This window comes from Salinibacter sp. 10B, from assembly GCF_002954405.1.
Classification (GTDB): Bacteria; Bacteroidota; Rhodothermia; order Rhodothermales; family Salinibacteraceae; genus Salinibacter.
Window position 1 is genome coordinate 3,373,143 of the sequence record NZ_MQWC01000004.1, and the last position, 115,343, is coordinate 3,488,485.

The following is a 115,343-nucleotide window of genomic DNA, read 5'->3' on the forward strand; positions in this document are numbered from 1 at the left end:
AGAACCTGGTGCTTGGACTTCTGCTGGGCCTCGGACTGGGCATGGGCCTCGGGTTTCTCCGGCAGTCGATGAGCTGGCAAATTTACGAGCCCGACGACATTCAGGCGAAGGGATATAGCCTCGTCGGAGTGATTCCGAGGATGGATCGGGAAATCAAGAAGACATTCAACGGCTCCGACGTTGTGGAGGTAGAGGGACGAAAACTCAGTACGTGCCTCTTCCCGCTTCTGAACCCGTGGTCGCCAATTACGGAAAACTACCGGCTCGTACGGGCGAATCTCCAGTTTGCGGCGGCAAAGAACCACCGCGACCATGGACAGTCGTCTCAAATTATGATGGTCACGAGCCCGGAGCCGGGAGACGGAAAGACGACGACCGCAACAAACCTAGCTACCACAATTGCGCTCAGTGGTCGCGAGGTGTTGCTCATTGACGCCGATATGCGGCGATCCAACGCACATAAGATGATTGGAGTGGAACGGAGTCCGGGACTGGCTCAGATCCTGGAAGGAGAGACGGGACTCGATACGATTATCGACGATACGATCATCGAGGGGCTCCACGTGCTTCCGGCAGGGGAGCCGAGCGTTCCTCCCACCGAACTGCTCGATTCTGAGCGAATGCGGGGACTGCTCGCATCGGTGGCCACGCTGTATGACATTGTGATTATCGACACGCCGCCGGTGCTTGCCGCTACGGACCCTGTCGTGTTAGCGCCCAACTGCGACGTCGTTCTCGTTGTGGCCTCGGCCGATAAGACGGACTTCCGGGCCCTCTCGCAGGTAGAGAGCACCCTTGAGGCCGTTGGGGCGTCTATCGGGGGAATCATCTTCAACCGCTACGATGCCACACGAGCAGGCGGGGCCAACAAATATGGATACGGGTACAGCTACAAATACGACTATGCCCCGGTCGAATAAAAACGGGGCACGCACTGCGATTCTTGATGCGGATCTACGCGGCCGCTTCCTGGAGTCCAGTGGACACTTCCCCCTTCTCCTGATTTCTCTCTTCTTACAATGAATATCTTCTCTTCCCCAATCCGTCCCCTCGTGCTTCTGGGGATGTTCGGTCTGGCCCTTCTCCTGTGTCCGTCGGGCGTTTGGGCTCAGCAGCTTCCCCAAAGCTCTCTTACGTCGTCAAGCGTTAAGGAATACGGGCGCCCCGGGTATCCGCAGATCACGGTCTACGTATGGGGAAGTGCCGACACGGGTGTATGGAGCGTAGAGAAAGGCACTGATCTTCTCGAGTTCACGAGTGTCGTCTCTCAGGTTCAACTTGAAACCAGGACGCCCGATCAAAGGGCAATCACTCTCCTTCAAATCTATCGAGACGGACAGGCCCGCGGAGAGCCGTTCTTCGAGTCCAAAATCGCGGATTTGTTTACGCAGCGTGGGCGCTATCCCGAAATGCAAGAGGGAGACATTCTCGTTCTGCAGAGAGAGACGAAGGGGCGGTTTACGTGGAAGGACGCGGCTCAGATCATCGGGACGGTGGGGACATTTCTGAACACCTTCCTCATTCTCGACCGGCTGCGCAACTAATACCGCTTGCCGAAGATCATTGTGCATCTACCACGCGTGTCTGCGCGACGATGCCGTCTCCTTTTGCGCCTGGTTCCTCTTGTTCCCCCTGATGTGGGGAGGACCCGATAGAAGGGGGAGCTCAGTCAGGTCCGGAGCAACTCGTAAAGGGCATAGTCCTCCGTGACGACTGGTCTTTGTACAGCTCAGAATCTCTCAAATTCCTACCTCCGGCCCACGCTGCTAGAGGGCCACCTGGAGGCGGGCTGTGAAGAAGCCATCCCCTACGTCGTCGGTGGCCGCCTGGTAGTTGACGAGGAAGCGCAGCAGGGAGGAGTAGTCGTAGTTGTAGCCCAGCGTAAGTTGGTCCTCGGGCGTTGCCTGGATCGGCGTGTCGGGATCGTACTGATCGAAGCGAATCAGCACCTGCTGGTTCTCGCTCACGTCCGCCCCGGCGGCGACGTAAAAGCCAAAGGGGTTGGCCGTGTCCGCTCCTCCGTTCGGGTCAAGCCAGGCCGTATCGAGTTCTCCGGCGAGCAGCCAGCGGTCAATGTCCAGACGAGCATCGGCGCCGAAGAGCACGCGCGTGCCGGAAAAAGCGGGACGACCGAGGCCGGAGAGGGGGGTGTCGTCGTCGATGCTGTAGGCCGCATTGGTGCCAAGCTCCAGTTCACCAGTACTCACAGGCAGGCGCCCGCTCAGACGTCCCACGTACAAGAGCGGATCGCTGGACGGAGGTTGGAGGCCGCTTGTGCCGTTGAAGGCACCCACCGTTGCGGTCAGGCGATCCGGGACCAGCGTTCGTGCAAGAGACACTCCCGCCTGCCGATTCGGGGCCACGTTGTTCACGACGCGAGCCCGTTCTGCGAAGAGGAGATTGGGACGTGGCGTGAGGATTTCGGCACTGAACGGCGTTTTGAAGATGCCGGCCGTCATCCGAAGTTGGTCCGTCAACGGAAGACGAGCAAAGGCATCGAGCAGAATAGAAGAGGAGGCAAAGTCCGTCTGCACGGCGTACTGAAGAGACTCAGCGTTTCCGCCGAAGCGGAGACGTGTAGAGCGAACGCGAAAGCCATCATTGTCGGCCCGGCCCAGATAGGCATCCGTTTGCAGAAGGCCGCCGATCGTTAGGGCATCGCCGCCCCCCACCGACACCGTTCCGGCCTCGTTGGGCGACTGAGCGGAGGCAAGTTGCACCCCCCCCACTGCCACGAAAAGCGCGATGAGGAGGAAAGGGCGGCTGATGCCGGAGAAGGAAGCTCGCATTGAGACTGCGCGTGGAAATGAACAAGACAAACGCGAGGCGAGGATATTCTTCAGTCCAGAAGTATGATAGGAGCGTGCAATTGGAGAGTTTAGAGAGGCACGTTACGGGATGGTAATTGGGCATTTTCTTTTCGGGAAGAGACGGGACCGGGGGCGAACCCGTAGAAGGGCGTTCCGTAGTGAGGTTGGGATCTATATTTCCGGCGTCACTCACACAGGCATATGTTCATCAATTTTCTTCAGATTACCGGTGGATTCATTGTGCTGACGGCCGCCGCGGAGGCCCTCGTGTTCGGGGCATCATCGCTTGCGCGCCGCGTGGGGTTGTCTCCACTGGTCATTGGGTTGACAGTCGTGTCGATTGGCACGAGCCTGCCGGAACTGGTGGTGGGCGTCGAGGCAGCCCTTCGCGGCAGTGGCGACATTGCTCTTGGCAACGTAGTGGGATCGAATATCGGGAATATTGCTCTTATTCTAGGGGTGGCGGCCCTCGCGAAACCGCTCGTCGTGCAGGCCCAGGTGGTGCGAATTGACAGCCCCATCCTGGTCGTCGTGTCCCTTATGTTCGTTGGCCTTATGCTGGATGGACAGCTCGGTCGTCTCGACGGGGGACTGCTCGTAGGGGGGATCGTGGCCTACGTGGCTTACAACCTGTGGGTGGCCCAGAAGGCATCGAGTACGGTCCGGGAAGAGTTTGACCAAGGCATTCCGGATCGGCACTCCGCGATCATGGATGCCGGGTTGCTCGCCCTCGGGATTGGGGGACTTGTCGTGGGGGCGCGCGTCATGGTTGCGGGCGCCGTTTCGATCGCTCAGACGCTGGGCGTGGGGCCCATTGTGGTGGGGCTCACCATCGTTGCCGTTGGCACGAGTCTGCCGGAGCTTGCCACCTCGGTGGTGGCGGCGCGACGGGGAGCAGGAGACATTGCGGTTGGCAACGCGGTGGGATCCAGTATCTTCAACATTCTCGGGATTCTCGGGATCACCATCCTTGTGCAGCCGCTCTCTACCGACACCCTTGGGTGGATCGATGCGGGGGTGATGGTGGGAGTGGCCGTTGTTGTTTTGCCGCTCTTTCGCTCCAACTGGACTCTCAGCCGGGCCGAGGGGGCCTTTTTATTGATCTGTTATTTGGGCTACATTGGGTCCCTTGTGATGGGGTAGGTTTGGGGACGAGACGGAAGGGGATCCCAGCACTTGGTGTTCAAGTACATCTCTCGTGAACTCCGTTCCGGTTCGCCGGTTCGTGCTCTGGCTTCGAACGGGACGCGTCGGGACGTTCCGACGATCGTGCCGAGTCGATCAGCATACAATTCTACTCTGCGCAATCGCACGGGACTATGCTTGAAGGGACAGGTCTCCGACCCGCTGTTGAGGATGAGCGTGCCGTGCGGTTGTCTTCTGTCATTGCGTCTCCGTTGCTTTCGTCTCGTCGCTCCACGCACACATGAGTCCCTTCGTGCAGGTTTCGGCCTACTTCGGCCTCGCCCTTATCTCGACGGCTGTCGTGTGGAAAGGGAGCGAATGGCTTGAATCGTCCAGCGAGCGGTTGTCCGTGTACTATGAGCTTCCTCCCCTCGTGCAGGGAGCTGTCGTGCTGGCGATAGGGTCTAGCTTTCCGGAGCTGTCTACGGCCGTGCTGGCAACGCTTCTTCATGGCGAGTTTGAGCTCGGGGTGGCCGCAATTGTGGGGTCAGCGCTCTTCAACGTTCTGATGATTCCGGCGCTTGCGGGCATCTGGTCCGACGAGGATCTCGTCTCGACGCGCGATCTGGTTTACAAGGAGGTACAGTTTTACCTGATCTCGATTGCGGCTCTCCTCCTGATGTTCTCGTTTGCGGTGATCTACAATCCAGTGGAGAACGCCAGTGGGGCAATCGCAGGAGAGGTGACACGAGGGCTCGTGCTGTTTCCCCTCGTGCTCTATTTGTTTTACGTATACCTGCAGTATCAGGATACGATGGATCACACGGCCGAGGGGGATCCCGCGTCGGTCGCACCAGGGAGACAGTGGGGCGTTCTGCTTGCTGCGCTGCTCGTCATTCTCGTGGGCGTAGAGGGGCTTGTCCGGGCGGCGATCGGACTTGGAGAAGTCTTTGGCACCCCGAGCTTTCTCTGGGGCATCACGGTCGTTGCGGCTGGCACCTCTGTGCCGGACGCCTTCGTGAGTGTCCGGGCGGCCCGGGCTGGAAACGCGGTGACGAGTGTGGCCAATGTGCTGGGGAGCAACGTCTTTGATCTATTAGTGTGCATTCCGGCCGGTGTACTGGTAGCCGGCACGGCCGTCGTCAACTACTCCGTGAGTGCCCCCATGATGGGGGTCCTTACCCTCGCTACCCTGATCGTCTTTTTGTTGATGCGAACCCACATGGTGCTGACGACAGCCGAAGCCTGGGGGCTCATTGCCATCTATCTGCTCTTTGTCGTCTGGATGAGCGTGGAAACCTTTGGAGCTGTCAACTTGCTGCCCAATTTGCCACCGGCGACATCCATGCCCAGCCCCTAATACATCCAGCCGGCGAGGGCATGGCGATCCCTGATGGACGGGGGACATCTGCCGTCGTTTGGGGGCATGCGCTTGTGACTGTCCGACGCGGACGTTAGTCTTTAAACGGAGATGAAATTAAAAATTCACTGAGGCCCTTCTATGGATCCCCCGTTTCAAACCAAGCTCAGCCGACGCGAGCGTCAGATTATGGAGGCCGTCTACCGGCTTGGGGAGGCGAGCGTTGCGGCCGTTCAGGACGAGCTCCCGGACGATCCCGACTATCACGCCGTCCGGGTGGCGATGGCGAAGCTAGAAGACAAAGGGCACCTCTGTCATCGCCGGGAGGGGCGTCGATACATCTACAAACCTGAAATTCCCCGCGAAGAGGCCAAACGGTCGGCACTGGGTCATCTGGTACGCACCTACTTTTCCGGGGCCCCCTCCGAGGTGCTCCTGACGCTTCTGAACATGTCGGCTGAGGATTTAAGCACCGACGACATTGCTGAATTGGAGGCCTGGATCGAGCAGGCAAAAGACGAAGGAACGGCGCATGACTGACATTGCTCTCCGGGTTGGGGCATACATTCTACTTCACGGGACGGTGGTGCTTGTCTGTGCGTGGGGCCTCGTGTGGATGAACCGCGATGGACCTGCGGCCCTCACCCATGCAGTGTGGACGGCGGCCTTTACGGTGTTGCTGCTGCTGCCGGTGGGAGGATACGTGGTGCCGGGGTGGACCGTTGATCTGACGATGGAGTCGTCGCCTGGACACATGGGGACGTTCACTGACGGTCCCCCGTGGCGGGAGGGGAGGAGCCGCTTCCAGGCGGCACGGCCCGGTCAACGACGGTCGACCAGAGTCGCTGGCAGGGGCTGCTTCAGTGGGGCGCGCGCTGGGGGGCACCGGCGTTTTTGATGATGTGGGCCGGCGGGGTGCTGCTGTTTCTGGGGCGGCTTGGGGTGGGAATGGTAACCCTCTGGCGTTGGCGGCGCTCGACGACCAAGCTGGCATACGACGACCTTGTGGGCACGCTCGTCGAGCAGCTCTCGCTTTCCCGCTCGGTATCGGTCCGGTGCAGTGCTCAGGCTCAGGTGCCGACGGTCTGGGGGATTTGGGCCCCTACGGTGCTACTGCCCGCGGAGGCGTCGGAGTGGTCTCGGGCGCGGCTGCGTTCCGTGTTATTGCACGAGCTTGCTCACGTAAAGCGATGGGATGCCCTGACGCACATTGTGAGCCGGATCGCTCGGGCCTTCTTTTGGCCCAACCCGATGGTCTGGCGGGCCGCTGCGCAGGCGACGGCCGCTCAGGAGCGGGCCTGTGATGATACGGTGCTTCTTCGGGGTGGGGTGGCATCGTGGGAGTATGCGGAGCAACTGTTGGCTGTAACGAAGACGCTGCGACGAGGACCCGTTCCCGTGGACGCGGTAGCCCTCGATGCAGGACGCCAGTTTAAGTCCCGCATGCGGGCACTTCTGAAATCCTCCGCCCCGCGCCGGAGATTGACCCGCCGAGAGATCGGCGGGGTGTGCAGCGTCGGGGGACTGTTCCTTGTGGCGGTCTCGCTCGTGCAGGTGGGCCCTGAGCAGCAGGAGCCCAATCGTGGGCAGCAGTACTGGCTGGAGGCGGAGCGCGGCGCGTTGCCGGCGGCCTTTGCAACCGAATCCGACGAGGGGGCGTCGGAACGGGCGTACGTGACGGTGCGGGAGGGGGGCGCGCTTGATCGGCCGCCCCAAGAGGAGCGCGGGGCGTACGTGTTCGACGTGGAGGAGGCGGGGCGGCACCTCATATGGGCGCGCGTACGGGTACCCTCCGATGCACATAACTCCCTCTGGGTTCGCATGGACAGCACCCGATGGATCCGGTGGAACGGAATTGAACAGGGAGAACAGTGGCATTGGGTCCAGGTGCGTGATGCCGACCAGGAGGGACAGCCCGTGGCCTTCGAGTTGTCGGAAGGGCAGCACCGGCTCCAGCTCGGGCCGCGGGAAGATCAGATTGACATTGACCAGCTCGTCGTGACGAACGATTGGCAGTATCGCCCGCCGACAACGGATTCGGACGTCTCGTCCGACCGTGCGCCAACGCAGGTGTGGTTGGAAGCCGAAGAGGGGCAGCTCGAATTGCCCCTTCGCGTCGGGCATAGTCCACAGGCGTCCGGGTGGCAGCACATTGTGGCACAACCCGAAGAGCAGCGTCTCGATGCTCCCCCCGCGAACGGGCGAGTGTCGTACTCCTTCACCGTTCCCCGCTCGGGCACCTATCGCATATGGGGGCGCATCGTCGCCGCCTCAACGGGCAGCGACTCCTTCTGGATTCGCATGGATGAGGGGCGCTGGATTCGATGGAATGAGATTCGGCCGGGGGAGCGGTGGCACTGGGACCAGGTGCACGATGCTGATGCAGAAAACGCTCCGGTCCAGTTTGATTTGGCAGCGGGGACACATCAGCTGACGGTGGCCTATCGGGAGCAGCACGCGAAGCTGGACCGATTGCTTATTACCTCCAGCCCCACGTACCGCCCGCGCGGGACCGGGCGTCGTCCCGAAGGGTCGACTCCGTTCTCCCAGATGCTCCCCCTTTCGAAGGCCACCCTCACGTCTCCAATGGTGCGTGCCGACTCCGCTGCACCCGTTTCTGGGATTGGCGTACCAGATGGCCCTGGGAATGATGCCTACAACAGCGGCCCCGGAGCGGCCACCTGGACGTTCACAGTACCGCGGGAGGGCGAGTACGTGTTTTGGGGAGAGGTGCGCGCGCCTGCGCCCAACGACAATTCATTCTATGTCTCTGTGGACGGGGGCAAAGACATTGCCTGGCACATCCCCGCACCGAATGCAACGACTGAGGGATGGACCTGGGACCCCGTCAGTCGTCTCAAAGAGGGGGAGCACACCGATCCCGTGATCTTTTCGCTAGAAGCCGGTACTCACCAACTTCGCCTCCGAAACCGTGAGGACGGCACCCGGCTCCGTCGGCTGCGTGTAACCAACCGCTCGGCGACCGGTCTCCGGGTCGTTCGTCCGTAACCGGGGGCTCCGAGCCGAGATTGTGCTTGGAGCAAGCAAAGGAACCGACGTAGGAGGTACGGGGGGGCGAGCACAGGCGGTCGCAAGACGTTCCTTGACGATGTGCCTTTTTCGATTACACGATGGCCCTGTCGGCCAATACTCAGAAGCTTCTCACATTCAATGGGTACGTCTCCGACATTCTCGAAATCGCCGGTTGGAGTGGACGTGGGCGGTACATTCACCGACTTCGTCAGGGTAACGGATGAGGGCCTTCGGGTACACAAGGAGCCGACCTCGGATCCACAACACGAGGCCGTGGTGGGGGGGATGGAAGCAGTAGAGGGGGACACGGAAGCGCCCGTCGTTCACGGCACCACGGCCGCGACGAACGCACTGCTGGAACGGCAAGGAGCCCGCACGGCGCTCGTGACGACTGAGGGCTTTTCGGACGTGCTCGCCATCGGTCGCCAGAACCGACCCGACCTTTACGATCTTCACCCGTCTCGTCCTGCGCCTCTCGTTCCAGAAGAGCGGCGGCACGAAGTGCTGGAGCGATTGAGTGCTGCGGGAGAGACTCTTACACCGCTGGACGAGGCCGCCGTTCGGCGTCTGGGGGACACCCTGGCCGAACAGAATGTGGAGAGCATCGCACTCGTCTTTCTGTTTTCCTATCTAAACTCCACCCACGAGGAGCGGGTCGCACAACTTCTGCGGGAGGCGCTGCCCGATGTCCCGATCACGCGCAGCAGCGCTCTTTTGCCCGAGTATCGAGAGTATGAGCGCACGGCGACGACGGTCGTCAATGCCTACGTGCGCCCGCAGGTGGCCCGCTATCTGAGACGGCTCGACGACGAGCTCGGGAGCCGGTCCGTTCGGGTCATGCAGTCGAATGGAGGCACGATTGGCCTCGATACGGCCGCGGACGAGCCCGCCCGGCTTGCCCTCAGCGGGCCGGCGGGGGGGGTTGTGGGGGCGCTCGGCGTCGCCCGGCGGGCCTTTGAGACGGACACGCCGCGCATCATGACCCTCGACATGGGAGGAACGAGTGCGGATGTGGCGCTCTGTGACGGCGCGGTGCCTCGCACCACCGAGCACACAATTGCCGACCTGCCGCTGCGCTTGCCCTCGACCGACATCCACACCGTGGGGGCGGGCGGTGGAAGCATTGCACACGTCGATGCGGGCGGCAGCCTGCGGGTGGGCCCCGAGAGTGCCGGGGCCGAGCCGGGACCGGTTTGTTATGGGCGGGGCGGCACCGAACCGACGGTGACCGACGCACATCTCGTGCTCGGCCGTCTCCACCCGGACCACGTGTTGGGCGGGGCCGACACGCTCGACATGGCGCCCGAGGCGGCCCGCACGGCTGTTACCGAGCTGGGCACAAGGATTGACCGTTTCCCAGAAGAGGCGGCCCTTGGTATTCTGCGAGTGGCGAATGCGACGATGGAGCGGGCGCTACGCCGCGTGTCGATCGAGCGGGGACACGATCCGCGCGACTACACGCTCGTGCCGTTCGGAGGAGCCGGCCCCCTCCACGCCGTCGCGTTGGCAGAGGCCTTGGGCATGGAACGTGTCCTTATTCCTCCCACCCCTGGTGTTCTCAGTGCCCTGGGCCTCCTCATGGCCGATGTGGTGTACGACACCGCCCGGGCCGTTCTGGCGCGTGCCGAAGCGTTGATGGACGATCCGTCGCCGCTGATGGAGGCTCGTGAGGCGGCAGCCCATGGGGTTCGCTCCGTGCTCGACGATTACGGAGACCCCATGCTCGACCTTGAGCTCGACCTGCGCTATGCCGGGCAGAGCTACGAACTCAGCGTGCCGTTGGAGACGCCGGTTACGAGCGATCACGTGGCGGATGCGGTCGCCGATTTTCATGAGCGGCATCGTGAGCGCTATGGGCACGCCGATCCGGATGAGTCCGTCGAGATTGTTGCTCTCCGGGTGCGGGGCCGAGTCGCTGTGCCCCCGCCGGAGCTCCCCCAGGAGCCGAAGACCGATCAGCCCTTGGACGCGGCCCGGCTCGGCACGCGTCCCGTCTGGTTCGAGCCGGAGGGACCCACAGAGACACCCGCCTACGCCCGGACCAATCTCCAGCATGGCCACATGATCGATGGGCCCGCCATTCTGCACCAGTACGACACCACGATTGTCGTACCCCCTGGATGGCATGCCCACATCGACGCCCGTCAGAACGTGCGAATCGAGCGGTGATCCCGGTCGAATGACTATGCAGTTCACCCGTCCGCAGGGCGACGACGAGGATTACCCTCAAACGAGCTTTCGTCGTGAGGTATCGTGAGTAAAAACGTGCCGCTCACATCTTACTTGTTCGAGGGGATTCCCTGCGGTCGACACCAACTTCTAGCCCGAAAATGCCCCAAATGGATCGGCTGTTGGCAAGTTATGGAAAGAAGGCAGGCCAGACGAGCGGGGACATTACTCCTGATCAAAAATCTCGACGTCAGCTTCGAGGCTCTTTTCCACCTTCTGACCACCGATGGTCCAATCGACCGTTGTCTGGAGGGTGTACGTGCCCGGTTCAGCGTGTTCTGTTGTTTGGAAACTGCCACGTGAGGTGTTCATCGAGGCCTTCAGGTCGAAGGTTCGTTCACGCGTCTCCTGACCCGGAAGCGTCCAACTCAGAAGCTGCATTGTGCAGATTTGATACGAGCCGATGAGAGGAATCTGCTCCCCGTCGAATATAGCGATGGGCTGCCCCCAGCAGGCGCCTGTTTTCATCTGAATCGAGCCCTCTGTGGTGTTTTTCGCGATGAACCGAACATGGAAGGAATCTCCGGCCGCGACTCGGTCCGGAGCGTAGAGCTTCGCGATGAGACCCGGCTCGATTTCTATCTGGTCCCGGGCCTCGAAGCTGGGTACGTCGTCCCCGTCGTCGGATCCAGCGCCGAATGGCATCTGGCATCCGAGGAAGAGCGTAGCCGAGAGCATGAGAAGTGCAAGCAGGTGGGCTTCCGTTCGTTGGCTGTGGAACGTGGACATAGGAGCGTTTGGTCGGCGTTTATGTCGTACGATAAGTGAATGGCGGCCACATCGTGATGACGTTTCGTTGCGGCCGGAGCCGTCCTTCAAACACCTGAGTCCTCTCCAGTGACCACCCTCCGGTCATCCGACGCCGACCGTTATGCGCACTTCGAGAAGGGCAATCTCAGCGATGCCATTTCCGCGTCGCCACTCCTTTGACTTCTCTTCCGAGGCTCGGTTGGACTGTCTACCGCACAGCCGACGCGGAAGGCAATATGGTGTCACGGCAGGCCGATATTAGGAAGACCGGGGGCGTTCCAACTGGGCAATGACCTCCTGGCTGCGCTCCGGATAGGCCTCTTCCACGTGGTAGCGGAGAAAGTCACGGATGAGGGCCTCCACCTCGCGGCGAACGCCGGCCGTCAATTCCATACGCATCACAGTGTCCAGATCTGCGCGGGCGAAGATGGCGTAGGCGCGGAGGGCAGCGCGAGACGCGCGGAGGGGGGCTTCGGGAACGGCGTCGGCAGGATACACGCCCCCATTGGCTCGTGAGAGAAGCCCTTCGTCCTCCACCGCCTCCACGTTTGCACGTTCAATCGACGGTGCAATACCCAGGCACTCGGCCAGTCGAAGTTGGACATACGGCCATAGATTGGCGGCGCGCTGCTCGGTCCGATTGAGTCGTCGCAAGGCTCGGATGGTGATTGCGAAGATCTCCGGTTGGGGATCTTCTTCCTCTAGCAGCGCATCCACGAGCTCCACAATGCGGAGTCCAATCGTAATTGTCTCTAGGTTGCGCCGTAGTCGGTGGAACGATTCGACGTGGCTGCTTTCGCTGAGAATCTGCAGGTCGCGGGTGGGCTTATAGTAGAAGACGACCTGCGTGTACGCCATTGGCTGCAGAGTGGCCCCAAACTGGCTCTTCGTACGGCGAGCGCCCTTGGCCATCACACCGATCTTGCCGTTCTCCTGGGTCAGGAGCGTTACGATTTGACTCGTTTCGCCGTAGTCGAGGCTTCGCAGCACCACGGCCTCCGTTCGAATGATGTCACGCTCGGCCATTTGTTCGCTCTACAGAAAGAAGCCAGAAACAGAGACCTCGTCTTTTCTTGAAGACCGGGCCGCTTGGGAGAAGGTGTTCACGTGAGGGGCGTTTCCCAATTTCGGTTCGGGCACGTTAGATCTCAGAGGCCGCACGTGTCTGTCGAGTCCAGTCGTACGCCCCAAAAGCTTAATTTTAGCCCAATGGTTTGGCTCTATCGTCTCCAGCAGCGGCTCTCGATTACGCGGAACGAAGGGATCGCCGTTCTTACGTTGACCCTCCTCTTCGTCACCGGCCTCACGATCCGACAGGTACAGGAGCAACAGGTGCCTCCGCTCGCCGTGGATACCTTAACGGCCCGGTCGGCCGCCGTGACGGCTGGGGCCGGGTCGGCTGAAGGGGGACGAGGGACGCCAAAGGGGCCCACGGAGGACGATCCGCTTCATCTGAATGAGGCCTCCGTCACGGCCCTGCAGGCCCTGGATGGCATTGGTCCCGCACTGTCCGAGCGCATCGTCGAGTACCGATCCACGCAGCGTCCCTTTCAGCGCGTTCAAGAGCTTCGGCGGGTGAGCGGGATCGGGCCAAAGACTCTCGCCGATCTGCGCCCAGTCGTCACCGTGACTCCGGCTGAGGCCGAGTAGGTTGCATCACGACGGCGTCTCGGCATCATCAGGCGTCGTTTTTGCATCGGCCTCGTCCGACGTCCCGTTCGTCGCGGTACGTTGCCGTTCCTGCATGCGTTCGGCGAGCGCCTCGGGAGTCCACTTCTTCGCGACCTTGCGCTCCCGCTCCAGGAACCGGTACACCGGCACGAGAAGCAGAGCGGCCAGCAGCCCAAAGCCGACGAGCGTCGCGACGATAATGGGCAGGTATTCCGGGTCAAAGAGGAGCGAGAAGTCCATAACCAGCGTCTACGTCGCTCGGGAAAGACAAACATCGTAGAATGGAGACAGCAGGCCCTCCATTCCGGGGGGACAAGAGTAAACTGCTTTCAGGCGGATCCGTTCGGGCGCGGATCGATCAGTTGGGCAGGTCGAGCCGGTCGCGGAGGATCGAGTCGAGAAGGGTGTGTGTGCTCTTGTCGCGAATGTTGAAGGCGGGGCGATCGGTGAGTTGGTTGAGCAGGGAAATGCCCGCCGCTGTGTTGGTCGCGAGTCCTGTAATGAGGTCGGGGGACAGCATGGCGAAGGCTTCCTCTACGCCCAACACGGCGTAGGGGTCGGATGCGCAGAGCACCGTCATGGCCAAGGCATCTTGCAGCTCCTCGACCGCGATTGTGCCGTTGTAGGGTTCGAGCGGGGAGGCCCCAATCTCCACCACTGCCACGTCGGCAGGGGGCTGGGCCATCTGGGAGAGGAGCTGGCGGACCGCAGTGCGGTACTCTGCTTCCGGTACGACCGTGGACGGAAGGCCCACGTCCACGAAGTCGAATCCCCAGTCCGCCCCAGCATCCTGAATCGAAAGCATGTCACGGTATCGTCCTGCTCCGCTCACCTTGGCCCCGAGAACATCCAGACCCATTCGTTTCAGGCGGCGCGTCACGATGCGGGCCGCGGTCGTCTTGCCCGCCGACATAGAGGTTCCCACGAACAGGATGGTTGGCGTCGTGAACGGCTGCTCCGAGACGGACGGGGCCGCATCCGCCATCGTCATCTTCGTATCATTCCGCACGACGTGGCCGTGATAGCGGAGCTCAAGTGGGGGTTGGATAAGGGTCGACCGGGACTCTTCGGCCCCAAAGAGGCCGGCACGGGTGAGGGCGTGCATGGTGTGGTCATCTCCAATGGCACGCCACGACCCCGTCATTTCCAAGGTTGCCTGTCGGATGCCGAAGGCTCCGACGACCGCATCGCCTTCGGCTACCTCCATGTCGCGTCCGTTGGGCAACTCAATCGTGCGGTATCCCGACGTATCGGTCACGATGCCGACGACGTAGTCCCCCGTGCCCCACTGGTCACGAGGACGGGTCTCCACCTCGAACGGAGTCGTGTCGAGGTCGGTAATGCGCGTGAGGGAGCTGAACGTGCAGCGATCGAAGATGGGAGAGGAGGTCATGGCAAACGGGAGAGTGTGGAGAAGAGAAGAGCAGCCGGACGACTGCAGTGCTCTTTTCTATTTAGAGGGGGAACGGAGAGACAGGTCGGGAAGGGGGGGCGTGAGGGTTCGTGTGGCTCATTCGGTTCGGAGCGGCTCACGATGAGAATCGTCGGTTTGATTCTGTTTGGCGAGGCTAGACTCCGAGAGGGGCGGCTGGGCAAGAAGAAGGGCCAACAGGGCACTCCGTTCGATCATCCGATCCCGATAGCAAAATTCGTGGCGGGCGTGGGCTCCATCGCCGACCGCCCCAAGGCCGTCGAGTGTGGGGGTGTACTGGCTGATGGTGTTGGCGTCGGAAACGCCGCCGGAGCGCCCTTCATCGAGGTCAATGCCGAGCACGTCCGCCGCGTCACAGGCCCATGCCCACAGCTGTCGCGATGCGGGGGTCGGCTCCATGGGAAGGCGTCCAAACCCGCCCTCAATGCAGAGCGACGTGCCGGTCGTGGTGGCTTCGAGACTGCGGATGGCCGACTCGATCGTGTCCACCTGATCACGGGTGGTAACGCGTACATCGACTTCGGCCCGACCTGCGTCGGCGACCACGTTGGGCTGAGTGCCGCCGTCAATGGTACCCACGTTGACCGAAATGCCCGCGTCCGGGTCGTTGAGGGTGTGAAGATGCTGCACCACGTGTGAGAGCTCCAAGATGGCACTGGAGCCGCTTTCGGGGTCGAGGCCGGCGTGGGCACTTTCTCCTTGAATATGGATCACAAAGCGGCCGCCTCCTTTGCGGGACGTTTTGAGCTTGCCATCGAGTCCCAATGCCGGCTCCAGCACAAAGGCGCGGTCGGCACAGCGGGCCAGCCGTTGGAGGGGGCGGCGAGAGGTCGGACTTCCCTTTTCCTCGTCGGAGTTGATGAAGATGATCGGTGTGACGGCGAGGTTGGGGCCCCGTTCATTCCACGCCCCACAACTGCGTAGGGCCGCGAGGGCAAAGAGCATCTGGACGAGGCCGGCCTTCATGTCGAAGACGCCGGGTCCGCGTACTTGGTTGCCGTCTACCTCAAACGGCATGTCGTCCAGGGTGCCTAGGGGCCAGACGGTGTCGCAGTGTCCGACGAGGAGCTGAACGGGACGATTGCGGGAGCGCGTCTGCGGACGAGCGTAGAGGTGGCCCCCACTTTCGGGCCTGCCCGGCACATGCTCGACCGTGTAGTCCAGGGTGTTCAGGAACCGAACCAATGCGTCTTGAACGTCGGCCTGGGCTTCGGGCACGTCGGTGGGGGATTCTGCTCGCACCAGTGCTTCCAGCACGGCCAGCATCTGATCCTGATGGGTCTTAAGGTACGTGCGAAGTGCGTCCGCTTGGGGGGGCGTGAAGAAATCCTCCATGGCGCGTGGGGTCGTTCCGGGAAGGTGGACAGTCCGCCGGGCGCAGCGTCATTTCTCGAAGCCAGCCGGGAAGGGGAAGATATTGCTGTCCTTGATCGTGGCGTAGCGATCCGGAGGCAGGTACGCGAGAAGCGGATTATCGCGCAGAACAGCGTCCTCCTCTTTCTCCGATACCCGGAGTGCCGTCTTGTCTACGTGGACGGCCTTTACCTTTCCAATGAGCAGGCTGTTCTCCCCAAGATCGTCGACGCGCCGATCGAGTTCACATTCCAGAAAAAGGTATCCATCATTCAGAAATACCCCGTCGACCTCCGTCGCCGGAAATGTCGGCAGTTGGTCGAGGCTCGGCTTGCGCCGAGGGCCGTCCGGCGGCCCAACGCGGGGCGCTGCTGCGAGGCTTGCCAGCACCACCTGGGACGGCTTGGGGTAACTTACCGTATAGGTGCCATGGCGGACGGCATTTCGGTAGGTTTTGTGCTTCGGGGTGCAGACGAAGCCAAAGTAGTTGTCCCATCCCATGGGGGCCGCCATGTGCTTCGGGGCAAGGTTGTAGGTGTCCTCGTCGTCGTTCCGGGTTCCGATGATGACCAGCGGCGCCACCATGTAAAAACGCTCCCAGAACGGCTGCTCGGGGTCAAGCTGGACAATGTCGGTTTCTGAGGGCGGGGCCATTGTGCTGAGGGCTTGAGGACGGAAAGGGGAAGGGAGACAGGATTGTAATCTTAAAAGGCCCGGCAGCGGTTCCCAGTGATTCTTTCCCTTCCTCGTCGTGGGGGAGAGCGAACTCTCTTTTGTCAGGCGTCTCCTTACGACTCTCAGGCACATCCGTGTAGGGGACGGCCCGACGCATCGTTGCGGCATCGGCGCACGAACCGGGGCGCTTTCGGCTGAGAGAGAGGGAAGAAGGGAGGAAGTACTTTTTGACGTAAAGAGGGCGAGCGCCTTTGACAGTTGCAGGAGATCCCGGATCTCACTGTGCCCTTCCGGTCGCTGAAACAGTGTCGTGTGGAGGCGTATCGCCCCCCTCTTGTCTGCAGGGTACTACGTCCACGGACGGACATCGTCGCTCGAACAATATAAAATGGTTGATCCGCCTCCCGTTACATGTGGAAAATCATCTTGCTGGTCGGCTTTTTCTCCGCCATTGCAATCATAGCAGGAATCCTCGTCGTGAAGCGGGGACAATTCAGCCGTTGGGCCGACCAGACGGTCGCCAATTTGAGAGCGGCTGCCACGTCGCTTCCCGACCGCAGCGTACGGGCAACAGACTGGGCCAATCTTCCCGCACCGGTGCAGCAATACTTCGAACACGTGCTCCGGGAAGACCAGCCCTACATCGAGACCGCGGTCTTTGAGCAGGAGGGCACCTTTCGCGATGGGGAGGCCTCCTCTGCCCCATGGTATCCCTTTACCGCCACCGAGCACGTCACGGTCCGACCGCCAGGATTCGTGTGGGATGCTCGTATCCGAATGACGATGGGAATACCAGTGCGAGTTCTCGATGCGTACCATGACGGACAGGGATGTTTGCGGGCAGCCCTGGGAGGAGCGATCTCGGTCATGGACGCAGCCCCGACCCCGGCGTTGGATGAGGGCGAGTTGCTCCGCTACCTTGCCGAAGCGCCGCTCTATCCCACCGCACTTTTGCCGGGCATGGGGGTGGCGTGGACGCCGATCGACGAGCAGACGGCGCAGGCGAGGCTCGAGGATGAGGGCACGACGGCCTCACTTTTGTTCCACTTCAACGAACAGGGAGAGGTAGAGCGGGTCAGTGGCAAGCGTGGATTTACAAAGGCGGATGGAACGTCCGAGTATCGAGCGTGGAAGGGATACTGGCACCATTACGAAGAGCAGAACGGAATGCAGGTGCCGACGGAAGGAGAAGTGGCCTGGATCCATCCGGAGGGAGAAGTGAGCTACTGGCAGGGACACATACGGAGCATCGAATACACAGGGACTAGGGGAATGGGAAAAACAACAGGGGAACTGAGCGAGGAGATGTGATCCCGGTACGGGACAAACAGGACTTGACTCCCCCCCTTTTGCTTCTTCCACAATAAAGTGAATAAAGTCGTCTTTTAGCTTACGGTGTCTTTCCGGTGGACTTTGAAATTCAGCATCACCCATCGTATTCCCTTCTGCGGGCCCGGCTTGAGCGAAGAGAGGAATTTGTTGCCGAGTCCGACGCCATGGTGAGCATGGATCCGACTCTCGACACAGAGACCACGATGGCAGGAGGAGTTCTATCAGCGTGTCTTCGTCGGCTTGGGGGGGAGAGCATGTTCGTCAACCAATTTTCAGGGCTGGGCATCGTGTCGGTGGCGCCGACGTCGCCGGGACAGATTCGACATCGAACGCTGCACAACGACTCCTTTATGTTGCAGGCAGGGGCCTATTTGGCCTCGTCTCCGTCCGTGTCCGTGCAAGCCCAGTGGGGAGGATTGAAGGGGATATTCGGTGGGGAAGGCGCTGTTCTTCTTGAGGTCAGCGGGACCGGCGATTCGTTTTACAACGCATTTGGGAAGATTTACGAAGTGCAGGTACGAGGGGAATACACCTGTGATACCAGTCACATGGTGGCCTTCGATCCCAAATTGGAGTATACGTTGGCGTCGTCTGGTGGGCTCTTCTCAACCCTCTTCTCCGGCGAAGGGTTCATTTTTACGTTTCGAGGGAGGGGATCGCTTTTCATGCAAACCCGCTCCTTGTCCGGTCTTCTCGATCACGTCACGCCGTTTTTGCCGGACCACTAGGCCACGTGTTTTCGGGCCGGGCTGGAAGCGGCATGGGGGCACCGCGTTCGTCTTGCATTTATGCTTGTATTCGCCGCACTGTCATGGACATCTCACTTGAGCAGAGGCCATCGTTCGCCGTGGCCGTGGTTGATCTGGATGCGGACGAAACCCTTCTGGCAGAAGGAGATGCGATGACGAGCATATCGGGCAACGTCGGGATTGAGACGAAGCGAATGACGGTGGGAGGGGAGAGTGAGGGCGCACTGGGGGCGATTGCCGGGGCGGTTGGCCAAATGCTGGCGGGAGAATCGTTCCTGGTAAACCATTTGACCGCTCAGGGGACACAGCCGAGGTCGTTCTGTCCCCAACATTGCCGGGAGACATCCAGTCCTACACGCTTGAGCGAGACACGACGCTCGTGATTCAATCTGCCTCGTATCTGGGGTCGGAGACCGACATTGCGCTGGACGGGGAATGGGGCGGAGAAGAAGAGAGGGGCAGTCAAACACGAACGCCCCTGCAAGGCAGGGGCGGAGTGGGCCCTCCTGGATTTGAACCAGGGACCTCTCGCGTGTGAGGCGAGCGCTCTAAACCGCTGAGCTAAGAGCCCATCAGACTATAAGTGCAGAGTTCTCAACGAGGAAGACGCAACGAATGTGCCGGGATGCGCGTCAAGACCGCACGAACACCGATGCTTCTCCTCAAGGAAACCCGATGGTCGTAAGGGAAGAGGAAGGCCGGGTTGAATCTGGTGTCGAAAATGGGGACGACGAGCGGCGCAAGAGAAGGGGCGGCACCTCGGGGGAGACGGTTGTCGTCTGAATGGGGCGGGGAGAGGTCGTGCGCGTTCCGGATACCCCTCGGTCGACGGTCGACGTGGAATTGGAGAGCCGAGACGGAGATGGCTCTACTAGCATTGCGCCCACGAGAAAGCCGATCACCAGCGCCGCTACGACGGACGACGCTAGGCCGAACGCGGCAAGCGGACGATTGGAAATCACCTCCGAGACAGAGGCGTCCGATTGTAGCATGTCGCACTCCACCTCCGTGCAAATCTTTGTCTCCAGGTCGGGGGGCGGTGCTTTTGACGGCCCACACTCGCAGAGTAAGTTTCGGGTCTCCTGAAGCCGCTCCACGTGCGCCTTGAGCTCAGGATTCGCTTCTACGTACTGCTCGAAGACGGCCTCAAGAGCCGGTTCCATGGTGCCGTCGACATACTCGCAGAGCCACTCGTCAATCCACTCGTAGGGGAGGTCTTCGTCGTCTCCCGGTGGATCGCCCTCAAAAGGAGGTGGACTGTTCATGGCACAGAAGTCAAGCAGATGTCCGGCGGATCGACGCGGCTTGGGTCCAGCCGAAAGGCATTTCGTACTCCAGAATGGGCGTGGGAGAAGGTATGACCCGGGGGGGCGTTTGTTTCCCTTCGGGGACCCGCAATCCGCAAAAATCCGCGGCTTGATGCTCCGAGTCTGGGGCGTCAGTCGGGCCTCCCGGTGACGACTGGGCGCGATTGCGGTGGAAGCAGGCGGCGCAGCAGGAGCGTCAAAATGAGGGTGGCGTCTCGGGAGGAGCCCCCTTTCAATTCATAGTCGGCAGCCAGCAGGGCCGAGTAGGCATCGGCAATGGACGCCTGGGTGTACTGCTGGGCAGCTTGCTTGTACTCCTCCACGAAGAAGGGCGGAACGCCAATGAGGCTCGCGAGATCGTATTTATTTTTCCGCTGGGCCCCTGGAGTTTGAAGCTTCCAGAGCTTGTCGAAGTACCGCCCCAGCATGATGACGATCATGATGGCCTCTCCCTGCGGATTGGAGGCCTGTTGGAGGATGCGACCGGCGATGCGCTCGGCGTCGGCATGTCGACCTTCTCCAATCGCGCTCTGCAACTCAAAGACGTTAAACTCCCGTGTCTGCCCACTGGCGTCGAGCACATCGTTGGCGGTAAGACGAGTGCGGTCGCCGGCAAACGTGATTAGCTTTTCGATTTCGCTGGCGGCCCGCTGCAGGTCGGTGCCCACGTAATCGGCAAGCATCTGGAGACCTTTGGGCTCAATCTCGTATCCCTGTCCGTTCACGTACTCCTGAATCCAGCCCGGCATCTCGTTGTCGTAGGGCGATTCGAACTCAGACCACGTGGCGTGCTCCTTCAGCGCGCGGTAAGGGTGGGCGCTGAGGTTGGGCTTTTCGGTACACGCTAAGAGGACGATGGCCTGAGGGTTCGGCTGCTGAGCGTAGGCCTTGAACTGGCGATTGTTTTCGAGCTTCTCAAACTCGCGCACAATCACGACGCGCCGCTCGGCGCCTGCCGGGAAGCCCTGGCATAGACCAATCACCTCTGATGCTTCGGCTTCCGATCCATATATCACGTCGAGGTTGAAATCGTGCTGGTGGGGGGACAGGGCCTCCTCGACCAGTAGTTCCTGCAACTCGTCGATGAGAAATGTCTCTTCCCCAAAGAAGAAATAGAGGGGATCGAAGTTGTGGTGCCGAAAGGCCGTAGCTAGGTCGTCGTACGAAGGCCCGGTATCGCTAGCCATTTTTTAATTCGGATTGGGGAATGTGGAGTGCGGACTGAGCAATCCAGCGGGGCATTCCGCATTCCGAACTCCACACTCTGCATTCGTCAAGTGGGCAGGGGTTCGTCGCCGTCGGAGAGGTGAGCGCCGTGGAGGCGGTAGCCAAGGTCGCGGAGCCGCTCGGCGTCGGTCTGTGTGATGCGGTGCACGAGATCGAAGAGCGTGACCTCGTCTCCATCCAGCGTGGCTGAGCGGTGCCAGGCATCGGAGGGGAGAGCGTCCAGGTGGTCGACGAGCTCTTTTCGGGCTGCCGTAACCCGGTCGAGGATGTCATCCATGCTATGCTCGTTCCATTCGGCCTCGCGCACCTTTTCCGAAGGGTCGACAGACTCGAATGCCGGGGTGTCGTTCTCCGCGATTATCGTGACCCGGGGCCGTCGCACCTCGGAATCGAGGATAGCGATCGATCCATAGAGCTCCTTCATCGAGAGGGCGTCGGGCGTGGGACGGCCATTTTTGATTTGGTCGGGGAGACCGTCCACGACCGTCCGAAGTGCCTCAATTTCCTCCACGAGGTAACGGAGTTGGTCCAGCAGTGCCTTGCGTAGCGACTCTGGTTCCTCAATCTGCGCCGCGTCGATGTCCGTTGTATCCTCCTCCATCTGCGTGGTGTGCGTCTGTGCGTCGAGGTCGTCGAGTCACGGGGACGCGCGTGCCTGTGGGGCACACACGCTCATTCGGCAGCGTGTGGCTTCGGGGCCGGTTCGTGTCGTTCGGCCCCCCAATCCTGATCCCCCTCGGTCGCCATACGGTCCTCCCGAAGGTGTGTGGTGTCCAACTGGTCCATGCCCTCATCCGCCAGCCAGTCCAGGAAGTGCTGGTCCTTCACGCTGTGGAGGTTGTTTTCCTTCCGGAACTCCCACTGCTGCCCAAACTGCTTGTTCTTATACTGGTCGAGGTATTCAAGCCGGTCCTGCAACTGCTCCGTGGGTTTCAGCAGATCCTTGAGGTCGAACACAGCCTCGTCCCGGCTTTGGAACGTGAGGTCATATTCTTTCGACATCACGATGGCCTCCTCGGGACACACCTCCTCGCAGAATCCACAGTAGATACACCGGAGCATATTGATCTCAAACATCTCCGGCTCCCGCTCCTTGACGTTGTTGACCTCTTTGGACTGCATGTTGATGGCGAGCGGGGGGCAGGCCCGGGCGCACAGGTTGCACGAGACACACCGGGGGCGGCCGTCTTCTTCGACCAGCACCGGGCGACCCCGGTAGCTGTCGGGGGGATACCACTGTTCCTCCGGGTACTGGAACGTATAGGTCGGCTCGTCGACGATCTTGCTGTACGAGAAGCCGAGCCCCTTGAAGAGCTCCGGAAAGTACAGGCTCTCCCAGAAGTTTAGCTCTCGCTCGTTCTCCTTTTTCGTATTTTCAGGCGTACCAGGCATAAGCGCGTACGGGTCTGAGTCTAGGTCAGTGTAACCGGCATTGGGGACACGCGAGGCGCCCGCAGGACCGCCGCCACAATGTCAGTCACGGATGTGGGAGCGGCCGCTCCCACAGATCGGGACTGAACATGCACAATCTCTATACACGTAGATTGGACGAAAGGATTCCAGCATTGCTAGGGCCCGTCGTCAAGAGCCGATCCATTTCCATTCGCTACTGGCGATCTGCGAGCAGTTCAGTTCATGCGCGGATCGTCGGGGAAATTGGCGAGCACGGCGTATTGCCCTCCCATGCGGCGCAGAATGGTGCGCCAGAGCTGATCGGGCTCAGTGTTGAAGATGAGGTCGGTCGCACTTGGGGATGGGATCCACGCTTCTTCGTCCAACTCCGCTTCAAGTTGGCCGGGTCCCCAGCCGGCGTATCCGAGGAAGAATCGGAGGTCATTGGCAGTGGCATCGCCCGTCTTGGCGAGTTGCTGCACAACCTCAAAATTGCCTCCCCACGTAACCGCGCCCGGCAGCGAGACGCCTCCTGGAATGTCGTCGGGGCGGGTGTGGAGGTAGTGGAGAGTTTCACGTTGCACGGGGCCGCCGAGATAGAGGGGCGGATCGTAGGCGATGAAATCCTCCAGGACATCGCTCAGCTGCACATCCAACTCCCGGTTCAGAATGAGGCCGAACGTTCCCTCGTTCGGCTGGTGCTCGCAGAGCAGAACCACCGTGCGTCGAAAATTGGGATCCTGCATCATAGGTGCAGAGATGAGCAGGGTGCCGGGGGCAAGGTCGACCTCCGAGTCGGGCATGGCAATCGAGCAATTGGGGCGGGAGGGAAGCACACCGGAGTAGTGCGACGGCAGGGGCTCAGGCAGCCGAACGTCGGGCATAGCGTCGTCTCCGTCCCAGTAGGGAGGGGCGAGCGCGGTTCGACGTTCGGTTCCGTCAGCAGAAGCACCAGAGCCGACGGAACGTGCTACTGACACGCCCTGGGCCGTGGTTCACTCCGGAACGGCATTACCGACGTTCGTTCGGGCCATCGCGGTCCAGAGCGCCGTCCCGCACGTAGCCGAGCCAATCAATGATTTTTCCGACTCCTGCAATCAACGCGGCGGCCAGGAGGAGAGCAGTGCCCAGGGACGGGTAGAGGCTCGTTCCGGGCTCGGAGAGCATCAGCAGCACGAGGCCGGCGGCGGCAGACACGACGGCGAGACTATAGGCTCCGTTCTGCATGGAAGTGCGAAGAGGCTGGGGAAAAGTTGGGAGCGCCGTTATTTCGTGTTTGAGGAATCCGGAAGGGTCCAGAGAAACAAGGTCTTTGTCTCCGTTGCGAGAGAGGAGCTTCCCATCGAGACCGTACTGTCGGAGGGCCATTCATCGATGTCGAAGCTGTGGGACACGATGCGGTCGCCGGGGTCAAGCTCGCGCTGCAGTTTGGGGCGCAGGCGGTTGTTCATGTTGGGCCAAAGGTAGAGGGTGACGACGGTTGCGTCGCTGAGGTCGACGTCGAAGAGATTGCCCTGATGGAATTCGACCCGGTCGGCCACGCCGGCCTGCCGTGCGTTTCGGCGGGCGCGCTGCACGAGCTGAGAGTCGATTTCCACCCCTACGCCACGGGCCCCAAATTCCTTGGCGGCCATGATGACGATTCGCCCGTCGCCACTGCCGAGGTCATAAACGACGTCGTTCGAGGACACGTTGCCCAGATGAAGCATTTTACGAGCGACGTGCTGAGGGGTCGGCACGTACGGAGCGCCCTTTTTCGTTGAATCGCTGGCGGGGTACTCCTGCGCCATGGCGGTGGGCAGGCCCAGCAAAAGCGGAAGCAGGAGCAGGGCGCAGAGGCTCGAAAGGAGGCGCGTACACGATCGGTTCATGCCGAAATGGGACGAATCCACAATTCAAGATTGCATCGCTGATGGAGAACAAGTATGATAACAGCCCCATACCGTGACCGGTCCTGGGTCGCGGTCCGAAACAGGCGATTCCGATTGATTTTTCTTTGTTCCTCCGATTGCCCCATGGTGCTTCGGCGTCCAGCGTTTGGCATACTTGCTCTTCTGACCCTTCTGGTGGGGGCCTGCAGTAGCCCAGCGACCATTCCAACGGGACAGATGACGGACTCTCCGACCATCGACGGCTCGCTCGACGACTGGGGAGGACGGCTCACCTATGTCGGCGACCGTCCGGTGTCGATGAGTGTTCTCCCTACCGATAGTTTGCTATACGTCGCCTTGTCGATACAAGACCCCGAGTTGGTCCGCGCCGTGGCGGCAAATGGGCTGACGGTGTGGGTTGACCCGACGGGCAAGCAGAAACGGAACTATGGGATCCGATATCCTCTCGGGCTCCGGTATCAGCGCTCCGGAGAGAGCGCATCCGGAGACGCGTCGTCGGTTCAGACTCGGGAGGCTGTGTTCGAACGGGTGTCTCTATCCGAGCTTGAAGTCGTACGCGGGGATTCGGCACGGCGTCGCATCCCTGCCCGCTTTTCGTCGGGGCTCCGCAGTCAAGCCACACTCGGCCCGGGATCGTTGATTTATGAGCTTGCCGTTCCGGTGGGAAATACGGCGGTTGGTTCCGGTGAGCGGCGGTACGGCCTTCAGGCCACCCTTGGCAAGAAGGTCGGCATTGGGCTCGAAACCCCCGAGCCGGACGAGGACCGCCAGCGAGTGGTGCCCCAGCAGGGCGTACCCTCTGTCACGGGTCAGCCCGGGCGGCGAGGCCGTCGGGGGCGAACGGGGCGGCGTCGACAGCAACGGCGCCCGTCGCCACAGCGTCCGGATCGTCCGAATCTCGACCTTTGGGTTCAGGTGGCGTCGGACGGGGCGCGGTAGCGTGCGGAAGCGTCGCTTTTTCGGGTTGATGCACCCGGCGTACAGCACGGCAATAAAAAACGCCGGATGCCGTTACAGGCATCCGGCGCGGATCAGGGGGAATATGGAGGGGCCTCGGAAAGAGCACCGCTGGGAGCTTGCCCAGATTACTCGTCCTGGAAGGGATACACGTCTTCGAGGAGCGCCTGGAGCTTGGTTCGGCCACGGTTGATACGGCTCTTGACCGTGCCCATCGGCAGTCCGGTAATCTCCGCAATCTCGTCGTAGGCAAGCTGCTGAATGTCACGCAGCACCACGACCTCACGGAAGGCCGGCGGGATCTCGTTCATAGCATCCTGGATGTACTTGTCCTGGATCGTACTCTCCGCGTGTTTATCCGGCGAGAACGATTCATCCGGGATTTCCATCTCGTACTCCTCATTGTCCCGGTTGACGGACTGGATCGATTGCATCCGGCGCCGCTTCCGTTTTCGGTATTCCGACCGGGCGAGGTTTCCGGCAATGGTGTAGAGCCACGTCGAAAACTTCGCAATGCGCCGGTAGGAGTGCCGGTTTCTGTGCACGCGGAGGAAGGTTTCCTGCAGTAGGTCCTCACACCGTTTCATGTCGCCCAAGAATCGGTAGAGGTACTGCATGAGCCGGTCCGAGTACCGCTCCACGAGAATGTTGAAGGCTTCCACAGTTCCGGCCTGGAACTGGGACATGAGGTCTTCGTCGCTCATCTCCTGGAGCGCTTCGTGCTGACTATTGTGCGCAGTCCGCTCCTTCGAGGCCGTCTTCTGGGTAACGACTTCTGCTTTGTCTTTCGCCATATATGTCGCTGCTCTAATCCCGAAAGGTGTCGAAAAGGGTGATCGTCAGGGACCCGTGGCCTCCTGAGTAACCACTATGGTCGCGATTATACTGCTGAATCGCAAATGGAAAGTGTTACGAATCAGGCACTCCGCCACGTGTTCCCAAACGGCCAAGCATGGGTCATTATTGTGCTGCAAAATGCAGTCCAGAAGGGGGGAATGCGAAAAGGGATGCCTAAGAATCTGTAAAGAGATTGCACAATCCGCCAAATCGGCAGGGAGCGTCGGGGGCGACGGACAATTTACCACCGACGTGTCGTCAGGAAGGCCCCCGTTCTAGGTCCGCAACGTCTTCAAAGCACGACTTGTCCGTCTACGATTCCAGACACCGGTGGTGATTTTCCTCCTGGCTTTCCTATGTTATCCTCTGCACCCATCCCCGTATGCCCTGCTCGAATGGGCAAGAGGTCATCGGGGCCCTTCCAGTGTCCGATTTCTTTTCCAGAAATTTGTTCATGTGCGTCATGTCCACAACCGCTTTTCGCACGTTTGCGCGATCGTTCCTGATAGGTCTTCTCCTTCTCGGATGGGGTTTGGCGTTTCCTGTTACGGGACAGGCGCAGTCCGGTGACGCGTCGGGGCCGGCAATGATCATCCACGGTGGGGCTGGGGGCATGACCCAAGCCGCCATGAGTGACGAGCAGCAAGAACAGTACCGTTCGGCCCTCCGCACTGCGCTCGAAGACGGGTATTCGGTGCTTCAGGACGGGGGAAGTGCCCTTGATGCCGTGGAGGCGGCCATCACGACCATGGAGAGCGACACGCTCTTTAACTCGGCTCGTGGGGCCGTACTCACGAGTGAAAACACGGTTGAGCTTGATGCTGCGATTATGGACGGCAAGACCCGTAACGCCGGGGCTCTCACAGGAGTGAAGACCGTGAAGCACCCGATTCGACTGGCCCGTACGATCATGACGGAGTCGAAGCACGTGATGATGGCGCAGGAAGGGGCCGAGACGTTTGCTGAAGAAAACGGGTTGGAAATGGTCGAGAACGATTACTTCATCGTTGAAAATCGGCGGTCCGGTTCCGGAGAGGGGGCGTCGGGGGTTGACGCGTCGGAGACGGAGAAATTTGGCACAGTGGGCGCTGTGGCGCTCGATCAGGACGGAAATCTCGCCGCGGGGACGTCCACGGGAGGCATTTCAAACAAACGGTTTGGCCGTGTTGGCGACTCGCCCATCATCGGAGCGGGGACGTATGCGAGCAATGAGTCGGTTGCTGTGTCGGCCACGGGACAGGGAGAGTACTACATTCGAAGCGTGGCAGCACACAATGTAGCCGCCCGCGTGCGGTTCGGCGATGCATCGCTCCAGTCGGCGGCTCGGGCTGCTGTCGAAGAGGCGGAGCAGCTTGGAGGGGTGGGGGGCGTGATTGTACTGGACCCGAACGGCAACATGGCGATGCCCTTCACGACGTCCGGAATGTTTCGGGCCTACGCCACGCCCGACGGCACGATGAAGGTCCGCATTTTCGAGGCTGAATAGAGGGGGCGAACGGGCGCACCGATATTCAGCGTGACGATCCGCCGCCCGGGTTGTCGGGAGGCCCCTGGCCTGGATTGTCGGGAGGACCGGCTCCCGGGGGGCGTCCGTTCTGGCCGGGCGGTTTTCCCTGCCCCGGAGGACCCGTAGACTCGTTTCCAATGCCGGAGGGGGGACCGCCTCCTGGGATAGAGCCCTGAAACAGGCGACGAAGGACGTTGGGGGCAGGGGTGCCCTGGGAGATGGCTCGGGCCACGCCCTGGGCAATTGCGCCGGCCGGACGCTGGCTGGTTTGCTGGGCCCGTTCAAGGGCCGAAGGGAGCTGGTGGAGCGGCTCGGCGTCGTATCCGGCATTAAGAGCTGCGGTGAGCAGTTGCCGGGAGACGGCCGCGTTCCCCTGAGCGCCCGGAAGATCTGGCATCACACTTACAGCTACGGAGATTTTCCGGAGCGAGACGGGGCGACGTTCCAGGGCGGTGGGAAGCTCGTCCAGAAACGTTTCGACGGTCGAGAGCGGAACGTCCTGCTGGCGGGCATTTGCTACGTCTGCAATGAGCTGATTGCGGTCGGAAGGAGACGGAGAAGAGCCTACCATGGATTTCACCTCCTCCCGAGTGAGCCACGTCGACACAAGAGCCCCGCTCTGCTCCAAAGAGGTCTGCAGGTTCTGGAGAACCGGCGTCATCCGGCTGGGAGGAACCTGCTTGGCCAGTCCCTCCAGGGTTTTGTTGAGAAGAGGGGCAGTTGGGAGGTCGCGCTCGGCAAGAGTGACGGCGGGACGCAGTAAGGGGGGGATGGCCTCGGCAGAGAGTCCGGCTTGCTCCGCGCGGGAGACGACCGTCTGCATCAGCTCTGTGTCCGCCCCGGCCGCTTTGCCTCGTGTGAGCAGAGACTGTACGGGCGACGTGTCCTGGCCGGTCGCCGGGCGACTCAGCAGGAGAAGGCTGAGGAGCATCACCGCGAGCGGCCAAGGACGCCCGGATACGGAAATGAAGGAAGGGAGAGTGATCATGGGGTCACTGCACTGTACAAATCCCGTTCGTGCCGCCGAAGGAATCCGTGGTTGTGTGGGCGTAGGAGGGGAGGTCGAGCCAGCGTGACTCTGGGCCATTTTTGACCCGAAGTCGGTACGCGTACCGTCCCGAGGGGAGGGCAAGGGTGGTCTGCCAGGTGTTTGTATCCGTTCGACGTAGGGGGATGCCGGGGCGAGCCCATTGGTTAAAATCGCCGGTGATGTAGACGGTCCCCGTTCCATCGTACGGCACGCGAATCCGCACGCCCTCGTCGGTCGTGGCGCAGACGCGTCGCTGCTGGGGCAGGGTGGGGGATCCTCCCAATACCCCCTCCACTTGAAGACGAAGGCCAGCAGCCAAGCGGACGTCCGTTTCCGAGGCATTCTCCTCAAGGGTTGCCCGTAGAGCACGGGCTCGTCCAAAGAGCGTAAGGGAGGACCGAGGCGTCCATTCAGCTTCGATCCCCGTTTGGAGGATCCGGTCCCGGGCTGTGCCCGGCGGCTGAAGCGTTTCGTACTGTAGTTGCTCCACCGATACGTTGCCCCGGACGGATACGCTGTTCGTGGGCCAGTACGTGGCACTGATGTGGCTTCCCGTACCGCCGAAGGTGGTTTCTGCCGTAGAGGTGCGGCCCGTGCTATGGTAGAGACGGACCGCGCCCTGTATCCGTTCGGTAAGCCAGTAGGTGGCGCGCAGAGAGACGAGCCCGCTGGTTTGCCGATCAGTGACCGTAGGCAGCTGCTCAAAACGCTGGCTAGGGCCGGCCTGGAGCGTGAGCATGGTGTTAGAGGTTGGGGTCCATTGGAGAGTGGGAAGGGCCCACCAACTGTCGCGAGCCGTCCTAACTGTTTCGTGTACGGCAGGGTAGCGATAGCGGGTGCCTCCCCCAAGAAGGCCGATGTTCCAGTTTGGGTGTAGCTGGTAGTGAAATCGAAGAAGGCTCTGGGTAAACTGCGGAATCTCCGTACGATTCGGGTGCAGCTGGGCACGCACCATAAGGTCCGTCTGGGTCCGGCTCGTGTTGCGGCTGAGGCCCACCTGGGACGTTACCGCCAGAAAGGGAGAGGAGACATCCGGATTCCAGGTGCCAAGTACCGGGTCTAAGTATAGATTCGTTTGGTGTCCTCCGGAGAGCCCAAGGGTGGCGTGTCCGCTCCACTGTTGGGCGGAGGCGGGGCACGCGAGCACACCGGAAACGATCACAAGTGAAACAAAAAGAAGGCGCCTCATGAAGCAGGCCCGAACATCCCAGGGGAGGCCGCGGCAGGGCCGACCATGCGACCTCAGGACACGCGACCACTAGAGTTTAAGCACGGCATTTCGATCCCCGAATCCGTCGCTCCGTTGGATGGGAGCAAGCGGATCGGTGATCCACCGTTCTCCATTAATCACGAACTGGTACTCGTGTTCACCCCGAGATACGGGAACGAGTCCGGTCCACACGGTTTGACCGTCCACGCTATGAGGAGAGAGCGGGATTGGATTCCACTGACTGAAGTCCCCGGCCACAGCCACTGAGTCGGCTGTATTGTCCGTATACCGGAAACGAATCCAGACCGTCTCGTCCTGGGTCGATGCACTGGACGCCTGGTGAACGCGGGAGGAGGATTGAGCAGTCGACGCTGTTTGGGACGGGGGGGCTTCCGAGAGGGGGGCCTCAGGCCCTTTACTGAGGACGAAGATCCCAAGCAGTGCAAGGCCCATAGCGACGACCGCAGACATCGGGCGGACCGTTAAGGATACTGGGGTGGTGGCCGTCGTCCACCACGCTCGCATTCGGTCGGCGATGGACGGAGCCTCGGATTCGGCGTCAGCCACGGCCTCCATGGTCCGATCCGCAAAGTCACGAGGGGGCGTGCTGGCCGGACGAGTGGCGAGGTCCTGGGTCATACGAACCTCAAACCGAAGGAGCGATCGCGCGTCCGGATCGTCTGCAATGCGGTGCAGAGCCTCCTTTAGGTCTGCTTCGCCCAGTTCTCCGTCTACGAACCGGCGGACCAAAATGTCAGGATCCTCACTCGGCATGGCGGTTTTCGAGTAGGGTGCGGAGTTTTTTACGAGCGCGATGTACGCGAACCTTCAGAGCACTCACCGACACGTCCAGGCGCTTCGACATGGCTTTATACGTCATTCCGTCTCGGTATTTGAGAAGGAACGGCGTAGCGTACGTGGACGAGAGCTCTTCAAGCGCCGTCCATAACTGTTCGTGTCGCTCTTCGGCCATCAAGGTCTCATCCTGTGCTGGTTGATCCCCGGGAAGTGCATCGGCGTCTTCCTGCTCTTCCGTGCGGCTAAATGCATACGTTTCGCGCCGGACGTTCTTGGCGTAGTCCCGACAGCAGTTGAGTGTGATGCCGTAGAGCCAGGAGGCGAACTGCTCCTGCTTCCGAAGGTCATCGAGACGGCGATAGGCACGCACGAAGGCATCCTGGGCCAAGTCCTCGGCATCTTCAGGGCTGTCGGCGTACTGGTTTGTAAGGTCGAACACCATGCCCTCGTACCGATCGACAAGGACGCGGAATGCATCCTCGTCGCCGTTCCGCACGCGGCGGACGTATGCACCATCGCTCTCCTCGGAAGGCATGAAGCAGGTACGACCGATGAAACAAGAGCCCCCGACGGGCCGGAAGAAAGTCTATGGCACAGAATACGTGCCAGGCGGCCGGGTTGATGGCTTCTCATCCAGAAGCGAACGTGAGGTTTTGGCAACGAGCCCCCCATCTGAAAAATAGACTCGGGAGGACCTTCCCCGCCGAAGGGGCGGGAGTCAACGGGCGCAACATGGTGCGCACGGACTCCCGAACGACCCGTCAGCGAGCAAAGAGGGCTCTGGAGTTAGTTCCCAATGCTGGTCGTATCCACAGTGGCCTGGATGGCGGGAGTGATGACATATTTCCCATTGGGGTTCCCCTTGAGGGCTTCCTCTACGTCCCAGTTGATTGTGACCTCAACTCGGTCGTCTGCAGACTCAATTGTGAAGGGGTCAAAGGTCGCCTTGAGACCCGTCTGCTGGCCGCTCGCAATCTTGACACCGGTCGGGTTGGAGTCGCCCTTGAAGGTGACCTGTACCTTCTCGGTCGTGATGAAGCGGACCTGACTGTACGTGCCCGTTGGAATCTCGACTTCGGCCAGAGCGGTATCGACTCCTGCCTGCAGGTTCTTCAGGTCAACCTCAAATTCGGTGTCGCTTAGAACCTTCACTCCCGTATCGGTCGAGTCGCCCTGATCGGCCTTCTCGGCGGGAACGATGGACACCTCACCAATCGTGACAAGGGCCTTTTCAATACTGTCGGCCGTAGGCGGTCCCGAGTGGGTTGTGACGGATTTCGTTAAGGCCTTGCTCGTCGACCCGTTCATGCGAAGCTCAAGAGTGCCAGATTCTCCATCGGCTCCGGTCGAGTCGCAGCCAGCGGCAAACAAAAGTCCTCCTGCAACAACCAACGAGAGGAGAAAGGAAGAAAACGATCTCATAAGAGTATAGTCCCTGTTGAAAAGTAATCATGGATTTTCCCCCTTATCCCTAATCGGAAATCCGATATCGACTTCCGGAGGGGGATAAGGCAGACAAGGGACGACTTGAGAGGCAATCCGTTACAAGAGAGGGGTTGTGAATAAAAGGTGAAGGAGATATTAGGGCGTCATATTCCCGTATCCGGCGGATGGTCTCTTTGCTTCGGATGGGTATTCCTCCGCACTCGCGTGTAAGGGAAAGGAGACGGAAGCCCTCGCACTTTTTTGATTTTGAAATTCAAATGCTCATGGTATCCGTTCGTCCGTTTGCCGTCAGTCTCTTGGCAGGAATCGTCGCCCTCGTCGTGGGAGGGGCTTCCTGTTCGATGTTGTCGAATTCAGAGCCGAAGGCGTCTCCGTCTTTGGAATTCCATATTGCCCAGGTTGACAGTCTCCAGTTCCCGGAGGTCATTGCGCCGTCGGACACTCTGAACGTGGAGTTTTACGGAACGGTAGGCCCGGACGGCTGCCACTCATTTGCCCGCTTCGATGTCGAGGCATCGCAACGCCAATTGACGATCACGCCCGTTGTACGGCACGTAACCTCCGAAAACGCGATGTGCACCATGGCAATCGTTCCTCTCAATCACACCTTTACTGCTGATCCCCCCTTCTCGGAAGGGGCCTTGACTCTCGCGGTCCCGCAACCGAATGGAGAAGAGATCCAGGCCGTTGTGAATGTGGCGAAGGGGGCAAGTTGAGACGTCCTTCAGAAGGGAGACGTGATTTCCGCGTAGGGAAGTCGATATTTCCGGCTGCGACGCCTACTTTCCCGGCGTCGGTTGTTTTTGTTCATTCGTCTGAACTGAGACATGGATCGTGATGCAGCAAAGAAGGCCGCCGGGGAAGCGGCTGCAACCCTCGTCCAAGACGGAATGGATCTCGGGCTTGGGACAGGCTCGACGGCCGCCTGCGCACTCGATGCTATCGGGCGACGCGTGCGGGAGGAGGACCTTGATGTGCGGGGGGTTCCAACCTCGTTTGGAGCCGAACGCCGCGCTCGGGCGCATGGCATTCCCCTGACCACTCTCGACGAGGTCTCGACGCTCGATCTTGCGGTGGATGGGGCGGATGAAGTCAATGAAGGGCTCCAGCTCATCAAGGGAGGAGGGGGCGCACACTCGCGTGAGAAAGTAGTCGCAACGCAGGCCGAGCGCTTCGTAGTGCTCGTGGATCCTACGAAACAAGTGAGTCAGCTTGGAGAGCAGATGCCAGTGCCTGTGGAAGTGCTTCCCATGGCCGTTGCGCCGGTGCGACAAGCGCTTGAGGACCTGGGAGCACGTCCGGAATTGCGGATGAGTACCGAGAAGGATGGGCCGGTGGTTACCGATCAGGGACTCTGGCTATTGGATGCGTATTTCCCGGACGGCGTTACGGATCCGGAGGCCCTCAACCGCACTCTTTGCAGGCGACCCGGGGTGCTCGATCACGGACTTTTCCTTCATGAAGCGACAGATTTGTTTGTCGGACATCCGGAGGGGACGGTCGATCGCATTTCTGCCTGACTCCTGAGGAATTGTCGGGGGCTCGTTGTATTGGCCACCGGACGTACCGCGTACGCCAAAATAAAAAAAGCGCACCGCCTTCCGGGCATCCGGAGGGCAGTGCGCTTTTTCTTTGTAGGTCGCTACGAGTAGGAGCGGGGCCCTACTGGAGACGGAAGGTCACCGGAAGGGACATGCGAACCTTCACAGGCTGGCCACGCTGCTGACCCGGGGTGCACTCCAGCGTCTTCACCTTCTCGAGTACCTCCTCATTGAGAAGCTTGTGCACGCCGCGAGTAATCTTCGGCTGCACTACTTTGCCCTGTTCATTCACGACAAACTGTACGAACACACGGCCTTCAATGCCGGCCTTCTTGGCAAAGTCCGGATATTCGACCTTGCCCTGAAGATTCTTGACTCCACCGCAGTCGGGCTGCTGCTCCACCACGACGAAGATTTCATCTTCCTGCTCCTCTTCCTCATCATTCGCGTCGGGGGGCGGGCCCTGATTGGTGTCCAGAGCGTCATCGAGGTCCAGCGAGGCGTCGAAGTCGACGTTTTCGTTCTCGATGGTTTCGTTGTTCGGAACCTCTACGGGAACCGGGGGCTTCGGCGGAGGGGGCGGCTCATTCTGCTGCTCCGTCTGCGTGATCTCCTCCATCTCAACGACCTCCTGCTCCTTCAGGTCGACCTGAAAGGTCTGCTCCGGTTGGTAGTCAAGCTGGAAGGCTACGACGAGAATGACCAGCGCGAGCGTCATGCCCACCTCAATGAAGAGGCGGTACCACTTTCGAAGGTCTGCCCCTTCTTCTTTGCGTAAGGCCATGGGTATCGACCGGTATACTGTGCGACGAGCGGCGACATTTCCTAGGGAATGCTCATGCTACGGTATCGTTGTTTACCTCACCTGCAAACGGATGTTTCGGGTTCAGCCGATTTTGGGATCGGCACCCGTAGCGACCTTCTTCTACCCGCTACCGAGGGTCGTTGTGCACCGAATCGTCCGGTTCAACGGAAACGACCGTCGCGAGGCGTGCCGTGCGACGCTTGCGGTCTGGGCCTTCCGGCGGAACGTGCACAGATCACGTTGGCGGGTGGTATTATTCGGGATCAGGGGACGAGGCGGGTTTGCGGTACACGTACAGCGAATAGAGGCTGACTCCCGCCACCAGCCCGATGCCGTCGGCCAGGGCGTCGAACGGGTCCCCTAGACGCCGGATCGGAAGAACGTGCTGATAGACTTCAGTGCCGATTCCGAAGAGGCCTCCGAGCAGAAGGAGGCGTCCCCCCAGTTGCCATACCCGAGAGTCGAGGGGCACAGTCTCCGGGGGGCATAGGGCGCGCATCCAAAGAACGCCGAAAATGGCGAAGAGGCCGAAGTGGGCCACCTTGTCGTAGCTTAGGGCGGGACCGATTGGGGAAAGGGAGGAGGCCGGAATAGAACAGGCGGCCAAGATGCCCACGGACCACAGGAGAGCCATCCATCGATAATGAACCGTCGAGAGCGAGGAAAACAGCGGCATACGAGGGGGCGTGGACGCAAATGGAGAAGGGGGCTATTCGGGCTTCCGTCCGAGACGATCGTGAGTGGCGCGGGGCAGTTCGTCAATGAGGTCGGGAGCCGCCAGCGTGCGGGGGTCACGGGTTCGGGCGTATCGCTGGGCTGCTGCACCGCCGAGGTGGAGGGCGGTAGCTGCCGCAGGGAGGGGCGAAAGGCCCTGTGCGAGGAGCCCCACGCACTGCCCGGCCAGTACGTCTCCGGTGCCGGCAGTGGCGAGGGCTGGTGTGCCCGTGCTCCCGATAAACGTCGTTCCGTTCGGGGCCGCGACAATGCTGGGATTTCCTTTCAGCAGAAGGGTGACGCCCCACCGCTGGGCGTATTCCTGCACCGCGCGAACGCGATTGGTAAGATCGACCGTTCCCGCCAGGCGTCGAAACTCGCCCGCGTGCGGAGTGAGAATCCAGCTGGCGTTGGCGTGCTTGGTCCAGTCCGTTTCAGTGTCGGCCAGGGCGTTGAGGCCGTCGGCATCAAGAACCAGGGGGATGTCCGGGCTTTCCTCCACGAGCCGGAGGACAAACTGGCGGGTGTTGGCCCCGCGTCCAAGCCCCGGTCCCACGAGTATCGCGTCGGCCCGTTCATCAAGCACCGTCCGTACGGCGTCTGGCGCCAGGCCCTCGGCGGTCGTAGAGAGCGGAAGGGTGGGAACGGCAGTAAGCGTCCCGGCGAGGGTGGACTGAACGGAGGCGGGGCAGGCGCAGGTGACGTACCCGGCCCCGCTGCGCACCGCTGCCCTGGATGCCATGCGGGGGGCTCCGGTGAAGCGGGTGCTGCCGCCCACGACCATGGCCGTGCCGACGCTGTATTTGTACGCGTCAGGAGAGCGCGAGGGCCACCAGTTGCGCACGGTTGTGTCGGTCGTCTGCCGCACGCACCCAGGGCGTTCGACCACACGGTTCAGTACAAACGTCGGGATGCCGATGTCGACCACGTCGACTGTGCCTGCGAGACGGGGGGCTTCGCCAACATACAGCCCCACTTTCGGCGCCGCCATTGTGATCGTGTGCTCTGCCTCGACGGCAGTGCCGAGTACGGCCCCCGTATCGCTATGCAGTCCCGTGGGAATGTCGATCGCGACAGTGGGGGCGGGACGGTCGTTGACCCAGTCGACGAGACTCCGAATGGGTTCCCGCAGATCGCTTGTGAGTCCCGTGCCCAGTAGGGCGTCGACGTAGAGGTGGGGGGACAGCCGATTGACGGTGTCGGTGAGGGTGCTGAGTGTATCGAGGGATTCGATCGTGAGCCGTTCTGTGTTGTCCTCCGTTTGGAGCTGTTCCAGCAGGCGCAGATTCCGGGCCGGGTCGTCTCGTACGTCTTCCCGATTGCTTGTGAGGCAGACGTGGATGTGCGCACCGGCAGCGTACAGGCGGCGGGCTACGACCAATCCGTCTCCCCCGTTGTTGCCTTTTCCACAGAGGATGACGACCGTCTCCCCATCCAAGGGGCCATATGCGTTCTGAATCCGGTCGGCTGCTCCTCGTCCCGCAGACTCCATCAGCGTAAAGCTGGGAATGCCGTATTCCTCAATTGTGTACTCGTCGGCCGCACGCATCGCGTCGGCAGTCAGAGCAGGAGGAGCGTCCGTTGAACCGATCATTTTATGTAGGAGGGAAGCGTCAGCGAATCAGTGAATCCGTGGCCGTTGTGTCGGGGGGTGGGGAGGCGAGGGGGGCAAGAATCGGAAGGCGCAGCGCGGCAGGGAGTACGTTTGTCCAGCGAGGGCGTGAATCTGTCGTTTGCTCACTCCACGTTACCGCCTCGGCCGGGGTGTAGGGCTCGAGGAGGCCGCCATCCCATCGTCCATTTGCGTTCCGGTCCTGGAAGGCACGGAAGCGAAAGGTCCCCTGCGGGAGCTCCTGAAATACAAATGTGCTATCCGGAGAAATGGTCTGTTGGCGCGGGTCGAGGGCAATCTGGCTCTCCGTCGGGATAATTTCGACAACGATCGGGCCTTGGGCCGTCGTGTCGCGTGCGGTAGAGTCGCGGCCCGCTGGGGCAGTAGGCGTTGCTTCCAGCGAGTCGGGGGGCGGGGTCCCAGGAGGGGGAGCGGGTGCACGAGACGCGCCGCGTACCGAGTCCCGCCGCGTGATGAACGAGAAGGTGGCGCGTCCTTCGAGAGCGCCAAGCACACGGTCGGTCACGCGTCGGAAGCGTTGCCGGTAGGTCGTGTCGGGCCCGGCGAGGGCCTCCGCATTCACCGTCACGTCCACGAGGGCGCCGGGTTGGAGGAGCGAGTCGGGCGCAAGGTGATAGGTGCGACCATCGTTCGTCGTCCACGCGAAGGATTGAGGGCGTCCGGACGTGTCCTGAAGGCTGAGTACGCGGTGGAGTGTGCTGGAGTCCGGCGCCTGGTTAAAGCGAACGCCGGGTTGGTCGCCGGGGAGGAGGGGATAGGCGCCCGTCGAGTCCGGCGAGCGGGCGTCCGGGGTGAAGGTCCGAAAGCGGGTTTGCGTCGTATCGGAACGAGGGGCGGCTTGGAAGTGGGCCGTATCGGGCACGAGGGGCTGCCCGAGCGTATCCGCTACGAGCGTATCCGATAGAGGCAGCACGTGTCGGGTCGAGTCCATGGGGGCGGTACGGAGCACGACAGCATTTACTCGCTCCTCCGGCCGATATACGGCACGGACCTTTACAGGCGCATTGGGAATGGAGTCGCGGAGCGTCCAGGCGCCCGGTTCGGGGGACGATAAGCGAATCGGTTCGCTGAAGCGAAGACGCAGGCGCTGGCGGCTTACCGGCTCGACGCGCTGGAAGCGAGGGCGCAGAGTATCGGCCCGTGTTAGAAGCCAGGGCACGGGCACGGCGGCCTGCGTCGTGTCGGCGGCAATAGACGGACGAGGCGGCACGGCAAATGGCTCGGCCGGGTCGGGGCGCCGGTTGCGGTTGTTGTCACGCACCGCCACGACGTAGTAAGGCTGTTCCCGCATGTACTCGAAGGAGAACGTTCCATCCTCCCCCGTTTGTGTGCGGTAGGCCGGAGAGGAGGGAAGGGAAGAAAGAGGGGAGGATCCACTCCCGGAGAGGGCATATGCAAATACGTCCACTTTGGGCTGGGGCGTTCCCTCTGCAGGTCGTACCACACGCCCTCGAATTTCTCCCTGATTGATGCGCGGGCCCGTTGAGAAGGCCACCGTTATCGGCGCGTCCAGCGACACGCCGTGGGCGTCCGTCAGGTTGGTATCGAACGAGAAGAGATAGGTGGTACTGTCGCGGAGCGATGACGGCAGTTCAATTTCCACCCCCTCGCCGCTCCAGTCAAAGCGAAGGCGCTCGTCGAACTGGGGCGTGATGGAGAGGGATTGCGTGAGCGTACTGCGCTCCATGTACTCCGAAAATTCGATGTACACCGAGCGAGTGTCCGTGGCCACGTTCACGGTATCCCTCTGGGGGCGTGTGCTTACGACAGAGGGGGGCGTCTCGTCCTGGGGGCCGCCACGAGGAGCCATCGGGTTTGCACACGACGTCATCATCGCGACGAGGCCTCCCAGGAGCAGCATCAGCTTCGCGTGTCCCCAGCCGGGGGCGTCCCGCATCGGGTTCGTACGCATCCCATCCATACGTTCAGGCCTTCGCGCGTTCATCGTGTTATGCATAAATCCCACGCATCCGAAGGGCTTCGGCGACCTTGCGAATGCCCATTACGTAGGCTCCGATGCGGAGGGACACGTCATGCTCGTCGGCAGTCTTGTACGCCTTGTCAAACGCATCCCGCATCATGCGGTCGAGGCGTCGGTTCACGCGTTCCTCGGTCCAGAAGAAGCCCTGGCGATCCTGCACCCATTCGAAGTACGATACCGTCACGCCCCCCGCGTTTGCCAGGATGTCCGGAATGACGAGTACCCCCTTGTCCTGAAGGACCTCGTCGGCTTCCGGGAGGGTGGGGCCGTTGGCGCCCTCTACGATAATTCGGGCGCCGGTCTCCTCAGCAATCTCGCGGTCAATCTGATCTTCCTTCGCGGCAGGCACGAGCACGTCGGCGTCGAGCGTGAGCAGCTCCTCATTCGTGATGGGCTGTGCGTTCTCATACCCATCGAGCGTGCCTCCGTTTTGTTCGACGTAGGTTTGCATTTCCTTGATGTCGAGTCCAGCCTCGTTGTAGTAGCCGCCCGTTACGTCGCTCACGGCCACGACTGTGCAGCCCTGCGCGGCCAGCAGCTCGGCGGCCGTAGATCCCACGTTGCCGAATCCCTGCACGGCCACAGTACAGTCGCTCGGCGCAAGTCCCAGCCGTTCCATTGCCGCCATCGTCACGGTCATTACGCCGCGACCGGTCGCCTCCCGGCGTCCGCGCGAGCCGCCTAGTCCGACTGGCTTGCCCGTAACCACTGCATTTTCCGTTCGGCGCGCGTGCATCGAGTAGGTATCGAGCACCCAGGCCATAATCTGCTCGTTCGTGTTCATGTCCGGGGCGGGAATGTCCTTATCCGGCCCGAATACGTCGAACAGGTCGGCGGTGTAGCGCCGGGTCAGTCGCTCCAACTCTTTCGGGCTCATCTCGGACGGATCACACACAATGCCGCCCTTGGCTCCTCCGAAGGGCACGTCGACCAGGGCACATTTCCAGGTCATCCACCCCGCCAGTGCCTTGACCTCGTTCAGCGTCACGTCCGGTGCGTACCGAATGCCCCCCTTGCTGGGCCCAAGCACGTTGTTGTGGATCACGCGGTAGCCCTCAAACACCTTCACGCGGCCCGAGTCCATTTCGACCGGCACGGACGTAATGTGAATGCGGGAGGGGCGGCACAGGTATTCGTAAAATCCCGGATTGAGCTCCAAAATTTCGGCCGCAACGTCGAACCGCTCCATCATGGACTGGAAGGGGTCGTCGTGGTCGATCGGGGCCGGTTCACGGTACACCGCAGGTTCGTGAACATCGAAACTGAAAGGCATGACAGGGGATAGCTGGTGCGCAGAAACGACGGAGTGTTCAAGGCATCGTTACCCTTCGAAGGGAAGGGGGGACCACGATGGGATAGCTTCTTCCGAACGATTGGAAGCGGTTGCGGTTGCCCGCGTCGACGGTTCGCTCACGTCTTCTCGATGTATTTTCGAAGTCGTTCATCCGCCGGCAAGGGAGCGTGCCTCTTTGGTTTGGGGAGGAGGCGGTCTGCGAGACCAGACTGGAGCGGACGGAGGAAGGCAGACAGCGGATTTTCGGGGCTGATCGGTTTCCGACGGCAATATCTCTCCAAAAACCAACGAACATCCACCCGCGCCGCGTCGTTGGTACCGGCTGTTGACGCGAGACTCTATCGAATCCCCGACGATCCCCGATGGCGCAGTTCGAAACCCCCGATCAAGTCAATCTCCCCGCCCTCGAAGAGACGGTCCTCGACTGGTGGGACGACCAGAACGTGTTCGAGCGCAGTATTGAGGAGCGCGAAGGGCAGCCTACGTATACTTTCTATGAAGGGCCGCCCACGGCCAACGGCAAGCCCGGCATTCACCACGTACTGGCCCGGGCCATCAAGGACATTTTCTGCCGGTACAAGACCATGCAGGGCTATCAGGTGGCCCGTAAGGCGGGGTGGGATACCCACGGACTGCCCGTCGAGATTGAGGTAGAGGAGGAACTGGGGCTCGAAAGCCGGGCGCAGGTTGAGGAGTACGGCATCGAGAAGTACAACGCCGCCTGCCGCGAGAGCGTACTGGAGTACAAGGACCTCTGGGACACGCTCACCCAGCGAATGGGCTACTGGGTGGATCTCGACGACCCCTACGTGACGTTCGAGACCGACTACATCGAGACCGTCTGGTGGCTCCTCAAGCAGATCGAGGAGGAAGACCTGCTCTACAAGGGGCACAAGATCCAGTGGTACAGCCCCGGTTCGCACACCGTCCTCTCGTCGCACGAGGTGAGCCTCGGCTACGAAGAGACGCAGGACCCGAGCGTGTACATCCGCTTCCCGGTGGCCGGGGAAGAAGATACGTACTTCCTCGCCTGGACCACGACGCCGTGGACGCTCATCTCCAACACGGCGCTCGCGGTGGGGCCGGACCTCACCTACGTCAAGATTCACCACGAGGACCCGCACCAGGGCCCCGAGAAGCTGATCCTGGCGGAGGCCCTGCTCGACGACGTGATCGACGAGGACTATACGGTGGAGGAGACACTCTCGGGCGAAGAACTGATCGGGCGCGAGTACGAGCCGCTGTTCGACTACTTTACCGATCGGGCCACGCCGGGCGAGGACGCCTGGTACGTCCTGGATGCCGACATCGTCTCGACCGAAGAAGGCACCGGCATCGTGCATATGGCGCCGGCCTTCGGTGAAGAGGATCACGCAGTGGCGCAGGAGAAGGGACTTCCGCTCTTCAATCCTATTGATAAGGACGGCGAGTTCACCGAGGAGGCGCCGCTGGTTGAGGGCATGTGGTTCAAGGATGCGGACAAGACGATCACCGACGACCTCAAGCGCCGTGGGCGCCTCTACAAGCACGAGACTTACCTCCACAACTACCCGCACGACTGGCGCAAGGGCACGCCCCTGATGAGCTACCCGGTCGAGAGCTGGTTCATCGAGACCACCGAGCTCAAGGACCGGATGGTGGAGCTCAACGACACCATCAACTGGCAGCCCGAGGCCATCGGCGAAGGACGCTTTGGCGAGTGGCTGGAGAACAACGTGGACTGGGCGCTCAGCCGCCGCCGCTACTGGGGGACGCCACTTCCGGTGTGGGAGAGCGACAAGGAGGACTCCGACTACTACGAGGTCATTGGCTCGGTGGCGGAACTGCGCGAGAAGTGCGGCGACCAGCTGCCCGAGGACGATGACGAAATCGATCTGCATCGCCCGTTCGTGGACGAGCTGACGTGGGAAGGGCCGGAGGGCGGCACCATGCGCCGCGTGCCGGACCTGATCGACGTGTGGTTCGACTCTGGCGCCATGCCGTACGCGCAGTGGCACTATCCCTTCGAGAACGAGGAGGCGTTCGAGGCCAACTTTCCGGCGGACTTCATCGCCGAGGGCGTGGACCAGACACGCGGCTGGTTCTATTCGCTCCACGCGATTGCGACCCTCATCTTTGACGACGTCGCCTACGAGAACGTGGTCGTCAACGGCCTCGTGCTCGACGAAGAGGGCAACAAGATGTCGAAGTCGAAGGGCAACACCGTGGAGCCGTTCGAGGTGATCGACGAGTACGGGGCCGACGTGGTGCGCTGGTTCATGATGAGCAATGCGCCGCCCTGGGAGAATCTGCGCTTCAGCGAGCGGGGGCTGCGCGACCTGCGTCGCACGTTCTTCGGCACTCTCGAAAACGTCTACAGCTTCTTCGCCACCTACGCCAACATCGACGGCTTCACCTATCAGAAAGATCGGATGCCCGTCGACGAGCGTCCGGAGCTCGACCAGTGGATCATCAGTCGCCTACACACCACCACGCAGACAGTGGAGGAGGCGCTGGAGGAGTACGACCCGACGACTGCGGCCCGGGCGGTCGAGGGCTTTGTGGAGGAACTCTCGAACTGGCACCTGCGCCGCTCGCGGAGCCGCTTCTGGGCGTCAAAGAAGAGCGAACAGAACGGGCAGCCCGGACAGCCCAGCTCGGCTGGACAAGGCGGAACCGTGTCGGCCGAGAAAAAGGAAGCGGCCTACCAGACGATTTACGAATGCCTGGAGGCCACGGCCAAGCTCATGAGCCCAATTGCGCCCTTCTTCGGGGAGTGGCTCTACCGCACGCTCACAGACGTGACCGGCAGCGAGACCGACTCGGTACACTTGGCGTCGTTTCCCGAGGTCAGCAAGGAAGAGCGCGACGAAGCGCTGGAGCGTCGCATGGGCCTGGCCCGCTCCATCGCGTCCAGCACCCTCTCACTGCGCAATCAGGCCGAGATCAACGTCCGGCAGCCGCTGCCGCGGATTCTGGTCGTGACGGGCACCGGCGTGCCCGAAGCGGAGGTAGAGCAGGTGAAGGACATCATTCTGGATGAGGTGAACGTCAAAGAGATCGAGTACGTAGAGCACAGCAGCGAGGTGGTGAGCCGCTCGGCGAAGCCCGACTTCAGCCGGCTCGGTCCGCGCCTTGGCGACCTCGTGAAAGAGGTCAACCAGAAGGTGCGTCAGCTCGACGACGAGACGATCAACGAGTACGTAGAGACCGGCGAGCTTATGCTCACCGTTGACGGCGAGGAGGTCGAGCTTGGCCCCGACGATCTCATCATTCAGAGTGAGGGCATTGAGGGCTGGCTCGTGGAGCAGGAGGGCGACGTGACAGTGGCCCTCGACACCGAGATCACGCCCGAGCTGCGGGCTGAGGGGCTTGCCCGTGAGGCAGTGAAGCGCATTCAAAACCTCCGCAAGGATGCCGGTTTTGAGGTGACTGACCGGATCGAGATTGCGTATCACGGCTCCGATGCCATTGCGGAGGCTGTAGCGGAGCACACCGACTGGATCCGGAACGAGACGCTGGCCCTGGAGTTGCAGCCGTCCGCTCCATCTCAGCTGTCAGGGGAGGCCGTCGAGTCGTTCGAGATTGGCGATGAGCAGCTGACCATCGGCGTTCGGCGCGCTGATCCTGGTGAGGCGGTAAGCGCCTAATCCTGTGTACTTGCGGTTCGCCCTGTCCGGAGCAGCCCAATTTTCGTTCAGGCAGACATGTTCTTTTAAAGCCCATGGCGACTGATAGTCCAACCCCCAATTCCTCGTCCGATACAATGAGTGGAGAAGAAAGAGAAACGCCCTTCTCCGACGAAGAGCTCGAACACTTCAAGGATCTCTTGCTCCAGCGCCGGAAGGAGGCAAAGGAGGAAATTGAGCAGATGCGCGAGCAGGTGGAGGAGGCCAAAGAGCAGTCCGGTGACAATACGGCCTACGGGGTCCACATGGCCGATGCAGGGACCGATGCGATGGAGCGAGAAAAGCTCCATCTCATGATTGCTCGTCAACAAAAGTATATCGGATATCTGGAGCGCGCCCTCGAGCGCATCGAGAATAAGACGTACGGCATCTGTCGGGTAACCGGTGAGCCCATCGCCAAAGAGCGACTGGAGGCCGTTCCCCACACCGAAATCTCAATCGAGGCGAAGCGACAAGAAAAATCCTGAGTTTGTGAGTTTGGGCGTGTGAGCGTGTGGGAGTCCCGTCCCGCGCGAGCATGAGCGAATCATTTCCACTTCCCTGAAGCGGTGGAGGCGCGGTTGAAATATCCCGTGCGAGTTTCTTCGCTAAGCGATCCGCCGTTCCCTGAACCGGGGCCGGCGGACATTGTCTTCCCTTTTTCCATTCGGGTCATGTGAGTGCGCACTGCAATTGAGTCACGCTGTAGCGTCCCGCACCCCCACACTCCGATACCCACATACCCAAATCATGCGTGTTCTCTGGCTTTCCGCTGTTGTTGTTCTCCTGGATCAGGCCACCAAGGTGGCCGTGCTTCAATTTGTTGCGCCTCGGGCGGGGATCACCCACTCGATTCCTCTCGTCGGTGATTGGCTACGGTTAACCTTTACTGAGAATCCGGGGATGGCATTCGGCATTACGATTGGGCCGCCGGGAACGGTAACGGTTCTTTCGATGATTGCAACGTGTGCGGTGGCGGTGTACATCTACTGGGTGCGAAACGCCTACGCCCCGTTTCGGTGGAGTCTGAGTCTCATTTTTGGGGGGGCCATCGGCAATGTCATTGACCGCGTCTTCTACGGGGTTCTCCTCGACTACGGAACCTGGTTTACCGGCCACGTCGTCGACTTTATCCATGTAAGTCTCTGGAAAGGGTTTATTCCCAACGTGGTGCCGCTCATTGGCGGGGCGTACATGGAGCTCTTTCCCATCTGGAATGTGGCCGATATGGCCATCGTGATTGGGGTGGTCGGGGTGCTTTTCTTTCACCGTACGTTCCACGAACGGCGCTTGGCGGAGCAGCAAGCGGAACCGTCCGGCGGCGAGTCGGCAGCAGGGGAGACGACCGAGGAGGACAATGGAGACGCTTCGCCTTCCGGAAAGGGGGCGGCGTCGTCCGGATTCGATGACGACACGGCTACACCGGAGGACGTGTCGGTTTCGGCGGATGAGGACTGGCCGTTCGACGAGCAATCGAAAGACGACTGAGGCTGTGGATTAGGTCGGACGGGGGGACGTCACTGCAATGGCACGCAACAGATGGGTTGCGTACACAGCCCCCACAGCGGCAATCACAATGACACCGTATCTGCTCACGGGGGCACCGGGCGACGAGGTGTTATTCCTGTTTTGGGGGAGGGAGGCGGAGAAGCGGGGCGACTGTGGACATAATTCCGTCCATGACGGGACGGCGGGCTCTTGTAATGGGGCGACTTCAGGCGGCAGGCGGACAGCGCCTGTTCGTTGAGGCGGAGCGCCTGGCAAGCAGGGAGACCGGGTCACGAAGGACGTTCGGGGGGCGGGAACGGATTGGGCCTGAGCACGGAGGGGCCAGACACCGGCCAGCCACAGACCCAGAAGGAGGAGGGGGAGTCGAGATTCCGGAAGCGGCCACATGAATGAGGGCAAAATGAGAAGAGATGGCCCGGCGTGGGAAGGAGCGAAAAGGAATAGCAAGATGGCGTTTTGACGAGTCGGATCGAATACGTGAGAATACGAGCCGACGTTCTCAGACGACCAGCGGGCGAGTTGTGCAACGTGCGTCCCCCTTGTCCGTAACATCGGCTATGCACAAATGGGAGGAGTCATTCGTAGGTGACATTCGACGAATTCCTACCCGTCCCGCCCCTCGCTGCACGTGTTACTGACGGAGCGCTGCGTTCATGCCTGACCTGTCGAAGATCCGAAATTTCTGCATCATTGCGCACATCGACCACGGGAAAAGTACCCTGGCCGACCGGCTCCTGGAGCGTACCGGGACCATTACCGAGCGTGAAATGAAGGAGCAAACGCTCGACGACATGGACCTGGAGCGCGAGCGGGGGATCACCATCAAGAGCCACGCCGTGCGGATGACGCACACGGCGGATCGGACCGACTACACGCTCAATCTTATCGACACGCCCGGGCACGTCGACTTCACCTACGAGGTGAGCCGGGCGCTCAAGGCCTGCGAAGGAGCCATTCTGCTCGTTGATGCGTCGCAGGGGATCGAAGCGCAGACGATCTCAAATCTATGGCTGGCCCTGGAGCAAGACCTGGAGATCATACCGGTGATCAATAAAGTGGATCTGCCGGTGGCGCGGCCCGACGAGGTGGCACAGGCGCTGGAGGACCTGATTGGTGAGCCCGCCGAAGACATCCTTCAGATCAGTGCGAAGACCGGGGAGGGTGTCGACGAGATGCTTGATATGCTCATCGATCGCATTCCGCCTCCGTCCGGCGATCCGGAGGCTCCCCTCCGCGCCCTCATTTTCGACTCCATCTACGACTCGTACCGCGGGTCCGTCGTATACGCCCGTCTCTTCGACGGAACGCTTGATAAGGGCGACACGATGAAATTCATGGCGACCGACAAAACGTACGACGCCGAGGAGCTGGGCATTCTTCGGATGGGACGCCAGAAGGTGGAGACGCTCACGGCCGGGGATGTGGGCTACGTCATCGGCTCTGTGAAGGACATTCAGGACACACGGGTCGGCGACACGATCACGCTGGCCGATAATCCGGCCACGGAGCCGATTCCGGGCTTCGAAGAGGTGAAGCCGATGGTTTTCAGCGGCATCTATCCCACCGACACCGACGACTTCGAAGAGCTGCGCGGGGCGCTCGAAAAGTTGGCCCTCAACGATGCCTCGCTCACGTACGAGCCGGAAAGCTCTGCGGCCCTTGGCTTTGGCTTTCGGGTCGGCTTTCTGGGCCTGCTGCACATGGAGATCATTCAGGAGCGCCTGGAGCGGGAGTTCGACCTCGACCTCATCACCACGGTGCCGAACGTGGAGTACCACGTGGAGGTGAAAGATCAGGACGACTACGTGATGGTGGACAGCCCGGAGGACATGCCCCACTACGGCGACATCGAGACCGTCTACGAGCCGTACGTGGAGGCCGACATCATTACGCCGAGCGACTACATCGGCAACATCATTCAGCTTTGCGAGGACCGGCGCGGCGAGTACGGCAATCAGCGTTGGCTCGACAGCCAAACCGTGAAACTGGAGTATGAGCTGCCCTTGGCCGAAATTGTCTTCGACTTCTACGACAACCTGAAGAGCGTCAGCCGCGGATATGCCTCCTTCGACTACGAGTTTGTCGAATACCGCGAGAGCGATCTCGTCAAGCTCACGATCCTCATCAACGAGGAGCCGGCCGATCCGCTCTCAACCATCGTGCATCGCGACAAGGCCTATGAGGTGGGGCGGAAGCTGGCCAAGAAGCTGAAGGATGTCATCCCGAAACAGCTCTTTGAAGTCCCGGTGCAGGCGTCGATTGGACGCCGCATCGTGGCCCGCGAGACCATTAAGGCCCGGCGCAAGGATGTGACCGCTAAGTGTTACGGCGGGGACGTGAGCCGGAAGAAGAAGCTCCTCGAAGAACAGAAGAAGGGCAAGAAGCGGATGAAGCAGATGGGCGAGATCGATGTACCGCAGGAGGCCTTCCTCGCCATCCTTTCGATGGACGAGGATGATTAATCCCAGTGGCCGTTCCTACTGGAGCGCGACGAATCGACGCCTCGCAACGGATATGACGAATCCCACCTGCCCAGTATTGTGGAGCCCCCTGTGTCTCCAAGAACACGGGGGGTGGGGGATGATCGTCCTGATGATGATTGCGAGCCTCAGCGCGGCAGAGCCGCTGCAGGCACAGACTAGAGCCGACCGGGCCGCTCAGGATTCGCTCTCTCTGCTGGAGCGGTATCAGCGGGCGCGCATCCGGCTGCTGGCGCGAGAAGTGCTTTCGGGATCGCGTCCGCTCCGGGTGTTGCCGCCCAAGACCCTTCCGACGCAAGCTCCCCCGCTTGTGGCCACGGCCGCGGCGTCCGACACGTCCACGACAGTCGACGCGCCCCCGCCTTTTCCCCTGGACGACGTGCGACGGGTGCGGGATCTGGAGCGCTCCTGGTTCCTGGACCGATACAGCAACGTCGAGTGGGCCTACTACGGAAGCGGAACGCGCATTAATTTCATCGACACGGCACGTACGCGCGACCTCCGCGCTCGTCTGCAGGCCCAGTTTGGGGATCCCACCCGCACGTTTGCGGACGTCTACTCCAACGAATGGGCACGGGCTCCCGACAGCACGCGCGAAGAGCCGATTCAATTTTCCTACTGGTTCGTCGTGAATGGCGGGCTGCCGGTGCGCGTGACGGACGTTGACGGGCAACAAGGGCGAGGGCTTATTGTATCTACCCGCCGATCGCACCGCGACCGACTTCCCGCCCTCCGGGCCGCTCTGCTCGAGCCTCTACGCGAGGGCGAGCGGGCGCCCTACGTTGATTACGTGTACGTGGAACAGACGAACCATTATTTCCGGGTCGGTTTTGACGGCCAGGACTTTTTCCGCGAACGCATCTCCCGTTTTGACATTGTATCGGGACGGCGGCCTCGGTTGGATGCACGCGACACGAACTCTTCCCCTGAGCGGGCATCGAATCCGGCGCCCTCGTCTCCCTAATTCCCCACCTGATCAACGATCCCTTTGTCCAACTCCATCGACATGTCCACCCGCGACCGTTCGCACCGGGATTCCGACGACGAAACGCCCCGAGAAAAGGGAGAACTCCGCCAGTGGGCCGAAGCCTTCATTGTCGCTTTCGTCGTCGTCTTGATCATCCGCACGCTTTTCTTTGATCTCTTCCGAATCCCGACACCCTCAATGGAGGAGAATCTGCTTGTGGGGGACTATCTTTTTGTGTCGAAGCTCCACTACGGCACGCGGATGCCGATGAGTGTGGGGGTTCCCTTCACCTCTATCTACATGCCCGGCGTTTCTTTTCCGTACACCCGTCTTGGAGGGTTCTCTGAGGTGCAGCGGGGAGACCCGATTGTGTTCAATTTTCCGCCAAAGGAGGGGCCAATCGATCGGAAGGTGCACTACATCAAACGCGTGATCGGCATGCCGGGAGAGAAGATCGCAGTGCGGGACAAGGTTGTGCACGTCGGGGAACGTTCCCTGCCCCTGGGACGCGGCATGCAGCAGTACTGGAGCGTGAGGAAGTCAGACCCTCGCTACCAGATTCCTCGCAATCGCATGGAGGAAATCGGCATTAGCGAGGTGAAGCCTACGCAAAGCGCTACGACGATCCGGATCCTGGCCACCCCTGCGGCAGCACGCCAAGTGCACTCGTGGTCGTGGGTCGAATCGGTGGAGCCTTACATTTTCCGAAACTCGAACTACGGGGATTTGATGTATCCCTCCGGACGAGGATACACGCCGGACAACTATGGGCCGGTTCGCATTCCCAAAAAAGGGGAGACCATCACTCTCACCGATAAGAACTGGTCTGTCTATAAGCCAGTGATTGTGCGCTATGAGGAGCGGGATGCTCGTCAGATGACCGATTCGACCTTTGCGATCGAAGGCGAGCGTACCACCACGTATACATTTCAGCAGGACTATTTCTTCGTGATGGGGGACAACCGGGACAATTCTGAAGACAGCCGGTTTTGGGGGTTCGTGCCGATGGATCACGTGGTGGGGAAGGCAATCATCACGTACTTCTCTTGGGACCACCAGGCGTGGATGCCCCGCTTTGGGCGGATTATGAATCCCATTGAGGACGACGAGGTCTTCCGGGATCAGACGGTCATGCAGCAGCTGTCGGATTCGGCGACGGTGGAGCGTCGTCCCGGGAACCGTCGTTCACCTCGTCGGGGGACTGCTGAGAAGAGGGCGCCTTCGTCTTCACGGGCGACGACGGCGAGCACAGCCTCGGCAGACGCAAACCAGATTTCCGGCTCGAAATGACAGATCAACTCAATACCGAATGCGATGGAGACGGGGCCCTGGAAGAGGGGGTGCCGAACGAGGTCGTTTTGACCCCGACCGTGCAGCTTCTCAAGGGATTTGCGGACGACACGCGTCTTCGCATCCTATGCTTGCTGCGAGACCGAGAGGTCTGCGTCCATGAGATCGTCGACGCGCTCGACATGAGCCAGTCCGCCGTGAGCCACCAGCTCCGCGTGCTGCGAGACGCGCGTCTCGTATCACACCGTCGGGACGGGCGCCACGTCTACTACCGTTTGGCCGACGACCACGTGCGGGAGATGCTGGAAAATGCGCTGTCGCACGGGGCCGAGAACGAGTGAGGCGTGAAGCGTGAGAATCCGTCTGGCGGACGTTCTATAGGCTCCGCCTTCGCGGAGCTCGTGCACGAGGTCTTCTGTATGCGTCCAATTATTTCACTTCAGACCGAATTTGGACGCTGGGGCTCGGCGTTCACGTCTGTGTGTGTGCGAGGACGGGCGCAGTGTCCTCGACCTTGACGCTCTGAAGATGTATCTTCCGTCCCCAGTGTGACAGGGACGCGGGAGCACCAGATGGGACTGGCCTGGCCATCCAGTTTGAGAACAAGGGGCCTCTGCTTTTGGAAGTGATCGGTTCGTTTCAGGATGGGTCTGTACGAAACAATCTATGTTCTCTCTATTCTAACAAATGAACATATGCTCATACATTGACAGGTAGTCAGATGGCGATCGTGTTTGGGAGCACACTGGCGGTCACGCTTCTGCTGGACCTCACGGTGCTAGTGACGCTGGCTGTTCCGTCTCTGCGCATCTGGCCGCCGCCCGGACGGCAGACGTGGCAGTACCGGGGCACGTGGACGCTCTTCTCCCTCGCCTTCGTTGGGGTTCTCGTCGTGGGCGGGCTCGATGCCGGAAGTTTCGGGCTGGATCGCCAGCTACGCGATGGGCTCCATCGGGCACCGCGCGGCTCTGGGGCTGGAGGCCGAGTTGGTCACGGAGGGGCCGTACGCGATCTCTCGAAATCCGGGCTACGTCGGTGACCTCCTGCTGATGATTGGGTACGTCGTGCTGACTGACTCGCGATTGGCGGCAATCGTCGCGGCCGTAGGCGCGATTTGGTTCATTCTCGCTCCGTTCGCCGAGGAGCCGTGGCTCGAAACGCAGTACGGGGAGGCCTACCGCCGCTACAAGGAGTGCCATCCCCGCTTTCTCGGGGTCGTTTCGGACGTAGATCGATGACCTCATCCGCCATCTATGTTCACGCAATACGCATCACGCAATACGTCCTGCTGAGAGGAGCACTGCCTCAGAAGGACCGCAAAAGCGCCGCACCACAACGCACCGAGACGAACCATGTCCGACCGCATTCAACTCGACCTTCCGATTCTTCTGCCCGATGTGCCGGACGCCAAAGATGCGTGCGTGGAGCGGCTCACGACAAGCCTGCAGGGGCACGCCGGCATCGATCGGGCGCACGTGGCCCCGGCCGAGAACGGGACCGCGGACCGGCTCTGCGTGCACTACGATCCGGAGACGATCTCGCTGTCGCGCATCCGGCAGATGGCCAAGAGCCTGGGCTCTGAGATCACCGACCAGTACGGGCACCTCGTTTGGGGCGTCGAGGGCATTTCACACCCCCGTCGGGCGCGGACCATCGCCAAGCGTCTGCGCCGAATCGAGGGGGTGGTGGAGGCGGAGGCGAGTGCCAGTGAGCGGATCCGCGTGGAATTCGTCCGATCGGCGGTCAGCGAGCAGGCGATTCGGGAGACGCTGCGCTCGATGGGCGTTCGGGTTCGCGGTGACGTGATTGACGTGCGCGACGTAGGAGCAGGCGGGCATCATCATGAAGAAGAAAATCATGATCACGATCATGACCACGGTGGGATGTTTGGCGAGCAGACCGAGTTGATCTTTGCGATTCTGTCAGGTCTCTGTGTTGTCACCGGATTCGGGGTCTCGTTCGTAGGAGCTGTGCCGGGATGGGTCGCTGTTTCCGTATATGGGGTCGGGTATTTCTTCGGCGGGTACTATACGGTCCGCGAGGCCGTCGACGCCCTTCGAGTGGGCGAGTTTGAGGTCGACTTTCTGATGCTGGTGGCGGCTGTGGGGGCAGCAGTACTTGGAAAATGGCTGGAAGGAGCGTTTTTGCTCTTCCTCTTTTCGCTCGGCCATGCCCTGGAGCACTACGCGATGGGACGCGCCCGGCAGGCCATCGAGAGCCTTGCGGAACTGGCCCCCGACACGGCGCTCATCCGACGGAATGGGGAGGAGGTGGAGGTGCCAGTCGAGAAGCTGGCGGTGGGCGACACCGTGCTCGTAAAGCCCGGCGCACGCATCCCGGCGGACGGCATCGTGGTGGAGGGGGAGAGTGCCGTTGATCAGTCGCCCGTGACGGGGGAGAGCGTGCCCGTTGACAAGACGCCGGTCGACGATCCCGGCGCGGCGATGGAAGCCCCCGACACCCTGGGCGCCACGCATCGGGTGTACGCTGGGACGATCAACGGAAATGGTGCCATCGACGTGCGCGTGACGGCCCCCTCCGACGAAACGACGATCTCCAGGGTCGTGCAGATGGTGACGGAGGCGGAGGCCGACAAATCGCCCACCGAGCGGTTCACCGACCGCTTCGAGCGCATCTTCGTCCCCTCCGTCCTGGGCCTCGTGGTGCTTCTGCTCTTTGCCTGGGTGCCCCTCGACGAGACATTTGCCGACAGCTTCTACCGCGCGATGGCCGTACTCGTGGCCGCCAGCCCGTGCGCCCTGGCTATTGCTACGCCGAGCGCCGTTCTCAGCGGCGTTGCACGCGCCGGACAGAGCGGTGTGCTCGTGAAGGGGGGCGGCCCGCTTGAACAGCTCGGCCGCCTGGGGGCAGTGGCCTTTGACAAGACCGGCACCCTCACCGAAGGCGAGCCGCGCGTGACCGACGTGTGGCCTTATGACGATACGTCCGAAGCCGACCTTCTGCGCGCCGCTGTCGTTGTCGAGCGCCTCAGCGACCACCCGCTGGCGGAGGCCGTCGTCCAGTACGGAGAAGAGCACCTGGACGACACGGGAGCGGCTGCATCCGACCTGGAGAGCGTAACGGGGCAGGGCGTCAAAGCCACGGTGGACGGCGAGCCCGTCTACGTGGGGAAGGACGATCTCTTTGACGAGAAAGGTGATCTGAGAGTGCCAGGTCCGCCTCTTCCCGAGCCCATCCGTGAGCAGGTGGAATCGTTGGAGTCGGAGGGCCGGACGACGATGATCGTGCAGAAGGGCGAACGCTACCTTGGCGTGATTGGGCTGTCCGATGCGCCCCGAGAAGAGGCAGCGGCGATGGTAGAGCGCCTACGGGACCTCGGCATCCGGCGCATGATCATGATTTCGGGCGACAACCAGCGCGTGGTGGATGCCGTGGCAGCCCAGCTAGGGATCGACGAAGCACGCGGCGATTTGTTGCCCGACGATAAGGTGACGGCGGTACAGCAGCTCCGAGAGGAGGAAGACGTGGCGATGGTGGGCGACGGCGTGAACGACGCTCCGGCCATGGCGAACGCATCGGTCGGCATTGCAATGGGCGCCGCCGGGTCGGACGTGGCATTGGAGACGGCCGACGTCGCCTTGATGGCCGACAAACTCGATCCACTCCCCTTTGCGGTTGGGCTCTCGCGACGGACCCGCCGCGTCATTCGGCAGAACCTGTGGCTGGCGCTAGGCATGGTCGCGATTCTCGTGCCGGCTACGATCTTCGGTTTGCAGATCGGGCCCGCCGTGGTGCTGCACGAAGGGTCGACGCTCCTCGTGGTGGGCAATGCGCTCCGGCTGCTGGGATACGAAGCGTAAAGACGAGGAGAGCAGCGGCGCGTGGGCGACAATTGGCAAAGTCGACGAGGGCGCCCACTTTCGCAGGAGCCACAGGCTCCCACGTGCATGAACACTCAGACGCAAACGCTACTCACACCGGAATCGGTGCCACTGCTTGGTTACCGGCTCGGCGGTGCAGGTCCCTTCAATGTTGCAGAGCACGCCGATCGAGTCGGGAGGGACTACTGTCCGGGACGTAGGGGCTGTTACGTACCCTCGAGCGGGCCAGAGCCCCTCACCCGACCAGGCGCAAAGCACATTAGCCTCGCGGTCATAGCGAAGGTAGTCCACGCCGAGGTCGAGCATGAGACTGCGGGCCTGGGCGTTGCCGGTATTGCGGAGCCAGAAGAGGGAGGAGTCGGATTGCGCTTTGGCCTGCGCAACGGCGCGCTGCACGAGCTGGTTATACTGCGCGGGGGCCTTCGACGGGGGCGTGGGCGGTTGGCACCCCACGAGTCCCACCGCGAGAAGGGCGGTCAGCACGCCCGGCACAAACGACGAAGAGGAGAACGGCATAGCGGAGAGGCTTACAGGGTCAGATTCACGCCGACGCGAAAGGAGCGGCCCGGTCGGGGAAGCCCCAGTCCAATGTAGACCGTTTCGTCGGTCAGGTTTTCGCCGCGAAGGTATATGCTCCCTCCAACAACGTCCGTGAAGGAGGCCAGGTCGTAGCTGAGGCGGGAGTTCAACAAGACGGAGGGAGAAGAGGGGAGGGTTACAAACACGTTTTCCTCATTTCGAGCGTACACGCCGCCGGTGTATCGAGCCTGTCCCGTGAGAGAAAGCCCAAACGAGAAGTCGTACGACACCGTGCCGGTTCCCAGCCAGGACGGCTTCTCGTCGAGTCGCTGGACGCGGCCGTTTTCCGTAATGCCCCTGGGGTGAGACCACGTCACATTTCCGTCTAGCAGGAGTGCGTCCGTCGGGGTCCAGCGGACCGTCGTTTCGAGGCCATAGATGCGTGCGCCCTGCAGGTTGATGCGTCGTTCCTTCAGGGTATCATCGGGCGTTAGTGTGCTTCTTTGCCCGACGCTACACGCGTCAATTGGGGCTTGAAGACGGACGGTGCACTTTCCAATCGTGTTCTTGACTCGATTAAGGAAAGCGGTGGATTCGACGGAGAAGGACGCCGTCCGACGCTCAATGCCGATTTCCCCAATCCAGGCGGTGACGGGTTTGAGGGTTGGATTGGGCACAAACTTTCCGATGGCCGCACCATAGAGCTCACGCATTGTGGGAAACCGGCTCTTGCGCCCCGCTGCCGCACGGAGAGCCCATCTCTCTGACAGGTCGGCACGCACTCCGGAGGTAAGCCCCCAGGCGTAAAACGGATCGCGCTCCGGAAACGGGCCTGTCTCCGGGTAGTCCGCTCCGTCGAGATTGACGCCGGCTGAAACCTCGATCTGCGAATGGACCTGGGCGTTGTATTCGAGGCCCGCGCTAACGATGTGTTGCTGAAAGACTGTTGTTGAGTCGGCCGAGGAATCCGACGGTCCATTAGGAATGGTCGTCTTCTCGTGCTGGCTCGTAAGCCCATTGACCGCCAGCGTGAGGCTCCCGAGGGGGAAGTTCTGGGTGCCGATCAGGCGTGCCCCCGCCGTGAGGTCGCGTCCCTGCTGCGTGCTCACCAATTCGTTGTACTGAACACTGCGATAGTCGGCAATGTCCTGGGCAAAACGACTTCCCCACGCGGCCCCTCGAACCGACGTGTTCGTGCCGAGGGGCGTCTGTCCGCTCAAGATCAGGGTGGACTTTTGCCAGAGGGGATATCGCCAGTAGCGCGACTGTGCATCCGTGGCGTTTCCTTCCGGTGCCACTCCTTGCTCTGCATTTACGTGGAGGAGCGACAGTCCCATCTGTCCTCCGTCAGCAAAGCGGTAACTCGCCCGTCCAAAGCCGCTAAGCAGCCGTCGGTCGGTATTCACGCGGCGGTCGTCGAGGGGTTGGTTGTTTTCGAGGGTGGCGTTGCGGGGAAGCGGCTGGTCGCCCCGGGCCGAATATTGAACGGCAGCCGTGTAGTCCCATTGCTCCGTGCGTCCCAGGTGGGTGACCGTGGCACGCCGTTGGTCGGCGGTGCCGACGGCCCCGGTCAGTTCGGTTTTTCGTCCCGGTGCGTCGAGCGTGCGGGATTGGAAATTGACGGCGCCGCCGAGGACGTTGGCGCCGTACCGAATGGAGGGCACGCCCTTCGTGACTGTAATCTCCTCAACCACACTCGCCGGAATGAGGCTAATATCCACCCGATTGTCCCAGGGGATGTTGAGGAGGGCCCCATCGAAGAACTGACCGACCTGGCGGTCGCCCGCGTTCCGGAAGTAGAGAATGGTCTGTCCCCGCGAATTCGTCTGCACGTGAGTGGCCGGCACCAGCGGCGCCAGTTCCGAGACATCTGCCGCATCCTGCTGCTCAATGGTGCGTGCGTCAATGCGCTGGACCGTAGAGACGGACTGGGTTGTTCGTCCTTGGCGGCCGGCAACGACAATTTCGTTCAGCGAGTACCGGCGAGGAGCAAGCGCGAGGGAGAGACGCTGCGTTTGCTCCGCCTGCACCACAATCGATTGGCCTTGGGTCTGAAACCCGAGAGCGGACGCCTCAATGCGGTATTGGCCCGGGGCAACGCGAAGCTGAAACGTTCCGGTCGAGTCTGTGCTTGTGCCCCAGCGCTGGTCGTCTTGTCGCAGCACGACATTGGCGCGGGGCACAGGCGTTTCCGTGCGGGCCTCTACGACCGTTCCGCGAACCGTCCCGGTCTGTGCTTGGGTGTGTTCGGTCCCGAGTCCGAGAAGGAGGACCGCGAGAATAACGAGTTGGCCGAGCGTGGGGGGATGCATAAACGATCGGCTGTGCTGGTGAAGATGAAAATGTCGTCTCCTGGTGCCAGTGGCTACCCGTTGGGACAGGCCGGAGCAAGGGGGCTAAAATGCTCGCAGTCGTTTTTCCCGCCCAGTACAGCATCGTTTATAATCAAAACAGCTTCTTAGAGACTGTTTTGAGTTGACACGATCGCATTTTAGGCTGAGCGTAACAACCGCAGATCGTCGAGATGCGTCTGGAGTGAGGGCTTCCGAACTATTATTGGTCCCCCATCGGCGAAACACCTCTCCGATTTTCAATCCGACCAAAAATCAAAACGTCCCTTACTCGGTGCTCCCGGTTTGCTCTTCCATCTGCAGGCCCGGGGTTCCTCCTACGCCCTCCAGTGCCTCGGTCATGCTGATGGCCGTTGGGCTGTCGGTGCGCGGGAAGCGAACCGGCGTGATCATGTAGCTGCTCGGAAGTTGGGTTGGCGCGCGCGGAATGGAGGTCCCTCGAACGGTCGCCCATACCTTACGGGTGGTGCGCTCATACTGGCGCTGGAGAAGACGCCGGTCGGTAATCATTGCTCCGTAAATGCGGTGCAGCGTACGGTGGGCACTCTCCCCCGTCAAGCGATCAGCCTGCTCGCGGTGTTGGGCAAGCACCGCCTCGTGGGAGGCAATCAGCGACCGATAGCGTTCGGCGAGGGCCCGCAGCGTATCCGTCGATTCGGCGGCCGATTCGAGGCGGCGAAGGTCCGACTGGGCCCGTCCAAGATCCTGCTCGATTTGCTGGACCGTCTGCTGAATTGCATTATAGGTCTTCTGCTCGGACTGGTAGCCGGCGTCGCCGTAGGTGCGGCAGCCTACGAGTAGCAGGGCCCCTGCAAGAAGGACGGCGACGGGGAACGAGGAACGGGTCATGGCCAAGCGCGGGCGGTGAGTGGGCGAGTACATGTTTGGAGGAGTGCGGGCAGCCAGCGGGAATCGCATCGGAATGCACAAGGCATCGTCCGGGTTGCGAATGCCTCAGAGAACCGGAACGAGGACGCACGCAGGCGGAATTCGATTCCTGCAGCCCATATTCGGGGACTGGCCGTAAGAGATCCACGAAAAATAAGGTGCGCGATGCGCGGGAGTGTTTCAACGGCTCCGGTGCGGACTTCCGCTCTTTTCACGCGCGAGAGGCGTCGTCCGTTCGTGAAACGATCCTGCCCGCAGAGAAACACCCCGTGTAGCCGGATGGTACTCATTCCGGAACGGGGAGTGCCTACCGAGTGCTTGTTGTTCCTCGACCGTCCCGTCGTTTCCTGCACCGGCTTCCCAATGGTTCAATGAGTGAGCAGACGGCCCGCCTCGTCGATCGTCTTCGCGCCCGGTTACAGCAGACCACTCGCCGCATGACGTGGGCGGAACTCGCGTTCGGGGCTGCTGTCGCCGTAGGCACGGTTGCAGGAGGGTGGGGCTTGGCGGCTCTACTCGAAGCGACGTTTTGGCTCGGCACGGCGGCCCGAACGGCTCTTGCCGCCGCCGTTGGCAGCGTTACGGTTGGGGTTGGGGCAGCTCTTCTTGCCCGCCCGCTCGGACGATTGATTGGCCTGCTTCCCGGTCCCTCCGACCAGGAGGTTGCCCGAAAGGTTGGGAATCATCACCCGCACGTGGCGGATCGGCTGGTGAACCTGCTTCAGCTGGCAGAGGGCGAGCGGAGCCATGCTCCGGCTCCGTTCGTCGACCGAGCCGTCCAGAATCTGGCGGAGGACCTGGATGACGTATCGTTCGACGAGGTGGAGAACTTCGGACGAGCACAGCGGGCCCTTCGCCTCGCCTCGCTTCCCCTGGCCGGGGTTCTGGCGTTTTTGTTGATTGCTCCCTCGACCTTCCTAAATGCATCGGAGCGCCTTCTAGCCCCGGCTACCGAATTTGACCGGCCGGCCCCCTTCGAGCTCTCCGTGGCACCGGGCAGCGTGCGTCTCGTGCGGGGCGATTCCCTCGAGATTACCGTTCGGGCAAGGGGGGCTGCTCCGACCGAGATGACCCTGGAGCGCCGGACGGAGGCGGGGGCTGCTCCCGAGCAAATTTCGCTTCGTCCGGACTCGACCGGCACGTTTCGTCATTCCGTTCCCACTGTTCGGACGGCCTTCGAGTACCGGGTACGAACGGCCCCAGTCCAGACGGACTGGTACCGCGTAGAGGTGGCCAGGCGGCCGCTGGTGCGGCGTCTCCAGCTTACGGTTACGCCTCCGTCCTACACCGGCCTTCCCAGCCGCACGCTCGATCCGAACGTGGGCGACGTCGCCGGGGTGCCGGGGACCCAGGTAACGGTCGAGGCCGCGCTTGGGGGGCCGTCCGTCGAGAATGCGCGGCTCGTCTTCGACAACGACGATACGCGTCTACTGGAGGTGCGGGACGGAACGGCGCGCGGGCGCTTCTCGCTGCAGCGAGAGGGAACGTACCACCTGCGCCTCGAAAGCACGGCGGGCACCGACAATCGGGACCCGATCCAGTATCAGATGTCGCTGCAATCGGATGCCCGACCGTCCGTACGCTTCTTACAACCGACCGGCCCCACCGACCTGACCGATGCCCTCCGGCAGCCCCTTCGCGTACAGTTGAGCGACGACTACGGCTTTACGCAGGCGAAGCTCTACTACCGGCTTTCCGAGCAGCGATTTGGGGAGGAGGAGGCGTCGTACTCGTCGATAACGCTCCCGCTGCCGAGTCCGGGCCAGACCAGTCAGACGATCGCACACGAGTGGTTGCTGGCGCAGGATACTGGGCTCGACCCGCAGCCGGGAGACGTGATCTCCTACTACGTGCAGGCCTGGGACAACGACACGGTGAACGGACCCAAGAGTGGGCGCACGACCACTCAGCGCCTCCGCATGCCGTCCGTTTCCGAGCAGTACGACCAGTTGAACGAGACGGAGGAGCAGGCGGGCGAGCAGATGGAAAAGCTCCGCCAGCGCTCCGACTCGGTCCAGCAGCAGTTTCAGCAGCTGCGTCGGGAACTGCGTCGCACACGGGAGGCCGACTGGCAGGATCGACAGCAGCTCCAACGCATCCAGCAGAAGCAGCAGTCGATGGACAGGGGCGTCGAGAAGCTGTCGAAGCAGATGCAGAAGATGAACCGCCAGATGCAGCGAAATGGCCTGTCGAGCTCCGACTTGAGCAAACAGTTTCAGGAGCTGCAGCGCGTAATCGAAGAGATTCAGTCCCCCGAGCTACAGCAGGCCCTGCAGCAGCTGCGGAAGGCGATGCAGAACAACAACCTGCGCCAGATGCAGCAATCGATGGAAAAGGTACAGAAGAGTCAGGAATCGTACCGCAAGCGACTGGATCGGACCCTCTCGCTCTTCAAGCAACTGAAGGCGCAGCAAAAGCTTGAAGAAATGGCGCGCCGCGCTGGAGAGATGAGCGAGCTGCAGAAGAAGCTGCGGGAAAAGACACAGGAGCGAATGAACGAGTCGGCGGGCGAACAGACCAGTGCCGAGGAGCAGCGGGCCTCTGAGCAAGAGAAGGCAGGGAAAACGTCGTCTGACGCCACGCAACCGTCTGCCGATTCCACCCGAGAGGCACGGCAGCAGGCTCCTTCTTCGGATTCGACGGCCCGGTCTGGCCAGCAGCGGGACGGGCAGGATCCACAGCAGAACCGAAATCGACAAGCGGGAGCCCAACAGACGGGCGGGCAGCAGCAACAGGCCCAGCAGAGGGCCGGCCAAAACGAAGACCTAGCGTCTGAGCAGGAGCGGGCGGCGAAAAAGATGAAGGAGTTGCAGGAGGCCCTACAGAAGGCCCGGCAGGAGATGAAGGACGTACAGTCGGCCCCTCAGAAGCAGCTCCAGCAGATGAACCAACAGCTCCAGCGGCAGAACCTGCCGCAACAGATGCAGCAGAACAGTCAGCAGCTCCGGCAGAACCAGTTGCAGGACGCCCAGCAAGGCCAGCAGCGGATGCAGCAGTCCCTGCAGAAGATGCAGAAGCAGCTATCGCAGATGAAGAGCCAGATGCAGGGCCAGCAGCGACAGATTAACCTTGCCGGTCTTCGCACCGCCCTCGAAAATACTCTTCGTCTCTCCAAGCGTCAAGAGTCACTCCGCACCACGATCGACGATCTTGCGGCGGAGGGGCCGACGCTGCGCTCCTATGCCCGGGACCAGAAAGTCCTCTCGGATGGACTCAAAACAGTGACCGACTCCCTCGAGTCGATTGCTGAGCGGGTGCCCCAGATGACGAAGGAGGTACGAAAGAAATCGGGCAATGCGCTCCGAGCGATGGAAACGGCCATGACGGCCCTGGACGAGCGCAACGCCAGCCGGGCCACCGGGCATCAGAAGACCTCGATGATGCACCTGAACGAGCTGGCAATTCTCATCTCCGACCTCCTAGAGCAGCTGCAGAACCAGCAGGGGTCCGGCAGCGGCATGTCGATGCAGCAGATGCGCCAGCAGCTGCAGCAGATGTCCGGTCAGCAGCAGAAGCTCAATCAGCAAATCCAGCAGCACCTGAACAACGTGAAGGGACAGCGTCTGACCCCGGACCAGGCGAAGCGCCGAAAGGAGTTGGCCAAGCAGCAGCGCCGCATCAAGCAGCAGCTCCAAAATATGGAGGTGGGCAGCGAGGCGAAACAACAAATTATGGGCGATCTTCAGAAGATCGCTGAGCAGATGGAGAAAAGTGCACAGGAGCTCGATCAGAGGCGCCACTCGCGAGATCTTGTCGAGCGCCAGCAACAGATTCTTACTCGGCTTCTCAACGCTCAGAAATCCCTCCGTACCCAAGGGAAGCAAGAGCAGCGGCAGGGGCGACGATCGGAGGACGAATACGATCGGAACCGGCCGGGCGAGCTTCCGCAAACGGAGGAGGCCGACCAGCTGCGGCGAGACCTGATTCGTGCTCTGGAAATGGGGTATAGCTCCGATTACGAGGAACTCATCAAGCGCTACTTTGAGCTTCTGCAGCAAGAGGAACCGACCACACCAGCCGATTCCGCGGGCTCGTGAGGGGAGTGATGAGACAGCGCGCGGTTCGTCCGCCCTTCGTGGACCGCCACCGAGAAAACAATATTTTCACGGTCTTGACGATGGTATCCGTGTTTAACCGGGCTCTACGTTGATTCTGGAGGTCCCCACCGGTATACTATTATGCTTCGTTTTTTATCAGAAGTCCGTTTGCTGCCACTACGCCTTTTTTCGTTTGGGGACACACGCCCGCTCATGCATTCCTTCCGGTGCGGGTGTGTCTGTGAGGCCCCGGCGTTTGCAGGAAAGTGATCGGTCGTAGAAGGCTCCGGGGCGCGAAGCACTCGGAGCGGGTTCGTTTTCCGGTCAGTTCATTCATTCCAAGCTTGCCTTCGTTCGTATGGCTCAATCCAGACGCGTTCTTTTCGTCGCCGGTGAAGTTACGCCTTTTGCCGAAACCTCTTCGATCGCATCTCTGGCTCGAATGCTTCCCGAGCAGTTGCAGGGTGCGGGGGATTTTCAGGCCCGCGTCATGATGCCATGTTACGGCACCATTGACGAACGAGAGCACAACCTGCACGAGGTTATTCGCCTATCGGGCACCGACGTGCCAATGGGAGATGACACCGAAACGCTCATCGTGAAAGTGGCCTCTGTCCCCGATGTGCGACTGCAGGTCTACTTCATGGATCATGAGGCCTACTTCGGCGACGGCAGTCTCTCGGTGGACGAGAACCGGCCCTCGTTCGATGATGTCTTCCGTCGCGCGCTCTTCTTCAACCGAGCTGCCCTCGAAACCATTCAAAAGCTTCGGTGGGGGCCCGACTTCATTCACTCGCTTGGATGGATGGGAGGGCTCCTTCCCCTTCTTCTTGAATCGGAATATGGGGACCGAGAACATCTAGGCAGTCCCCAGTCGGTCTTCACCCCCGACGACCAGGACCCGGGAACCTCCGTTCCTGCTGATTTGGCCGCGAGCATGGGGCTTTCGATTGACGGGAGCGCCTCTTCAACCGTCTCGGAGATCGGATTCCAGCACGCCGACGCATCCATTCTTCCGCCGGGGATCCCTGCGGTGGATGGGGCGTCCCAGTTTGATGCCGATGCTACGAAGCACGGGACTCAGCTTGCGTCGCTCTACGATCAAATGCTGAGTGAAGTCCCTGCGTAGCGGCGTGTCGTCCAGAAACACCCTGCTTTACGGGGACATTCATCGTAGGGCTTTTCTTCCCCAAGCACGATTACGAGGGGGCTGCAGAGCGATGGGCAGCTTTCTCTATGGTCGTCGCCCGACGGGAAGAATAATCGTGGGGGGACGGTCGTTTGCTGTGTCCTGCCCTTTTGGAAAAGGACCGTGTCTATGAAGTATACCCGCCTCGCAACCGCGGCGATCTGCGGTGCTGTACTGCTCTTCGTCGTTAGTGCCTGTTCGGACCTCACCGGCGTGGGGTCGGAGGTCGGCGATCCCCTGGAAGGAGGGGATCCGGAGTCGTTCGAGCTCCTGGCCGACAGTCTTGCGGGGAATACGCTCCCGGCCGCCACGGGCTATGCGATCCCGGCCGTTGCTCCGCCCGACCAGCGCCGGACGTGGCGTTTTCTGACGGGTCGAGTCGATGATCCGCTCGTGGGACAAATCCGGGCGGACGGATATCTGGACCTCGATTCGACGGATGCCGTGCCGGAGGCGATTCAGGGTGCCGATCCCGATACGCTGCAGGCCGAGCTTCGCCTCACGACTACGTACCTGCATGGCGACTCTTCATCGACGCTGCAGGTTGAGCTCTATGACCTCGCGCAAGAAGTGGAAATGAGTCGGGCGCCGGCCGACACGACATTTGAGACGGAGGGTGGGCCCATTACTACCGGCTCGATTTCGCCCACCGACTCGCTCGTCACCCTTTCGTTGCCGTCGTCTTGGATCGCGGAGCACCAGGGCACCCTTCTGAATCCCTCGGCCAACCTGGAGGACAACTTCTATGGGTTGAAGGTGGCGCCGACGAATGGAAACGTGGTGGTCGGGTTTGAGTACCGTACGGCTCAGCTTCGCATCCGCACCGATAGTCGGAGTCGATCGGTCGACTACCAGCTCGACCAGGCCTTCACTCACATTGAGGCATCCGGAAGCCCAAGCGTTTCGCCGGATGAGGGCTCTGAGGTGTTGCTCGATGGAGTAGGGCGCGGGCTTTACATGAGCTGGAGTGACAGCCAAGTGCTCGACTCGCTTCGGGAATCAAATACCCCCCTCAACCGGGCCGAAATTACGGTGCCCATCGACACGATACAGACACAGGCCTCTCTTGAGGGAATGCCCGATTCGTTCGTGCGGCCCCTTCCGAGCGGGTACCGCATTCGGGCCGTTCGGAGGCCGAGTAGTCCAGCGTGTAATCAATTTGGGCTCTTCGTACTGCCGGAGTCGGCTCAGACGTGCCTGATTCCCACCAATCCCGACTGGGTTCCCTCGGCGGCACGAGCCGCATCCGATGTTGCGTTCTCCATTTTTAATCGCGGAGTCGCCGAACCGCTGGCCTTTTCCTCGTTCCGGGTGGAGCTGGCCGAGCGGACGACGGCCTCTCCGTCCGACCGTGAAACGGTACGGCGAGGACTTCCCAGCACGCTTCCGGCGATCGTACGCACCGACGCCCCGGCAGGAGGAGATACAGACATCCTGCCCCGGGTTACGCTGGTGGTGACCCCCCTGTAGCAGCCTCCCTCAGCGAGGCGTTCGTTCTGCTGTCTTGGAGCAAACTCGAAATTGTGGTTATGTCGCTGTTTTCGTCCCGCGGTGTTGTGTGGAGTGGCGTCCTGGTCGTCCTGCTGTTCTTGGGAAGTGCCGGGCCGGTGCACGCTCAATCCAACGGCGACGGGTCCATCTACTCCCGCTTCGGCCTGGGAACTCTACAGGACTTTTCCTCCTCCCAGAGCCAAGCGATGGGCGGTGGAGCCTATGCCCTTCGCAGTCTCAACTACAACGCCATGGGCAACCCGGCTCTGTGGAGCGATCAGATTTTCACTCGCCTCTCGGCCGGGGTCGGGGTCCAGCGCATTGCCGCAAGTGATGGGGGCAATCCGACGAGCTACCTCTCTTCTGGGCAGATCGAAGCGGTTCAGTTTAGCTTTCCGCTCTACGATCAGACCCTTGGAGTGGGCCTGTCGTTCCAGCCGTACACACAGCGCAATTTCCGGACGCGAAAGAACGGACGCCTCGATCTCCAGGTCTCCCCCCCGAGTTCATCCGACGACGGGGTGGCAGAGGTGCCCTACGATGTCAACTTTCGGGGCACCGGCGGCCTTCATCGGTTCCGGGGCGGGCTGGGGTATCGCGTGACAGACTTTCTGCGGGTTGGGGCCAGCGCCGATGTGGTCTTCGGCATCATGGAAAGCAAACGGAGCACGGAGTTTGGCAATGTCCCCATTCGCGACGTAACGACCTCCGACCGGGTGCGTCTGGTCGGGGTCGGGGGAACGGTCGGGGCCCATCTGGCGCTGAACAACGTCTTTCAGAGTGACGATGCGTTCTCAGTTGGAGGAGCGGTGATGCTCCCGACCACCCTGAACGGCACCCGCGTGCTGACGCTTGCGGAAGGCAGTCCCATCGCGTCCGATACTCTGTCCTCAGTGGACGGCGACGTGTCGCTTCCCTGGCGCAGTCGGTTTGGGGTGGCGTATCAGCCGAATGCGCGCTGGACCTTCACGGCGGACGGGCTCTACGAGCCCTGGAGCACCTTTACCACGACGTTCCAACAGGGCGGGACCTTTGCACGCTCGTTTCCGGTGGGCGGCACCGGCACCCTCACCGATCGCTGGCGCGCTTCGGTTGGGACGGAGGTGATGCCGGCTGGCACCGACCAGCTTGCGGGCTACCTTGCGAGAGTGGCCTACCGGCTGGGGGCCTACGTCGAACGCATGTACGTTCGGCCGAACGGCACAACCGACCTCGATACCTATGCGGTTACGGGGGGGGTAAGCTTGCCGACCTCTCTTTCTGGCACGCGGATTGACCTAAACCTCACTGCCGGTACGCGGGGCACCACGTCCGGCTCGCTCGTGAAGGATACCTTTTACGGGGTCTCTCTTCACGTGAACTTCGGTGAACGCTGGTTCCAAGAACGTAAGCTGCGATAATTGCTCTGATGCCGGTCCTGTGTTTCCGCTGCTGACCCTACGCAGCGGACGCATGTGGGCAGGCGGAACTCCCGAAACCCGCCCGTAGGCGTCTAGTCTAACTGTCGTGGCCTGTACAATATATAAGACAGATGAACACTCCCGATATGTCCCCTGCCGACCGTTTTTCGTCTCTGTTAACGCATGTCCTTGGGCTGACGCTTGGCCTTCTGATGCCGTTGAGTTTGATCGGTCACCCTGCTCAGGCGCAGGACTCCGGCCCGAGCAAGCAGCAGAAGGCGATGCATTACAGCCTTTACTACGAAAGCTTTAAAAACGACGAATTCCAGAGTGCGAAGAGCGACCTGGAGTGGATGATTGAAAACGCGCCCGGATTTCCGGACGGGGGCGACCGCAACTACCGCCGGTACTTTGAGCTCTACGAAGGACTTGCAAAGAAAGCAAGCAATGAGGAGAGCCGCCGGGCCTATCTCGACACGGCCGCTACGGTTCTCGCCACGGCGCCCAAAAAGATGGAGGAGCTCGGGCTCACGTACAGCGAGTACTCGTGGGAAATCCGAAAGGGACGATTCCTCCAACAGCATCAGGATGCCCTTCCGGACCTGAGTACGGATGCACTGAAAGACTATCGGGTCCATTACAAAAACGCGTTTGAGCTTGCGCCGAAGGAGGTCGATCCCTACTACATTCAACAGGTGCTTCGGGGATATCTCGAAAACAACAATCAGCAGAAGGCCCTCGACTTCGTAGAGACGGTCGAGTCGAAGCGGGGAGACGACGAGGAGGTGCAAAAGATTCTTGCCTCTGTCCGAAACGATATTTTTGGGAAGAACCCGCAGGCAAAAGTCAAATATCTGGAGAAGCAGATGAAGGCATATCCGGACAGTGCCGGGGTCATGCAGTCGCTCTTCGATGCGTACGTACAGCAGGGCAACATTGAGAAGGCGTCGAAGCTTGCCCCCAAGCTCATGGAGACCGACCCGCCGGCCGAGACGGTGCGAGAAATTGCCGAGATGCGATTGGAGGACGGACGTCCGAAAGCGGCGCTCGAAGCCTACAGCCAGGCCGCCGAGCAGGGGGCAGAGCTGAAGGCCGAGGATTACTTCAAGCGCGGACAGGCCTACCAGCAGATGAACAGCTTCTCGAAGGCCCGTCAAGAGTATCGGAAGGCACTCGATGCGGACCCCGAATTTGCGCGGGCTCTCATCGGAATCGGCGACCTCTACGCTCGGGCCGTCAATGAGTGCAGTGGCGGGGAGCTCAGCCGGAAGGACAAGGCTGTGTACTGGGCGGCCGTGGACAAGTATGAGCAGGCCATCGGGGTAGATTCCTCGATTGAGTCCATTGCCAACAATAAGATCCAGAGCTACCGCAAGGTATTTCCCACGCAGGAGGACATCTTCTACCGGGAAGATTGGGAGCAGGGCGGCAGCTTCACCATCGATTACGGCTGCTACTCCTGGATCGGAGAGACGACCACTGTCCGCCAGGCACCGTAGCTTTGCATCGGAGCGGACGTACCGATCTGCGATTATGGATTGAGGACTGATCATTGAGGCCGGCGAGTGTTCGCACTCGTCGGCCTTTTTCGTTGGGGATGGGGGTTCGATCGGATCGGGACGTCCCCTTGTACTTTTCCCCCCTGTTCGCCTACATTGAGGGCGGTTTCGGAACCGGCGGACCTTGTCCGGAAACGACGACGGTCGGCCGGTGTCTCCATACGTTTTCATCACCCTGCTTCGGACGATCTCAGCACCTATGGCTTCCATTCAATCCGTCATTGCTCGTCAGATTCTGGATAGTCGCGGCAACCCTACGGTTGAGGTGGATGTGACCACCGAGGACGGCGTACTGGGCCGAGCGGCCGTGCCGAGCGGGGCGTCTACGGGGGAGTATGAGGCCGTGGAGCTCCGAGACGAAGACCCGGACCGTTTTCGAGGAAAGGGGGTCACCAAGGCCGTGCACAATGTGAACGCGACCATTGCACCGGAACTGGAGGGCCGAAGCGTACTGGAGCAGGTGGCAATTGACCGGACGCTTCTCGCGCTCGACGGGACGGAAGACAAGTCGGAGCTTGGAGCAAATGCACTGCTGGGCGTCTCCCTCGCGACCGCCAAGGCCGCTGCCGCTACGCTTGGCCTTCCGCTCTTCCGGTACGTGGGGACGGCTCGAGCCTCAACGCTGCCGGTTCCCCTCATGAACATCCTCAATGGAGGGGAGCACGCGGACAACAACGTCGACATGCAGGAATTCATGATTGCGCCGGTCGGCCCGTCGTCCTTTGCCGAGGTGCTGCGCGTTGGCGTGGAGGTCTTTCACACCCTCAGTGGTGTACTTCACGACCGGGACTATAGCACGGCGGTGGGCGATGAGGGTGGCTTTGCCCCCGATCTCCGGTCTAACGAGGAGGCAATTGAACTCGTGGTGGAGGCCATCGAGGCGGCCGGATTTACCGCGGGCGAGGACGTGTTTGTAGCCCTCGACCCTGCGACCGCCGAGATGTGTGAGGACGGCGAGTACGTGTTCTGGAAGAGCGACCCTGGCAATCCCCGCTCCTCCGAAGAGATGGTGGAGTATTGGAGCAACTGGGCCGACGAATATCCCATTCTCTCCATCGAGGACGCGATGGACGAAGACGACTGGGCGGGCTGGCAGATGCTGACGGACGCCATTGGAGACACGGTGCAACTCGTGGGGGACGACCTCTTTGTGACGAACACCGAGCGCCTTGAGCGTGGCATTGACGAGGGATGCGGCAATTCGATTCTGGTAAAACCCAACCAGATCGGGACCCTGACTGAAACCCTCGACGCGGTGGAGATGGCTCATAAGAATGGGTTCACGGCGATCCTGAGCCACCGGTCCGGGGAGACGGAGGACACGACCATAGCGGATCTGGCCGTCGCCCTCAGTACCGGACAGATCAAAACGGGATCGGCGAGCCGCAGCGACCGTGTCGCGAAGTACAACCAGTTGCTGCGTATCGAGGAGCAGCTGGGCGCAGCTGCCGAGTTTCCGGGCCTCGATGCCTTTCCGCTCACGAGCTGATTCCCGTTCACCATGCGTATTCCCTGGCCGACCTCGAAGAAGAGCCTCCGCCGCTGGCTCATCGGAGGGGGAGTGTGTGCCCTTCTCATCTGGATTGCCTTCTTCGACAGTCACAGCCTGCTCCGGCGCTACCAGTGGCACCAGGAGTACGATCGCCTCTCGACTGAGAATGAGCAGCTCCGTCAGGACATCCGGCGCCTGCGGAAAAAGCTGGACCGGCCCCTCTCCGACTCTCTTATTGAGCGGATTGCTCGAGAGGAGTACGGCATGAAACGCCCGGACGAAACCATCTACCGACTGAAGGAAAGCAAATAGAGTCTGTTCGACGGAGTGGTCGCCCGTTCGGCGAGGGGGATTGTCGTTCCACCAATACTGTCATACGCTCGTCCTGCCCGTTGTCTTATGAGTTCGTACGCCGTCGGCATTGACCTTGGAGGCACAAACCTCAAAGCGGCCCTCGTCCACCGCGAGAATGGAATTGAGGAGATTACCCAACGACCGACGGAGGCCGACCAAGGGCCTCAGCACGTCGTCGATCGCATCGCAGCTCTGGCTGATGAGTTGCGAACGCAAGCCCCTGCGGAGATTCGGGGGATTGGCATTGGGTCGCCCGGAGCCATCAACTGGGAGCGCACTACGGTCACGCGTCCGCCGAATCTACCGGGATGGGATTCGGTCAATCTTACGTCGCTGCTTCGGGAGCAGCTCGGCGACGTTGCTGTCATTCTCGAGAATGATGCAAACGTTGCGGGGCTCGGCTCAGCCTTTCATGGGGCCGGCCGCTCGGTCGATTCCTTCATCATGGTCACGCTGGGCACGGGCGTTGGTGGAGCCATCATTTACAACAATAAAATTTTCCGAGGGAGCACCGGGGGGGCGGCCGAAATTGGGCACATGACCATCGATTACGAGGGACCGTACGCCAACACGGGTGTGGCTGGGGCCATCGAAGGGTACATCGGACAGAAGTTTCTGTCCGACCATGCGCGCGACCGGCTCGTGAATTATCCGGATAGCCTTTTGCACGACCTCGTGGATGGCGACCTCGAGCAACTCAATCCTCGCATCTTGTATGAGGCCGCTAGCGAGGGAGACGAGGCTGCCGAGCGCATTCTGGCCTGGGCAGGGCACAAACTCGGATGTGTTTTGGGGGCGGCCATCAACCTGCTCGACATCCGGACCGTTGTGGTGGGCGGAGGGGTGTCCGCAGCGGGGGACTTCATTCTGGAGCCGGCACGGGAAACGTTGCCCAACTTCGTGATGCCCGGCCTGCGGGACGATGTCACCATTCGGCAGGAAGTACTGGGCAATGAGGTTAGTCTTCTGGGGGCAGCCCGCCTGGCCTTTGAGGGACGCGAGGCGCATGTTTAGTCCCAATTGGTACGTGCTGTAGTATAGGGACGTATGTGCAGATCCTTGGGGATACTCTCCTCCCCCAGGAAAACGGCACCGTCGTTGCTCTTGATTGCACTTAGTGGCCAGACTTGTTCTAGGCAATCGCGGGGGCCAGAGCCCATCCAGTTGACCAATTTAAGCCAGACTGTACTTTAGGTGGGCTCTAAGTCGGGATTGGACATCTAGATGTTCAGGAGCGACGACGAGAATCATGTCTCACGCCGCAACAGAGTCGTGCGCTCCGTCCGTCGCGCCAGTCGTTCAATGGTGTAGAGACGCACCCGTTTTCAGTTGCGCTCGTCTCCACAGCCGCTGTCGATGTTCTCGCAGCCCGAGCACAGGTCGGAGCGGATGCACGTAGCATTCGCATATGTAGCATTCGCATATAGAGCATAACGCTAGTGGTCAGTCAAGATGAGGGAGGGGGATGCCGAATTGAACACGCTGTGTTGAATGCGGCATTCTGCGGCCTGAATACAGTCTACTGGCCATCGTTCTATCGACATGGAAAACGTTGCGCACCACTAGAGCACAATGCGCAATCCCGGGCCGGAGGGGCGAACGGGGAGCCGCGTTTTTCCATAGAGTCGGCAGGGAGAGAATCTTCACCGAACCCTCTCTGCTGTTGGAAGTAGGGGGGATTCAAAGCAGTTGTGGTTCTTTGTTGCTCTTCGCCGCACCAATGGCACCGCGCGGGCCCTCAGTGACCTCGCACAACCGTTTCGACGAGACCTCCTCCCGGGGGGGGATCCGATCCGGTCTGCTCCGTTGGGGCAACCGGACGGGACGTGTGTATGATTGGGGGGAGGGCGAGCGGCAGCAGGAGCGGCATCGTCTCCGCGTCAGGCGAGTGGCACTCGCGTGTGTCTTCCTTCTCTTTGGGATTGTACAGGGCGTATCGGCTCAGCAGCGTCCCGACACTACAGCAAATCCCCCTCCGTCTCGTTCCACGTCGGCGGTCCCTGACAGTGTGCAGCAAGGAGCCTCGCGGACCGGGTCGTCCAGCAGTGCGCGACCATCGGGAATGCCGGGGACTGCGGGGGGAGAAAATGCAAACGCCGTATCCTTTTCTGCACGAGACTCATTGGTGATTCGGACTGACAGCAGCGGGGGCAACTACGGCACCTTGCACGGGAACGCTCGCATGTCCTATCAGGGGGCGTCGCTGAAGTCCCGGATCATTAAGATGAACTTCCAAACCAGTACGATGGAAGCCACGGGGCCACCCACTGATACGGCACAGGGGGGGCGTCCCGTCTTTAACCGGGGAGCAGGGCAGGGGAGCAGCGGTGGGTCGGGGGGCAGGGGAGGCGGGGCACAGTCCTTTACCGGCGAGGTGCTCTCGTATAATCTTAGCACAAAGCGGGGGCGGGTGGTGGACGCCCGCACGCAGCGGCGGGATGGATATGTGCAGGGCGGGGCGGTAAAGATGTATGAGGACAGCACTCTGTTCGTGCGAGGGGGCACCTACACAACCTGTAACTGTCCGCCGGACGTGACGCCCTCGTACTCGTTGCGCTCCAAGGAGATGAAGCTAGCGGAGAAGTGGGTGTATACCGGTCCGATTCAACTTTACCTCTTCAACGTTCCCACCCCGCTTTGGCTCCCCTTTGGGTTTCTACCCAATGTGCAGGGACGGCGAAGTGGACCGCTTCCTCCGGAGTACGGCGAGGACAATAAGGGGTTTTATCTCCAGAACTGGGGCTGGTACTTTGCCCTGAATGACTACACGGATCTGACCCTTCGGGCGAGCGTCTGGTCGAAGGGGAGTTATGAGATCCGGCCCCGCTTCCGGTATCGGAAGCGCTACGAGTACAACGGAAACTTTCAGCTTACGTACCGGCGGGTGCGCATCGGGGAGCCCGAAGACCCGAATCCCGTTCGCCGACACGAGGGCCAACTGCGCTGGAACCACAGTCAGGATCTCTCGCCGACCGCCTCATTGAACGGAGACATCAATCTCGCCACGTCGAGCGACTTTGCTCGTCGCAACAGCGACAACTACGACGATGCCGTTCGGCAGGACGTGTCCTCCTCCGTCAACTACCGCAAGAGTTGGCCGAACGGGGGGCGGCAGTTTAACCTGAACGCCAGCCAGAGTCAGCAATTTCAAAGCGGCGAGGTGCAGATGACTCTGCCGAACCTGGGCTTCTCCCAGAACTCTTTCAAGCCCTTTAAGCAGGAGCAGCGCGTAGGGGACGAGCGGTGGTACGAGAAGCTTACGACCTCCTACCAGCTCGACGTGCGGAACCGATACAACTTTACCCCGCGCGATCCACAGCAGTTGCGAGAACGCGGCGACTCGACCCTCGCAGATTCGGTGGCCCGGGCCGATATTAGCTGGTACGAGGCGCTGGGGAACCGGGAGAAGTACCGATTGGCCACCGGCGACGACCGGTTGTACGACTTCGAGGCGACCCACCGCATTCCGCTCAATATGTCGTTTCGGGTGGACCGGTACAATCTCTCGCTCTCGCCAAATGCGAGTTACAACTCCACCTGGTACCTCAACACCGTGCGCCGCTTTGCAGAGCGGGATTCCACAGGCGGGGTCGGGGAAATCAAGAAGCGCACGGTTCCGGGCTTCTACGCCCGCCGCAACTTTAACACGTCGTTTTCGGCGAGCACAGAGCTCTTTGGGACGTTTCCCGTGGGCGTGGGTCCGTTTCAGGGCCTGCGCCACCGTCTCAATCCGTCCTTGTCGATGAACTACCAGCCCAACTTCAATGCGCCGTTCTGGGGGCGAACACGGCTCCTTCGGTTCAAGGATGGCACCCCAGTGCCCCCCGACTCAGTGCAAGGGGGGCGCCGGTACGACATTGTCGGGGGGAATTTCGTTCGCAACAGCACAAAGCAGTGGAGCCTCAACTTCTCGCTCCGCAATGTTTTCGAGACCAAGCGCATTCGCTCCGATACCACGTCCAGGCAGCGCTCGGAGACGGTCCAACTGCTAAATCTGGACATCACTGGTCTCTCGTATAATTTTGCTGCCGACTCCTTTCGGGTGGGCAATAACATTGGCCTGAACGCTCGTACGAAGATCGATCCGTTCAATATCTCTGTGCAGTCGAGCTTCTCGCCTTATGCCCTTCGGGCCCGGTCGCGGGGCGACCAGCGTACGTTTCGGCGTATCGATCGGCTCATGGTGGCGGAACGTCCACTCACGCCGGTGCGCCTGACGAGATTCGATGTGAGCATGAGTGCCGACTTTTCGGGTGGCGATCAAGGGGGGCGCCGGCAATCCCAGCGGGGGCGGCGAAGCGGACAAGGATCGCAGAGGCGAGGGCAGGATCCGTCGTCCGCGCAGATCACCGAGCTAAGTTTGCCCTGGAGTCTAAATTTCAACTTTAACTATGGACTCCAGAAACCCCGGAAAAAGGTTACGAATCGTACGGCAACGCTCGGGGTAAGCTTTACACTGAACGTGACGCCGCTTTGGCGGGTGCGAGGCAACACGGGCTACGACTTTATTCAAGGAGAGCTTTCAACGACTCGGATTAACATCGGGCGCAGCCTGGGATGTTGGAATATGTCGTTCCACTGGGTGCCGTTCGGTCGATATCAGAAGTACGGCTTCAACCTTCAGGTTAGCAGTGGGCAGCTGTCGCAACTGCTCCAACTCCAGATTCCGAACCAGGGCGGCGAGGGGCGGCTTGGAGGCTTTGGACAGCAGCTTCGCGGCACGGTGCAGGGCGCTGCGGGGGCTGGGGGCATGGGAGGAGGCAGTCGCTTCTAAACAGGGACACGTTGCTTGCGTCCGGACACGCGGGAAATGGGGGCAGCCCGTGTGCGGGAGATCGGCGAGAGATTGCAGGCCAGGAACCCTGGTGTTGTCTGACGCCCACTCTCCGTAACGGAGGGATCCCGATCAATGCAAGCAGGTTGTAAAATGCTCCAGTCTCACGCCCCAGTCGGAGCATCGGCATGTGCATTGTTCGCTTCTTATGTACTGTTTCCATCGTTCCGCTCCTCCTCATTGGTTGCGAGGATTCGAGGTCGGAGTCAAAGGACCGCACCTCCGTTACCAGCACTGCTGCCTGGAGTTATGAAGGACCAACCGGACCGGATCAGTGGGCGACCCTGTCCGACGCCTACGCGGCTTGTGATGGAGCGGAGCAGTCCCCCATCAATCTGGCAGGGGCAGAGGCTCCTGACGCTCCCAGTACGCTCAGCACCTCATATTCTACGCAGCCGGGCGAGGTCGTGGATACGGGGCATGCCATTCAGGTGAACACCACCGGTGGGGAACTCACCCTCGACGGGACATCCTACGAGTTGCAGCAGTTTCACGGGCATACGCCGAGTGAGCATACGGTGAACGGCACTAGGTACGCCGCGGAGATTCATCTCGTGCACACGGCTGGGGATCAGCAATTGGCCGTACTCGGCATTTTGGGGGAGGAGGGGCCTGAAGATCATCCCGCGCTGGAGGACTGGGGTAAGGGGCGTGGTACCACGCTTGCAGTGAACGCCGGTCGTCTACTTCCCGATCGGCAGAGCTACTACACCTACGATGGATCGCTCACCAGGCCGCCCTGCAGCGAAATCGTGCGCTGGATCGTGATGGATCATCCGATCCAGATCTCCAAAGAGCAACTGACGACGCTTCGTGCGCAGCACGACGCCAATACCCGGCCGGTACATCCTCTCGGCGACCGGCGGCTGGTGTACGTGGGGCCGTGAGGGCCGTTGTCTGTTTTTTTGCATGAGTGTGCTCCCGATCGATGAGTGTCGACTCGCTCTCTACGCCTTGCCTTTTGGTCGAGCGCGACCGCCTACAGCACAATCTCACCCAGATGCAGGAGCGGGCGTGTGTGAACGAGGTGGCCCTTCGACCTCACATCAAGACGCACAAGTCCGTGCCCCTAGCCCGACGACAGCGGACGGAGGGGGCGATAGGGGTGACGGCGGCCACGGTGAAGGAAGCAGCAACGTTTGTGAAAGCGGGGGCAGACGACGTTCGCATTGCTTTTCCCGTGACCGGGCCGGACAAGCATGAGCAACTGGCTGTTTTGCAGCAGTCGGCCCGCCTGTCGTGCACCGTTGACTCTGCGGTGGGGGCCGAGCAGGTCTCCGCCGTGCATGCGGCCCGCGGCCGTCCGCTGGATGTGCTCCTGGAGGTGGACGTGGGGCATGGACGCTGTGGTGTGCGCTGGGACGAGCCCGAGGCAGCCGTGCGCCTTGCCCGTCGAATCCTCGACCTCCCCGGGGTGAGGCTCACTGGGATTCTCACCCATGCCGGGCAGGCCTACGACGGCCCGTCCGGATCCGAGTCCGAAGCAGAGGCGCTGCGACGTGCGGCCCGGCACGAACGCGATCGCATGCTCCGGGTGGCAGCACATCTGGCGGACGCCAACGTGCCCGGGGGCGAGTCCGAGACGTTCGAAATCAGCATTGGCTCCACCCCCACGATGGCTGCCTTTCAAAACGCGGAGCACGACGGGGTCCGGATCACTGAAATTCGTCCAGGAAACTACGTGATGCACGATGCCATGCAGGTAGCGCTCGGGGCTGCAACCCTAGACGAGTGTGCGCTCACGGTTTTGACGACCGTCGTAAGCACAAAGGAGCGCCCCGATGGCCCAGATCGGGCATTCGTGGATGCAGGCAAGAAGGTGCTCACGACGGACACCGGGTACGGCACCGATGGATATGGAATCGTATTGCGCGATGCGTCGTCCATGACGCCCCATCCGGATCTCCGCGTGGCCCATCTATCCGAGGAGCACGGCTGGCTCGAAGGCCCAGGAGCGACAAGGCTGTCGGTGGGGGACCGATTGCGCATTGTGCCGAATCATGCCTGTGTCACCGTGGCTACCCAGCCGCGATTCTACGTCGTGGAGAACGAACGGGTCGTGGACACGTGGGGCGTTTCGTAAGTCGGGCCGGGGAGAGGGACAGGCCGTCCGTCAGGCCTCCCGATTTATGCCTCGCGACGGCGGTTCTGTTCCAATCTTGCGCCACCGACGCGCCCCGTTGAGGGGGCATAGGATCACCCAATGAGTATGGAAATTTGTAATATTGTGTTCATCGCACGTTCAATGTGTTGAAGGCGTTCCCTCAGTCCTCCTCTTTCTTGACTTTCAGACTCCATTGGTCACTGTCAACCGATCCACGTCAATGATTCGCTATCGCACGCAGGAGCGGGCGCCGCATCTCCTTTTTGAGCTTACGGGCAAGGTGGCCGGAAAAGACGTGCGACAGGAGTTGGCCGATCTCCCGGACGTTCTTGCCTCTCTGCCTTCAGACTTCGTCGTTCTGGCGGTGTATCCGGAGGTGATCCTTTTCGAGGCAGACGCCATCGGACCGCTGTTCTACTTCATTACCCACATTTTCGATGCCGATCCAGGACTCTGCGTGTTCGTAGATGGCGGCCAATCGCCCCATCCAGGGCTTCGGGCGTTTATTGAGAAGATTGGGCTTGAGGAACAGGTCGCGTTTGTTCCGTCCCGCGAAGAGGCTGATGTGCGCATTCGGGCCTTCGTGCGGTCCCGCATGTAGTCTCCGTTGGGGGTTCCCCCGCAAATTGCGGGCAAAATTGCCGTCCCCGCCGAACGAACCGGTCGTCCGTGGCGTCTGTACAGTTCGCGCCCGACGATTCCGACTCACACTGCTTCGGCATGACGGAGGTTCGTTCCTACGACGACATTACGACGCTGGCTGATCAACTCCGGGAGGTTCCCTACGAGTCCATTCTGCGCACGATTGGCCGGGTGGCCGAGCGGGAGGACATTGAAGCCTACGCCGTGGGTGGTATGGTGCGTGACGTGCTGCTGGGGCGTTCCACCACGGATCTTGACTTCGTGACCGTGGGGCCGGAAACGGGCATCGAGCTAGCCGAGGCGGTGGCCGACGAGTTGGGCGGGCACACCGCCCACGTGTATCCGAACTTCGGCACGGCCGCCATCCGGATCCCGGCGGAGGAAGCCCTCCCCGAGGGACATACGGACGACGCCCTCGTGCTGGAATTTGTAGCCGCACGCAAGGAGAGCTACCGCTCCGACTCGCGGAAGCCCATTGTAGAGGATGGGACGCTGGAGGACGATCAGTATCGACGCGACTTTACCGTTAACGCCATGGCGATTCACCTGTCGCCAAAGCGATTCGGAGAGCTCATTGATCCGTTCGATGGGCGACGCGATCTGGAACGACAAACCATCGAGACCCCGCTCGATCCGGAGGAGACGTTTCAGGACGACCCGCTCCGCATGATCCGAGCGGCCCGCTTTGCGACCCAGTTGGAGTTTCGCGTGTCCGATCGCGTGTTCGACGCGATGGGAACGCAGGCGCACCGCGTTGAAATTCTCAGCCAGGAGCGCATTACGGAGGAGCTGCACAAGATGCTGGAGGCAGATACTCCTTCGATCGGCTTCAAGATGCTGGAGGCGTCCGGGGTGCTTGAACACTTCATGCCAGAACTGCAGCGCTTGAAGGGGGTCGACGTGGTGAATGGGCGCGACCACAAGGACAACTTCTATCATACGCTTGAAGTACTCGACAACGTGGCTGAGCGCACGTCGGATCGACCGGGCGAAGAGACGCGCTGGCTCCGTTGGGCGGCCCTTCTCCACGACATCGCCAAGCCGGACACCAAGCGCTTTGATCCGGAGAACGGTTGGACCTTTCACGGACACGAAGATAAGGGCGCTCGCATGATCCCCGATCTCTTTCGCAAATGGCGCCTGCCGACGGACGAGCGGATGGACTATGTGCAGAAGCTCGTGCGCCTGCACCTGCGTCCCATCGCGCTGGCAGACGAGGACGTGACCGATAGTGCCGTGCGACGCTTGCTCTTCGAGGCGGGCGACGACATTGACGACCTAATGACGCTGGTGCGCTCAGACGTCACGTCCGGAAATCCGCGTCGGCGTCGGCGCTATCTCAATGCGTTCGACCGTGTGGAGGAGAAAATGGAGATCGTGGAGGAGAAAGACCGCCTCCGCAACTTCGAGCCGCCGGTGGACGGCTACGAAATCATGGAGACGCTCGGCATTGAGGAGGGGGTGGCGGTGGGCATTGCCAAAACGTGGATTCGCGAGGCCATTCTCGACGGCGAGATTGCGAATGAGCACGACGCAGCCTACGATTACCTCATGGGGATCAAGGACGAAGCCCTGCGCCGGGGGGAGCTCTTTGACGCCATGCAGGACCGATTGACAGGGCGGGAGAACCGCGCGATGGGGGCGATCAAGGAAACGGTGTTCGAGGATCCCGATCTGCCGGACGAACGGGAGGCGGCGCTGGATTATCTGGAGGGGGTGAAGGCAGAGGTGTTGTCCGACGGCACCGACGAAGAGAGCGCCTGATACAACCGCCAAGGAGGGGGACGAGGATACTGACATCGGCGCTCTCCGTCTCTCGACGACGCTGAAGCCCTGAATCGCGTTGCTGCTTCGGGGCGAGCGTGTAGTTCCCGTCGGGAGACGCGGAATACGGAGGGGAGCGACGGGTCTTTTGACGTTTCCCCGCGTATGAAAATGTCCGACTGCTTGATCTATTTTTCCCATCCGCTTCTCAGTCCCGAATGGGATCTCCCGATTCTTCTTCCTCCTCCTCCTTCCTTCGTTCCAACTCGTCGGGAGGCTCAAAAGAGCGATTCGTCCAGCATCTTCACCCGGCCGATCTTCGGGGGGCCGCGCAACTTGCGACGGAGGCGACCCTCGGGGCGACTCGTTTGGTGGAGGCTATGCACGCCGCCGTGTTAGCCGCCGTCACGCCTGGGGCACCCGCTCCAGATTCCCACACCACCGGGCTCACCGGATGGATCTACCGCGCCGTGCGGGGAATCGCCCGCCTATCGGGGCGGAGCGCGACGTGGGCATTGGAGATCCTCGAACAAGGCCAGGGCCCTGCGCCACGGCCGGACACCGAGGCGCGCCAGCGACTCCTCGCCATCCTCAATGGAGTCGTGGGCGATCACCTCGCCGCGTCCAACAGTCCGCTTGCACAATCCTTTTCGTTACACGCTCCGGATGGGCGTCGACTCGATGTCGAGGCGCCGAGGGCAGCGGGCGAAGCGCCCCTCGTCGTCTTCGTGCACGGCTTGTGCCTTAGCGATCGGGACTGGGGGCGTGCGGGGGGAGAGGATGCCGGGATCATTGAGGCAGTCCCGGCTGCCGTCGATGGCACTGCCGTTCTCGCGCGATACAACACTGGCCGGTCAATCCGGGAAAATGGGCAGGCGCTGGCCGAGCATCTGGAAGCGTGGATCAATCGGGCGGCCGGTCCCTCCCGGATCATCCTCATTGGACACAGCATGGGGGGACTGGTGATCCGTCGTGCGGTTTGTCACGCGCGCCGGACCGCTGCTCGCTGGTCCAGGCTCCTCACAGAAATCGTATATCTGGGCACTCCCCACCGCGGCGCCCCCCTCGAACAGACCGGAGCGTGGATCGAAAAGCAGCTTGGTCGGTTTCGCGTCACCACTCCTCTCGCCGGCCTTGCCGATCTTCGGAGTCGAGGCATTCAGGACCTGCGACAGGGAGCTAGCGCCTCAGACACTCCGTCTTATTCCTCGTCGGCGCAGCGCGACGCCCCTCGTGCCCTCTACGTCGCGGCCGCGTTAACGTCCGATCATCAGGCCCGAGACGTGATCGGCGATGGCCTTGTGCCTGTCTTCAGTGCCCTTGACCGTCCGGCTGGATCAGAGGCGAAGACTCACCGGATTGTCGAGGGATGCGGACATTTGGACCTGCTGCATGAACCCGTCGTTGCAGAGCATCTGTGCCGCTGGCTGTCGACGCCAGAAAACTCGTAATGCCAATCCCTTGCGGTGTGTGGAGGCGCGGCCGACCTTCTCCAGGGGACAAAAGCAGTCCCTCAACTTGCGGCGGCTCCGTCCAGCGACATCTCTGGGGGACTCTCCATGTACAAGAAGAAGCAGACCCGCCACCGCACCGGTCTGCGCCTTTCCAGATGGAGCGAATCAGAACTCCCGGCGGATTTTGGGTAGAAGCGGCGCATCATCCATCTTCGGGAACACCGGCGGTTAAACAGAAAAGACCCGCTCCGGGATCGGAACGGGCCTTTCGCTTCTGTCACCGACGGGCGATGCATCCCAGAATGTCCGAGAAGCATCGCCTGCGGTTAAAATGCAGCACTGCTCTCGTCGGCCGGGGCAGCGTTGAGGGCGCTAAGGCCCTTTTCCGTCTGCTCAACTTCGTACTCGAGCGTCTGGCCTTCCTGCAGGTCGTCGCCAGAGGTCATGCCCGAGATGTTGTTTGCGTGGAGGAAGACGTCCTCACTTCCGTCAAGCGGCTCAATGAAGCCGAATCCGCGAGAGGTATCGAAAAACTTAAGCTTGCCCTTTTGCATGTAGGTGTATCCGTTCTGTATTGGAAATGCCTCACCCCTAAGTGACGATCCGGCAACGAGGCGAGACTCCTACTCGGCAGGGGGACACTACGTGATGACGCAGTTGATGTACTCGGTGCACCCGCCATTCCGTCCGCGGTTTCCTGAGAATCATATTTGAGCCTCGTCTTCATGAAGTCGTCTTCTACGAGTGCTTTCCAGGGACAGTCTGCTCCTACAGGCTCCTCTAGCGGCCACTGGACGAGGATACCGACACTTCTGTTGCAACGACCGGGCTGGGGGCGAGCCCGGTGAAGTACCTGGGTTGGGAAGACGGACTTCCTTCGCTGAGTGGACGGCCCTCGATTTGGACGAGCGGATTGAATGGATGTTAGACCGACCAATCTGTGAAGAAGTCTACGACGATCGTCTCTGTGCACATGGTAAACGGTCTCCGCTTCCCTGATAAATTGTTTCGGCCCTGTCGAACAGATTGGTATCGGCCGTCTTCGTGATCTGGACGGTGGGCATTCTCATGGTGCTTCGAGAGTTCGGCTTACGACAGAAGACGGTTTTCCTTGCCTCGTAGGACGACGATCCAGAGGGCTCCAGGTGCTGAGGGAGGATTTTCCGCGAGGTGAGCACTGAGATCCCGTTTCTGCAGCAGGTCGTCCACCTTCAGGGGGCGTTGGGACGGCCGTCGAGAACACGAACGAGGTTGTCTGATGGCCCAGTGTTCGCGTCATTTTCCGAGCGAATCAAGGTTCTCTTTTTATGCCACCACAGCCGATCGGCCGATTCGAACCGCCAGTGTCGTGTTTTTCGATCTAGAGACGACCGGCCTGCGTCCCGACCGCGGCGCCCGCATTACCGAGATGGCCGTGGTCGATCAAGAGTGCATTCGGTTCGACTGGGCGGCCGACGCCGAGCCGCCGTCCGACGCGGACGCTCTTTTGGACCCTGGTCGACGCAGGCAGGTGGACGACAGTATCGGACGTGGGCGTGCAGCGACTGCGATGGAACGGCGGATGAGAGCGCCTCCGGCGGGCGGGTTCGGGTTTCTTTCGTTTCTGCAGGCTCAAGACTACTTTCGGGACTCCCTTCGGCTGCAGCGGCCGTCCGTTCTTTGTTTCGGGGCAGGACTCTACTGGCCCGATCTGGACGAATACGTGAGTGTGCGTTCAATTCTGCACGGGCGCCAGTCGGCCGAGCACCAGTCGTGATCTCTTCTTGCTTTTCGTTTGTTGCAGAAGCTCTTTTCGATGGATCCTTCCGAGTCGAAGCATGAGAAGTTCGTGTCCGGTCTTCAGAATATGGAGGGGGCGCCCTGTGTCGTGTGCGAGGATGGGACCCTTTCAATCTCGACCTTCACGAAGACCCGAATGCAGGACGACACGACGCTCATCGTGAGGGATGTACCTGCCCTCCTCTGTGAGGACTGCGGCGACGTGACCTATACGCGGGCAATTGGGGCACGGCTGGATGAATTGTTGGAGACGGCGGTAGATGCTGACGAGAATACTGTTGTTCGATCCTTCAGGGATTCGGAAGACACGTAATTTCGATGAGGGGCAGATGAGGGGCACGGCACCGACTCATTGGAGCTTTGCTTTTTTTTGCTCCATAATCTTTGTTCATTTCTGTGGCTTCAATTCACACTTCATTTCATTCCAAGCGCGGAATGTCTGCTCGCCGAAGGTGACTCCGCACAGCCAAACATGTTTGGCAGCGGAGATAGGCCCCGTTCCGAATGGGGAGTTGTGAAGGTGGAATTGGGAATGGCTTGAGAGCGAACGATTTTATTTTCAGGGGAGGACTGGGACTCGCTCTACGAATCTGTCGGTTCGCGCCCATTCGAAATTTGCCCTTCGGCAGTCGATATCGCCTCGCCGATCCCCACGCACGCTCGGAGCACGATGGGAGGAAAGGGCAGGGAGTCACCACCTCAGATCGAGCGTGAATCCGAAGGAAGGCCCTACGACAGGTCCACCTTCGTGACCCCGGCCCCCCCTTCTTCGATTGGCGCCTTTCCGAAGTCGGTGATGTCAGAGCGCTCGTTGAGTAGGTCGTGCAGGGCCGAGCGGAGCGCCCCGGTGCCTTTGCCGTGGAGAATGTCGACCGTGTCGAGGCCGGCGGCAATCGCGTCGTCGAGGAAGTGCTGCACATTGTGCCGGGCTTCGTCCACCCGTTGTCCGCGCACGTCGATCGACGGGCTCGCCTCCAGCGCCGCCAGCGTGGAGTCGCCGCTCGTCTTCGTTTGCGGCTCTTCCTGCTTCGGCCCGCCCACCTTTGTGAGTCGATCGAGCGTCACGCGCATGTGCATCGAGCCCATGATGACGACCGCCTCGCCGTCGTCAATCTCCTGCACCTCCATCTCCGTGGAGCCGTCGTCCACCACCACTTGATCGCCCTCGTGGATCGGCGCGTCGGGATCGCGGTCCACCTGCCCGTTGGACTCCTCAGGAGCCTCATCTTCCGGGTCAGGGGCATCCGGCGCCGACGCCGCGGCTGCGGCCTCCTCCCGATCTTCCGCCAGATCCTCTTTGTACGCCTCTAGCTTCTCGCGCGCCTCCTGGGTTGCTTCCGATTCGGCCTGGGCTTCCTTAATCTCCTTGATTGTGCGCTCAATGCGGGCATTGGCGTCTTCCACAATGCGCTCGGCTTCCTCGAGGGCTTGTTGGCGAAACTCCTCCCGTTCTCGCTCCAGCTTGCGACGCTTCTCCTCATGTCGCTTCTGTTCCTGTTCGGCTTGTTCTCGTGCCTTCCGCGCCTCGTAGAGCTCGTCTTCCAGCTCCTGCGTTTGCTTTTCGAAGGTGGAGATGAGGTTTTCCATGGCCGTCTTTTGCTCGCCGGCCAGCGTGCGGGCACGGTCCAGCAGGTTCTCCGACAGGCCCATGCGCTGGGCAATTTCGAAGGCGTAAGAGGAGCCCGGCACGCCTTCCTGGTAGCGGTACGTAGGGCGCAGGGTCTTCTGGTCAAATTCCATTGATCCGTTTTCGACCCCCTCTGTTTCGTGAGCGTACACCTTGAGGGTGCCGTGATGAGTGGTCGCAATGGTGCGCGCCCCGGCCTCGTTCAGGCGTTCCAGCACCGCCTGGGCCAACGCGCCGCCCTCATCCGGATCCGTGCCCGTGCCCGCCTCATCGATGAGAATGAGCGTGTTCTCGCCGGCCTCGTTCAGCATGTGCCGCAGGTTCGACACGTGCGAGCTGAAGGTCGACAGGTCCTCTTCGATCGACTGCTCGTCCCCGATGTCGGCCATAATTTGGTCGAACAGCGGGAATGAGGAGTGCGGGGCTACAGGGATGGGCATTCCGTACGCCAGCATCAAGGAGAACAGGCCGACCGATTTCATCGCCACAGTCTTCCCGCCGGCATTTGGCCCGGTAATGACGAGCGTGCGAAAGTCATCACCAATGCCCATGTCGAGCGGGACCACCTCGCGGGGCGGGATGTCGTCTTCCCCGGTGGATCGTCCTTCGGTTTCGGTCGCGTCGTCGAGGGTTTGGAAGTGGAGCTCTAGAACAGGATTCCGGCCCTCGTGGAGGTCGATAATGCCGTCGTCGTTCAGTTTCGGCACCACGGCGTCGAGGCGATTTGCCAGGCGGGCCTTGGCCTGCAGAAGATCGAACTGCCCCGCGGCTTTCAGGTTGTCTTCCATCGCCTCCGTTTCTCGGCGGATGTGGGTGGTGGCTTCCCGGAGGATGCGCTCAATCTCGCGCTGTTCGGCGCTTTTGAGCTCGCGCACCTCATTGTTGAGCTCCAGGCACTCGGCGGGCTCAATGTACACTGTCTGCCCGCTGGCGGACGTGTCGTGCACGAAGCCTTCAACCTTCCGCTTTGCTTCGGACCGCACAGGAATCACCATGCGTCCCCCGCGGATAGTGGCCTGATCTTCGGTGGCGTAGCCTTGATTGATGGCGGTGCGAAGGGCGTCGTCGAGCGTACTGCGAAGCTTGCGCTCCTTTGCCCGGATCTGACTCCGCAATCGCTGCAGCTCCGGCGAGGCGTCGTCGCGGATGCTACCGTCTTCGTCCAGAATGGAGGCGATGTGCTCTTCCAGATCCGGAAGAGGCGTGATGCGCTCGACCGCTGCGGCGAGGGTTGGGTAGTCGTGGTCGCGCTGTTCGAAATAGTTCTTCAGCCGCCGCAGGGAGATGATGGTAAGGCGCACGGCCTTCAGGTCTTCCGGATCGACGAACGCCTCCTCGGGCGCGGCCCGGCGCAGCACGTCGCGCAGGTCGAAGAGGTTGCTCAGAGGCACTGCGTCGTCGTACTGAAAGGCCGCCTGGAGCTCTTCTACGCGCGTGAGCTCCGTTCGCAGCCAGTCCAGCGTGCGGGCCGGCTGCATACCGTCCAGACGCTCGTGCCCGATCGGGGTTTTGACCTTGCCCTCCAGCCGATCGCGAATGACATCGAAGCCGAGCTTTTCTTCCAGCCCGTCCGGATACGTGTCCATTGTCGAAGTGCGCGTGTCCAGGTACAAAAAAAAGCCGCTCGCTTCCTCTTTCGGAAACGAGCGGCGTCGATCCTTGCTCCAACGAGTGCGCGGCTCAGGCCGAACACTCAGCGATTGACACTCGAAATTCGTCGTTCGAGTGAGGCCGGGTCCCTAGCTGCGCAGTTCCACGTTCATTTGGGAGTGGTCGCCCACGTTGAGTTTTTGAAGTTTCTGTCGGACGGCCGCATGGCGCCCGATCACCGAGTCGGCGAGTACGCTGTTTTCGACCCGACCCTCCTGGAAGATGATGCTGTCCCGGATGACGGTGTTCTTTACGGTGGCTCCGGTTTCGACGGAGACGTGTGGGCCGACGACGGAGTTTTCAATTGTCGCGTCTGGGCCAATGTACACCGGGTCGTGGATCACGCTGTTCTTGACCGTGCCTTGATGCAGGTCGTCGGACTCGCGGTCGAGGATCCGGCCGGTCGTTTCGAGAAGAGCAGGGATGGTACCGCAGTCCATCCAGGCATCCACCTCGGCGGTCGTAAACACATCGCCCTTCTGGAGGAGCCGATCGAGCGCATCGGTGAGCTGATATTCACCGCCGGCCCCCATCAGGTCGTTCTCCATCAGGTAATCGATCTCCGTCTTCAAATCCGCCAACTCGCGGATGTAGTAGATCCCGATCAGGGCCTCGTTGGAGATTGGGTCGTCGGGCTTTTCGATGAGTTCGGTGACCGTTTCGCCGTCACGCACCGCGACACCGAAGCGGCGCGGATCGTCGACCTCTTTCACGAACGCGACCACGTCGGCCTCGTCGTCAATCTCAATCTCGTCGTCGCGGTGGAAAAGAGTGTCGGCAAAGACCAGCACGCCGTCGCCCTCCAGGTGCTCGTCGGCGCAGCCCACGGCGTGTGCGGTGCCGAGCGCTTCGTGCTGGACCGGAAAGTGCGCCTCCATGCCCCGCTCCTCACAGATCGCTGTGAGCTGATCGCGGATGTCCTGGCCGAAGTCGGGCCCAAGCACAAACACGCCTTCATCCGGCACGTCGGGGAGCACCTCGGCGAACGTGTCGACGATGCGTTCAACGAGATTGCGGCCTTTGACCGACAGCAGCGGCTTGGGGGTCACGTGGGAGTGGGGCCGAACGCGGGTGCCGCGGCCGGCCATGGGAACGATCAGTTTCATAGGCAGAGCGATGACTTGCTGTGAATGGAACGGTGAAACGACCCCGGTGCTCGTCTTCGGGGCCGGGCTGGGCCGATAGTATGAGGCCCGTCCTGACGAGTGTACCTCCTGCTAACAATAACCAGCTTTAGGGGCGAATGCCAGTCCGCGAGGATCGGTTCACCAAATTGATGCAACGAGTTCTAAACGTCCAATTTACTGGTCATCTCCGTATACTGGAAACTCCTCTTTTCTGGAGCCGATCCTGCTCTGACGTTCTCATCGGGCGGATATTCCCCCTCCAGATGCCTTTTGAGGAGGGAGTGGAGATATCGGCACATGCGTTGTATACTCACAGCGGTACACAATGCCGGTTGGTTGCGTGTCCCGTCTGACAATGTGCCCCGGACTGTTCGAACGGACAGGAATTTTGAGGGACGGATGGAGGCAACGAGCTTCGGGAAGGCTCCCATTCTTCATTCGGGGGCCTCGGGGCGGATCGTTTTTATCTTTCGGTTATTCGCAGAAACACGCGCGGCCCCTGAGGCTACTTTAGCAGGGAGGGTATTTTGAGTGGGCCTGCACGACTCCGTCGTACATTCCCATGCTCGTCCGAGCCATCCGTTGATTTTCAGGTGCCGTCGGGGTCGATGGGGCCTTAAAGGGGATGCGGCGGGACCGCGAAGAGCCAAAGCGACTATAGAACGTACCCGTTGAGATCGATGAGCAGGCTCATCAAGCGTTCTTCCTACCCTTTTTCTTCGAGTAGAGTGCTTCGACATCCATGACTGCAACCGTCCAAACCAACATGCGAACACACATAACCCGCTGGGCCGCTGCGGCCCTCACCGTTGCCCTCATTGGGGGCATTGGACCTGTCTCGGCCCTTGCCCAGAACGGAGGCGGCAGCTCTTCGGGGTCGGGCGCTGCCAAGAAGGAGAAGATTCAGCAATTGAAGAAGTCGTTCCGCTCGGGGCTTCAGGCGGCCAAGGCCAACGAGTCCACCCAGGCATACACCCAGCTCGAGCAGGCGCTTCAGCTGGCACAGGACATCGGTCATGATGGGGCGACCACCAAGATTACCGGCTACCTCCAGAAGCTTCCGAAGAACTGGGGAAACACTGCCATCGAGAATGAGAACTGGGGGCAGGCCCTCACCCACTTTGAAAAGGGAGCGAAGTATGCCCAGGACGATGCCTACATGTACTACGGGAAAGGGCTTGCGCTCGTGAACATGGACAGTACCCAGTCGGGACTGAAGACGCTTCGGCAGGCGATCGAGGTTGGGAATCGGACTGGAAATACCCGGGTGTCCGACCTTGCGACGTCTCGCATCCGAGACGAGTTCTTAGCCAAGGCGTCCAAGGCGCTCAATGCGCAGAACCCGACGACCGCGCAGGCGGATACGGCGCTGGCGACTCTCGACCGGATGGGAGAGTACGTGGAGCCGAACGCCTCGTCCATGTACTACCGGTCGCGCGCGCTCTTCGAGAAGCAGCAATTCCAGCAGGCGATTGATGCGGCTGAGCAGGGGCTCGACATGCACCAGGGCAGCCGGAGCGATGCGGCCAAGTACCACTTCATTGTGGCGGAGTCCCAGATGAAGCTTGGCAGCAAAGAGACGGCGTGCCAGCGGTTCGAGCAGGCGTCCTTCGGAGACTACAAGGCGCGGGCGGAGCACTACCTCAAGAACGATTGTCAGTAGTCTCCAATCGCCCGGTCCGGTCGGCTGGATCCAACGTAGCAACAGGGCCTGTGCCTCCAGTCCGGAGGGACAGGCCCTTTGTTGTTGACGGCCTACCTACCGGACAGTTTGCTCAGAGCACCGAAAAATCTTCTCCAGCCGTCGCTCCAGACCCCGATCTAGGCCATCTAGATGGCCAGAGCCTATCTGACCTACGAATTTATAGGCTCCAAATCAAGTTTGGACATCTCGGATGTCCAGGAGTGACGTTAGGGAACCGGGAAATCGTTGGTGCACTTTTGAGCAGTTTCGCTCATAGGTAGCGATCTCGAAAGAAAGATCAGCGGAATCGCCAGAGATTTTTCGGTGCCCACAACCGCGAAATTGAAAAGTGTCCGGTAGCTAGGTTGACGGCATGAATAGACGCGCGAGGGACACGTGTACTTGCCAGTCACAGATTGGACGGACGGGGCCGCACGCGACGACGAACGGCGATGCACGACGCCGGCTAGTCTTGGCTTTCCTTGAGGGCGCGTTGTGTGAGCTCGTCGGCAGATTGAATGCCGGCATCGTCGCGGAGGACGGCCCGGATGGCACGCTCGGCATCCGCCTTGCTGAGCCCAAGTTCGGTGAGGGCCTTCAAGGCATCGGCGCGCGCCTCGGCCCGGGCCTGAGAGCCGCCGCTGATGGGAGAGGAGTCTTCAAATACATCCAGGTCCGCAAAGCTGTCGCGGAGCTCCACGACGAGCCGATTTGCCGTCTTGCTGCCCACGCCTGAGATTTCGGTGAGGCGGCTCGTGTTCTCATCCATGACGTGATCGCGCAGCTCAGACGGCTGCATTGACGAGAGCGCCGAGAGCGCTAGTTTGGGGCCCACTCGCGACACGTCGGTCATCGTCTCGAAAACCTTGAGTTCAGCCTTCGTGGCGAAGCCGTAGAGCGCCTCCTTGTCCTCGCGAAGGTAGTGATAGGTGTGGAGGGTCACGTCCTCGTCGGTTTCGGGCAGGCGCTTGTATGTGGAGGTCGGCACATGGACACGATAGCCGAGGCCGCTGACGTCCACGAGGGCGGTCTCAGGGGTTTTGTCGACGAGTGTGCCGGAGACGTAAGCGATCATTACGGGTGTGCGTGTGGAAGTGTGTGGGTCTGTAAGGTTGAACGTAAGGAAGGGGTAAGCCCGAAGGAGTACAGCTTCACATTACACGTACACACCTTCCGGGCAATTTAGCGAGGAAGAGGCCGTTCAGAGGCGAGAGCTTCACCGGCCTCCCGGTCCCACTGCATGACGATCGGAATGCGGCGGCCGATCCCGAACGCCTTCTCCGTGACGCGGAGGCCGGGCGGGGCCTGACGACGCTTGTACTCGTTCCGGTCCACCAGTCGGAGCACGTCCCGCACGAGATCCTCGTCGAGGCCGGTTTCGCCGACGATGGTGCCCAGCTCCTTCTTCTTTTCGACGTAGCGCTCCAGAATGGCGTCGAGGGTTTCGTACGGAGGCAGCGAGTCGGTGTCCTTCTGATTCTTCCGCAGCTCGGCACTCGGCGGTTTGTCGATGGTGTTCTGAGGAATGACGTCCGTGTCGGCCCGCTCGTTGATGTAGTGGGCGAGCTTGTAGACGCGCGTTTTGAGCACGTCGCTAAGCACGGCCACACCGCCGTTCGTGTCGCCGTAGAGGGTGACGTAGCCCACGGCCATTTCGCTCTTGTTGCCGGTGGAGAGAAGGAGGTGCCCAAACTTGTTTGAGAGGGCCATCAGTGTTACGCCGCGGGCGCGGGACTGAATGTTCTCCTCGGCCACGCCCGGCTCCGTGTCGGCAAATTCGTCGGCGAGCATCGTGTCGAAGGCGTCGACGGCCGGCTTGATCGGGATCTCCTTGAACTCGATGCCGAGGTTGTGGGTCAGAGCTTCTGAGTCGGTAATGGAGCCCTCCGATGAGATTTCGGACGGCATGGTGACGCCGACGACACGATCGGGGCCCAGGGCGGCGGTGGCCAGAGCGCAGGTGACCGCCGAGTCGATGCCGCCGGAAAGTCCAACCAGTGCCTTGTCGAAGATCCCGGTCTTTTCGTAATAGTCGCGGATGCCGAGGACCAGAGCGTCATGCAGATCGGCGATCGGGTCCCGCTCGGTTCGGCAAGGGGACACGGGGGCGTCAGTATCCCAGAAGAGTAGGTCTTCCTCGAAGGAGGCGGCGCACTCCACCTGCGTGCCGTCGGCAGTGTGGATGCGGCTGTCGCCGTCGTAGATGATTTCAGTGTTGGCACCTACCTGATTGCAGAGGAGGAAGGGGCGCTCGTGGCGGCGGCAGATGTGCTTCACGAGATCGTCGCGCACCGCGTGCTTGCCGATGGAGAACGGCGATGCGCTGAGGTTGATGAAGAGGTCGGGGTCGCACGCGCCAATTTCCGCCACTGGATCGCACTCGTAGCGGTGGTTGCCTGCGTAGCCTTCGGGACGGTGAACATTCCACATGTCTTCACACACGTGTACCCCGAGCCGCAGTCCGCGCCACTCGATCACGCGCCGTTCCTCTGCGGGCTCGAAATAGCGGTCCTCGTCGAAGATGTCGTACGTCGGGAGCAGGGTTTTGGCAACGTGGTCCTGCACCTGTCCGTTTTCGAGGAGAAGCGCGGCGTTGTAGAGCGGTTTTCCGAACTGGTCGGGATTGGGCACGGGGGCCCCCAGTAGTACCCCAAGATCGGACGGGAGCTCCTGTGCAATCCGATCCACAGTTTGCTGCGCCGCCTTCCGAAAGAATGGATTCTCCAGCAGGTCCTGAGGGGGGTACCCGGTCACCGAAAGCTCCGGAAAGACGACGAGGTCGGCGCCCTGGTCGTGTGCCTGCCGGGCGTAGCGAAGAAGGAGTTGTCGGTTGCCGTCCAGGTCCCCGATGGTGGGGTTGATCTGGGCGAGGGCGATCTTCATAGGTGCAAGTGGGAAAGAAGTCGGCGCGAGCAGAACGAGTATCACACACGCCCGGTGTCGTCAGTGCGTTCCGGAGAAGACGATCGATCTACCGGGGGGGCAACATTCGACTGCAAGAGCCTCCGATTCAGTGCAGAAGGGGACAAGCGTCATGAGGACTCCTTTCCAGGGCCAGAGCCTGGGGAGGTCATTCTCACAGTTGCGGAAGTCCCGTTCCGGAATGCGCTAGTGACGTTATATTGCGGGTCGTCGTGTGTATCGAGAAAAACGGACCCCCGACGATGGCCCATGAGCCAAATCATGACGATCCAGATCATGACAATCCAGATCGTCACGATCGCCAATCGATTCGGCTGCCGGAACACGATTACCGGTTGCCCGGAGCGTATTTTGGAACCACGTGCACCGCCGACCGACAGTGTCTATTCGGTACGGTAGAGAATGGGCGGATGCGGTTAAACGATTACGGTCGAAGTGCTGCGGAGAAATGGCAACGGACGGAATCGGGGCGGGATCGGGTCGTCGTAGATACGTTCATCGTGGTGCCAAATCATACTCACGGCGTCATTGTCATCACGGAACCACGGCCGATACGGAGACCGATTCCACCGATCAATCACCGTCTGTATCCGACGATGATGCCGGAAATACACATGGGTAGGGCTCATCGCCGATGAGCCCCTACTACCATGGTGAAAAACCGGACCGAACGTTCGGTGGGGCCATTGCCGGGTCGTTGTCGACCATCATGCGCCAGTTCAAATCGATGGTGACGAAACGCATCAACCGATTGTGGGACACATCAGGGGCCGACGTGTGGCAACGACATTTCTACGGACGGCGGACGAACTGGATCGGATCTGGCGATACATTCGCCGAAACCTGGCCCAATGGCATCGGGAGCGGAATCGTCCCTCCGAGAGGTGAGGGGGACATGAGCGGGACAGCCGACGGGAGAAGATTATGCCTTCCCCGTATCTACGTCTCTCAGCAATGCCGGGTCGAGAGCGGGAGCCTCCGGCGAGGCGTGCAGGACGGACACGTCGCCCGTCGATTCCATCACGACGGCTCGCACCTGCTCTAGCTGTGTGACGTTGGCCTCGCGAAGTTTGGCCCGCAGGTCGGCTTCCGTCATGTTTGCCCGGCGTAGATTGCCGGACAGCACTGTGGAGCCGTTCATGAGCAGGAGCGGCGTATTGTCGAGGAGACCGGTGACGCCGGGGAGGCGTTTTCGAAGGTTTCCAACCACGAACTGGAGCCCGAAGAGCGTGCCCAGAGCGACGGCCCCCTCCAGCAGCGTGGGTTTTTGCCAGAGCGTGACGCTGGCCAGCACCGACCCGATGGCGATGGTAATTGCGAAATCGAATCCGCTCATTTTCGAAAAGCTGCGGAGTCCGACCAGCCGGGTGTAGAGGATGAGCAGAACATACAGCGCGACCGCGGAGAGGATCACCATGAGGGCCGCGTCGCCCTTTGCCCAAATCCAGGTCCAGTCCATCATGTGTGCGTGCGGTTCAACGAAGGAGACACAGGAGTGCGAACCGGCACAAGATCCGGTTTCTGAGCCCAACCTCGGCACGGTCTCGGGGTTTCCGGGTGATTGGTAGAACGTTATTTCAGCCGTGTGGCTGTGTCTACCTATCGGGAAGCCTGTGTGGCAATCCCGGAGTTTAATTCCCAGCCATGACAACGATTTGTAGTGCCGTTGGACTTCAACGGCGCTACGGATGCCGCTTCATTCAACGCAGGAACGGACGTTTTCCTCTCCTGCGAAGGCAGGGACTCTTCGTACCTGAAGTCTACAACTGGACTTCGTATTCCCTGATAGAAACAAAAAATACCCGACTTCCACAGTGGGAAGCCGGGCAGGTACTCAACAGTCGCGACTAGCAGTCACGCGCTTTGAAGAGGAAGGAATTTGTCTTCTACACCGCCTCCCCCGTTTCCACCTCTTCGAGTTGGACGCCCTTCAGTCCCATCGCGTCGTACGTCGCACCCTCAAAGGCATCGATCTCCGACTGCACTTCATCCATGATCTCCTTCGGCCCCTTCGTGTAGTTCATCTCCACCCCGAGCTTTTGGGCGATCTCCGGAAGGAGTTCCCAACTGGGCTTGCAGTTGATCTTGTTCTCATCGTTGTGCCAGCGGTCGAATGGCGTGCCGTGCTCGTCCTCCCGATTGGTGCCCATCTCCATCATGAGGGTGCGGTTCACGCCCTGGATCTCCTTTGCGGGACGCACGCGCTGAGCCCGGCCGTCCTGGTTGACGTAGGTGCCCACCGTCTCCACCACCATGGCGGCAGGGAGGGCCGCCGTGGCATGGGGCAGGGTCTCGTTCGTCGTATTGTAGTAGTGCAGAACCACGTCTACGTCCTGGGTCTTCAGGGCCTCGGCGGTGCAGAGACCGGAGCCGACCGGGTCGTCTTCCAGTACGTAGACGAGGTCGTACTTCCCCTTCTCGATGCGCGAGCCCACTAGCTCCTCATCGATCGGCTGAATGCCGAGGCGCTCACAGCCCTGAGCGTTGGGCGTCTTGTCGTCCGTGATGAGCCAGTCGTCGCCCGCCCCTGGTTCAAGGTGGGGGATGTAGCGCGGGGGCTCAGCACCCACCGCCTCCGCGAGCTGCTTGAGCAGGTAGTTGTCCTCAACAGTCGCGTGAGCGGAGCCGAGGAAGAGGGTGCGCTCCGGGTCAGCGCTGCCAAGAAGGGAGGCGACCTTAGCGAAGGCCTGGTCCCATTGGGCGCCCTTCAGCGTGTCGCTGGTACGGATGTGGGGGCCATCCGGACGGTTGTCGTTGAACTTGTTATAGACGAGCCGGTCCTCGTCCGGCAGCCAGTGCTCGTTCACCGCCATGTTCTGCCGCGGCGTGATGCGGAGCACCTGATTGTCGCGCACCCAGTAGTGGCAGTTGGCGCCCGTCGCGTTGGTCGTCGTGATCGACGGGGTGGAGCTCATCTCCCAGATTCGCGCCTTGAAGCGGAAGTCCGTGGCCGTGAGTGCGCCGACCGGGCAGATGTCGATCGTGTTCATCGAGTACGGGTCGTCGAACGTCTCGCCCGGCGCCGTCATCGGATAGTTCTTAACGCCCCGGTTCGTGATCGTGAGCTGACCACTCTCCGACACTTCATCGGTAAAGCGCGTGCAGCGTGTGCAGTTGATGCAGCGCTCGGCGTCGAGCGTCACGCGCGGCCCCAGCTTTACGCGCTTGGGCTTGTGCACCTTCCGAAACTCAAAGCGCGAGCCCTCCGGCCCGTACTTGTAGGCCTGGATCTGGAGCGGGCAGTGCCCGGCCTGATCGCAGATGGGGCAGTCGAGCGGGTGGTTGGCTAGGAGGAACTCCAGATTGTCCGTCTGCGCATCGCGCACCTCCTCGCTGGAGCGGTGGGTTTGGACGACCATGCCGTCGGCCAGGTCGATTGTGCAGCTGGCCTGCAATCCCGGCATGTACTGGATTTCCGGCTCGCCGTCCTCGTTGAGCTCCACCTCCCCGGTTTCGCGGTCCTTCTTCGGCATGCCTACCTTCACGAGGCATTGCCGGCAGTTGGCCGGGATGGACATGGCGGGGTGGTAGCAGAAGTGCGGCAGTTCAATGCCCTGGTTCAGGCAGAACTGCAAGAGCTTCTGCTCGCCCTCATATTCGTACGTCGTTCCGTCGATGGTGACGATTGGCATGTCGGCGGTAAGCGTTAGGCGTTCAGCGTTTGCGTTGGGGCGTCAGTCCGCTCCGGTTCGGCGAGGCAGGCGCATAGAGGAAATTTCCCGAGGGCGCCGTCAAGTCACTCGTGTTCGTCGTCGAAGGAGACATCTAAATAAATCTCGGAGATGGGGAGCGCCGCGTCAAGGGAGGGCAGATCAATTTCTGCGTCAAGTCCGTCGGTTTCGGTAAAGCGCCAGCTCCCGTCGTCCTGCCGCACGTAGTGCTCGACGTGGGGACGATCCTGGGCCACGAGGAGGTATTCCTGGAGGGAGTCGAGCTGTCGGTAGCGGGCAAATTTTTCGCCGCGGTCGTAGTCCATCGTCGAGGGGGAGAGCACCTCAAAGACTACGGCTGGGTTGTATAGAAGGTCGCACCGATTAGGATCGAGGGCAGGTTCTCCGCAGACGACTACGAGATCGGGGTACGCGTATCGATCCGTCTCGGGAAAGGGAACGAGGATGTCTCGGGAGGCAGTGCGACATTCCGTCTCCTTGAGTAGAAGCCCGAGTTCACGATCGAGGTTGGACGTAATTGCGCTGTGAGACCAAGTTGCGGCAGCAGCCATGCTAATGAGCCATCCATTGACGTATTCGTGCCGTTCCTCGCTTTTTCGCTCGCGTTCAAGGTACTCGGTCGTTGACACCGGTTCGTCGTTGACGACGCGATGGGAAAGGGACGGAGGCGGAGCTGGACGAGTTGCAGTAGCCATACCCCGATCTTATTGGTCGAGAGTCCGGTTCTACAACCTGTACGGGCGTCACCTGCACACCGTTCGCCGTGAGGCGGAGCGTGTCGTTCTCAGCGCGCAGCGTGCCGGTGGGCGACGGCGGGGGGCGGAATGACGTCGACAGCGTCCATGCGTGTCTCGTAGGTCCGTTATGCTTCCGGGAGGATCTCGATAGAATTGCTGCAGCCGCCAAGGAGAGGAGGGAGGACTGTCAGAAGCACAGGAGGGTCCCCATTTGAAGACGGATCATGCTATTTCTGCGGTTGGTGCGTCGGGGGATTCGGGCGCGTCGTCAAACTGGTGCAATAGGGCGTAGAGTTGTTCGAGCTTGGCATTGTGGACGAGCCGACGGATGCCGATTCCGGCCCCAGGGAGCACCATGAACATGAACCCGGATGCGAAGTCCAGCCCGGCCCATCCGAGTTGCACGCTGGCAATCAAAAGTGCGACAGCGGCAATCATCACGGTGAGGAGGGCCCACAGCCACCACTGGTCTCGACGGAGGATTTCCAGGCGATCGGTGACGAACGAGGAGGGATAGGGCTCGTCCCAGGAGGTGCGCTGCTCGTAGGTCAGGCGGTCGTACTCGCCGAGGTCGTTGAGGGCCTCCACGATGGAGTCACGAGCGTCACGCATCGGGCCAAGGGGCGGTTTTACGCTGAGCGGAGATCACGATAGGAAGACCTTGCCAGGAAGGCAACGTCAGTGTGTCGAGGTCTCGGCTCCTTCCGAATGGAGGTCGACCTGCTTCAGAAGGTCGTAGAGCTGCAGTGCCCGTATCTGATCTTCGGCCCACGGGTCGGTGAAGAGCGAGGTGACTGCGAACATACACCCGAATCCAAACAAAATCCAGACAAGACATTCGGAATGGGCCAGCCTGCGATTCCTAGGCCGCCGGTAACCCCGACCAGAAGCATGAGGACGAGGAGGGGGGGCAATCGCAGTCGCCACCGTAGACGCTTGGATCGGTTCCCGATGGCCTCAGGGGGATAGGATTCGTCGGCTCCCCAGACATCCGCCATTTTTGCGCGCTCGCCCAGGGCATCGAGCGCCTGCACGATGTCGTCGCGCGTCAGGGCGTCGGAATGGCGTAGAAAGTCGGTTTTGCTTCTCGTGTGGTGCGGGTGCTACTCCGTCGCCGCCACCGCCGACTGCGCCCCGCCTGACACCTCGGCACTCACGGGGTGGACCGACGGCTTGCACTTCGCTTCGAAGTCCTCGCGGAAGCGCTGCACGGTGTAGCGAACGGGCCAGGAGGCTGCGTCGGCAAACGCACAGATCGTGCGGCCCTCCATCTGGTCGCAGAGGTCGAGCAGGAGGTCGAGGTCGCGCATGTTGCCCTCGCCCTGATCGATGCGGGTGACGAGGTTTTCGAGCCAGCCGGTGCCCTCGCGACACGGCGTGCACTGGCCGCAGCTTTCGTCCTGGAAGAAGTGCGTCACGCGCCGGAGCCAGGACACCATGTCGGTGTCCTCGTCGAGGATCAGCATGCCGCCGGTGCCAAACATCGTCCCGGCCTCGTTCAGGCTGTTGGAGTTCATGGTGACGCCCTCGGCCCAGTCGCCCGGAATCGGTGCGGTAGAGGCCCCGCCCGGAATGATGGCCTTGATGTCTTTTCCGCCGCGCACACCGCCGGCCACCTCGTGGATAAGGTCGGACATGAGCATCCCAGTGGGGTACTCGTAGACGCCGGGGCGATTGACGTGGCCCGAAATGCCATAGAGGACGGGACCCGGGTGGTCCTCAGCGCCCGTGTTGGCGAACCAGTCCGGGCCCTTGTCCATGATGAGCGGGACGTTGGCCAGCGTCTCCACGTTGTTGATGGTCGTAGGGCAGCCGAAGATTCCCTTTTGGGCGGGAAACGGCGGCTTGTAGCGCGGATAGCCCCGCTTGCCTTCGACGCTCTCCATGAGGCTGGTTTCCTCCCCGCAGATGTAGGCACCGGCGCCCTTGTGAAGCACAATCTCCATCGAGAAGTCCGAGCCCATGATGTTTTCGCCGACGTAGCCCTTCTCGTAGGCTTGCTCGAGCTGGGTGGCCATGTGTGTGATCCAGTCGGCGTACTCGCCCCGCACGTAGACGTAGCAGGTATCAATCTGGAGGGCATAGCCCGCGATCAGAATGCCCTCAAACATGAGGTGCGGGTTGTACTCCAGAATCTGCCGGTCCTTGAACGTTCCGGGCTCGCTCTCGTCGGCGTTGCAGGCAAGGTAGCGTGGACGCTCGTCCGGCTCCGGCATGAAACTCCACTTCATTCCTGTGGAGAAGGCCGCGCCGCCCCGTCCGCGCAGGCCCGACTGCTTCACCGCATCGGTCACGTCGCCGGGCTCCATGTCGCTATCGTCGAGCACGCGGCGGAGTTGGTCGTACCCACCGTTCTCCTCGTAGACCTCCAGTTTGTGGAGATCCTGAATGGGGGGGAGGAGCACCCGGTCGTACGAGCGCCAGTCACCGGCCTTGGACGTGGGGGCACCGTCGGTCGCTTCCATGATTACGTAGGGTTATGAAGCAATGCAGGGGAGATCGTCGAGGCTCCAGTAGAGCCGAAAATGTTAGGCAGAATCCTGAGTCGCGGTCGCCGCCTCCGTAGCAGTCTCCGCTTCGTGGCCCAGGGCACGGAGGGCCTTATAGGTCTGGAGCTGGTGATGCCATCGAAGGTACATGTGCACGGCCCAGCCCATCTGGGCGGCAGCAAAGAGGCAGGCCAGGGCCACCGGACTGAGAAACTCAAGAACCGTAAAGCGTTCCGTTGCCTGGTAGTAGTGGTAGAATGCCGTCGTCGGGAGGGCCACCGAGAGAAGACCCATCGTGATGCCGAGGGCCCAGACCCACTTTCGGGCCTCGCGGAGCGAGCGCACCTTGCGAGTCGCGAACGTTGCCCAGTCCGGCCCATGCAACTGAGCCTTCTCGTCCTCCGAGAGTCCCCCCAAGCTGTCAATCAGCACCTCACGGGCCGACGGCGTTTGTGGAGAAGGCATGGGGGAAAGAGGCCATAGTAGTGAAGGGGAGGCCACGAGTACACCTCGGGACCGATGCGCAGGGGCACTATTCCATATGCTCCGCGCGTGGCTGCGTCTCGTAGGTGGTCGTCTTCTCCACGTCGGTGCGCCGGTTGCCGTCCATCTCGTCCTCATCCTGCGGGAGCGTGACGGACGTGAATTCCGGGACTTCGCCCGCCCGCAAGCTCTCAATCAGGTCGTCAATCTTCTCAGGCGTAAGCTGGTGCACGTAGACCCCATTCGAGACCTCCAGCATGGGGGCCGAGCCGCAAGCGCCAAGACACTCTGCCGCCTGCACGGTGAACATGCCGTCGTCGGTCGTCTCGCCGGCGTGCACGTCCAGCTTCTCTTCCAGGTAGTGCAGAATGTCGTAGCCACCGCACACCTGGCACGTGAAGCAGGTGCAGACGTCGAGCACGTAGTTCCCCTTCTCCTCCTTGTAGTACTGGTGGTAGAAGGTGGCCACGCCGTAGGCCTGCGAGAACGTCATGTCCAGCGTCTCCCCGCAGAACTTGATGACCTCCGGCGGCAGGTAGCCGTACTTTTCCTGGGCCAACCAGAGGACCTTCATGATTGCACCCTGGTCCTCCGGATACTGGTCCTTCCAGGCCTCGATCTGTTCCTGTTCCTCCTCGGTCCACACGAGCTCATCATCGGAAAACTCCGGCTCCGGGTCCTGGTCCGGGAGTTCGACGATGGGCTTCTGAATATCAAACTTGGACATTTGCGAATGTCGAGTTTCGAATGTCGAATTTGGTGCGGTGTCGATGGACGAGCACATTCGCCATTCGACACTCGCAAATCGAAATTGTGCTATTTGTCGGCTTCGCCCATGACGGGGTCTAGCGAACCGATGATGATGACGGTGTCCGCCACCAGGGAGCCCTCCATAATGTACTCCATGGCTTGCAGGTTGGTGAAGGAGGGCGAATTCATGCGCACGCGCCAGGGTCGTCCAGTGCCGTCGGACGTGAGGTAGAAGCCAAGCTCACCCTTCGGTCCCTCCACGGCGTGGTAGGAGTGTGCGCCCTTCGGCGGCACAGTGCCCACGTCCGTGTACATGAAGTCGTGAATCATGCCCTCCATGGAGTAATAGACTTCCTCCTTCGACGGATACGCCTCCTTCGCGTCGTCGGAGCGAATGGGTCCCTCCGTCATGCGGTCGAGGCACTGATTGATGATGCGGACGCTCTGCTTCATTTCATCGAGGCGCAGGAAGTATCGCGCCAGGCAGTCGCCCTCTTCGCGGACCGGGATGGTGAAGTCCACCTCATCGTACTTGAGGTACGGCTCGAAACGACGCACGTCGTACGGCACGCCGGAGCCGCGAAGGTTGGGGCCGGTGACGCCGAGTTCCAGCGCCTCCTCCTTCGTGATGCGCCCCACATCCTTGTTGCGCTCCACCCAAATGCGGTTGCGGTTGAGGAGGGTCTCCCAGCCGTCCACCTCGTCGAGGAACGAGTCGGTGAAGTCCTCGATCATTTCGATGGCTCGGGCCGACAGGTCGTTGGCCACCCCGCCGATCCGACTGTGGCTTACCGTGAAGCGCGCGCCGGCGACCTCGTCCATGATGGCATAGATCTCCTCCCGTTGCTGGAAGGTCCAGAGAAACCCGGACACGGCCCCGGCGTCCATCATGCCCACGCCCAGCCACAGACAGTGGGAGGAGATGCGAGCCAGCTCGCTCATGATCATCCGGATCCACTGGGCCCGCTCCGGCACCTCGATTCCGGCCAGCTTCTCCACCGCCAGGCACCACGCCACATTGTTGGAGTAGGGCGCCAGGTAGTCCATGCGGTCGGTGTACGGCATGAACTCCTGGTACGTCTTGTGCTCCGCGAGCTTTTCGATGCCGCGGTGCAGGTAGCCGATGTCGAGCACCGACTTCTCCACGGTTTCGCCATCGAGCTTCACGACGCAACGCAGCACCCCATGCGTAGCCGGATGCTGCGGGCCGATGTTGAGGATCATCTCATTTTCCAGCGGATCCATCTCCGCCTTCTGGGTGACGGGCAGGTCGCCGTCGCCCTGCGCGGCCTGCTTCTCCTCCAGCCATGCGTGTTTGCTTTCGAGGCGCTCGTAGATTTTTTCGTTGTGCTTCGGCCAGAACCGAAAACGGTCGCCAAAGTCGAGCCCCGGGAAATCTGGTGCTTGGGCCATGGTGCGTTGTGCGTTAGAGGGTTGAGGGTTGAGCGTTCTGTCGCTGAACGGTCAACCACTCATTCAGAATCTTGATCGACGGGGGGTTCCTCGTAGCTCTTGCGCGGCTGCGACCCGCGGGCGGCGGCAAAGGGGTCCATCGTGAGATCGCCGTCCGGCGTCTGCGGGGGCAGTGGAAGAGATCCCGGCACGCCCAGCTGCGGAAATTCCTTACGGAGCGGATGATACTCGAAGTCCTCGGGCATGTACATGCGCCGGGGATCCGGGTGGTCGACGAATTCGAACCCGAACATGTCGTAGGCCTCTCGCTCGTTCCAGTTGGCGGCCCGGTAAATATCCGTTACGCTCGGCACGCGCATGTCATTTTCGTCCACGCGCACCTTGAGCCGGATGCGCTTCTGCCGCTCCACGCTCACGATGTTGTAGAAGACCTCAAACCGGTCCTCGTCGGTAAAGCGGTCGATGCCGCCCAGGTCCACGAAATACTCGAAGTTCTGGTCCTCCTTCAGGAAGCGGCAGATGTCCTGGATCCGTTCCTTTTCGACGTAGACCGTGTCCTCATTGGCATAGCGCTCCACGTCAAGAATGGCCTCGCCAAATTCGGTGCGGAGAGCGTCAATGACCTCGGGGACCCGCGTGGTATCGTGCGCATGCGGGTTCTCCGTTTCCTGCTCGGGGCGAGGCTCGTCGGAGGGCGTATACTCGAAACGAAGCTCCTCGGGATCGTTGGGCTCCGAGGCGCGCGGATCGTCAGGGTTGCTCATAAGCGTCCGGCGTCTGAGGGGTCACGAGTGCAGAGCGAAGCGAAGAGGGTTAGGCGACCGCCGGTTCTGCCGAGGCGTCCTCGGAGTCTTCGTCGGCCGACCCTTGGGGGAAGTCGAACGCGTGACTCGGCGCCTTTGGCTTTTCAAGCTGGCCAGGGAATTTGCTGCTGTTCTCCGGAATAAGGGGCGTCTGCTGGGCGGCTTCGCCGTGGCTGTAGTCCTTTACCACGGAATACTCGTTGCGAATCTTCTCCTGGATGTCCAGAAGGGCATGCAGGACCGCTTCCGGACGCGGCGGGCAGCCGGAGATGTAGACGTCGACGGGGAGGAAGTTGTCCACACCTTGTACAACGCCGTAGCAGCGATGCATGCCGCCCGTAGAGGCACAGGCCCCCATAGCGACACACCACTTCGGGTCCGCCATCTGGTCCCACACGCGACGGATGGCGTGGCTCATCTTGTAGGAGCACCAGCCGGCCACGATCATGAGGTCGGCCTGGCGGGGCGAAAATCGCATCGCCTCGCTGCCGAAGCGGGCGGAGTCGTACTTCGGCCCCGCAAAGCCCATCATTTCGATGGCACAACAGGCCAGGCCCATCGGCATGGGCATGAGGGAGTTGGACCGCGCCCAGTTCAAAATGGCGTCGACCCGAGTCGTAAAGAAGCCTTGTCCGTTGCTTGCGCTGGATCCAGCCATGAGGGTGTGTAGGCAGTTCGGAGGGAGAAAGCAGTCGGCGGCATCAATCCAGTAGATTGATCCACGCCGCGTTAAATGCCGAGGTTTGGGCCCCTGTTTCACCCCCCATTGGGAAATGCACGCGACCGTTGAATTCCTCTGGGTCCGTGCAGCCAAAATTCGCACATCGGAGCGTGCCCGTCGCTATTGCTCGAAGTCGAGCCCGCCCTTCTTGATGTCGTAGACCAGTCCCACCAGCAGAATGATTGCGAAGAGGGAGATGACGGCGACCACCCCGAGGCCGGCGCCACTATCGATGAAGTTGTGGAAGCTCGCCGCCCAGGGCCACATAAAGACGACCTCCACGTCAAAGACGATGAAGATCATCGCCACGAGATAAAACTTGACCGAGTATCGCTCGTGGGCGCTGCCAACCGGGTCCATGCCGCTCTCGTAGGGCATTGTTTTCGTGCCGCTCGGGCGGCTGGGGCCGACGTACGCGGCGGCGGCCAGCAGGGTGAGTGCCAGCCCGGTGGCCAGCGCAATCATCAGAAAAAGGGGCACAAACTCTCCAAACATGGGCCGGTTGGCATCGGTCGCAAAAGAGTGGCGGGGCCGCCTGTACGGTCCGAATCGACAGACGGTTGGGGACAAATACGGTACGGATTACCCCCCGCGAATGCAACGACGCGCTGGGCCTGCGCCCCAAAAAGTGGATGAAGTGCTGGGAAATGGCGGCCGCGAACGTGTCGCGGGGGCTGCTTGTGGGAGGGAGGCGCCCGATGCCGTGCAGGTCGCCCCGGCGAGGGCCATACGTCTCCCTTCCCCGGCCGCGAAGGAACGGAGGCGCGTCCGGAAGGCAGCCCGAAGGCACGCCTACGGCAACTCGTACGTGAGGCGTCCCATCATCATACGTCCCAACGGCGGCGCCCCGACAAACTCCCGATGTCGATTGTTGAGGATGTTCTTCCCCGTAACGGTGAGGCTTAGCCCCGGTACCGTGGGAATGTTGTAAGCGAGCCGGACGTCGAGAAGAGTGTAGGGGGCGACCGTGCCGACATACGGTCCCGACCGTACAGGGAATCCATCGACATAATGCACTGTGCTTCCGATGGAGACGCCAGCAGGCAGGCCATAGTCGAATCCCCCCTTTACCTTCAGCGACGGGGCATTCAGGGCCAGGTTGAGGCTGGTGTTGGTCTCATCCAGCTCTTCATTGCTGAAGAAATCGTCGCTCACGTAGGAGACGGTGCCAAAGGTGGTGAACGTTTCCGTGATATCGACCTCAAGGGAGGCGTCGAGGCCCCAGTACTCTACCTCACCGAAGTTGCGATAGGTAAGGAGGGCGCCGACCTGGTTGGAGGGGGGCGAGCCGGGGAGAATCGGCTGGTCGGGCTGCACGACGCCCGAAGGGGTTTGGGCAAAGGTCCCCGTTAGAAGGTCGAGCGCTCGCTGCCGAGAGAGATCGGAGACGGAGAGGAACTGCTGAAAGGCCTGAGATACTGTTGGGGAGTTTGCAAGCTTTTGCTGAAGGTCGGACGAGATGAATTGTGGGGCAAGGTAGGCGAGGGGAGACTCTACCCGCAGGGGACCCACAAAATCTTCCTTTCGCTCGTAGTATCCGTCGAGGGTCAGGCGGATGCGATCAGCAATCGTTCCTCGGTATCCGGCCTCAAAAGTTTCCGTGGTCGTTTGCTTCAGGGGCTCAATGTCGGTCGGGCCCTCAACGGCTCGATATCCCATTTCGCTGTCGTTAGGGATGCCGAGTCGGACGCCTGCTTCCTGCGTGGGCGGCGATGTGAGTTGCGATGCTGGCGTGACGTCGGCTACGGCCCGAAGCAGCTGGGCGTAGGATTGCTGGGCCTGTGAAGACAGGTCGGCAAGCGGCTCCGTCAGTGATCCCGCTCCGCTGAGCCGGGACGAAAAATCTTGCGCGGTCGCTCCGTAGACCGGCTTCACCGGATATTTCGAGAGAGACACCGGCTTTCCAAATGCACCGGGCAAGAAAAAGCGGACCGTGCGCTGGGTACGGAAATTGTCGAAGCTGAAGCCGTCGGCGGCGCCGAGGCCCCGAAACGCGAGTTCTCGGTTGCCGCCGAGACTGCGCCGTTGGGCGGATACGTCCAGAAACAGTGAGTTGACGCCAGGCGAGGAGAAGGCCTGATTGTAGCTTGTTCGGAGCGAGTGGTTTTCCCCCACGTTTACGACGAGTGCTGCCCGTGGGGAGAGTTGCACTTCCTTCACGACGTTGTTGTAGTCGGCCCGGCCCGCAAGGGTAAGGGAAAGCGGGGCCCACAGGTCCGTAGTCGTCTGCAGGTATCCCCCGTATTCATTGATGTCGTCGCGGCCTTCGTTGCGGCCCAGGACCGTTCCCTCCGTGCGGGGGCGCGTGAGATTGACGTCGGAGCCGGTAACCACCTGTGTGTTGAGAGCGTCGAGCCCAAAGTTGTACTGCATTTGTCCCGTCCACAGGAGCCCCTTGTCGGTTGTGGCACGACCGCTGCCCAAAACGTAGGTGTCTGCCGTCGAGTGATTTTGGTTCAGGTAAGCCTGTGCAAAGAAGTTGCCGGCCTCAAAGCGAACCTGGCCGTAGCTGGTGCCAAACCCGTCGGTCTGCAGCGTGCCAATGCCCGACTGCAACGTGCTTGTTAGGGACGAGTACCCGCCGCTTAGGGTGAGGTCGGTCTCGTCCCCGAAGCGGTACGTCATCATGCCGTTCAGATTGTATTTGAAATACAAGTCCTTGCGGCGTAATTGGGCTTCCTGTTGTTGGTCGTCGTCAAAGTCCCCCGTCGTGTGGTTACGGTCCACGAGGGCCGGGGCATTCGGGTCCTGATAGATTCGGTAGCGTGCAATCTCGGCCGCATCCTGAGGGTGATTGGGATTTAGGTCCCACTCGTTGGTGCGGCTAAACTGCGCCGTTACCTTGTAGCCCACATGATCGCCAAGAATTCCAGCCTGGCGTGTCTGAGCGTTAAAGAAGGCACGCGACCCACCTGCGACTGAGAGTGCAGTTCCCGGGCTCTGAAATGGCTCCTTCGTAAAGAAATGGATCACTCCGTTATCGACGCCGGGACCGTAAAGCGCCGAGCCAGGTCCCCGTACCACCTCCACCCGGCTCAGGTCCAGAGGAATGCTTGGCATGATGCTGTACGTATTTACGCCGAGGGAAGGAGTTGAGGATTCTCGGTAATCGGTAAGCACGTGGACACCACTGGAGAAGGCCTCATTGAAGCCGCGCAGGGCCACCTCCCGCCGGTCCACTCCGGTTTGGGCCATGTCAACCCCGGGGACACTCCGGAGGGCTTCAACCGACGAGGTGGTCACCTCGCGGCGGATCTGCTCCGGCTGCAAAACAGTGATAGAGGCGGGGGCGTCGAGCACTTTCTCTTGCTGGCGCGACGCTGACACCACCACCGTTTCGAGACTTTCGGTCTCAATCTCCAGCTCTACCTGCACGTCGCGGGACTCGCCGGCCTCTAGGGTGAGAGGGATCTGGCGCTCCTTGTAGCCGATAAATCGGACCTCAATTACAAACTTTCCCGGGGGGAGGCCGGTGATCTGAAAATTTCCGTTTGCATCTGTTGTGGTTCCTCGCGCGACCTCGGCCGTACTCACATCTCGGAGCATGACCGTCGTTCCCACGAGGGGCGCCTCGTCTCGAGCATCGACCACCGTTCCGGTGAGAGTCGCAGGTTGCCCCTGCGCCGGAAGAGCGGCGAAAAGCAACAGAAGACTGACGGAGAGGAGGCAGACGGGTCCCTGTGAGGGGAAGACATCGGGAATAGCCATTGTTGATCTGCGGTCGGTCCAAAGGAATTGGCGGAGAAGGTGCTGCCTTTAGCCCGACTCCCATGACCTTGCACATCTTCTATGGTAAGCGCGAGACCAAAGAACGGAAGTCCAGTCGGGCTCGCGATATGGGAGCGAACTGCAGAACATGAGATGCTACGGCCCGAGCCGTGACCTCTCGATTTGACTCTCTAGGACTCGGAAGAATCGGATCTGTTCATAAATACAATTAGAAAAAGAGTGATAAGATGTCAATAGTCAAATGTCTTAAAATAGAGCAATATTTCTTTCTTTTTCATGGTGTCTTTTAAGGTTGTACTGAAGGAGAGTAATATTGTGGGTAGGGGGATGCATGGGAGAGACGGGATGAAATGAGGCACCTTACGATGGGAAGTGAAGAGTAATCATCTCGTGCAGCATTTCGCTTTGGACGCCCCCTTAGTGGGGGTCGCGCTAAGTAATAGGGAGCGGGCGAATGAGGTGATCGTCGCGAGAGATGGCTAAAAATCAGCTCTGAAGACTACCGGCGAAAACCATACTTTCATCACGAGAAGACCGATTAGGGACGGTCGTGTCTAAACCCGATGTCATTTCAGAAAGAGCGAAATGTCCGTCGATTGTCCGGTCCGTAGGTGGGGCCTTCTTTTAAACGGTAATCGAGCGTTTGAGCACGCGCACCCCTTTCTGATTTTTAGAGACTGTTTTGATTTCCCACGATGACAGTTCAGGCAGAGCGCGACGACTGCAGATCGTCGGGATCCAACAGGGGCTCCTTCTGAGCAACGGACGGTCCTCCAATTCCTGCGAAATATCTCGTCGCTTCTCAAACCCGCTCAAAAATCAAAATAGTCTCTTAGACCGGCTATCGATCAAAACAGTCTCCGGGAGCTGGATCTGATGTTTTTGTAGAAGGCACGTGGGAAGGGGAAGAGAAGTGAAAAGCTACGGTAACTCGTAGGTGAGGCGAACGATGATCTGACGACCCACTGCAGGGGCTCCCACAAACTCTCGATGGTCGCTGTCGAGCGCGTTTTTCGCGGTTACGTCGATTCGGAGGCCGGGCACAGGCGCTAGACGATAGCTCGCCCGCACGTCCAGCAGGGAATAGGCATCGACGTTCCCGACGTACGGTCCCCACCGCACGGGGAACGGGTCGACGTACTGCGCCGTGACGCCCACCGAGAAGCCGGCCGCCCAGCCGTAGTCGATGCCGCCCTTGATGGAGGAAGAGGGGGCGTTCAGGGCCACGGGCGGCGTGGCGTCATTCGCGCCGGAAAACCGGTCGTCGGTGACGAGCGAAACGTTGGCAAAGGCAGAGACTGTTTCTGTCGGGGAGACCGAGATCGAGGCGTCGAGCCCGCTGTAGTGGATCCGTTCGACGATGTCGTACGAACGATTCTCGCCGTTGCGGGACGGCGTTAGTACGTTCTGCTTCCACTCGTAGTAGCCGTCGAGGTGCACGCGGATCCGATCGGCAAAGGTGCCCTTGTATCCGAACTCGATTGTCTGGGTCGTCAGGGATGCGTCGGGATTCACGTCGAAGCGCCCGGTGACGAAGAGGGGATCGGTGCCCGGATGTGACACTGACCGGGTGTACCCGGCGCGGAGGGAGTGTTGCGATGCCAGGTCGTAGACGAGCGTCGCGCGGGGAGTGAATGAGGTGTTCTTTGCCAGGTCGTTGTAGTCGACGCGGCTGCCGAGCGTCAGCGTCAGGGGAGGAGCCACCTCGGTGGTGGTCTGGAGATAGGTGCCGTAGCGGCCAACCGTCTCCTGCGGGAAAGGAGAGGCATCGGTCGTCGGACGGGTTACATCGAAGTCGACACCGCCGAGCAGTTGCGTGTTGAGACCCAGTTCTCCGCTGTCGTATTGCGCCTGTCCGGTCCACCGTGTCCCCTCGTTGAGCACCGTCTCGCCGGCATCGAGGCGGTAGGCCTCGCCGAGATCAAGATTTCGGTTCAATCCCACGCTTGCAGAAAAGGCAGCGGCGTCGAGCTGCAACTGCGTGTAGGTATAGCTGAGATCGTTCGCCTGGAGAGTGCCGATGCCAGTCTGTAGCGGACTGGTAAGGGACGCAAAGCCGCCCCGAAGCGAGAGCTGCGTGTCGTCCGGAAAGCGGTAGGTGAGCCGGCCGTTTGTGTTAAAAGTGCGGTAGAGATCGTCACGTCGGAGCTGGCGGTCCTTCGTGAGACGACCTGATGGAATCGGCTCGTTCGGGCTGTACCTTCGGTAGCGACTCACTTCCGCTGCATCTTTCGAGTTGGTGGAGTCAAGCATCCACTCGTCCGCTCGGCTGAACTGGCCCGTAAACTTGTAGCCCACCGTGCCGCCGATCACACCGGCCTGTCGGAACTGAACGTCGACGAACGACTGCGAGCCTCCGGCTACCGAAAGCGAGGTGCCCGGCGCTCGGAACGGGTCGCGAGTAAAAAACTGGACGAGGCCGCCGCCTGCTTCCGGGCCGTAGAGGGGCGTGGCGGGGCCGCGCACCACCTCAATCCGACTCAGGTCGTGTGGCATGATCGACATGGGGCCGAACGCGTGAGCGCCGAGGAGCGGAAACTCCGCCGGACGGTCGTCCACGCGGATATGGGGAGAGCCGGAAAAGGGAGGGGCGAAGCCACGGAGGGATAGCGTGCGTCGGTCAATCCCTGTTTGGGCAACATGCACCCCGGCTGTCGGGCGCAGGGCCTCGATGGGGGAAGATGCACCTTCCTGTCGGATGACCTCCGGCGTGAGGACTGAAATAGAGGCAGGCACCTCCAACGCTCGTTCCGGCCGCCGCGTCGCCGACAGCACGATGGACTCGTAGCTTGCGCCGCTTGGGGACAGCGTAACCGTCACGTCCTTCGACTCGCCCGCTTCCAGCAGTACGGGGCGCCGGTGTTCTGTATAGCCGAGCAGCTGCACCTCCAGAACATATTGGCCGCGGGGCGGATCGGCGAGTTGGAACGTGCCGTCCCGGTCTGTCGATGTCTCCCGAAGAACGTTCGGGGACTCGACGGCGCGAAGGGTCACCTCCGCTCCCATAAGGGGACGTTCGCTGCCAGCCTCGACGACGGTGCCCGTGAGGACAGGAGACGGTTGGGCGAAGCTGGGGATGGGCCCGAGGCCGAGCAGCGTCCCGAGAAGTCCCACAATCAGCCATTCAACAGAGCCACGAACAGGCACTCTGACGACGCTGAATGTCATGACGAGGAGGCAACATCACGTTGTGCAACCTCACCGAGAACAGGAGGATGTAACGACTAGCCCCGACACATCCGTTCCCCGCAGTTCTGCGATGTTGTCCCCTTTATTGTTCAGACGGAAGCGTTTCTCGGAGGACGCGGACGACATTTCCGCTCATGATCTTCTGAATCTCGTTCGGGGAGAAGCCCGCGTCTAAAAGAGCCTCAGTGAGATAGGGCAGACCCGCCGCATCGAAAGGGACCGAGACCGTGCCGTCGAAGTCGGTGCCGAGCGCCACGTGCTCTACGCCCACGAGGTCGGCCACGTGGCGCATGGCCCGAGCGGTGGCGGCCGGGCTGTCACCACAGACGGCTCGCTCCCAAATGCCGATACCAATGAGACCGCCTTGCTTGGCAATGGCCTTGATGTGGCGGTCGCTCAGGTTGCGCGGGCTGTCACAGGTGCCGCGCACGCCGGTGTGCGAGACCACAACCGGCTCCTCGGTTCGAACCAGAACGTCGTCAATGAGGGCCTCAGAGGCGTGGGCGAGGTCGAGGATCACGTTCTGATTCTTCAGCCGGCCAAGTACGTCTTCGCCAAAATCGGTGAGGCCGCCCGTTTTTAGACCGGTACTCGACCCGCCGAGAGCGTTGTCGAACAGGTGCGTGAGGCTCATCATGCAGTATCCGGCCTCCACGAGGGTATCCACGTTTGTGGCGTCGCCTTCTAGTGCATGCAGCCCCTCCACGGCGAGCAGTGTCCCGAGCACCTCCGGGGTTTCGGACCGGCGGTCCAGGGTTTGATTGAGGTCGGCCTGCGTGCGAATGAGCGTGAGCTGCTCGTCCCGTTCCAGGGCGCGGTGGAGCTTCCGGGCCTGATAGAGGGCCCGGTCCAGGCGGCTCGTCCAGGTGCGCGGTGGCCAGCGCTGTGCTGCCGCGAGAAATGGGATCTGGTCGAGCGACGAGGCATCGGTGCCCGCGTAGCTTCGGCCCTGAGGCACCTGCGTGACGGCAGCAAACACCTGGAGGCCAACGTTGCCGTCACGGAGGCGAGGCACGTCCGTATGTCCGCGGTCGTATCGGGTCAGCGGATCGCGGGGCCATAGGAGAAGGTCGTTGTGCAGGTCGGCCACCATGGTTGTGTCGTGCACGGCCTGAGCGCGGTCGGACACGGGCGCGGAGGGGGCATCGGGCTTCTTGTTGAATCGGGCGTCCGCAATGGGAGCGGCAATGGTGAAGTAGCCAACCACGGCGAGGACGAGGAATCCGCTGATGGCGTACAGCACAAGACGAAGCATTGGGGGACGGCAGTCGGTCGTGGTGAGAGGAAAGACGAGGACAGGGGGAAGTGCAAAGAGAGGGGGCGGAGGGGAGGTGTCTCTGGTGTGCATCTCGGACTGACATCATCCGGGCAACGTAATCAAATTCATATCCTCCGTACGATCTCCTGCTTGAAATCTCATCTTAATTTTGGGATCCTCCTTCGTCGAACATTTTGCAGTCAATAGGCCCATTTTCCATGAGCGACGATTCGTTTTCCGAGTCCATCCGATTTTCGGCTACGGCGGCCGTGTCGGGGCTCGTCATGATGGCCATTCTGGTTGTGGGCGGCTACTACCTGTACCGGTGGGCCGCACCCCGATACGAAGAAGTACAGCGCCAGACGTACGAAGAAAGCCGACAGCACGTGGAGGGAACGGTTCAGGACCTGATGCGCTACCGCGTGAAGTATCAGTCTGCCGAGTCTGATCACAAGTCGGCCATCCGACAGCTGGTGCTGCGTCGAGCACGTGATCTGGACTCGTCGGACATGCCCACGAACCTTCGCCAGTGGGTGGACAGTCTTCGAGGGCGCCAACCGGCCCCATAGATTTCATTTCCTGTTGTATCTATTTGCGTTGAGTTTTCCATGTATACAGTACTCCGCCTCGTTCTGTCCGTCGGATTGCTTTTCGTGCTTTCAGGGTGTGGCGAAACGGCGACCGAGAAGGCCAGTGAGGACGTGCAACAGCTGGCTCAGCGCCTGTACTCCGAGATCGGGACACCTGAGATCAATAACTTTCAGGAGTACAAGTTTGCAAAGCAGATCATGGAGATGCGGGACGAGCGCATCACGACCTACACGTACCATGTGGACCGGAACGGCAACCGGCACTTCATCTGCAAGTCTATTGGGTATGGCCTGCCGTACTCGACCCAGCTCACCAATCCCAAGCAGTTCCAGAGCAACTTTGGGGATGCGTACGGCAAGCTTCCGCAGCGCGAGCCCAACGGCTTGTATATGCCCGACAACGTAAACGCCACCTGGATTTTGTGTTCGGACGGGGACGGGGGCATAGAACCCGTGTACAGCGAACCCAAGCTCTTTGTCTCACCCGTTCCGATCGATAGCCTGGCCGGGCGGTAGTGGGCGCGGATGTTCAGTGAGAGGGAACGAGACGGGACGGGAGGGCAACTCGTCGCGCAAATCCTCCAATTCGTCGTACACCCTCGAACGGGACACAGTCAACGTGCGTGTCTCTTCTCGACGCAGCACAGGGCGTACCCTCGCCGGCGGCACTGCCGGCGGGTGCAACCTTTTCGCGAACCCCCCTGTCTGCTACACATGCGTTCGGGCCAATCCCAAGAACGGCTCGACGCTCACGTTCGTGTCCATGAACCCAATCCGCATTAGAAGTTATGACTGACCACACGACCGAGTCCACGTCCTTCCGTCCGTCCTTTGACACCGATCAGCTCCGACCGGCAGTGCTGCTGGCCGGCATTCAGGTGATTGTGGCCCTGCTCTCGGCCGTTCTGCTCACCAACGGTGTGCTGGCGTAGGGCCGGCAGCCCGGAGAGGCCTCTTGAGTACTGTTCTCCATTGGGTGTTCGGATCCATGTTCGCACGCACGCTGTGGTGCTCACGACTCGTCCTTGCGCTTCTGGTTGCTGCGGTTTCTGTCCCGACCCATGCCCAGCAGCCGGAGCGCGAGGGGAGTCCCATTTCGGCAACGGTTTCCGATAGCGCAGCCACAAAGGTCTTCGTGCTGGGGACGCCTCACTTGAGTGGGGTTGCCGACCGGTTTGAGCCGTCGATGGTTGATTCTCTGATGGCGGCGTTGGATGCGTTCGGTCCCGACGCTATTGCTATCGAGAAGATCTCCGGGCGGCAGGCGGCCGCAATGGAGCGGTGGGGCGGCCCCTGGGACGACGTCGTCGAGCGATTTGCCGGCACCTTTCTCTATTACGGGCACCGGGTGCAGGAAAAGACCGGCTGGACGTGGAGCGAGGCCCACCAGCGTGCCGACTCGCTTCTTGTCGTTGCTCGATCCAAGGACAAGCTAGCGTCCCGGACCCGTCTCACACTCATCCAAAGCCTCACGGCAGCCTATCGGCTTCCGAGCGCAGTGCTCCAGTGGTCCTATCTTGCACCGGACGCCCGAGAAGCATCCACGCCCATTCCCGACACCGTGGTCACGGCCCTCAATAAGCGCCTTGACGCCGCCAACGAAGTGTACTCGATTGCCCGGCGGCTAGCGCACGAGCGCGGGCACTCGCGCCTCTATCCCATCGATCATCAGGCGGAGAAAGATCTGGCGATTCCGATCTTTCGGCCGCTTATGAAAGCCATTGGCGATTCGATGCGGAAGGCGATGAACACCCATCCCGTTCTCCGTCGCGCCGACTCGCTGGAGAAGGCAGGCCTTAAAACGGGCAACCTTCTTCCGATGTACCGCTACCTGAATCGGGATGAGGTGGGGCGTGCCGATGCGAGCACCCAGTGGGAATCCATGCTAGACGTCGATTTGCCCAACGCCATGGGGCGAAAGTGGCTGGCATTGTGGGAGACGCGAAATCTCCACATGGTGGGGCACATCCGCCGGGTCACAGTACAGCACCCGGGAGGGCGTGTTCTTGTGATTGTGGGGAGCTCCCACAAGCCCTTTTTTGATGCCTACCTTCGACAGATGATGGGCGTACGGGTGATCGATGGAGCGGAGGTATTGTCCGCACGCTGAACCCCGGGACAATCCTACACATCGCCTTCCTGAGGGCGTAGGATCAACTCCTCCAGCACGGTGCGGTCGGAGAGGTGGTAGGCGTCCACTACGGACTGCGCTACGTCTTCGGGGGGCATAAACCGCTCTTTGGGAAGGTCGACTCCGTCCCAGGTAGGGGTGTAGGTCGCGCCCGGAAGTACGGTCGTTACGCGCAGCCCCTCGTCCTTCGTTTCTTCGCGAACGACCCGTGCCAGGCCCCGCACGCCGTGCTTCGCGGCGCAGTAGCCGGCATTGCCAGGATAGGCCTGTACGGAGGCCACCGAGCCCATGTAGAACAGATGCCCCTCGCCACGGGACCGCATATCAGGAAGAAAGGCCTCAGTCACAGCAAATGTGCCTGTCAGGTTGACGTCGAGCTGCTCCCGGAAGCCGTCGAGAGTCAACTCGTCGAGTGGGGCGTAGGTGAACAGGCCGGCGTTGTTCATGAGCACGTTCGGCGTCCCCCATTCGGCCTGCACCATGTCGGCCATTTCAGCAACGGCGTCCTCGTCCGTCACGTCGGTGGGGAGGACCATCGCGTCCCCGCCGTGCGCCCGACAGTTGGTGGCGACCGCCTCCAGCTTTGATTTCGTTCGGGCTACCAGGGCAACCTTTGCCTCGTCCCGTTTGGCGAACGCTTCGGCAATGGCCTGCCCGATGCCCTGGCTTGCGCCCGTCACTACGACAACCATTTTCAGAGTGTGATTTTCGAATGGCACGCGTGTGCTACCGGAGAGAAGGGTAGTACTTTTCAGTCAGCATAACAACTCGACGCTCGACAGTGTCTACTCTGTGGCGTGGATCAACCGCATGAATTCAGCGCGAGTGGCGTGCTCGTCGAATTCGCCGCTTACGGAGCTTGTGGTGGTCATTGAGTTTTGTTTTTCGGCCCCGCGCATCATCATGCACAGGTGCTTGGCTTCAATCACGACAGCCGTGCCGAGTGGATCGAGGACCTCGTCGATGGCATCGCGAATCTGAAGGGTGAGACGCTCCTGGACCTGAAGGCGCCGTGCAAACACGTCCACCGTACGCGGAATCTTGCTGAGCCCCACAATTTTGCCGTCCGGAATGTAGGCCACATGAGCCTTGCCGAAGAAGGGAAGCATGTGGTGCTCGCAGAGCGAGTACACCTCAATGTCCTTCACCAGGATCATTTCATCGTAGGCCTCTTCAAAGAGGGCCTGTTGGAGAATCTCCTTGGGGTTCAGGGCATAGCCATGCATCAGAAACTGGTAGGCCCGCGCCACGCGCTCCGGCGTGTCCTTCAGGCCGTCGCGGGAGGGATCCTCGCCCAAAATGTCGAGCATCGACGAGACGTGATCGGACAAGGCCTCTGTGGTGGCCTCGTCGTAGACGTCCCGCCGCTCGTAGAGTTTGGGGGGACCGCCTACAGGCGTGCCATTTTCGCGGAGTTCGTCGGAGGCAATTTTCTTCTCGGCCATTTGGGGAAGGGGAAGAGTGAAACAGAGTGAGGGGCAAGCGGCTACTCGCCGCGGTATTCAACGAAGTTGCGGGGCGTTTCGTAGAGCCGAATGGCGTGCAGTCGACCCGATGGCAAGGCGTCCTCCAGCTGGTTCCAGATGGCGATGGCAAAATTTTCGGTTGACGGAATGACACCATCCATGAAGTCAACTTCCAGGTTTAGGTTTTTGTGGTCCACCTTGTCCACCACGCGCTCGTGCAGGATGTCCTTTAAAGCTCCAAGGTCCACCACGTAGCCGGTCTCCGGATCGGGGGTCCCTGCCACCGTCACTTCGAGCTCGAAGTTGTGTCCGTGCCAGTTGGGGTTGCTGCACTTGCCAAACGTCTCTTCATTCCATTCGTCGGACTTCTCTGGGTTATGAAGTCGGTGGGCGGCGTTAAAGTGCACCTTTCGGGTGACGTACACGGTGGACATGGCGGCAGTGCCGTCTGAATGTGTGTTGGGACAGAGATCTTGGTAGACAGTCATTGTACTGACCAAAGGCGAGGGATGTTGTTCGGTTCACAAACAGATCCGTTACAGCGGTACCGTTACGATGTCGTCTTGTGATTGCGGGCGCCGGACCGATATATTGTGTTTCCGCTCGGAATGAGGGGGTTCCGGGCTCTCGTACTTCTTTCATGACGGCGGCATCGCGTTATGTCCGAGAAAACGATGTTTCAGAAGATCATCGACCGTGAGGTGGATGCCGACATCGTCCACGAGGACGACCGGTGCGTGGCGTTTCGAGACATCAATCCGCAGGCGCCTACGCACATTCTCATCGTGCCGCGGAAGCCCATTCCGTCCCTCGACGACCTAGAACCGGAGGACGAGACGCTCGTCGGGCACCTGTTCGTGGTGGCGCGAGAGATCGCGCAGGAGGAGGGGCTTCGCGACGGCTACCGCACGGTGATCAATTGTGGCGACGACGGCGGCCAATCGGTCTATCATCTCCATCTCCACCTCCTCGGGGGACGTCGCCTGGAGTGGCCGCCCGGATGAGCGATGCCCTTCGAGTTGCGAGTGTCGAATGATGAATGTTGGTCGTTGGCACTCACGTCCGCTTACTCGAAATTCGCCATTCGAAATTTACTATCGTGAAGACTTTGGGCGTTACCGGCGGCATCGGCAGCGGGAAAACTACCGTTTGCGGCTTTCTGGAGGAGCAGGGAGCCCGCGTCTTTTATGCCGACATCGAGGCCAAGCGACTCATGCAGGA

99 protein-coding genes and 1 tRNA gene (2 of these 100 cut by a window edge) are annotated in these 115,343 nt (G+C 61.0%); 48 read left to right on the forward strand and 52 right to left on the reverse strand.

Translation table 11 applies throughout. The features are described 5' to 3' along the window. Positions 1 to 920: the 3' portion of a polysaccharide biosynthesis tyrosine autokinase gene (locus BSZ35_RS13750; RefSeq protein ID WP_105012981.1), read on the forward strand. It extends 1,447 nt beyond the left edge of the window; only the last 920 of its 2,367 coding nucleotides appear in the window; its start codon lies off the left edge, out of view; its stop codon occupies positions 918 to 920. 99 nt (positions 921 to 1,019) lie between these two features. After that, the gene (locus BSZ35_RS13755; RefSeq protein ID WP_105012982.1) at positions 1,020 to 1,544 is read left to right on the forward strand and encodes a hypothetical protein; all 525 of its coding nucleotides are present in this window, start codon (positions 1,020 to 1,022) and stop codon (positions 1,542 to 1,544) included. Positions 1,545 to 1,766: 222 nt separating this feature from the next. Here BSZ35_RS13755 and BSZ35_RS13760 read toward each other — a convergent pair whose 3' ends face one another. Next, the gene (locus tag BSZ35_RS13760; RefSeq protein ID WP_105012983.1) at positions 1,767 to 2,789 is read right to left on the reverse strand and encodes a porin; all 1,023 of its coding nucleotides are present in this window, start codon (positions 2,787 to 2,789) and stop codon (positions 1,767 to 1,769) included. 222 nt (positions 2,790 to 3,011) lie between these two features. On the opposite strand from BSZ35_RS13760, the gene BSZ35_RS13765 reads away from it, so the two are divergent. The 6 genes from BSZ35_RS13765 to BSZ35_RS13785 all read left to right on the forward strand — a co-directional run bounded on the left by BSZ35_RS13765 (position 3,012) and on the right by BSZ35_RS13785 (position 10,497). After that, on the forward strand, positions 3,012 to 3,953 hold the full coding sequence (locus BSZ35_RS13765; RefSeq protein ID WP_105012984.1) for a calcium/sodium antiporter: 942 nt from the start codon (positions 3,012 to 3,014) through the stop codon (positions 3,951 to 3,953). Positions 3,954 to 4,236: 283 nt separating this feature from the next. Beyond that, a complete protein-coding gene (locus BSZ35_RS13770) occupies positions 4,237 to 5,295 on the forward strand; it encodes a sodium:calcium antiporter (protein ID WP_105012985.1) in 1,059 nt (352 codons plus the stop codon). 141 nt (positions 5,296 to 5,436) lie between these two features. Next, on the forward strand, positions 5,437 to 5,835 hold the full coding sequence (locus BSZ35_RS13775) for a BlaI/MecI/CopY family transcriptional regulator (RefSeq protein ID WP_105012986.1): 399 nt from the start codon (positions 5,437 to 5,439) through the stop codon (positions 5,833 to 5,835). Then, a complete protein-coding gene (locus BSZ35_RS19290; RefSeq protein WP_146110103.1) occupies positions 5,828 to 6,193 on the forward strand; it encodes a hypothetical protein in 366 nt (121 codons plus the stop codon). The genes BSZ35_RS13775 and BSZ35_RS19290 overlap by 8 nt, the downstream gene beginning before the upstream one ends. Then, complete coding sequence (locus tag BSZ35_RS20070) at positions 6,193 to 8,304, forward strand: M56 family metallopeptidase (RefSeq protein ID WP_146110104.1); 2,112 nt, start codon at positions 6,193 to 6,195, stop codon at positions 8,302 to 8,304. The genes BSZ35_RS19290 and BSZ35_RS20070 overlap by 1 nt, the downstream gene beginning before the upstream one ends. A gap of 162 nt (positions 8,305 to 8,466) precedes the next feature. Continuing rightward, a complete protein-coding gene (locus tag BSZ35_RS13785) occupies positions 8,467 to 10,497 on the forward strand; it encodes a hydantoinase/oxoprolinase family protein (RefSeq protein WP_105012988.1) in 2,031 nt (676 codons plus the stop codon). Between the two features lie 225 nt (positions 10,498 to 10,722). On the opposite strand, the gene BSZ35_RS13790 is transcribed toward BSZ35_RS13785, so the two are convergent. Continuing rightward, entirely contained in the window at positions 10,723 to 11,286 is a 564-nt protein-coding gene (locus BSZ35_RS13790) for a hypothetical protein (RefSeq protein ID WP_105012989.1), read from the reverse strand. A gap of 279 nt (positions 11,287 to 11,565) precedes the next feature. Then, on the reverse strand, positions 11,566 to 12,333 hold the full coding sequence (gene recO / locus BSZ35_RS13795) for a DNA repair protein RecO (protein WP_105012990.1): 768 nt from the start codon (positions 12,331 to 12,333) through the stop codon (positions 11,566 to 11,568). Positions 12,334 to 12,468: 135 nt separating this feature from the next. Here recO and BSZ35_RS13800 point away from each other — a divergent pair, with 135 nt between their 5' ends. After that, complete coding sequence (locus BSZ35_RS13800) at positions 12,469 to 12,957, forward strand: helix-hairpin-helix domain-containing protein (protein ID WP_146110105.1); 489 nt, start codon at positions 12,469 to 12,471, stop codon at positions 12,955 to 12,957. A gap of 6 nt (positions 12,958 to 12,963) precedes the next feature. Here the strand turns inward: BSZ35_RS13800 and BSZ35_RS13805 are convergent, their stop codons facing one another. From BSZ35_RS13805 to BSZ35_RS13820, 4 genes are all read right to left on the reverse strand, one after another. Further along, positions 12,964 to 13,218 (reverse strand): hypothetical protein, encoded by a 255-nt coding sequence (locus BSZ35_RS13805; RefSeq protein ID WP_105012992.1) that lies wholly within the window; start codon positions 13,216 to 13,218, stop codon positions 12,964 to 12,966. A 118-nt stretch (positions 13,219 to 13,336) separates the two neighbouring features. Further along, positions 13,337 to 14,371: a hypothetical protein gene (locus BSZ35_RS13810; RefSeq protein ID WP_105012993.1), complete on the reverse strand. Its 1,035-nt coding sequence runs from the start codon at positions 14,369 to 14,371 to the stop codon at positions 13,337 to 13,339. 117 nt (positions 14,372 to 14,488) lie between these two features. Then, a complete protein-coding gene (locus BSZ35_RS13815) occupies positions 14,489 to 15,745 on the reverse strand; it encodes a M20 family metallopeptidase (RefSeq protein WP_105012994.1) in 1,257 nt (418 codons plus the stop codon). A gap of 48 nt (positions 15,746 to 15,793) precedes the next feature. Next, the gene (locus BSZ35_RS13820) at positions 15,794 to 16,417 is read right to left on the reverse strand and encodes a flavin reductase (RefSeq protein WP_105012995.1); all 624 of its coding nucleotides are present in this window, start codon (positions 16,415 to 16,417) and stop codon (positions 15,794 to 15,796) included. Positions 16,418 to 16,849: 432 nt separating this feature from the next. Between BSZ35_RS13820 and BSZ35_RS13825 the strand changes: the two genes are divergently transcribed. From BSZ35_RS13825 to BSZ35_RS13835, 3 genes are all read left to right on the forward strand, one after another. Continuing rightward, the gene (locus tag BSZ35_RS13825) at positions 16,850 to 17,749 is read left to right on the forward strand and encodes a DUF6544 family protein (RefSeq protein WP_105012996.1); all 900 of its coding nucleotides are present in this window, start codon (positions 16,850 to 16,852) and stop codon (positions 17,747 to 17,749) included. Positions 17,750 to 17,844: 95 nt separating this feature from the next. Further along, the gene (locus BSZ35_RS13830; protein ID WP_105012997.1) at positions 17,845 to 18,498 is read left to right on the forward strand and encodes a TIGR00266 family protein; all 654 of its coding nucleotides are present in this window, start codon (positions 17,845 to 17,847) and stop codon (positions 18,496 to 18,498) included. A gap of 83 nt (positions 18,499 to 18,581) precedes the next feature. After that, complete coding sequence (locus BSZ35_RS13835) at positions 18,582 to 18,902, forward strand: AIM24 family protein (RefSeq protein WP_181149343.1); 321 nt, start codon at positions 18,582 to 18,584, stop codon at positions 18,900 to 18,902. A 114-nt stretch (positions 18,903 to 19,016) separates the two neighbouring features. On the opposite strand, the gene BSZ35_RS13840 is transcribed toward BSZ35_RS13835, so the two are convergent. From BSZ35_RS13840 to BSZ35_RS13875, 8 genes are all read right to left on the reverse strand, one after another. Next, a tRNA-Val gene (locus BSZ35_RS13840) sits at positions 19,017 to 19,090 on the reverse strand. Positions 19,091 to 19,181: 91 nt separating this feature from the next. Then, positions 19,182 to 19,784: a hypothetical protein gene (locus tag BSZ35_RS13845; RefSeq protein ID WP_105012999.1), complete on the reverse strand. Its 603-nt coding sequence runs from the start codon at positions 19,782 to 19,784 to the stop codon at positions 19,182 to 19,184. A 173-nt stretch (positions 19,785 to 19,957) separates the two neighbouring features. After that, a complete protein-coding gene (gene holA / locus BSZ35_RS13850; protein ID WP_105013000.1) occupies positions 19,958 to 21,013 on the reverse strand; it encodes a DNA polymerase III subunit delta in 1,056 nt (351 codons plus the stop codon). An 86-nt stretch (positions 21,014 to 21,099) separates the two neighbouring features. After that, positions 21,100 to 21,654, reverse strand: a complete 555-nt coding sequence (locus BSZ35_RS13855) for a DinB family protein (RefSeq protein ID WP_258096459.1) — start codon at positions 21,652 to 21,654, stop codon at positions 21,100 to 21,102. A gap of 71 nt (positions 21,655 to 21,725) precedes the next feature. Continuing rightward, the gene (locus BSZ35_RS13860; RefSeq protein ID WP_105013001.1) at positions 21,726 to 22,445 is read right to left on the reverse strand and encodes an NADH-quinone oxidoreductase subunit I; all 720 of its coding nucleotides are present in this window, start codon (positions 22,443 to 22,445) and stop codon (positions 21,726 to 21,728) included. A 236-nt stretch (positions 22,446 to 22,681) separates the two neighbouring features. Next, positions 22,682 to 23,248 carry a YqgE/AlgH family protein gene (locus tag BSZ35_RS13865; protein WP_105013002.1) on the reverse strand — a complete coding sequence of 189 codons (567 nt, stop codon included), beginning with the start codon at positions 23,246 to 23,248 and terminating at the stop codon, positions 22,682 to 22,684. Between the two features lie 208 nt (positions 23,249 to 23,456). Continuing rightward, positions 23,457 to 23,672, reverse strand: a complete 216-nt coding sequence (locus tag BSZ35_RS13870) for a hypothetical protein (protein ID WP_105013003.1) — start codon at positions 23,670 to 23,672, stop codon at positions 23,457 to 23,459. 38 nt (positions 23,673 to 23,710) lie between these two features. Continuing rightward, a complete protein-coding gene (locus tag BSZ35_RS13875) occupies positions 23,711 to 24,316 on the reverse strand; it encodes a methyltransferase domain-containing protein (protein ID WP_105013004.1) in 606 nt (201 codons plus the stop codon). Between the two features lie 237 nt (positions 24,317 to 24,553). On the opposite strand from BSZ35_RS13875, the gene BSZ35_RS13880 reads away from it, so the two are divergent. Beyond that, positions 24,554 to 25,276 carry a hypothetical protein gene (locus BSZ35_RS13880; protein ID WP_146110107.1) on the forward strand — a complete coding sequence of 241 codons (723 nt, stop codon included), beginning with the start codon at positions 24,554 to 24,556 and terminating at the stop codon, positions 25,274 to 25,276. 146 nt (positions 25,277 to 25,422) lie between these two features. Here the strand turns inward: BSZ35_RS13880 and BSZ35_RS13885 are convergent, their stop codons facing one another. Next, positions 25,423 to 26,088, reverse strand: a complete 666-nt coding sequence (locus tag BSZ35_RS13885) for a sigma-70 family RNA polymerase sigma factor (RefSeq protein ID WP_258096466.1) — start codon at positions 26,086 to 26,088, stop codon at positions 25,423 to 25,425. A gap of 506 nt (positions 26,089 to 26,594) precedes the next feature. Between BSZ35_RS13885 and BSZ35_RS13890 the strand changes: the two genes are divergently transcribed. Then, positions 26,595 to 27,617 (forward strand): isoaspartyl peptidase/L-asparaginase, encoded by a 1,023-nt coding sequence (locus tag BSZ35_RS13890; protein WP_258096468.1) that lies wholly within the window; start codon positions 26,595 to 26,597, stop codon positions 27,615 to 27,617. Between the two features lie 25 nt (positions 27,618 to 27,642). Here the strand turns inward: BSZ35_RS13890 and BSZ35_RS13895 are convergent, their stop codons facing one another. From BSZ35_RS13895 to BSZ35_RS13915, 5 genes are all read right to left on the reverse strand, one after another. Continuing rightward, complete coding sequence (locus BSZ35_RS13895; RefSeq protein ID WP_258096470.1) at positions 27,643 to 28,626, reverse strand: hypothetical protein; 984 nt, start codon at positions 28,624 to 28,626, stop codon at positions 27,643 to 27,645. Positions 28,627 to 28,630: 4 nt separating this feature from the next. Next, positions 28,631 to 29,857, reverse strand: coding sequence for a glycogen-binding domain-containing protein (locus tag BSZ35_RS13900; protein WP_105013007.1), 1,227 nt, complete (start codon positions 29,855 to 29,857; stop codon positions 28,631 to 28,633). 69 nt (positions 29,858 to 29,926) lie between these two features. Beyond that, entirely contained in the window at positions 29,927 to 30,652 is a 726-nt protein-coding gene (locus tag BSZ35_RS13905; protein WP_105013008.1) for a hypothetical protein, read from the reverse strand. Beyond that, positions 30,642 to 31,211, reverse strand: a complete 570-nt coding sequence (locus tag BSZ35_RS13910; RefSeq protein WP_105013009.1) for a sigma-70 family RNA polymerase sigma factor — start codon at positions 31,209 to 31,211, stop codon at positions 30,642 to 30,644. The genes BSZ35_RS13905 and BSZ35_RS13910 overlap by 11 nt, the downstream gene beginning before the upstream one ends. A gap of 251 nt (positions 31,212 to 31,462) precedes the next feature. Further along, on the reverse strand, positions 31,463 to 32,098 hold the full coding sequence (locus tag BSZ35_RS13915; RefSeq protein ID WP_105013010.1) for a DUF4382 domain-containing protein: 636 nt from the start codon (positions 32,096 to 32,098) through the stop codon (positions 31,463 to 31,465). A 401-nt stretch (positions 32,099 to 32,499) separates the two neighbouring features. Here BSZ35_RS13915 and BSZ35_RS13920 point away from each other — a divergent pair, with 401 nt between their 5' ends. Both BSZ35_RS13920 and rpiA read left to right on the forward strand, forming a co-directional pair. Next, on the forward strand, positions 32,500 to 32,838 hold the full coding sequence (locus tag BSZ35_RS13920; RefSeq protein WP_219846648.1) for a hypothetical protein: 339 nt from the start codon (positions 32,500 to 32,502) through the stop codon (positions 32,836 to 32,838). 111 nt (positions 32,839 to 32,949) lie between these two features. Further along, on the forward strand, positions 32,950 to 33,642 hold the full coding sequence (gene rpiA / locus BSZ35_RS13925) for a ribose-5-phosphate isomerase RpiA (protein WP_105013012.1): 693 nt from the start codon (positions 32,950 to 32,952) through the stop codon (positions 33,640 to 33,642). A 142-nt stretch (positions 33,643 to 33,784) separates the two neighbouring features. On the opposite strand, the gene BSZ35_RS13930 is transcribed toward rpiA, so the two are convergent. The 5 genes from BSZ35_RS13930 to BSZ35_RS13950 form a co-directional block, all read right to left on the reverse strand. Then, a complete protein-coding gene (locus tag BSZ35_RS13930; protein WP_105013013.1) occupies positions 33,785 to 34,447 on the reverse strand; it encodes an energy transducer TonB in 663 nt (220 codons plus the stop codon). A 274-nt stretch (positions 34,448 to 34,721) separates the two neighbouring features. Continuing rightward, positions 34,722 to 35,144, reverse strand: a complete 423-nt coding sequence (locus tag BSZ35_RS13935) for a VanZ family protein (protein WP_105013014.1) — start codon at positions 35,142 to 35,144, stop codon at positions 34,722 to 34,724. Between the two features lie 33 nt (positions 35,145 to 35,177). Next, positions 35,178 to 36,776 carry an NAD(P)H-hydrate dehydratase gene (locus tag BSZ35_RS13940; protein ID WP_258096475.1) on the reverse strand — a complete coding sequence of 533 codons (1,599 nt, stop codon included), beginning with the start codon at positions 36,774 to 36,776 and terminating at the stop codon, positions 35,178 to 35,180. A gap of 19 nt (positions 36,777 to 36,795) precedes the next feature. Further along, on the reverse strand, positions 36,796 to 38,727 hold the full coding sequence (locus tag BSZ35_RS13945; protein WP_181149345.1) for an Ig-like domain-containing protein: 1,932 nt from the start codon (positions 38,725 to 38,727) through the stop codon (positions 36,796 to 36,798). Between the two features lie 37 nt (positions 38,728 to 38,764). Beyond that, positions 38,765 to 40,069, reverse strand: coding sequence for a Glu/Leu/Phe/Val dehydrogenase (locus BSZ35_RS13950; protein WP_105013016.1), 1,305 nt, complete (start codon positions 40,067 to 40,069; stop codon positions 38,765 to 38,767). Between the two features lie 383 nt (positions 40,070 to 40,452). On the opposite strand from BSZ35_RS13950, the gene ileS reads away from it, so the two are divergent. From ileS to BSZ35_RS13995, 9 genes are all read left to right on the forward strand, one after another. Then, a complete protein-coding gene (ileS, locus tag BSZ35_RS13955; protein ID WP_105013017.1) occupies positions 40,453 to 43,719 on the forward strand; it encodes an isoleucine--tRNA ligase in 3,267 nt (1,088 codons plus the stop codon). Positions 43,720 to 43,793: 74 nt separating this feature from the next. Continuing rightward, positions 43,794 to 44,225, forward strand: coding sequence for a TraR/DksA C4-type zinc finger protein (locus BSZ35_RS13960; protein ID WP_105013018.1), 432 nt, complete (start codon positions 43,794 to 43,796; stop codon positions 44,223 to 44,225). 262 nt (positions 44,226 to 44,487) lie between these two features. Next, positions 44,488 to 45,225 (forward strand): signal peptidase II, encoded by a 738-nt coding sequence (locus tag BSZ35_RS13965; RefSeq protein ID WP_105013019.1) that lies wholly within the window; start codon positions 44,488 to 44,490, stop codon positions 45,223 to 45,225. A gap of 674 nt (positions 45,226 to 45,899) precedes the next feature. Beyond that, positions 45,900 to 47,708 (forward strand): translation elongation factor 4, encoded by a 1,809-nt coding sequence (gene lepA, locus BSZ35_RS13970; protein WP_105013020.1) that lies wholly within the window; start codon positions 45,900 to 45,902, stop codon positions 47,706 to 47,708. Positions 47,709 to 47,826: 118 nt separating this feature from the next. After that, positions 47,827 to 48,690 carry a hypothetical protein gene (locus BSZ35_RS13975; protein ID WP_146110109.1) on the forward strand — a complete coding sequence of 288 codons (864 nt, stop codon included), beginning with the start codon at positions 47,827 to 47,829 and terminating at the stop codon, positions 48,688 to 48,690. A 42-nt stretch (positions 48,691 to 48,732) separates the two neighbouring features. Beyond that, a complete protein-coding gene (gene lepB, locus BSZ35_RS13980; protein ID WP_105013022.1) occupies positions 48,733 to 49,983 on the forward strand; it encodes a signal peptidase I in 1,251 nt (416 codons plus the stop codon). Then, complete coding sequence (locus tag BSZ35_RS13985; protein ID WP_105013023.1) at positions 49,980 to 50,324, forward strand: metalloregulator ArsR/SmtB family transcription factor; 345 nt, start codon at positions 49,980 to 49,982, stop codon at positions 50,322 to 50,324. Before lepB ends, BSZ35_RS13985 begins: the two co-directional genes overlap by 4 nt. Before the next feature lie 564 nt (positions 50,325 to 50,888). Beyond that, a complete protein-coding gene (locus tag BSZ35_RS19935; RefSeq protein ID WP_258096482.1) occupies positions 50,889 to 51,221 on the forward strand; it encodes a methyltransferase in 333 nt (110 codons plus the stop codon). A 114-nt stretch (positions 51,222 to 51,335) separates the two neighbouring features. Beyond that, positions 51,336 to 53,804 carry a heavy metal translocating P-type ATPase gene (locus BSZ35_RS13995; protein WP_105013024.1) on the forward strand — a complete coding sequence of 823 codons (2,469 nt, stop codon included), beginning with the start codon at positions 51,336 to 51,338 and terminating at the stop codon, positions 53,802 to 53,804. Positions 53,805 to 53,912: 108 nt separating this feature from the next. Here BSZ35_RS13995 and BSZ35_RS14000 read toward each other — a convergent pair whose 3' ends face one another. From BSZ35_RS14000 to BSZ35_RS14010, 3 genes are all read right to left on the reverse strand, one after another. Beyond that, positions 53,913 to 54,341 (reverse strand): hypothetical protein, encoded by a 429-nt coding sequence (locus BSZ35_RS14000; RefSeq protein WP_105013025.1) that lies wholly within the window; start codon positions 54,339 to 54,341, stop codon positions 53,913 to 53,915. A gap of 11 nt (positions 54,342 to 54,352) precedes the next feature. Further along, entirely contained in the window at positions 54,353 to 56,656 is a 2,304-nt protein-coding gene (locus BSZ35_RS14005) for a TonB-dependent receptor (RefSeq protein WP_105013026.1), read from the reverse strand. Positions 56,657 to 56,962: 306 nt separating this feature from the next. Then, on the reverse strand, positions 56,963 to 57,544 hold the full coding sequence (locus tag BSZ35_RS14010; protein ID WP_105013027.1) for a hypothetical protein: 582 nt from the start codon (positions 57,542 to 57,544) through the stop codon (positions 56,963 to 56,965). Positions 57,545 to 57,954: 410 nt separating this feature from the next. Between BSZ35_RS14010 and BSZ35_RS14015 the strand changes: the two genes are divergently transcribed. The 14 genes from BSZ35_RS14015 (at position 57,955) to BSZ35_RS14080 (ending at position 79,900) form a co-directional block, all read left to right on the forward strand. Continuing rightward, a complete protein-coding gene (locus tag BSZ35_RS14015; protein ID WP_105013028.1) occupies positions 57,955 to 61,620 on the forward strand; it encodes a DUF4175 family protein in 3,666 nt (1,221 codons plus the stop codon). 358 nt (positions 61,621 to 61,978) lie between these two features. Then, complete coding sequence (locus tag BSZ35_RS14020; RefSeq protein ID WP_105013029.1) at positions 61,979 to 62,749, forward strand: glycogen/starch synthase; 771 nt, start codon at positions 61,979 to 61,981, stop codon at positions 62,747 to 62,749. Positions 62,750 to 62,938: 189 nt separating this feature from the next. Then, positions 62,939 to 64,279, forward strand: coding sequence for a hypothetical protein (locus tag BSZ35_RS14025; protein WP_146110110.1), 1,341 nt, complete (start codon positions 62,939 to 62,941; stop codon positions 64,277 to 64,279). 59 nt (positions 64,280 to 64,338) lie between these two features. After that, entirely contained in the window at positions 64,339 to 65,700 is a 1,362-nt protein-coding gene (locus BSZ35_RS14030; protein ID WP_258096489.1) for an outer membrane protein transport protein, read from the forward strand. 131 nt (positions 65,701 to 65,831) lie between these two features. Then, positions 65,832 to 67,199 (forward strand): tetratricopeptide repeat protein, encoded by a 1,368-nt coding sequence (locus BSZ35_RS14035; protein ID WP_258096492.1) that lies wholly within the window; start codon positions 65,832 to 65,834, stop codon positions 67,197 to 67,199. A gap of 259 nt (positions 67,200 to 67,458) precedes the next feature. Further along, positions 67,459 to 68,748, forward strand: coding sequence for a phosphopyruvate hydratase (gene eno / locus BSZ35_RS14040; protein ID WP_105013031.1), 1,290 nt, complete (start codon positions 67,459 to 67,461; stop codon positions 68,746 to 68,748). 12 nt (positions 68,749 to 68,760) lie between these two features. Next, positions 68,761 to 69,063: a septum formation initiator family protein gene (locus BSZ35_RS14045; RefSeq protein WP_105013032.1), complete on the forward strand. Its 303-nt coding sequence runs from the start codon at positions 68,761 to 68,763 to the stop codon at positions 69,061 to 69,063. 87 nt (positions 69,064 to 69,150) lie between these two features. Next, positions 69,151 to 70,119, forward strand: coding sequence for an ROK family protein (locus tag BSZ35_RS14050; RefSeq protein WP_105013033.1), 969 nt, complete (start codon positions 69,151 to 69,153; stop codon positions 70,117 to 70,119). A gap of 1,111 nt (positions 70,120 to 71,230) precedes the next feature. Then, positions 71,231 to 73,879 (forward strand): putative LPS assembly protein LptD, encoded by a 2,649-nt coding sequence (locus BSZ35_RS14055; protein ID WP_146110111.1) that lies wholly within the window; start codon positions 71,231 to 71,233, stop codon positions 73,877 to 73,879. 188 nt (positions 73,880 to 74,067) lie between these two features. After that, positions 74,068 to 74,826, forward strand: coding sequence for a carbonic anhydrase family protein (locus BSZ35_RS14060; protein ID WP_105013035.1), 759 nt, complete (start codon positions 74,068 to 74,070; stop codon positions 74,824 to 74,826). Positions 74,827 to 74,867: 41 nt separating this feature from the next. Beyond that, positions 74,868 to 76,022: an alanine racemase gene (locus BSZ35_RS14065; RefSeq protein WP_105013036.1), complete on the forward strand. Its 1,155-nt coding sequence runs from the start codon at positions 74,868 to 74,870 to the stop codon at positions 76,020 to 76,022. 241 nt (positions 76,023 to 76,263) lie between these two features. Continuing rightward, complete coding sequence (locus tag BSZ35_RS14070; protein ID WP_105013037.1) at positions 76,264 to 76,644, forward strand: hypothetical protein; 381 nt, start codon at positions 76,264 to 76,266, stop codon at positions 76,642 to 76,644. A gap of 68 nt (positions 76,645 to 76,712) precedes the next feature. Next, entirely contained in the window at positions 76,713 to 78,449 is a 1,737-nt protein-coding gene (locus tag BSZ35_RS14075; protein WP_258096502.1) for a CCA tRNA nucleotidyltransferase, read from the forward strand. A gap of 218 nt (positions 78,450 to 78,667) precedes the next feature. After that, positions 78,668 to 79,900: an alpha/beta hydrolase gene (locus BSZ35_RS14080; protein ID WP_105013039.1), complete on the forward strand. Its 1,233-nt coding sequence runs from the start codon at positions 78,668 to 78,670 to the stop codon at positions 79,898 to 79,900. A 329-nt stretch (positions 79,901 to 80,229) separates the two neighbouring features. Here the strand turns inward: BSZ35_RS14080 and BSZ35_RS14085 are convergent, their stop codons facing one another. After that, the gene (locus tag BSZ35_RS14085) at positions 80,230 to 80,457 is read right to left on the reverse strand and encodes a cold shock domain-containing protein (protein ID WP_105013040.1); all 228 of its coding nucleotides are present in this window, start codon (positions 80,455 to 80,457) and stop codon (positions 80,230 to 80,232) included. A 794-nt stretch (positions 80,458 to 81,251) separates the two neighbouring features. Here BSZ35_RS14085 and BSZ35_RS14090 point away from each other — a divergent pair. Together BSZ35_RS14090 and BSZ35_RS14095 are read left to right on the forward strand one after the other, a co-directional pair. Further along, positions 81,252 to 81,659: a hypothetical protein gene (locus tag BSZ35_RS14090; protein ID WP_146110112.1), complete on the forward strand. Its 408-nt coding sequence runs from the start codon at positions 81,252 to 81,254 to the stop codon at positions 81,657 to 81,659. Between the two features lie 39 nt (positions 81,660 to 81,698). Next, positions 81,699 to 81,995 carry a YgiT-type zinc finger protein gene (locus BSZ35_RS14095; RefSeq protein ID WP_146110113.1) on the forward strand — a complete coding sequence of 99 codons (297 nt, stop codon included), beginning with the start codon at positions 81,699 to 81,701 and terminating at the stop codon, positions 81,993 to 81,995. A 416-nt stretch (positions 81,996 to 82,411) separates the two neighbouring features. Here BSZ35_RS14095 and BSZ35_RS14100 read toward each other — a convergent pair whose 3' ends face one another. Both BSZ35_RS14100 and BSZ35_RS14105 read right to left on the reverse strand, forming a co-directional pair. Next, the gene (locus tag BSZ35_RS14100) at positions 82,412 to 84,895 is read right to left on the reverse strand and encodes an endonuclease MutS2 (protein WP_105013854.1); all 2,484 of its coding nucleotides are present in this window, start codon (positions 84,893 to 84,895) and stop codon (positions 82,412 to 82,414) included. Between the two features lie 153 nt (positions 84,896 to 85,048). Continuing rightward, positions 85,049 to 86,065 carry a sugar phosphate nucleotidyltransferase gene (locus tag BSZ35_RS14105; protein WP_105013043.1) on the reverse strand — a complete coding sequence of 339 codons (1,017 nt, stop codon included), beginning with the start codon at positions 86,063 to 86,065 and terminating at the stop codon, positions 85,049 to 85,051. A 787-nt stretch (positions 86,066 to 86,852) separates the two neighbouring features. Here BSZ35_RS14105 and BSZ35_RS14110 point away from each other — a divergent pair. Next, the gene (locus BSZ35_RS14110; RefSeq protein WP_146110114.1) at positions 86,853 to 87,749 is read left to right on the forward strand and encodes a hypothetical protein; all 897 of its coding nucleotides are present in this window, start codon (positions 86,853 to 86,855) and stop codon (positions 87,747 to 87,749) included. 487 nt (positions 87,750 to 88,236) lie between these two features. On the opposite strand, the gene ruvA is transcribed toward BSZ35_RS14110, so the two are convergent. From ruvA to BSZ35_RS14190, 17 genes are all read right to left on the reverse strand, one after another. Next, positions 88,237 to 88,845, reverse strand: a complete 609-nt coding sequence (gene ruvA / locus BSZ35_RS14115; protein ID WP_105013045.1) for a Holliday junction branch migration protein RuvA — start codon at positions 88,843 to 88,845, stop codon at positions 88,237 to 88,239. A gap of 107 nt (positions 88,846 to 88,952) precedes the next feature. Continuing rightward, the gene (locus tag BSZ35_RS14120) at positions 88,953 to 90,653 is read right to left on the reverse strand and encodes an NAD+ synthase (RefSeq protein ID WP_105013046.1); all 1,701 of its coding nucleotides are present in this window, start codon (positions 90,651 to 90,653) and stop codon (positions 88,953 to 88,955) included. A 961-nt stretch (positions 90,654 to 91,614) separates the two neighbouring features. Continuing rightward, a complete protein-coding gene (locus tag BSZ35_RS14125; RefSeq protein WP_258096514.1) occupies positions 91,615 to 92,154 on the reverse strand; it encodes a YetF domain-containing protein in 540 nt (179 codons plus the stop codon). 424 nt (positions 92,155 to 92,578) lie between these two features. Further along, entirely contained in the window at positions 92,579 to 94,324 is a 1,746-nt protein-coding gene (locus BSZ35_RS14130; RefSeq protein WP_105013047.1) for a molybdopterin-dependent oxidoreductase, read from the reverse strand. 104 nt (positions 94,325 to 94,428) lie between these two features. After that, a complete protein-coding gene (locus BSZ35_RS14135) occupies positions 94,429 to 95,058 on the reverse strand; it encodes a Uma2 family endonuclease (protein ID WP_105013048.1) in 630 nt (209 codons plus the stop codon). Between the two features lie 264 nt (positions 95,059 to 95,322). Continuing rightward, positions 95,323 to 95,712, reverse strand: a complete 390-nt coding sequence (locus tag BSZ35_RS14140) for a hypothetical protein (RefSeq protein ID WP_105013049.1) — start codon at positions 95,710 to 95,712, stop codon at positions 95,323 to 95,325. Between the two features lie 66 nt (positions 95,713 to 95,778). Then, positions 95,779 to 95,904 (reverse strand): hypothetical protein, encoded by a 126-nt coding sequence (locus BSZ35_RS19940; RefSeq protein ID WP_258096518.1) that lies wholly within the window; start codon positions 95,902 to 95,904, stop codon positions 95,779 to 95,781. Positions 95,905 to 96,203: 299 nt separating this feature from the next. Continuing rightward, complete coding sequence (gene nuoF, locus BSZ35_RS14145; protein WP_105013050.1) at positions 96,204 to 97,565, reverse strand: NADH-quinone oxidoreductase subunit NuoF; 1,362 nt, start codon at positions 97,563 to 97,565, stop codon at positions 96,204 to 96,206. Positions 97,566 to 97,628: 63 nt separating this feature from the next. Beyond that, positions 97,629 to 98,054, reverse strand: a complete 426-nt coding sequence (locus tag BSZ35_RS14150; RefSeq protein WP_146110115.1) for a hypothetical protein — start codon at positions 98,052 to 98,054, stop codon at positions 97,629 to 97,631. A gap of 67 nt (positions 98,055 to 98,121) precedes the next feature. Next, positions 98,122 to 98,799: an NAD(P)H-dependent oxidoreductase subunit E gene (locus BSZ35_RS14155; protein WP_105013052.1), complete on the reverse strand. Its 678-nt coding sequence runs from the start codon at positions 98,797 to 98,799 to the stop codon at positions 98,122 to 98,124. Between the two features lie 89 nt (positions 98,800 to 98,888). Continuing rightward, positions 98,889 to 100,235 (reverse strand): NADH dehydrogenase (quinone) subunit D, encoded by a 1,347-nt coding sequence (nuoD, locus tag BSZ35_RS14160; protein ID WP_105013053.1) that lies wholly within the window; start codon positions 100,233 to 100,235, stop codon positions 98,889 to 98,891. 59 nt (positions 100,236 to 100,294) lie between these two features. Beyond that, positions 100,295 to 100,999: an NADH-quinone oxidoreductase subunit C gene (locus BSZ35_RS14165; RefSeq protein ID WP_105013054.1), complete on the reverse strand. Its 705-nt coding sequence runs from the start codon at positions 100,997 to 100,999 to the stop codon at positions 100,295 to 100,297. Between the two features lie 49 nt (positions 101,000 to 101,048). Further along, entirely contained in the window at positions 101,049 to 101,696 is a 648-nt protein-coding gene (locus tag BSZ35_RS14170; RefSeq protein WP_105013055.1) for an NADH-quinone oxidoreductase subunit B, read from the reverse strand. A gap of 183 nt (positions 101,697 to 101,879) precedes the next feature. After that, positions 101,880 to 102,254, reverse strand: a complete 375-nt coding sequence (locus tag BSZ35_RS14175) for an NADH-quinone oxidoreductase subunit A (RefSeq protein WP_105013056.1) — start codon at positions 102,252 to 102,254, stop codon at positions 101,880 to 101,882. Positions 102,255 to 102,551: 297 nt separating this feature from the next. Next, a complete protein-coding gene (locus BSZ35_RS14180; RefSeq protein WP_105013057.1) occupies positions 102,552 to 105,467 on the reverse strand; it encodes a TonB-dependent receptor in 2,916 nt (971 codons plus the stop codon). Positions 105,468 to 106,409: 942 nt separating this feature from the next. Then, positions 106,410 to 108,635, reverse strand: coding sequence for a TonB-dependent receptor (locus BSZ35_RS14185; protein WP_181149346.1), 2,226 nt, complete (start codon positions 108,633 to 108,635; stop codon positions 106,410 to 106,412). Positions 108,636 to 108,759: 124 nt separating this feature from the next. After that, entirely contained in the window at positions 108,760 to 109,932 is a 1,173-nt protein-coding gene (locus BSZ35_RS14190; protein ID WP_105013059.1) for a membrane dipeptidase, read from the reverse strand. Between the two features lie 221 nt (positions 109,933 to 110,153). On the opposite strand from BSZ35_RS14190, the gene BSZ35_RS14195 reads away from it, so the two are divergent. The 4 genes from BSZ35_RS14195 to BSZ35_RS14205 all read left to right on the forward strand — a co-directional run bounded on the left by BSZ35_RS14195 (position 110,154) and on the right by BSZ35_RS14205 (position 112,635). Continuing rightward, the gene (locus tag BSZ35_RS14195) at positions 110,154 to 110,504 is read left to right on the forward strand and encodes a hypothetical protein (RefSeq protein ID WP_105013060.1); all 351 of its coding nucleotides are present in this window, start codon (positions 110,154 to 110,156) and stop codon (positions 110,502 to 110,504) included. Between the two features lie 39 nt (positions 110,505 to 110,543). Further along, on the forward strand, positions 110,544 to 111,041 hold the full coding sequence (locus BSZ35_RS14200; RefSeq protein WP_105013061.1) for a hypothetical protein: 498 nt from the start codon (positions 110,544 to 110,546) through the stop codon (positions 111,039 to 111,041). A gap of 272 nt (positions 111,042 to 111,313) precedes the next feature. Continuing rightward, positions 111,314 to 111,457 (forward strand): hypothetical protein, encoded by a 144-nt coding sequence (locus tag BSZ35_RS19600; protein WP_181149347.1) that lies wholly within the window; start codon positions 111,314 to 111,316, stop codon positions 111,455 to 111,457. A gap of 56 nt (positions 111,458 to 111,513) precedes the next feature. After that, a complete protein-coding gene (locus tag BSZ35_RS14205; RefSeq protein ID WP_105013062.1) occupies positions 111,514 to 112,635 on the forward strand; it encodes a DUF5694 domain-containing protein in 1,122 nt (373 codons plus the stop codon). 14 nt (positions 112,636 to 112,649) lie between these two features. Here BSZ35_RS14205 and BSZ35_RS14210 read toward each other — a convergent pair whose 3' ends face one another. The 3 genes from BSZ35_RS14210 to BSZ35_RS14220 all read right to left on the reverse strand — a co-directional run bounded on the left by BSZ35_RS14210 (position 112,650) and on the right by BSZ35_RS14220 (position 114,556). Next, entirely contained in the window at positions 112,650 to 113,348 is a 699-nt protein-coding gene (locus BSZ35_RS14210; protein ID WP_105013063.1) for an SDR family oxidoreductase, read from the reverse strand. A 93-nt stretch (positions 113,349 to 113,441) separates the two neighbouring features. Beyond that, positions 113,442 to 114,101: a GTP cyclohydrolase I FolE gene (gene folE / locus BSZ35_RS14215; RefSeq protein WP_105013064.1), complete on the reverse strand. Its 660-nt coding sequence runs from the start codon at positions 114,099 to 114,101 to the stop codon at positions 113,442 to 113,444. Positions 114,102 to 114,142: 41 nt separating this feature from the next. Further along, on the reverse strand, positions 114,143 to 114,556 hold the full coding sequence (locus BSZ35_RS14220) for a 6-carboxytetrahydropterin synthase (RefSeq protein ID WP_105013856.1): 414 nt from the start codon (positions 114,554 to 114,556) through the stop codon (positions 114,143 to 114,145). Between the two features lie 225 nt (positions 114,557 to 114,781). Between BSZ35_RS14220 and BSZ35_RS14225 the strand changes: the two genes are divergently transcribed. Further along, a complete protein-coding gene (locus BSZ35_RS14225) occupies positions 114,782 to 115,126 on the forward strand; it encodes a histidine triad nucleotide-binding protein (protein WP_105013065.1) in 345 nt (114 codons plus the stop codon). 95 nt (positions 115,127 to 115,221) lie between these two features. Further along, positions 115,222 to 115,343, forward strand: partial view of a dephospho-CoA kinase gene (gene coaE / locus BSZ35_RS14230; RefSeq protein ID WP_105013857.1) — the start only. Its footprint extends 475 nt past the window's final position; the window shows 122 of its 597 coding nt (coding positions 1–122); the start codon lies at positions 115,222 to 115,224; the stop codon falls past the right edge of the window.

Excerpts from the sequence above, each read along its gene's own strand:
- BSZ35_RS13755 (WP_105012982.1), top strand. The coding sequence starts at position 1,020 with ATGAATATCTTCTCTTCCCCAATCCGTCCCCTCGTGCTTCTGGGGATG.
- BSZ35_RS13760 (WP_105012983.1), bottom strand. The coding sequence starts at position 2,789 with ATGCGAGCTTCCTTCTCCGGCATCAGCCGCCCTTTCCTCCTCATCGCG.
- BSZ35_RS13765 (WP_105012984.1), top strand. The coding sequence starts at position 3,012 with ATGTTCATCAATTTTCTTCAGATTACCGGTGGATTCATTGTGCTGACG.
- BSZ35_RS13770 (WP_105012985.1), top strand. The coding sequence starts at position 4,237 with ATGAGTCCCTTCGTGCAGGTTTCGGCCTACTTCGGCCTCGCCCTTATC.
- BSZ35_RS13775 (WP_105012986.1), top strand. The coding sequence starts at position 5,437 with ATGGATCCCCCGTTTCAAACCAAGCTCAGCCGACGCGAGCGTCAGATT.
- BSZ35_RS19290 (WP_146110103.1), top strand. The coding sequence starts at position 5,828 with ATGACTGACATTGCTCTCCGGGTTGGGGCATACATTCTACTTCACGGG.
- BSZ35_RS20070 (WP_146110104.1), top strand. The coding sequence starts at position 6,193 with ATGATGTGGGCCGGCGGGGTGCTGCTGTTTCTGGGGCGGCTTGGGGTG.
- BSZ35_RS13785 (WP_105012988.1), top strand. The coding sequence starts at position 8,467 with ATGGGTACGTCTCCGACATTCTCGAAATCGCCGGTTGGAGTGGACGTG.
- BSZ35_RS13790 (WP_105012989.1), bottom strand. The coding sequence starts at position 11,286 with ATGTCCACGTTCCACAGCCAACGAACGGAAGCCCACCTGCTTGCACTT.
- recO (WP_105012990.1), bottom strand. The coding sequence starts at position 12,333 with ATGGCCGAGCGTGACATCATTCGAACGGAGGCCGTGGTGCTGCGAAGC.
- BSZ35_RS13805 (WP_105012992.1), bottom strand. The coding sequence starts at position 13,218 with ATGGACTTCTCGCTCCTCTTTGACCCGGAATACCTGCCCATTATCGTC.
- BSZ35_RS13810 (WP_105012993.1), bottom strand. The coding sequence starts at position 14,371 with ATGACCTCCTCTCCCATCTTCGATCGCTGCACGTTCAGCTCCCTCACG.
- BSZ35_RS13815 (WP_105012994.1), bottom strand. The coding sequence starts at position 15,745 with ATGGAGGATTTCTTCACGCCCCCCCAAGCGGACGCACTTCGCACGTAC.
- BSZ35_RS13820 (WP_105012995.1), bottom strand. The coding sequence starts at position 16,417 with ATGGCCCCGCCCTCAGAAACCGACATTGTCCAGCTTGACCCCGAGCAG.
- BSZ35_RS13825 (WP_105012996.1), top strand. The coding sequence starts at position 16,850 with ATGTGGAAAATCATCTTGCTGGTCGGCTTTTTCTCCGCCATTGCAATC.
- BSZ35_RS13835 (WP_181149343.1), top strand. The coding sequence starts at position 18,582 with ATGGACATCTCACTTGAGCAGAGGCCATCGTTCGCCGTGGCCGTGGTT.
- BSZ35_RS13845 (WP_105012999.1), bottom strand. The coding sequence starts at position 19,784 with ATGAACAGTCCACCTCCTTTTGAGGGCGATCCACCGGGAGACGACGAA.
- holA (WP_105013000.1), bottom strand. The coding sequence starts at position 21,013 with ATGGCTAGCGATACCGGGCCTTCGTACGACGACCTAGCTACGGCCTTT.
- BSZ35_RS13855 (WP_258096459.1), bottom strand. The coding sequence starts at position 21,654 with ATGGAGGAGGATACAACGGACATCGACGCGGCGCAGATTGAGGAACCA.
- BSZ35_RS13860 (WP_105013001.1), bottom strand. The coding sequence starts at position 22,445 with ATGCCTGGTACGCCTGAAAATACGAAAAAGGAGAACGAGCGAGAGCTA.
- BSZ35_RS13865 (WP_105013002.1), bottom strand. The coding sequence starts at position 23,248 with ATGCCCGACTCGGAGGTCGACCTTGCCCCCGGCACCCTGCTCATCTCT.
- BSZ35_RS13870 (WP_105013003.1), bottom strand. The coding sequence starts at position 23,672 with ATGCAGAACGGAGCCTATAGTCTCGCCGTCGTGTCTGCCGCCGCCGGC.
- BSZ35_RS13875 (WP_105013004.1), bottom strand. The coding sequence starts at position 24,316 with ATGAACCGATCGTGTACGCGCCTCCTTTCGAGCCTCTGCGCCCTGCTC.
- BSZ35_RS13880 (WP_146110107.1), top strand. The coding sequence starts at position 24,554 with ATGACGGACTCTCCGACCATCGACGGCTCGCTCGACGACTGGGGAGGA.
- BSZ35_RS13885 (WP_258096466.1), bottom strand. The coding sequence starts at position 26,088 with ATGGCGAAAGACAAAGCAGAAGTCGTTACCCAGAAGACGGCCTCGAAG.
- BSZ35_RS13890 (WP_258096468.1), top strand. The coding sequence starts at position 26,595 with ATGTCCACAACCGCTTTTCGCACGTTTGCGCGATCGTTCCTGATAGGT.
- BSZ35_RS13895 (WP_258096470.1), bottom strand. The coding sequence starts at position 28,626 with ATGATCACTCTCCCTTCCTTCATTTCCGTATCCGGGCGTCCTTGGCCG.
- BSZ35_RS13900 (WP_105013007.1), bottom strand. The coding sequence starts at position 29,857 with ATGAGGCGCCTTCTTTTTGTTTCACTTGTGATCGTTTCCGGTGTGCTC.
- BSZ35_RS13905 (WP_105013008.1), bottom strand. The coding sequence starts at position 30,652 with ATGCCGAGTGAGGATCCTGACATTTTGGTCCGCCGGTTCGTAGACGGA.
- BSZ35_RS13910 (WP_105013009.1), bottom strand. The coding sequence starts at position 31,211 with ATGCCTTCCGAGGAGAGCGATGGTGCATACGTCCGCCGCGTGCGGAAC.
- BSZ35_RS13915 (WP_105013010.1), bottom strand. The coding sequence starts at position 32,098 with ATGAGATCGTTTTCTTCCTTTCTCCTCTCGTTGGTTGTTGCAGGAGGA.
- rpiA (WP_105013012.1), top strand. The coding sequence starts at position 32,950 with ATGGATCGTGATGCAGCAAAGAAGGCCGCCGGGGAAGCGGCTGCAACC.
- BSZ35_RS13930 (WP_105013013.1), bottom strand. The coding sequence starts at position 34,447 with ATGGCCTTACGCAAAGAAGAAGGGGCAGACCTTCGAAAGTGGTACCGC.
- BSZ35_RS13935 (WP_105013014.1), bottom strand. The coding sequence starts at position 35,144 with ATGCCGCTGTTTTCCTCGCTCTCGACGGTTCATTATCGATGGATGGCT.
- BSZ35_RS13940 (WP_258096475.1), bottom strand. The coding sequence starts at position 36,776 with ATGATCGGTTCAACGGACGCTCCTCCTGCTCTGACTGCCGACGCGATG.
- BSZ35_RS13945 (WP_181149345.1), bottom strand. The coding sequence starts at position 38,727 with ATGCGTACGAACCCGATGCGGGACGCCCCCGGCTGGGGACACGCGAAG.
- BSZ35_RS13950 (WP_105013016.1), bottom strand. The coding sequence starts at position 40,069 with ATGCCTTTCAGTTTCGATGTTCACGAACCTGCGGTGTACCGTGAACCG.
- ileS (WP_105013017.1), top strand. The coding sequence starts at position 40,453 with ATGGCGCAGTTCGAAACCCCCGATCAAGTCAATCTCCCCGCCCTCGAA.
- BSZ35_RS13960 (WP_105013018.1), top strand. The coding sequence starts at position 43,794 with ATGGCGACTGATAGTCCAACCCCCAATTCCTCGTCCGATACAATGAGT.
- BSZ35_RS13965 (WP_105013019.1), top strand. The coding sequence starts at position 44,488 with ATGCGTGTTCTCTGGCTTTCCGCTGTTGTTGTTCTCCTGGATCAGGCC.
- lepA (WP_105013020.1), top strand. The coding sequence starts at position 45,900 with ATGCCTGACCTGTCGAAGATCCGAAATTTCTGCATCATTGCGCACATC.
- BSZ35_RS13975 (WP_146110109.1), top strand. The coding sequence starts at position 47,827 with ATGATCGTCCTGATGATGATTGCGAGCCTCAGCGCGGCAGAGCCGCTG.
- lepB (WP_105013022.1), top strand. The coding sequence starts at position 48,733 with ATGTCCACCCGCGACCGTTCGCACCGGGATTCCGACGACGAAACGCCC.
- BSZ35_RS13985 (WP_105013023.1), top strand. The coding sequence starts at position 49,980 with ATGACAGATCAACTCAATACCGAATGCGATGGAGACGGGGCCCTGGAA.
- BSZ35_RS19935 (WP_258096482.1), top strand. The coding sequence starts at position 50,889 with ATGCCGGAAGTTTCGGGCTGGATCGCCAGCTACGCGATGGGCTCCATC.
- BSZ35_RS13995 (WP_105013024.1), top strand. The coding sequence starts at position 51,336 with ATGTCCGACCGCATTCAACTCGACCTTCCGATTCTTCTGCCCGATGTG.
- BSZ35_RS14000 (WP_105013025.1), bottom strand. The coding sequence starts at position 54,341 with ATGCCGTTCTCCTCTTCGTCGTTTGTGCCGGGCGTGCTGACCGCCCTT.
- BSZ35_RS14005 (WP_105013026.1), bottom strand. The coding sequence starts at position 56,656 with ATGCATCCCCCCACGCTCGGCCAACTCGTTATTCTCGCGGTCCTCCTT.
- BSZ35_RS14010 (WP_105013027.1), bottom strand. The coding sequence starts at position 57,544 with ATGACCCGTTCCTCGTTCCCCGTCGCCGTCCTTCTTGCAGGGGCCCTG.
- BSZ35_RS14015 (WP_105013028.1), top strand. The coding sequence starts at position 57,955 with ATGAGTGAGCAGACGGCCCGCCTCGTCGATCGTCTTCGCGCCCGGTTA.
- BSZ35_RS14020 (WP_105013029.1), top strand. The coding sequence starts at position 61,979 with ATGGCTCAATCCAGACGCGTTCTTTTCGTCGCCGGTGAAGTTACGCCT.
- BSZ35_RS14025 (WP_146110110.1), top strand. The coding sequence starts at position 62,939 with ATGAAGTATACCCGCCTCGCAACCGCGGCGATCTGCGGTGCTGTACTG.
- BSZ35_RS14030 (WP_258096489.1), top strand. The coding sequence starts at position 64,339 with ATGTCGCTGTTTTCGTCCCGCGGTGTTGTGTGGAGTGGCGTCCTGGTC.
- BSZ35_RS14035 (WP_258096492.1), top strand. The coding sequence starts at position 65,832 with ATGAACACTCCCGATATGTCCCCTGCCGACCGTTTTTCGTCTCTGTTA.
- eno (WP_105013031.1), top strand. The coding sequence starts at position 67,459 with ATGGCTTCCATTCAATCCGTCATTGCTCGTCAGATTCTGGATAGTCGC.
- BSZ35_RS14045 (WP_105013032.1), top strand. The coding sequence starts at position 68,761 with ATGCGTATTCCCTGGCCGACCTCGAAGAAGAGCCTCCGCCGCTGGCTC.
- BSZ35_RS14050 (WP_105013033.1), top strand. The coding sequence starts at position 69,151 with ATGAGTTCGTACGCCGTCGGCATTGACCTTGGAGGCACAAACCTCAAA.
- BSZ35_RS14060 (WP_105013035.1), top strand. The coding sequence starts at position 74,068 with ATGTGCATTGTTCGCTTCTTATGTACTGTTTCCATCGTTCCGCTCCTC.
- BSZ35_RS14065 (WP_105013036.1), top strand. The coding sequence starts at position 74,868 with ATGAGTGTCGACTCGCTCTCTACGCCTTGCCTTTTGGTCGAGCGCGAC.
- BSZ35_RS14070 (WP_105013037.1), top strand. The coding sequence starts at position 76,264 with ATGATTCGCTATCGCACGCAGGAGCGGGCGCCGCATCTCCTTTTTGAG.
- BSZ35_RS14080 (WP_105013039.1), top strand. The coding sequence starts at position 78,668 with ATGGGATCTCCCGATTCTTCTTCCTCCTCCTCCTTCCTTCGTTCCAAC.
- BSZ35_RS14085 (WP_105013040.1), bottom strand. The coding sequence starts at position 80,457 with ATGCAAAAGGGCAAGCTTAAGTTTTTCGATACCTCTCGCGGATTCGGC.
- BSZ35_RS14095 (WP_146110113.1), top strand. The coding sequence starts at position 81,699 with ATGGATCCTTCCGAGTCGAAGCATGAGAAGTTCGTGTCCGGTCTTCAG.
- BSZ35_RS14100 (WP_105013854.1), bottom strand. The coding sequence starts at position 84,895 with ATGGACACGTATCCGGACGGGCTGGAAGAAAAGCTCGGCTTCGATGTC.
- BSZ35_RS14105 (WP_105013043.1), bottom strand. The coding sequence starts at position 86,065 with ATGAAACTGATCGTTCCCATGGCCGGCCGCGGCACCCGCGTTCGGCCC.
- BSZ35_RS14110 (WP_146110114.1), top strand. The coding sequence starts at position 86,853 with ATGCGAACACACATAACCCGCTGGGCCGCTGCGGCCCTCACCGTTGCC.
- ruvA (WP_105013045.1), bottom strand. The coding sequence starts at position 88,845 with ATGATCGCTTACGTCTCCGGCACACTCGTCGACAAAACCCCTGAGACC.
- BSZ35_RS14120 (WP_105013046.1), bottom strand. The coding sequence starts at position 90,653 with ATGAAGATCGCCCTCGCCCAGATCAACCCCACCATCGGGGACCTGGAC.
- BSZ35_RS14125 (WP_258096514.1), bottom strand. The coding sequence starts at position 92,154 with ATGATGGACTGGACCTGGATTTGGGCAAAGGGCGACGCGGCCCTCATG.
- BSZ35_RS14130 (WP_105013047.1), bottom strand. The coding sequence starts at position 94,324 with ATGCCAATCGTCACCATCGACGGAACGACGTACGAATATGAGGGCGAG.
- BSZ35_RS14135 (WP_105013048.1), bottom strand. The coding sequence starts at position 95,058 with ATGGCTACTGCAACTCGTCCAGCTCCGCCTCCGTCCCTTTCCCATCGC.
- BSZ35_RS14140 (WP_105013049.1), bottom strand. The coding sequence starts at position 95,712 with ATGCGTGACGCTCGTGACTCCATCGTGGAGGCCCTCAACGACCTCGGC.
- BSZ35_RS19940 (WP_258096518.1), bottom strand. The coding sequence starts at position 95,904 with ATGTTCGCAGTCACCTCGCTCTTCACCGACCCGTGGGCCGAAGATCAG.
- nuoF (WP_105013050.1), bottom strand. The coding sequence starts at position 97,565 with ATGGAAGCGACCGACGGTGCCCCCACGTCCAAGGCCGGTGACTGGCGC.
- BSZ35_RS14150 (WP_146110115.1), bottom strand. The coding sequence starts at position 98,054 with ATGCCTTCTCCACAAACGCCGTCGGCCCGTGAGGTGCTGATTGACAGC.
- BSZ35_RS14155 (WP_105013052.1), bottom strand. The coding sequence starts at position 98,799 with ATGTCCAAGTTTGATATTCAGAAGCCCATCGTCGAACTCCCGGACCAG.
- nuoD (WP_105013053.1), bottom strand. The coding sequence starts at position 100,235 with ATGGCCCAAGCACCAGATTTCCCGGGGCTCGACTTTGGCGACCGTTTT.
- BSZ35_RS14165 (WP_105013054.1), bottom strand. The coding sequence starts at position 100,999 with ATGAGCAACCCTGACGATCCGCGCGCCTCGGAGCCCAACGATCCCGAG.
- BSZ35_RS14170 (WP_105013055.1), bottom strand. The coding sequence starts at position 101,696 with ATGGCTGGATCCAGCGCAAGCAACGGACAAGGCTTCTTTACGACTCGG.
- BSZ35_RS14175 (WP_105013056.1), bottom strand. The coding sequence starts at position 102,254 with ATGTTTGGAGAGTTTGTGCCCCTTTTTCTGATGATTGCGCTGGCCACC.
- BSZ35_RS14180 (WP_105013057.1), bottom strand. The coding sequence starts at position 105,467 with ATGGCTATTCCCGATGTCTTCCCCTCACAGGGACCCGTCTGCCTCCTC.
- BSZ35_RS14190 (WP_105013059.1), bottom strand. The coding sequence starts at position 109,932 with ATGCTTCGTCTTGTGCTGTACGCCATCAGCGGATTCCTCGTCCTCGCC.
- BSZ35_RS14195 (WP_105013060.1), top strand. The coding sequence starts at position 110,154 with ATGAGCGACGATTCGTTTTCCGAGTCCATCCGATTTTCGGCTACGGCG.
- BSZ35_RS14200 (WP_105013061.1), top strand. The coding sequence starts at position 110,544 with ATGTATACAGTACTCCGCCTCGTTCTGTCCGTCGGATTGCTTTTCGTG.
- BSZ35_RS19600 (WP_181149347.1), top strand. The coding sequence starts at position 111,314 with ATGACTGACCACACGACCGAGTCCACGTCCTTCCGTCCGTCCTTTGAC.
- BSZ35_RS14205 (WP_105013062.1), top strand. The coding sequence starts at position 111,514 with ATGTTCGCACGCACGCTGTGGTGCTCACGACTCGTCCTTGCGCTTCTG.
- BSZ35_RS14210 (WP_105013063.1), bottom strand. The coding sequence starts at position 113,348 with ATGGTTGTCGTAGTGACGGGCGCAAGCCAGGGCATCGGGCAGGCCATT.
- folE (WP_105013064.1), bottom strand. The coding sequence starts at position 114,101 with ATGGCCGAGAAGAAAATTGCCTCCGACGAACTCCGCGAAAATGGCACG.
- BSZ35_RS14220 (WP_105013856.1), bottom strand. The coding sequence starts at position 114,556 with ATGTCCACCGTGTACGTCACCCGAAAGGTGCACTTTAACGCCGCCCAC.
- BSZ35_RS14225 (WP_105013065.1), top strand. The coding sequence starts at position 114,782 with ATGTCCGAGAAAACGATGTTTCAGAAGATCATCGACCGTGAGGTGGAT.